Below are 109138 nucleotides of genomic sequence, written 5' to 3' on the forward strand. Positions count from 1 at the left end.
TGAGCAGGGTGTGGACCATGCTGTAGCCGGCCCCGTAGAGCACGGCGGAGGCCACATGGCGGGCCATGGCTCCGGGCAGGGCGGCCAGCAGGATCATGCCCGCCAGAGCGCCCACCAGCATGGCCGGGAGCAGGCGGATGGGGCGCCTGCCGAAGCCCGTCCGCAGCATGGCGATGCGCATGAGCACCATGCCCAGGGCCATGCAGGAGAGGAAGGCGGAGGGCAGGGGCATGCCGAGGGCCAGGGCCTCCTGGGCCGTGTAGCTCCCCAGCGCCCCGTAGCCCAGGGCCACGCAGAAGAGCACGAGGCTGGGGCCCAGGGCCGACGCATCCGGCCACTGGAAACCCTCGGCCCGGCCGTGGGGCTGGTCCTTGGGCAGGGTGGTGCCCAAGGCGGCAAGGGCCAGGAACAGGGCGGCCAGGTACCACCCGATGGGGGCGAATCCCCAATGCTGTTGGATCCACAGGCCCAGCAAGGGGCCCACGATGACGCCGCCGGGGCTGGCCAGGCCATAGAGGCTGAGCCCGTCGGCGCGGCGATCTTCCGGCAACACATGGGAGAGGGAAGCCATGGTGGCCGTCAGCAGGCCGGACCAGACGATGCCGTGCGGGAAGGCGAGGGCGTAGAAACCCCAACGCATCGGCATCAGCGCATAGGCGCCCAGGAAGAGCGCGTAGAGCGAGGCGGAAGTGACCACCAGGCGGCGGTGGCCCACGCGGTCGCCCAGCGGACCCGTGAAAAGCGCGCCCAGGGCGCTGCCGGCGGTGAAGAGGCTCATGAACCGGCCGCTTTCCGCCAGGCTGGCCCCCAGGGCGCGCAGGCGCAGCGGCACCGTGGGGAAGAGCTGGAAGGCCGCGAAGAAGGTCACGAACGTGATGGCCCAGACGAGGGCGAACTGCCGCGTCATCAGGCGCGGCCGCGGGCTCGAAAGATCCGTCATCCCTCTACGATGACAGAGGCCCCCGGCACGGATGTCACGGCCGGTCTGCGGACCACGCGCTGCGCCACGGGAATGCACAGGGTCATCAGGCCAGCCCCGACGGCCCAGCCCCAGCGGAAGCTGGCGTGCTGCATGACCCAGCCCAGGCCCAGGGACCCTATGGCGGTGGCCGCGTCGAAGGCGAAGAAGAAGGCGCCGGTGGCCGCGCCCCGGTGGTGGGGCGGCGTGGTCTCCATGACATGGGTGAGCATGAGCGTGTGCACCATGCCGTAGCCCGCGCCGTAGACGAGGCCTGAGGACAGGTGCCGGACCAGGCCCCCCGGCAGGAAGGCCAGCAGCCCGTAGCCCAGGGCGGTGAGCGCGGCCATCCACGGCAGCAGGGCCACGGGCCGCCGGCCCATGCCGGTGAGGGCGAGCAGGCCGCGCATGCCCATCATGCCCAGGGCGAAGCAGGTCAGGAATGCGGACGGCCAGGGCAGGCCCAGGGCCTTCGCCTCCTGGGCGCTGTAGGGCGGCATGGGGCCGAAGCTGAGGCCCACCAGCCCCATGACCGCCACCGCCCCCCACACGCTGCGGTCCGGCCATTGGAAGAGGCCCGCGGCCTCGATCTCGCGGGGCTCCTCGCGGGGCAGGAAGCCGATCAGCAGGTGCAGCGCCACGAAGACGCCCGCCAGCAGGGCCAGCATCCATGAGAAGCCCAGGTGGGGCATCAGCCAGAGCCCCACCAGGGGGCCCACTGCCACGCCGCCGGGGCCCGTCAGGCCGAAGATCGAGAGCCCCTGGGCCCGGTGGGCCAGGGGCAGGATGCCGCCCACCTTGGCCACGGAGGCCGTGCGCAAGGCCGACCAGAGCAGGCCGTGCAGGGGCGCCAGCAGGTAGAACACCCAGCGGACTCGCAGCAGAGCGTAGACGAGGAGGATGCCCACCACCGCGAGCGTGGCCACCCGCAGCACGCGGCGCGGGCCCAGCCGGTCGCCCAGGGGACCCGTGACCAGCGCCCCGAAGCCCGAGCCCAGCATGAAGGCGGTCTGGAAGCGCCCGCTCTCCGCCAGGCTGGCGCCGAACTCCCGGAGCCGCAGGGGCACCACGGGGAAGAGCTGGTAGCCCGCGGCGAAGACCAGGAAATAAAAAACGCAGACGACGAGAAAAGGCACCGTCAGGAACCCGGTCCGCCGCGACCCGTCTGCGTCTTGCATCCCTCCAGGATCGCACGCCGGGCCGCTATGCTGAAGGATCCATCCCGAGGCACCCATGCAGCTGGACCAGTTCCATTCGGAAGTTGAGCGCATCAAGAAAGGCGGCGCGGCCAAGGCCCACGAGAAGAACACGGAGGCCGGCAAGCTCTTCGCCCGGGAGCGCATCCGCCTGCTGGTGGACGAAGGCAGCTTCACCGAGGACGGCCTCTTCGCCAACGCGCTGCATAAGGACCTGCCTGCCGATGGCGTCATCACGGGCACGGCCACGGTGGATGGGCGCCCAGTGGCGCTCATGGCCAACGACAGCACCATCAAGGCCGGCAGCTGGGGCGCGCGGACGGTGGAGAAGATCATCCGCATCCAGGAAGTGGCGATGCGCATGAAGGTCCCCATGCTCTACCTGGTGGACAGCGCCGGGGCCCGCATCACGGACCAGCTCGACATGTTCCCCGGCCGCCGGCACGCCGGCACCATCTTCCACATGGAGGTGGCGCTCTCGGGCCTGGTGCCCCAGGTCTGCCTGCTCTTCGGCCCCTCGGCCGCGGGCGGCGCCTACATCCCCGCATTCTGTGACGTGGTGATGATGGTGGAGGGCAACGCCAGCATGTACCTGGGCTCGCCGCGCATGGCGGAGATGGTCATCGGCGAGAAGATCAGCCTGGAGGACCTGGGCGGCGCCCGCATGCACTGCTCCGTGAGCGGCTGCGGCGACTTCCTCTGCAAGACCGAGCAGGAGGCCATCGCCCTCTGCCGCCAGTATCTCTCCTACTTCCCCCGGCACTGCGAAGACGCCTTGCCCGCCGCTCCGCCGAAGGCGGTATCGCCCAAAGCGAAAGCCCTGGGCGGACTGGTTCCCAAGGACATCAACTCCCCCTTCCAGATGAAGGATTTCATCGAGGGCCTGGTGGACGAGGGGAGCTTCCTGGAAGTGAAGAAGCTCTATGCCGGCGAGATCATCACGGGCCTCGCCCGCCTCGAGGGCAAGCCCGTGGGCATCCTGGCCAACCAGCCCCGCGTGAAGGGCGGCGTGCTCTTCGTGGACAGCGCCGACAAGGCCACGCGGTTCATGACGCTCTGCGACGCCTTCGGCATTCCCCTGTTGTTTCTCAGCGACGTGCCGGGCTTCATGATCGGCAGCGCCGTGGAGAAGCAGGGCATCATCCGCCACGGCGCCAAGATGATCAGCGCCATGGCCTCCTGCAGCACGCCGCGCATCTGCGTGGTGGTGCGCAAAGCTTACGGCGCGGGCCTCTACGCCATGAGCGGCCCGGGCTTCGACCCCGACGCCACCCTGGCCCTGCCCACAGCCAGCATCGCCGTCATGGGCGCCGAAGCCGCGGTGAACGCCGTCTTCGCCAACAAGATCGCCGAGAAGCCCGAAGAAGAGCGGGCCGCCTACGTTCAGCAGCTCCGCGACGAGTACAACGAGGACATCGACCTGAAGAAGCTGGGCGCCGACCTGCACGTTGACGCCATCGTGGATCCCGCCGACCTCCGCCACGAACTCATCACGCGCCTGGCCCGCGCCCGCCGACGCGAGTCCTGGCTCGCCAAGCGCCGGAGCGTCACGCCGGTCTGACCTCCTCCGCGCGGGTTTGCGCTATGCTTCCGGGGATCTTTCCGGAGGCCGCATGTTCCGTCGCGTGGAGGACTTCAAGACCATCTGGCAGCAGGAGGCGGAGAAGACCCTGGCCGTCTTCGAGGCCATTCCGGACGCCGCGGCCCACCAGGCTGTGGATGAGCAGCACCGGGATTTGCGGCGCATGGCCTGGCATCTGGTGGAGACCATCCTGGAGCTGCCCCAGAACCTCGGGCTGAAGGTGAAGGGTCCCGTGGGGCTGGGGCCCGACGGTTTCATCGCCACGCCGCCGCCGCCCACCATGGCCGAGATCATCGCCGCCTACCGCGCCGTGAGCGACTCCCTGCTGGACCACATGGGCAGCTGGAGCAACACGGAGCTGGGGCGGAACTTCACGCTCTACGGCGAGACCTGGACGGGCGCCTTCGCACTCTACGTGCTCGTGAGCCACCAGGCGCACCACCGGGGCCAGATGACAGTCCTCATGCGCCAGGCCGGCCTCCATGTGCCCAGCATCTATGGGCCGACGAAGGAGGGCTGGGCCCAGTTCGGGATGGCGGCGCCGAAGGTGTAGCCTGTTCGGCTCACTTCAGGGGGAACTCCTTCCAGACGAAGAGGACCACCTCGACCAGGATGAGCACGATGATGATCCACTCCAGGCGTTGGTCCTTGCGGTGGGCCAGCACGTCGAGCACGGTGGCGCCGGCGTCCTGGAGATAGGCCACCTTCTGGTTCACGGCGGACAGGCGCTCCTCCAGGTCGAACTGATCGAAGAGGGCCCCATCCAGGTGGGCCAGCGCCTCGCTCTCCCAGGTCTCCGGCGGATCGTCGAAGAGGGTGAGGGTGTCCAGCACCGCCGCGCGCACTGCCATGGCGAAGCCCACGGTACGCAGCAGATCCTTCTGGCCGGGCACCAGGCGTCCCTCCTCGCGGAGGGCGGTCACCACCGGTCCGAAGCGGGCCAGGGCCTGGCTCACCTCCGCCTCCACCGCGTCCAGGGCCACGCTCTGGGCGAGGGCGAGCGAGACGATCTTCAGCTTGTCCAGGGTGAGCTCCCGCAGCCAGACCTCCGAGAAGCCCACCCGGTCCGCCTCGGCGCCGAGGTGGACCCGCAGCTCGTCCCGGGCGGCCTCGGCCCGCGCGCCCGTTCCCGGCAGGCGCGCCAGGTCCTGGAGGACCGAGGCCGTGACCTCGGGGGAGGCGCCCCAGAACACCGCCGCTCCGAACCGGGCGAGGTACACCCAGGTTCCGGCCTCGGGTTCCAGCACCAGGGGGTTGGTGGACAGCACCCGGTGGTGGGGGTAGGCCGCGCAGAAAGCCCGGAAGTCGATCTGGCCCTGGAAGTATTCCGCCCGGAGCAGCACCCCGTCGGCGGGCCTCTCGGAGAGCAGGGGGGCGCGCTGGAGCGCCTGGGATCCCGGGTCCATGGCTCCAATGTAGGCCCGGTGGCGGCTGGGGGTGAACCGGTTCGGGGCCTTCTGGTCAGGTGTTGACCGGGTGGACAGGATTTGATCGACCTGATGTTCCTGCCTCTGGGCGATTTAAGGCGTCAACTGCATGCGGTCCATGAAATGGGTCGAGACGAGGTCGCTGGCCCCTGTATTGCTTGTTACTTATTGAGCATTGCCCTTTATTGTTCCGTCACCTTTCCCGGAGGGGCCCCTGGTGTTCAAGAACATGACGATCAGATGGAAGCTGAACCTGCTCCTCGGGTTCACCGTCCTGAGCCTCGGCACGATCGGGGTGCTGTCGCATGTCCAACGGCGCCAGATGGAGGCCTCGATCACGGCGATGGTCGATCGGGACCTCCAGCTGCTCGTGGACCTCAACCGGGCCCAGGCCGAAGGCCTGCAGATGGGCCAAGCCACCCGGAATCTCCTGATCGATCCAGCCGACGCCCAGGCCAGGCAGAATTTCGAAGAAGCCTACCGGCAGTCGGCCGAGGCCCTGGCGCACGCGGAGCGCCTGGCCCCCGAAGGCATGCGGGTGCGCCTGCCGACCCTGCTCGCCCTCTGGGCCGAGGACCATGCCCTTCAGGTCGAGGTCCAGCGCCAGGCTTCCCTGGGGCACCAGGATGCCGCCACGGCACTGCTGGTGCAGAAGGAGAAGCCCGCCTGGCGCGAGGCCAAGGGTCTCCTGATCAGGCTCATTGGAGAGCAGCAGAAGGCCTTCACCGCCAAGAAGGACGCGGAAGTCGCCAGCATGGCGAGGACCCGGAACCTCCTCGCCATCGGCCTGGGCCTCGCCGGGTTCCTCTTCATCCTGTTCACCCTGGCGATCGCCCGCAGCGTCGCCAAGCCGCTCCGCTTGAGCGTGGAGGCCGTCAAGCAGCTCGCCAAGGGCGACCTGGCGGTCAAGATCCAGGTGCCCGGGAGGGACGAAGCCAGCTGGGTGCTCTACGCCATGAAGAAGATGATGGAGAGCATGAACCAGGTGGTGACGGAGATCCGGGGCGCCGCGGCCGAGGTGGCCCGGGGCAGCCAGCAGATCGCGATCGGCGCCGAGCAGCTCTCCAGCGGCACCTCCCGGCAGGCGGCGTCGGCCGAGGAGGCCGCCGCCTCCATCGAGGAGATGAACGCCACCATCCGGCAGAACGCGGACAACGCCAGCCAGACGGAACGGATGGCCATGCAGGCCGCCGGCGACGCGGGGAAGACCGGAGCCGCGGTGGCGGAGGCCATGGCGGCCATGAAGGACATCGCCGCCCGGATCGAGATCATCGACGACATCGCCTGGCAGACCAACCTCCTCGCCCTCAATGCGTCCATCGAGGCGGCGCGGGCCGGCGAGCATGGGAAGGGCTTCGCGGTCGTGGCTTCCGAAGTCCGCAAGTTGGCCGAGCGCAGCCAGGTGGCGGCCGGCGAAATCAGCCAGCTGTCTTCGGCCAGTGTCGACGTGGCCGAGCGGGCGGGCAAGATGCTCGCGAAGCTGGTGCCCGACATCCGGAAGACCGCCGAGCTGGTCCAGGAGATCAGCGCCGCCTCGCGGGAGCAGGCCACGGGAGCGGGACAGATCAACGCGGCCATCCAGCAGCTCAGCCGCGTGATCCAGGAGAATGCTGGAGCCGCGGAGGAGATGGCCTCGACGGCGGAGGAACTCTCCGCCCAGGCTGCGCACCTCCAGGCCACCCTCGGGTTCTTCCGGACCGGAGGCGAGCGGCCGGGAGCCACTCCCGGCGCGAAGGCCGGTTCGAAGCCCGATCCGTCAGGCGTCCGGCGCCACCTGGCGGACCTGAACCCGGCCACTTGACCCAGGCGGAGACGCCGGGTTCCCCAGCAGCGCCCCTCGCGAAACGGGGCGTACAGGGGTCGGGGCGGCGATTTTCAAAAAAAGGTGTTGCAACTTCGGTTGAAGCGCCTAGACTGAATTGCATGGTGAAACACCTAATTTCTGGAGGCTCCATGCGACACCCCTTCCGCACCCTGCTCGCCACCCTCGCCCTGGCGGCCGTGCCCGCCCTGGCCGGCCAGGACACCTACAAGATCGACTCCGTCCACAGCGAGGTCAGCTTCAAGGTCAGCCACCTGCTCGCCAAGGTCAGCGGCCGCTTCACGAAGTTCGAAGGCACCATCCAGGTCGACACCGCCGACATCAGCAAGTCCAGCGTGGCCGTCACCATCGACACCGCCAGCCTGACCACGGACAACGAGGCCCGCGACAAGCACCTGAAGTCCCCCGACTTCTTCGACGTGGCGAAGTACCCCACCATCACCTTCAAGAGCACCTCCGTGAAGGAAGTGGCCAAGGGCAAGCTGGAGATCACTGGCGACTTCACCCTGCACGGCGTGACCCGGCGCATCACCTTCCCCATCACCAACGCCGGCACCCAGCCCGGCATGGCGCCCGGCAGCGTGGTGGCAGGCTTCATCGACGGCGCCCTCAGCCTCAACCGCAATGAGTACGGCATCAAGACCTTCCCCGGCGTCATCGGCGAGACCGTCGCCGTCAGTCTGAACGCCGAGGCTGGCAAGGTCGCTCCGGCCGCCCAGAAGTAAGCCGCTTCCGATCGCGCTGTCCCCATCCGCCTCCGGCCGTTCCCCTGGAGCGGCCGGAGGTGGGCCGTTCTGCCCTTCTCTTCCGGAGGTTCCGCCATGACTCCATCCCTCCCTTCCCCGGGTCCCCTGCAGCAGGACGCCGCTTCAGGCCTGACCTACCGCGTGATGCAGCCCCAACCCGACCAGCCCCGGGGCCTCGTCGTGCTCCTGCACGGAGTCGGAGGCCGGGAGACGGACCTGGCCGACCTCGCGGCCGGCCTGGCTCCGGACACCCTGGTGGTGCTGGTCCGCAGCCGCCTCCCGCTCGGGCCTGACCAGTTCGGCTGGTTCCGCGTGGCGTTCACCACGGAGGGCCCGAAGATCGCCGCAGGCGAAGCCGAGGACAGCCGCCACGCGCTCATCCGGCTCGTCGACCACCTGCAGGCCGACCACGGGGTGGAGGCGCGCCGGACCGTCCTCGCCGGGTTCAGCCAGGGCGGCATCATGAGCGCCAGCGTGGCCCTCAGCGCCCCTGAGCGCGTGGGCGGGTTCGCCATCCTCTCGGGCCGCATCCTGCCAGAGCTCGAGCCCCGGATCGCCAGGCGGGAATGGCTGGCGCACCTGCGCGCCTTCATCGGCCACGGCGAGCGAGACCACACCCTGCCCCTGACCTGGGCCCGGCGGGCCGATCAGTGGCTGGAGGACCTGGGCGTACCCCACGTCACGCGCCTCTACCCGGTCGGACACACCATCAACCCCGAGATGCGGGCCGATGTCCTCGCCTGGATCGGCGGGCTGGCCGGGGCCGCTTGACCTCGGTGCGTGCCGCTTCGAAGCGGCCTAGAAACGGGCCCCGAGCTGAATCTGGATGTCGAAGGCGCCGCTGTCGTCCTCAGAACTGACGCTGGTTTTGGTGGATATGTTGGCGCCGGGGCTGAGGTAGATGCCGAGGTTGAAGTAGGCGTGCCGGCCCAGAGTCCGGGTGTAGCCGCCGCCGATGAAAGGGGCCGTGGTGGCGTCCCGGCTCACCTCGCCGGTCACCAGGGATTCCTCCCGCTTGGACCAGCGGAACACCGCGCCGCCGAGGTACCAGCTGCCCGGCGACTGGGGGCTGAAGAGGTAGGCCAGGAGGGGTCCGCTTCGGGTCTCCGTCGTTTCCGTCAGCCTGCGGCCGGTGAAGGGATCATTGAAGCGGTCCCGCCACTGGACGTGCCGGAAGCCGACCTGCCAGGGGCTCGCGGCCGGCCGGAAGCTGATCTGAAAGTCCTGGCCCCGTTCGGCCAGCAGGAATACGCCCGCTCCTACCCTGAACTCCTGCGCCCGGAGGAAGGGCGGTCCCAGGAGCAGGATCACCAGCCATAGGAGGGCGCGCCGGGACATCGGCCCACCTGCTCAGAAGCGCCGCCCGACGCCCAGCCACACGTTGGGACCGGTGGAGTCGGTGTCGGCGGTGACCGTGGGCGGGGCCAGGGAGCCGCTGGCGGCGACGTCGTGCTTGAGGCGGGCCCAGGTGTAGCTCACACCGGCCTCGGCGTACCAGGTGCGCTTCTCGGAGAAGTAGACGTCCACGCCGACTCCGAAGGTGTACATGGGGAACCAGCCGTCGTTGTTCACGTGGAGCAGGGTCTCGTCCAGGTAGGGGTTGCGCAGCGTCAGGCTGGTGCGGTCCTTCTCGTAGGCCACGCCCAGGCCGCCCTGGAGGAAGGGGATCCAGCGGCGCTCAGTGCCCAGGGGACGGAACTGGGCGAGGACGAGGAGGTCCGCGTAGACCGTGTATTTCTGCTCGAAGGCGAGGGTGGCGGGGCCGGCGGGTGAGTCCACGGTGGCGGCGCCATCGATCTTGCCCCGGGAATAGTCCAGCTCGAGGCCCACCTTCCAGCGGGGGTCCAGGTCCCGGAAGGCCTGCAGGCCCAGGTTGAGGTTGGCCACGTCGTCCCAGGTCTTGAACGACTGGCCCGTGGCCGCGTTGATGTCCTTGATCTGACGGTTGGTCTCTGTCTGCTTGGGCCAGCTCTGCTGGAGGTAGACGGTCATGGTCCAGGGCGTCGCCTCCTGGGCGGCGGCTGGCGCTCCGGTCAGGAGGAGGGCCGCGCCAAGCAGGGTGGAGATGGGCAGGCCGGAAGCGGGCAGGCGGAGGCGTGCGAAGGGCGTCGTCATGGGCTCACCGGAAAAGGTGCCCCATGGATAATCCCGGCTCGGACACGTGTCAATGTGAAAAGAGGATTCATGGGTCGTCTTGACAGGGCTGGCCCGGATGACAACCCTGGTCCATGCCCCTCTTCTCCCGTCCCGATGGCGATCTGATCCGCGGCGAGGCTCCGGTGCGGCGCATCATGCCCTACCTCATGCGGGGCCGCAACGAGAGCTGCGTCTACCAGGAATCCGTGTACCGCATCGCGGCCGCGCGCGTCTGGCTCAAGGCCTACAACCGCACCCACCATCCCCGCGCCACGCTCTTCCACCTGGTGGCCTACGCCACTGCGGTGGCGCTCGAGGCCCGCCCGCGCCTGAACCGGTTCGTCTCGGGCGGGCGGATCTACCAGCGCCGCGGCGTGTCCATCTCCTTCGTGGCCAAGCGCGAGTTCACGGATGACGGAGCCGATGTCACGGTGAAGCTGGCGTGCCCCAAGGGCGAGAGCTTCCTGGACTTCTCCCGGCGCATCTCGACGCGGGTGGACGAGGCGCGGGAGAAGGACTGCGCCGTGGACAAGGAAGTGGCGCTGATCTTGCGGCTTCCCGGCCCGCTGGTGCGCGGGCTGGTGGCCCTAGCGCGATGGCTGGACCGCTGGAACCTCTTTCCGGGGTTCATGATCCGGGACGACCCCATGTACGCGACGATCTTCCTCGCCAACCTGGGCTCCGTGGGCGTCTCCGACGTGTTCCACCATCTGTACGAGTACGGCACCGTCTCCATCTTCGGGGCCGTGTCGGCCCCCCGCCGCGCGGTCTTCGCCGGCCGGGACGGCGCGACCTCCGAGGAGGCCCTGTCCGTGCGCTGGACCTTCGACGAGCGCATCGACGACGCCTTCTCCTGCGCCCGCTCCCTGGCCCTGGTGCAGAAGATCCTCGAGGATCCGGCCCGCTGGCTGGGTCCGCCGGAGGGAACACCCGTCTGGTCGGGCGTGGATCCGGGGGCGCCGATATCATGATCGCCGCCCTGCGGCCCTCCGAGCGGCTGACGGCCCTGGTCCTGGCGGGCCTGCTGCTGCTCATCGTGTTGGCGCGGCCCGAAGGGGGCATCCCCCGGGGGGCCACGTTCGCGGGGCTGCTCGTGGCCCTCCTGCTGACAGGCCGGGTGAAAGGGAAGGGGGGCGCACTGTTGCGTGACTTCCTGCCGATCCTGGTGGTGCTCCTCGTGTTCCTGCTCCTCCAGCCGCTGGTGGTGGCGGTCAACGTCCACCGCTGGGACGTGGCGCTCGCCGCCGCCGACGCCCGCTGGTTCGGCCGTCTCGCCGCGGCCTGGCACGGCGCCTTCGGCCGGCCCGCGGCCTTCACGGACCTGGTCTACCTCGCCTACGCCAGCTTCTACTTCCTGCCCATCACGGTGGCGGTCCTGGCCTGGCGGCGGCTGGGCCCGGAGGGCTTCGAGCGGGTGGCCTTCCGGATCTTGCTGGGCTTCTACCTGTCCTTCCTGGGCTACTTCCTCTGGCCCGCGGAAGGCCCGAGGGTGCCAGAGGCGCTCGCGGCCGCGAAGCTGGGCGGTGGCGCCGTCTCCCAGGCCGTCCGCGCCTTCCTTCACGGAGCCGAATCCACCACGCTGGACGCCTTCCCTAGTGGCCATACGGCCCTCTCAGCGCTGCCGGCCCTGCTGGCCACGCGGCCCTTCCCGCGCTGGGCGCCGCTGCTCTGGGTCTGGGCCCTGGCCGTGGTCTTCGCCACGGTCTACATCGGTGTGCACTACGTGGTGGATGTGGCGGCGGGCCTCCTGCTCGCAGGCCTGACATGGACGCTCGCCGGACCACTTTCGGGGTGGCTGGCGAGGCCCTTCACCGCTCGAGGATGAAGGTCACGGGCCCATCGTTCACCAACTCCACGTCCATGTGCTCCTGGAAGAAGCCGGACTTCACGCGGGGGTGCTGGGCCTTGAGCCGGTCGAGGAACTTCCGGAAGAGCACCCGGGCGGTATCCGGGGCCATGGCCTGATCGAAGGAGGGCCGCCGGCCTCTGGCGATGCTGCCCGCCAGCGTGAACTGGCTGATGGCGAGGATCTCGCCGCCCACGTCGGCAAGGCCGAGGTTCATCTTCCCGGCATCATCCTCGAAGACGCGCAGGGAGGCGATCTTGGCAGCCGCCCAGGCGCAGGTCTCCTCCGTGTCCCCGGTCTCGAGGCCCGCGAGCACCAGCAGGCCGGGCCCGATGGCGGCCTCCAGCTCTCCGCATCGGACCGAGGCCCGCTTCACGCGCTGGATGACGGCTTTCATGGCATGCCCCCCTCCGAACTGTGCCATGGCGGAGGGGCCGGGTCATCGGGTGGATCCGCAGCCGGCCGCATTCATGCTCAACCCTCAGGTCGGCTTCGGCGTAACCTGGGTTTCTCACCCATTCTTTCCAAGGAGCTCGAGCCCATGAACCGTCATGTGTCCTTGTCCAGCCTCCTGTGGTCTGGCCTTGTCCTGGCTCTGGCGCTGCCCCTGGCCGCCCAGGGGGCCAAGGCCCCGGTCGCCGCGGCCAAAAAGAGCCAGTTACCGCCCCTCATCGACCGGGACAAGTTCTTCGGCAATCCCGAGATTGCCGCGGCCCAGATCTCCCCCGACGGGAAGTGGATCGCCTTCCTCAAGCCGTACAAGGAGACCCGCAACATCTGGGTCAAGAAGGTGGGGGAGCCCTACGCAAAGGGACACCTGATCACCGCGGATCCCAAGCGCCCCATTCCGGCCTTCTTCTGGAGCCGGGACGGCAAGCAGATCCTCTTTGTTCAGGACAAGGACGGCGACGAGAACTACAACGTCTATGCCGTGGACCCGGGGGCACCCGCTGCGGCCGGCAAGGAGGTCCCCGAGGCCCGCAACCTGACGGCGGCCAAGGGCGCCCGCGCCATGATCTACGCGGTGCCCAAAGCCGATCCCGACACGATCTACGTGGGCCTCAACGACCGCGACGCCGCCTGGCACGATGTCTACAAGGTGAAGATCTCCACGGGTGAGCGGACGCTGGTGCGAAAGAACACCGAGCGCATCGCCGGCTGGGTCTTCGACAAGCAGGCGAACCTGCGCCTGGCCCTGCGCACCACCGACAAGGGCGACACCGAGATCCTCCGCGTGGATCCCGAGGGCTTCAAGAAGGTCTACGAGTGCTCGGTCTTCGAGTCCGCGGCGCCGGTGAACTTCCACAAGGACGGCAAGCGGGTCTACCTGGAGACGAACAAGGGCGCCCGGAACCTCTCGGAGCTGGTGCTCTTCGATCCCGCCACCGGCAAGGAGGAGAAGCTCGAATCCGACCCCAAGGGCCGCGTGGACTTCGGGTCAGCCGTGTTCTCCGACCTGACGGACGAGCTGATCGCCACGACCTACGACGATGACCGCACCCGGATCTACTGGAAGGACAAGGCCTGGGAAGCGGACTACAAGCTGCTGCAGAAGAAGCTGCCCGGGCGGGAGATCAGCCTGGGCTCCATGACCACCGATGAGCAGCTGGTGATGGTGACGAGCACCAGCGACCGGGATCCCGGCACGCGCTACCTCTTCGACCGCCGCACCAAGAAGCTGAGCCTCGAATATGTCTCCCGCAAGGATCTGCCCCGGCAGGACCTGGTCGCCATGAGGCCCATCCGCTACACGTCCAGCGACGGCCTCGAGATCCCCGCCTACCTGAGCCTGCCCAAGGGCGTGCCTGCCAAGGGGCTGCCCCTGGTGGTGGTGCCCCACGGCGGCCCCTGGGCCCGGGACAGCTGGGGCTACAACAGCCTGGCGCAGTTCCTGGCCAACCGCGGCTACGCCGTGCTGCAGCCCAACTTCCGGGGCTCCACGGGGTACGGCAAGGCGTTCCTCAACGCCGGCAACAAGCAGTGGGGCGACCTCATGCAGGACGACCTCACCTGGGGCGTGAAGCACCTGGTGGCCCAGGGCATCGCCGATCCCAAGCGGGTGGGCATCCTGGGTGGATCGTATGGCGGCTACGCCACCCTGGCCGGCGTGGCCTTCACGCCGGACCTCTACGCCGCCGCCGTGTCCATCGTGGGCCCCTCCAACCTGCTGACCCTGCTGGAGACCATCCCGCCCTACTGGGAGGCCGGCCGCATCGTCTTCCACGAGCGCATGGGCAACCCCAACACGCCCGAGGGCAAGAAGCAGCTGGAGCGCCAGTCACCCCTGAACTCCGCGGCGAAGATCCACACCCCGCTCATGGTCATCCAGGGCGCCAATGATCCCCGCGTGAAGAAGGCCGAGAGCGACCAGATCGTCATCGCCCTGCGGGATCGCGGTTTCCCCGTGGAGTACCTGTGCGCGCCGGACGAAGGCCACGGCTTCGCCAGGCCCGTCAACAACCAGGCCATGTTCGCCGCTGCAGAGACCTTCCTGGCCAAGTACCTCAAGGGCCGCCATCAGGAAGGTGGCAAGCCCGATGTCATGAAGCGCCTGCCGGAGATCACCGTCGATCCCAAGACCGTGGTGCTGGCGAAGAAGGCCGACGCGGCGTCCGTGACCATTCCCAAGCCCGTCGCCAAGCCCACGGCCGGCACCTTCACCTATGCCGGCACCTTCGCCATGGGACCGCGTTCCATGGCCATCACCATGGTCCGCACGGTGAAAGAGGAGGGTGGCTCCTGGGTGGTGACCGATGCCACCAAGCTGCCAGGCGGGGAGGCGGTGGACACCACCACCATGGCCAAGGACAGCCTGGTGCCCCTGAAGCGCCAGGTGAAGCAGGGCCCCGTGGCCATCGAGGTGTCCTATGAGGGCGCCAAGGCCACGGGCTCCATGGCCATGGGCGGCGCCGCCAAGCCCTTCAGCATCGAGCTGGGCGGCGGGGCCTACGCCGAAGGCTCTGGCGCTGAAGACGCCCTGGCCTGCCTGCCCCTGGCGGAGGGCTACACCGTCACCTTCCGCAATGTGGACCTCCAGCGCCAGAAGGTCCAGCTCAAGCAGGCCAAGGTGCTGGGCCAGGAGGACCTGAAGGTGCCCGCGGGCAGCTTCAAGGCCTGGAAGGTGGAGCTCACCTCCGCCGAAGGCGAGCCTGGCAACACCACCTTGTGGGTGGACACCGCCAGCCGGAAAGTCATCAAGACCACGGCCACGGGCCCCAGATGGGCGGCGCCGTGATCACGGTGGAACTGCAGAACTGAAGGCCGGCAGGCGATGGAAAGGGCCGGGCCGCTGCCCGGCCCTTTCTATCTCCGCACCTTCCGCAGGATTTTGCCGGACAGGTCGCGGGCCTCGGGGTGGCCGAGGGCCACGGCGGCCAGGCCGTAGGCGGCGGCACAGGCGCCGATGAGAGGCAGCAGGCGGAGGGCCAGGCCCGCCCGGCGGAACGCATGAGGGGTGTCCATTCCCAGAAGGCCCGCACCCGCCCAGGCCAGCATGCCCATGAGGATCGAGGCGGCCAGGGCGCGGAAGGTGGCCTTCAGGAGGGGGCGCAGGTCCAGGCCCGGCAGGCGCGGGCGCAAGCGCAGCAGGACGCCCAGCAGGCCCGCGAGGCTCGCCAGCCCGTTGGCCAGGGCCAGGCCGCCGGTGCCCAGGGGTCGCAGCAGGGCGAGGCTCAAGGCCACGTTCAGCAGCAGGGTGCCGCCCGCCAGGACAGCGGGGCCCCGGTAGTCCTTGAGGGCGTAGAGGGCCTGGTTGCCCAGCCGCTGGGCCGCCACGAAGACCAGCCCCACGGATTGGAACACCAGCGTCAGGGCCGTCCAGTCAGAAGCCGCCGGTGTGTAGGCGCCGGTGCGGAAGAGCAGGGCGCAGATGGGTCGCGACAGCACCGCCAGGCCCACGGAAGCCGGCAGCACCAGCAGGGCCGAGGCGGAGATGGACTGGGTGAGGCTCTGATTCATGCCCGCCCAGTCCCGGGCCTCGGCCTGGCGGGAGAGGGTGGGCAGGCCCGCGGTGGCGAGGCTCATGGCGAAGAGGCCCAGCACCATCTCGCCCATCATGCCGCTGTTGTAGAGCACCATCTGGGCGCCGTTGGGCAGCAAGGAGGCCAGCATGGCGCTGATGAGGGCGTTGATGGGATAGATCCCGGCTGCCAGGAGGCCCGGTCCCATGCGGCGCAGGGTCTTGAGCACCCAGGGGTCCCGCAGGTGAAGGCCGAAGGAGAGGCCGAAGCTCTCCTTCCGGATGGCCGGCAGCAGCACCAGGAGCTGGAGCACGCCGCCCGCCAGCACGGCCAAGGCGCACACGACGGCGACGGTCTCCAGGGGCACCCGCCCGGACCGCTGCAGCACGCGGAGGGCCGTCCAGCCGAAGCCGATGAAGGCCACGTTCCAGAAGATCGAGACGGCGGCCGCCAGGGCGAAGCGGTGCCGCAGGTTCAGCAGGCCCGCGAAGCCCGCCGTGAGGCTCACCAGGGCCAGGTAGGGGAACATGATGCGGCCCAGTTTCGTGGTGAGCTCGCCCTGCGCTTCGGGGCGCCCCATCATGAGCAGGCCTGCCAGGGGCCCCATGAGCAGCAGTACCAGGACCACGCCCAGCAGCAGGATGGCCAGCAGCGTGCCCAGGAAGCGCGCCGCCACGGCCCGCATGGCTGCCTCGCCCTCGGCGGTCTCCGCTTCCGCCAGGGTGGGCAGGAAGGCAGCGGTCATGGTGCCCTCGGCCGTGAAGCGGCGCAGGAGGTTGGGCAGGCGGAAGGCCACCGCATAGGCATCCGCTGCGGCGCCCGCCCCCAGCACGTGGCTGAGGAAGAAGGTCTGGAGCAGCCCTGTGAGGCGGCTCAGCAGCGTCATGAAGCCCACGACCCCCGCAGAGCGGAGCAGGCTGGGGCGGGTGGGGGTGGGATCGCTCACGGTCGGCGCAGGGCGTGGTGGTCCATGAGGCTCCCAGGAGACTGGAGCCGCCAGTCGGAATTGAACCGCGAATCCAATGCGGGTCGCGGTTCAGGCCTGCCAGGCAGGCCTGAGAGCGGGGCCCCGCACGGATGAGCATAGCGTAGAAGCGGGTCCCGAGGCCTTGCCAGCGGGTCGAAGCGGATGCGGGTCACTCGGGACAGCGCATCGGCGCTGTCCCGAGTGGGGTCCCGCACCGCTGAGAATAATGTTCAGACCGCCAGGCCCCTCCTGGTGACCTGGGGGAAAGACTGGAGCCGCTAGTCGGAATTGAACCAACGACCATCCGCTTACAAGGCGGGCGCTCTACCAACTGAGCTATAGCGGCACGATCACCAGTCTAGCGTGATCCTGGGCGTTCAGTGAGGCCGCCGCGGTGGGTGGAGGCCAACCCGGGTGTGACTCTCAGCGGTGCGGGGCCCCGCTCGTCAGGCGACATCAAGTCGCCTGCCTCGCGACCCGCATCCGCTTCGACCAACTGAGCTATAGCGGCACGATTACCAGTCAAGCGTGATCCTGGAGGTTCAGGCAGGCCACCGCGGGGCGTCAGTACTTCCAACTCCTCACGTCCGCCCCCGCGGGAGCTGTGTCCTCGAGGTGCTTCACGATCGTCCAGATCAGGTTCGAGAAGTGGTTGAGCCGCTCGTGCAGGGGGGCATCGAGCCGGGTCCCCATGTAGCAGTGGGGCTGGAGGGGGCCGTAGGTGAAGGTGGCCGCCGCCGCGGGGGAGCGCCGGGGGTCGCCCAGGCGGGCCTCCGTGAGGTGCACGGCGTTATTGAGATACCAGGTGTCCATGTCGCCCACCGTGACATGGATCTTCCCCGCGAGCTTGGGGCCGAGAGTCGCCCAGTCCCGGTGCATGATGTGGCTGATGTCGTAGTGCGCGCGCCAGTACTCGGCCACGGACCGGTCGATGACCCCGGTGCGCTTGTCCCAGATGGGCTTGGGGTAGCCATCCTCGCCGTTCGGGCTGAACACGGCCTGCCAGGCGTCCCACTGCTCGCCAGAGCGTCCGCGGGTGCCCAGCACCAGCTCGTAACGCGCGCACTGCTCCATGGTGCAATCCAGGATCCCGTTGGCCTTCCGCTTCTCGGGGAGGGGCACCTTCATGAAGGGGCCCTCCCGGAAGTAGGCGTTTCGGTCCTCGTAGAGGTTCACGGTGCCGTAGGCCCGGAAGTCGATGGGGTCGGGACACCCCACCCAGGCGCCGTTGAAGTCGTCGGGATAGAAGACCTGGGTGGCCAGGGCCTCCCAGCCGCCGGTGGAGCCGCCGAAGGTGGCCCGGGCCCAGCCCTGCGCGATCCCCCGGAACTGAGCCTCGATGGCCGGCAGCAGCTCCCGCATGATGGCGTCGCCCGTGGGCCCGAGGTTGGCCGAGTTCACGGCGTAGGCGTCGTCAAAGTAGGGGTTGGGGTGCTGAGGCATCACCAGGATCACCCGGGGGAAGCGCCCGCTGGTCCAGTCCTGGAAGAACCTCCAGGCCCCCTCCTGCTTTTCCCTCTCCGCACCCTGGGCTTTCGGGTCCGGCGGCGCGGTCCGGAAGGCCGGGGAGAAGTGGCGGTGATAGTGGTCCTGGGCCAGGAGCACCGGGTAGCGGGCCTGGGGATGCTCCTCCCACCCATCCGGCAGGAGTACCACGGCGCCGATGTCCGTGGGGCGTCCCCAGAAGGTCGAGAGCCGCTCGCTCTTCAGGCGGATGTGCCGCTCCCACTTGTTCGGAGTACCCGGGTTCGGCTGGGTGACCTTGTGCCACTCCAGGAGGCTGTCCACCTCGGCCAGCTGCTCCTCCAGCGGGGGAACGCGCCGGTCGAAGGCGAGGCTGATCACGCCGGAATTCGCGGGGTCGAGCCGCAGCTTCGCCACACGGGTCAGGAGGTTGCCCGGCTTGGTCTGCCAGTGCTGGCCCTCCCCGCGGTCCGGCGGAAGCTTCACCGTCTTCCCGTTGCCAAGGTGGAAGGTTTCGTAGAGGTTCAGGACCGCCTGCACCCGGTACTCGCCCGGGGCCAGCCCCCGCAGGCTCTCCAGGGGATAGCCAAGGGTCTGCCCGTCGATCCGGACCCGCCGCCCCGGGGGCAGGGCCTCCACGTCCAAGCCGAAGGCCTGCTGGGACTCGATGCCCTCCACCACCGTGAACCGCGGCTCACGCTCCGCGTCCTTCGAGAGGATGAGGATGATGTGGCCGTCCAAGGCGGCCCTGGACAGCGCCGCGGGAAAGGACAGCTCAAAGGCCAGCGGGCCGCCGGCCCGGGCGAAGCTGGCCAGGCTGGCCAGGAGCAGTCCCAGCGCCCAGCGGCGCAGCGGTGAACAGGGTGGCACCTTCCAGCCTCGACCCATGTCCTGCCTCCCTCGGGTGGGGGTTTTGTTCGGCGCCCTTACCGCGGATCCCCCGCTGGATCCCGCTTCAGGTCTTCCATGAACGTCTCCATCCACTTGGTGGAGAAGGCGCCGGAGATGAAGTCGGGGTGGTCCATGATGCGGCGGTGCAGGGGGGCGGTGGTCTTGATGCCCTCGATGACCAGGGTGTCCAGGGCGCGGCGCATGCGGGCGATGGCCTCGGTGCGGTCGGCACCGTAGGCGATGAGCTTGGCCACCATGGAGTCGTAGTGGGGCGGAATGACCGCGTCCTGGTGCATGGCGGTGTCCACGCGGATGCCGGGGCCGCCGGGGAAGTGCAGGGCGCTGATGCGGCCGGGGCAGGGCGTGAACTTGAAGGGGTCTTCCGCGTTGATGCGGCACTCGATGGCGTGGCCCTTCTGGATCACGTCCTCCTGGCGGAAGCTGAGCTTCTGGCCGGCGGCGACGCGGAGCTGTTCCTTCACGATGTCGATGCTTGTCACCAGCTCGGTGACGGGATGCTCCACCTGCACGCGGGTGTTCATCTCCATGAAGAAGAAGTCGCCGCGCTTGTCGAGGAGGAACTCGATGGTGCCGGCATTGTAGTAGCCCACGGCCCGGGCAGCCTTCACGGCGGTGTCGCAGATGCGCTGGCGCAGTTCCGGCGTCAGCGCCGCGCTGGGGCTCTCCTCGATGAGCTTCTGGTGGCGGCGCTGGATGGAGCACTCGCGCTCGCCCAGGTGCACCACGTTGCCGAAGAGGTCGCCCATGATCTGGACTTCGATGTGGCGCGGCTCCAGGAGGTATTTCTCCATGTAGACGGCATCGTCGCCGAAGGCGCTCTTGGCCTCGCTGCGGGCGGTGTTGTAGAGGTCCGGGAGCTCTTCGGGGGAGTTGACGATGCGCATGCCGCGCCCGCCGCCGCCGGCGCTGGCCTTCACGATGACGGGATAGCCGATCTGCTCGGCCACCACCAGGGCCTCTTCCACCGTCTCGATGATGCCGTCGCTGCCGGGCATGAGGGGAACCCCCGCCGCCAGCATGGTGGCCTTGGCCTGGGCCTTGTTGCCCATCTTCCGGATGATCTCGGCGTTGGGTCCGATGAACGTGATCCCGCAGGCCTGGCAGACTTCCACAAAGTGGGCGTTCTCGCTGAGGAACCCGTAGCCGGGGTGGATGGCCTCGGCGCCGGTGACCTCTGCGGCGGCGATGACCTGGGGGATGTTCAGGTAGGACTTGGAGGAGGGCGGGGGCCCGATGCACACCTCCTCGTCGGCGAACCGCACGTGGAGCGCGTTGCGATCGGCCTCGGAGTAGACGGCCACGGTCTGGATGCCCATCTCCTTGCAGGCCAGGATCACGCGGAGCGCGATCTCGCCGCGGTTGGCGATGAGGATCTTCCTGAACGGCGGTTCGTCCGGCGCGGTGGGTGCGGGCTGCGAGCCCTTGCGCTTGATGGCGGAGGCCATGGCTAACCGATCCGGACCGCGAAGAGGCGCTCGCCGTATTCGACGGGGGTGCCGTTCTCCACCAGCACCTTCACGACCTCGCCGGAGACGTCGCACTCGATCTCGTTCATGAGCTTCATGGCTTCGACGATGCAGAGTGTCTGGCCGGGCTTCACGAAATCGCCGGGGGAGACGTAGGGCGCCGCGGTGGGGTTCGAGGCGCGATAGAAGGTGCCGACGATGGGGCTGGTGACGTAGTGGATGCCGGGCTCATCCGCGGGGACGGCCGGCTGGGCCGCGGGGACCGCCGCGGCGGGGGAGGGCTGGGCCGCGGGGACGGCGACCACCATCTGAGGGGCGGCCATGGGGGTGGCCTGGACCACAGGAGCCGGGCCGTCCTTCCGGATGCGGAAGCGCATGTCGCCGGCTTCGAACTCGAATTCCTGGAAGGGCTCGCGACCCACCAGGGCGATGAGCGCCTTGATCTCCTCCAGGCCCAGGGAGGCGCCGGGGGCGGTCCGGGGGGCCGCTGCCTTGGGCGTGGCCTTGGAAGGGGCGGCCTTGGAGGCCAGGGCGGGCTTCTTGGCTACAGGGGATTTCTTGCGTGAGGTGCTCATCAATGCTCCAACGGTCGGATCAGGCTGGGGAAGGGAACGAGCATAGCAAACCAGCCGGACAGGGTCAGGTCACGATTCTTCCGGCGGATCGGCGGCCACGGCTTTCTTGCGCAGCCGGGGGCCGGTTTCTTCGGGGCGGAACTCTTTGCGCGCGGCATCCAGGATGCCGTTGAGGAATTGCGTGCCTTCCTGGTCGCTGAATTCCTTCACGATCTCCAGTGCCTCGTTGATGACGATGGGGAAGGGCACTTCCTTGACGTACATCAGCTCGAAGAGCCCCAGGCGCAACAGGTTGCGGTCCACGGCCGCCATGCGGTGGATCTTCCAGTGCTCGGCGTATTTGGCCAGCACGTCATCGATCTCCTCCAGGTGGCCGTACACGCCGTCCACCAGGCGCCGGGCGTAGTAGAAGGCATCCCGGTTCAGGTCCTGGATGGCGTAGAACCCGGCGAACACCTGGTCCGGCTGGTAGCCGGTGAGGTCCATGGCGTACAGCATCTGAAGGGCGTACTCGCGCCCCCGGCGACGAACTCCCATCTACTTGCGTCCCTTCGTTCCGGCCTTGAGGGCGTGCGCGAGGTCGGCCATCTCGAGGACGCTCTGGGCGGCCTCCCAGCCCTTGTTGCCCATCTTGGCGCCGGCCCGGTCGATGGCCTGCTCCACGCTGTCGGTGGTCAGCACGCCGAAGGACAGCGGCAGGCCGGTGTCCAGGGCCACCTGGGCCGCGCCCTTGGTGACCTCGGCGGCGATCATGTCGAAATGGGGCGTGCCTCCGCGGATCACAGAGCCCAGGACGATGACGCCGGCGTAGCGGCCGCTCTGGGCCGCCAGCTTGGCCGCCTGGGGCAGCTCGAAGCTCCCGGGGACGCGGATGAGGTCCATCTGGTCTTCATGGCCACCGTGGCGGAGGATGCAGTCCTTCGCGCCCTCGATGAGGCGGTCGACGATGAAGTCGTTCCAGCGCGAGGCCACCAGGGCGAAGCGGTCGCCGTCGTGGACGCGGATGTGGCCCTCAAAGATCCCCATGGGAACCCCCCGAAAGGTGGTTGAGCTATCAAGGCTAACACAGCCGTGACAATCCCAAAGGGAAGGTTTTGCCCTCCTGGCCTCAGGAAGGCGGGGGAGTCAGGACCCACTGGTCCACGTGGAAGTGGAGGAAGCGCCCCGTGCCGCCGCTGAGCCCCGATGGGTCCGCCTCGTCGAAGATGACCTCGGCTCCCCCCGTGAGGTGGAGCAGGTCCCCGCGCTCGAAGTCCGCCACCAGCAGGGCGGCGCGGGGATCCACCGCCAGGTTGCCGAAGGACTGGAAGAGGCCGTTACCCGCGTAGTCCGGGAAGCGGAGTGTGCGCTCGTCGAGCACCTCCACGAATCCCAGCGGCCCGCCTCGGTGGGAGGCGTCCACGCCGCGCCCGGGGTGCAGCGTCGCGAGGAAGACCGTGTCGGCCGCCGCGAGCCGCGTTGCGATGTCGGCATCCAGCCGGCCGCCCCACCGCGCTTCGATGGGCCGGGGCGAGCGTTGGCGCAGGCCGTCCAGGTCCCGGGGGCGGATGAACTTCGGGCAGTTGGGGAAGGCCTCCGCCACCTCGAGGCGCAGCTCCGACGCGGTCGACTCCGAGATGCGGCCGTTCACACGCAGGCGGCGCCTCGTGGCGGGTTCCAGGAAGAGCGCGCCCGCGGGGCGGCCCACAAGGTGGCTGGTGAACAGGTGATTGTCCGAATGGACCGGGGCCCGGCGGAGATCGAAGTTCAGGGAGCTTCCGTCCGCCGTCGCTTGGGCGAAGCCCGGCTCGCCCACCATGGCCGAGCACCAGAGCCGGCCGGCGGCGTCGAGCGAGGCCAGCACCGCCCAGGGCTGGCGGGCGATGAAGGGGTGGGCGCCGGGCATGATCGACGGCTCGATTAGGCGGCTGTTCAGCAGGGCGGTGCCCGTCTCGCCAGTCCGGGCCTGTACGGCGCGCTCACCGTCGTGGAAGGGGTCCATGTCTCCTCCTGGAGCGAGGCCCGGCGTCTCGCGAGAGGCGCCGGGCCAGGGAATCGTGGGTCCTACTGGGCCAGTAGGGCCGCGTAGTTGGCGTCGGCCTTCTCGATGAGGGCTGCCGCGTCCTTCTTCCAGATATCGCGGGTGACGACGTTGGCGTCGGAAAAGAAGAGGTACAGCTTCCCATCGCGGATGACGTAATGCTTGGGGTTCACATCCACGCGCTGGTTGATGGCGCCCATGGCCCAGGCGCAGTAGCCGCCGTACTGGGGCAGGAAACGGTCGGGCTCGTTCTTGAACGCGGCGAGGTTCCGCTCGTTGGCGAAGCGGTAGGTCACGCCGGCGTGGTCGAAGGAGAGTTTGATGGTCCCCTGGACCGGCTTGTTGCCGCCCTCGGGCCAGTAGGAGACGGGATCGAAGCCTTCCAGGCCGACGTTGGCGCCGAGCAGGTTCAGGGTGGCGGAGCTGGGAACCTTCGGGGCCTGGGCGCGGGCGGCGCCGGGGGCCAGGCAAAGGGCGAGGACGATGGGAATGAGTTTGAGATGCATGGGGATCCTTTCGGGAGGTGAGGATTAGAAGAGGACGATCTGGTAGCCCTTGGTGATGTATTCACCGAGGGAGATGAGGCGGCCGATGCCTGGGACCATGAAGTCTCCGGTGACGGGGAGGCCGGAGGCCTCGGCCTCGTTGAGGGTGTCGTACGCGGCGGCGCAGGCGTTGCAGACGCCCGCGAACTTGTCCTCCACCGAGCGGAAGAGGCCGTGCATGGGGTGGTCGGCCTTGGTGACCTCGGCGGCCCAGCGGGTGCCGGCGCCCTGGAAGACCAGAGCCACCTCCTCGCCCCGCTGCTTCAAGTCCGAGGTGAGGATGAGGGCGTTGGAGAGGCGGCCGAAGGCCTCGTCGGTTCCCGGCTTGGGATCGGCGAAGACGACGATGGCGGTTTTGCTCATGGGAGCTCCTTAAGAAATGGACCGAACGTTCGGTACAATTTCAATCTAATCGTCCAGATTCCTGTGTCAAGGGTTTTTTGTACCGATCGTTCGGTATATCCTTGGGGCATGACCGGAGAACGCTCCACCCGAGAAGGAATCCTCCTGAGCCTCATGGAGGAATTCCGCTGCGCGGGCTTCGAGGGCGTCTCCCTCAGCCGCATCTCTGAGGTGACGGGCCTGGGGAAGGCGAGCCTCTACCACCACTTCCCCGGCGGGAAGGGCGAGATGGCCGAGGCGGTGATGGAGCTCGCGGCGAACTGGCTCGAGACGAACGTCTTCACGCACCTGGAGGCGGAGGGCGATCCCGTGGCCCGGCTCCAGGCCGTGCTGGCCTCGCTGGACAGCTTCTACGCCGGGGGCTCGAAGTCCTGCCTCCTGGACGTCATGCCGCTGGGCGGCAGCGAGTCCGTCCGGTCCGCCGTGAAGGCGGTCTTCCTCCGCCTCCGCTCGGGCCTCGAGCGGGTGGCCCTGGATGCCGGCCTCTCCGAAGCGCTCGCCGCCTCACGGGCCGAGGAGGCACTCGTCTCCCTGCAGGGGAGCCTCGTGCTCGCCCGGGGTCTTGGCGACACCGGGCCCTTCCTCCGCGCGGTGGACGCCCTGCGCAGAGAGTTCCTGCAGCGCCTCTGAGAGAACCCAAGGACCACGGCTACGCCTTCCTCGTCGAGAGCAAGGGGAGCGAGCTCCTCAAGACCCTCTCCATGTGGCGGACGTTCACGGACGCCGACCTGGATCGGCGCGTGGAGCCCCGCACCCGGACCTTGCGCGAGCAGGTGGTGCACCAGTGCGTGGGCGAGGACAGCTGGATGCGCAGGATGCTCGGTATCGACACGGGCCTGCCCCCGCTGCCCGCCAAGGAGTGCAGCGAGCCCTTCATCCATCACTACGGCGCCGCGACCGCCGCGCGCCCAGGGCCACGAAGGGGATCGCGATGAGGGGTGCCGGCACCGCGCGCAGGGGCCTGGGCAGCACCTGGACCAGCACCCGCTTGGGCAACCGGGGGACCAGGAGGATGCCCAGCGTCGCCGCGCCCGACGTCCTTGCCAGCCACCCGCTCCATGGATTCCGGGATTGGCGGAACCTCTGGGGCTTCGGCCACTTCCCTGATTCCCTGGCCTTCGGCCACGGCCTCGCCCTCGTCTGCCTGATGCTCGCCACCCAGACCATGTGCTGCCTCGCCCTGCTCGCGTGGCGCTTCGTCGTGCCCGCCTGCGCGGGCCACCTCGTCATCCTCGGCGCGGGCATCGCGATCGCCCACTGGCCCGATTGGTTCGTCGTGGGCCCCGGCACCGACGGCATGGAGCAGAGCGTCCTGCTCATCTCATGCTTCACATCCCTGGCCCTCGCCCACTGGCCCGCCCGCGCCATCGCACCGGACTTCATCGAGGCGCCGGGGGCGGTCTGACCTACCTGGCGCAAGCGGATCCAGACGCTGGGACCCAGGGCCCAGGAGCAAGAACCTGGGGGCGGCGGGCCGCCTCCCCGAGGGGTCGGTTTCAGGTGAAGAGCGAGGCCACGGCGGAGAGATTCTGGTCCCCGAGGCCGGCCTCCTGGGCACGCGCGAGCGCGCCCGCGGCTGCCTCTGTGAGGGGCGCCTCCGCGCCCTGTTCCCTCGCCGCCGCCCGGGCATAGCCGAGGTCTTTGGCGGCCAGGTCCACCGGGAAGAGGGGCGCGTGCATCCCCTCCTTGATGAGCCTCAATTGGGCCTTGGCTGCCGGGCTCATCACGGGAAGCTCCATGAGGGCGTTCCAGGCTGCCTCCTCCAGGCCCGCTCGCCGCAGCCACCCCAGGCTTTCGCCGAGGGCCGCAGCCTGGATGGCGAGGAGCGCGTTCACCGCCAGCTTCAGACGGGCGGCGGACCCCACCGGGCCCACCCAGTGCACGGCCGGGCCCATGGCCTGAAGCCACGGCGTGGCCCGGGTCGCCGCCTCGACGGGGCCTCCCACCAGGAAGGTGAGGGCCCCCCGTTCCGCCTGGGGCCGGGAACCCACGACCGGGGCCTCGAGGAAGGCCGCCTCGCAGCGTTCGGCGAGGGTGGCGAGCCGAGCCACCCAGCCGGGGCTGAGGGTGCTGCACTCCACCAAAAGCTGGCCGGGCCGGGCCTGGGCCAAGATCCCCCGCACAGGATGGGTCCACACCTCCTCCGAGGCCGAATCGTCCCGGAGCATGGTGAACACCACCTCGGCGCCTTCCGCCGCGGCACGGGGCGTGGACGCGGCGGCGGTTCCCTGGGCGACCAGCAGCGCCTGGGCCTCGGGGTGGCGGTTGTGCACGGACAAGGAGTGCCCGGCACGCTGAAGGGCCTGGGCCATGCGCTGGCCCATGGCGCCCAGCCCGATGAAGGCGATGTGGGTCACGGGAATCTCCTTCAGGCGCCGGCTGCCATCAGGTTCTTCAGGGCGGCCTGGGCGGCCTGGGTGCTGCGGATCACCGCCTCGGGATCGAGGGTGGTGCCTTCCACGGCGAGGACGGTGAGATCGGCGATACCCAGGAAGCCCAGGAAGGTACGCAGGTGGCCCTGCACGAAGTCCGCGGGCGCAAAGGCCCCTCCCAGGTAGCCGCTGGCTCCGTACGCCAGGCACACGATGGCCCGCTTCCCCTGCAGCAGGCCGCGGAACTGGCCATCCTCACCCATGGTCCACGTGCGCCCGCTGCGGGCGATGTGGTCCAGGTAGGCCTTCAAGGCCGAGGGCAGGCCGAAGTTGTACATGGGCACCGACAGCACCAGCAGGTCGGCGTCGAGCAGTTCGTCCACCAGCAGGTCGGAGAGCGCGACGGCCTGCTGTTGGGCGAGGGTCCGCTGTTCGGGGGCCGTGAGGAAGGCCTCGATGGCCGGTTGGCTGAGATGGGGCGGCGGGTCCTGGACCAGGTCACGTACCACCACTTCATCGGTGGGGTTCTTGTCCAGCCAGGCGTGGACCACCTGGTCGGCGAGGTCCCGGCTGTGGGATCCCACCCGGCGGGCGCTGGCGTCGATGCGAAGGATGCGGGTCATGGGGGCTCCAACACTCCCGTGGGGGAGGGTTCCACCATCCGTCCAGGCGGTTCGGCGATAAACCGGCATTCAAACCATGGATTCGTGCGAATATTGCATGAATGGATCTGGAAGCCCTCGACTACTTCATCCAGGTGGTCCGCCGCGGCAGCTTCGCCGCGGTGGCGAGGGATGCGGACCTCGATCCCTCCGCCGTCTCCCGCAGCATCGCGGCCCTGGAAGCCTCCCTCGGCCACCGGCTCTTCCAGCGCACCACGCGCCGCCTGGCCCTCACGGAGGCGGGCGAGTTGCTCCTGAGGCGGGCCGAACCCCTGTTGGCGGAGGTGCAGCAGGTGAGTGCGGAACTGACCGACCTGAAGGAGCGCCCGGCAGGGCGACTCCGCCTCCAGGCGCCCGTGAGCTTTGCCCAGCTCAACGTGACGCCCTATCTGCCGGAGTTCCTGCGCCTCCATCCCGGACTCAGCCTGGAGCTGATCCTCAACGACGCGTCGCTGGACCTGGTGGCGGAACGCATCGACCTGGCCATCCGGCTTGGCCCCCTGGCGGATTCCGGCCTGGTGGCCCAGCCCCTCCTGCCCATGGTGCCCCGGGTCTGCGCCACCCCGAGCTACCTCGCGCGGCATGGCTGGCCCCGGACGCCTGAGGCCCTGGCCCACCACGCCTGCCTGAACCTCGTGCTGCCGGGCTTCGGCGACGTCTGGAAGTTCCGGGACGCCTCGGGGCGCGTGACCGAGGTGCCGGTCCAAGGGCCGCTCCGCACCTCCAATGCCATCGCCCTGAAGCAGGGGGCCATGGCGGATCTGGGCATCATCCTCCAGGCGGAATGGATCGTCGCGCCGGAGCTGATCTCCGGAGCTCTCGTGGATCTCTTTCCCCACCATGAGGTCACGGCCGCCCACTTCGGCAACGCCGCCTGGTTCCTCTACCCCTCGAGGGCCTTCCTCCCCCTCAAGGTCCGCCGCTTTATGGGATTCCTCCGGGAGCGCCTGCAGAGCGCCCTGCCCGAAGGCCGGCGCCCCGCGCCCAGCAAGCCCCCCAGGCGTGCGCCCGGAGGGGCGGGTCGCGGCGGGAAGTCTTAGACCGAAACCGTGTCGGCGATCTCCCGGAAGTCCGCGATCTGGTCGAAGTTCATGTAGCGGTAGATGTCCTTCGCCTTGGCGTCCACGACGCCGATCTGGGCCCTGTACTCCTCCACCGTGGGGATCTTCCCGAGGAGGGCGCAGATGGCGGCCAGCTCAGCGGATCCCAGGTAGACGCGGGTGTCGAGGCCCAGGCGGTTGGGGAAGTTGCGGGTGGAGGTGGACATGGCCGTGCTGCCCTTGCGGACCTGCGCCTGGTTGCCCATGCAGAGCGAGCAGCCGGGCATCTCCATGCGGGCGCCCGTGCGGCCGAGGATGCCGTAGTAGCCCTCCTGGGTGAGGATGTAGGCGTCCATCTTGGTGGGCGGGGCGATCCAGAGCCGGGTGGAGAGGTCGGTCTTGCCGTCGAGCAGCTTCCCGGCGGCGCGGAAGTGGCCGATGTTGGTCATGCAGGAGCCGATGAACACCTCGTCGATGGTGTCGCCGGCCACGGTGGACAGCAGCTTCACGTCGTCCGGATCGTTCGGGCAGGCCACGATGGGCTCCTTCACGTCCGCGAGGTCGATCTCGATGACGGCGGCGTACTCCGCGTCCGCATCGGGGGCCAGCAGCTCGGGCTTGGCGATCCAGGCCTGCATGGCCTTGATGCGGTTCTCCAGCGTCTCGCGGTGCTCGTAGCCGTTGGCGATCATCCACTTCATGAGCGTGATGTTCGAGGTCATGTACTCGATGATCGGTTCCTGGTCCAAGCGCACGGTGCAGCCCGCGGCGCTTCTCTCGGCGGAGGCGTCCGTCAGCTCGAAGGCCTGCTCCACCTTCAGCTTGGGCAGGCCCTCGATCTCGAGGATGCGGCCGCTGAAGATGTTCTTCTTGCCCTTCTTCTCCACCGTCAGGAGGCCCTGCTGGATGGCGTAGTAGGGGATGGCGTTCACCAGGTCGCGCAAGGTGACGCCGGGCTGCAGCTCACCCTTGAAGCGCACCAGCACGGATTCGGGCATGTCGAGCGGCATGACGCCCGTGGCGGCGGCGAAGGCCACCAGGCCCGAGCCCGCGGGGAAGGAGATGCCGATGGGGAAGCGGGTGTGGGAGTCGCCGCCGGTGCCCACGGTGTCGGGCAGGAGCAGGCGGTTCAGCCAGCTGTGGATGACGCCGTCGCCGGGCTTCAGGGAGACGCCGCCGCGGTTCGTGATGAAGGGCGGCAGCTCGCGGTGGGTCTTCACGTCCACGGGCTTGGGGTAGGGGGCGGTGTGGCAGAAGGACTGCATCACCATGTCGGCGGAGAACTGGAGGCAGGCCAGGTCCTTCAGCTCGTCGCGGGTCATGGGGCCCGTGGTGTCCTGGGAGCCCACGGTGGTCATCCGGGGCTCGCAGTAGGTGCCGGGGCGGATGCCGGCCACGCCGCAGGCCTTGCCGACCATCTTCTGGGCCAGGGAGAAGCCCTTGCCGGTGTCCTTGGGGATTGCGGGCAGGCGGAAGGCGGTGGAGGCGGGCAGGCCCAGGGCCGCACGGGCCTTGGCCGTGAGGCCCCGGCCCACGATGAGGGGGATGCGGCCGCCGGCGCGGACTTCGTCGAAGATCACGTCGGACTTCACCTTGAACTCGGCGATGACCTTCCCGTTCTTCAGGGCCTTGCCCTCGTAGGGGCGCAGCTCGATGAGGTCGCCCATGTCCATGCTGTTGACGTCGAGCTCGATGGGCAGGGCGCCGGCATCCTCCATGGTGTTGTAGAAGATGGGGGCGATCTTGGAGCCCAGGCAGACGCCGCCGAAGCGCTTGTTGGGCACGAAGGGGATGTCCTCGCCGGTGAACCACAGCACGGAGTTGGTGGCGGACTTGCGGGAGGAGCCCGTGCCCACCACGTCACCCACGTAGGCCACCAGGTTCCCCTTGGCCTTGAGGCCCTCCAACTGCTTGAGGGGACCGACCTTGCCAGGCTCGTCGGGATTGATGCCGGGGCGGGCGTTCTTCAGCATGGCCAGGGCGTGGAGCGGAATGTCGGGCCGACTCCACGCGTCGGGGGCCGGGGAGAGGTCGTCGGTGTTGGTCTCGCCGGTCACCTTGAACACGGTGAGCGTGAGGCTCTGGGGCACCTCCGGGCGGCTGGTGAACCACTCGGCCTCGGCCCAGCTCTTCAGCACGGCCTGGGCATTCTGGTTGCCCTTGTCGGCCTTGGCCCTCACGTCTTCGAAGGCGTCGAAGACCAGCAGGGTCTTCTTGAGGCCCTCGGCGGCAATCCCGCCCACGGTGGCGTCGTCCAGCAGATCGATGAGGGGCTTGACGTTGAAGCCGCCGAGCATGGTGCCCAGCAATTCCGTGGCCTTCTCGCGCGAGACCAGGGCCACCTTCTCCTTGCCGCTGGCCACGGCGGCCAGGAAGGCCGCCTTCACGCGGGCGGCGTCGTCAACGCCAGCGGGCACGCGGTGGGTCAGCAGGTCGAGGAGGAAGGCCTCTTCGCCCTTGGGGGGATTGGCCAGCAGGTGGGTGAGCTCGTCAGTCTGAGCCTCGGTGAGCGGCAGGGGCGGAATCCCGAGGGCGGCACGCTCGGCAACGTGTTGGCGATAGGCTTGCAGCACGGTCAACTCCCCCTGGAAACGCCGCTTGGCGCGAACGATATGGCTTTGGCGGGGCACCATCCCCCGCAGAGGGCAGGCATAAACTCCCGCCAGGTCCATTCTACATGGGCCGCTCTGGGGAGCCCCCACCGGCGCCGTTGTGGGAGCCAACTTCGAGGCTAATTCCTAGTAGCCGGCCGCCTGGCCGTCCTTCCGCGATTCACTGGCCCCGAAGTAGACCTTCTGCTGAGGGTCCCAGCGGATGGCCTGGTAGCCACCGTAGCCACCGAACATCCATCCCACGCCATGGCCGCGGTTCATCAGCTCGCGGACGGTTTCGTAGGGGAATCCACTTTCCAGCTGGATGGTACCTGGCAGCCTGCCCTTCTCGCCGGTGGGCTCCGGGGAGCCGTCGTGGCTCATGCGGGGGGCGTCGCCGGCCTCCTGGGCGTTCATGCCGAAGTCGATCAGATTCATCACGATCTGGACATGCCCCAACGGCTGGAACTCGCCGCCCATGACGCCGTAGCTGAGGAAGGGCACGCCATCCTTAGTGATGAAGCCCGGGATGATGGTGTGGAAGGGCCGCTTGCCGGGCGCGTAGGTGTTGGCGTTGCCCTCCTCCAGGTTGAACAGCTCGCCCCGGTCCTGGAGGCAGAAGCCCAGGTCGCCGGGCGTCATGCCGCTGCCCATGCCGCGGTAGTTGCTCTGGATGAGGCTCACCATGTTGCCCTCGCCGTCGGCGGTGGTGAGGTAGACCGTGTCGCCTTCCTTGAGGGGCGGGTGGCCCGCCTCCAGGCGGCGCGAGGCGCGGTCGCCGATGAGGGCGCGGCGCTGGGCCGCGTAGTCCTTCGACAGCAGCCAGGAGAGGGGCACCTTCATGAAGGCCGCATCGGCGTAGAACTTGGCCCGGTCCTCGAAGGCCAGTTTCTTGGCCTCGGTGAAGAGGTGAACATGCTGAGGGCTGCCGAAGGGGATCTTCGAGAAGTCGTAGCCCTCGAGGATGTTCAGCATCTGGAGGGCCGCGATGCCCTGGCCGTTGGGGGGCAGTTCCCAGACGTCGTAGCCGCGGTAGTTCACGCTGACGGGTTCCACCCAGTCCGAGTGGTGGGCGGCCAGGTCTTCAAAGCTGAGGAATCCTCCGTTGGCCTTCATGTAGGCGTCGATCTTCCGGGCGATCTCGCCCTTGTAGAAGGCGTCGCGGCCGTCCCTGGCGAGGATCTCCAGCGTCTTCGCCAGGCGCGGGTTGCGGAAGACCTCGCCGCTCACGGGGCCGCGCTTGCCGTCCACGGTGAAGGTCTCGAGAAAGCCCGGGAACTTGCCCAGCACGGGCACGCTGCGGCCCCAGTAGTAGGCGATGAGCTCGCTGACGGGGAAGCCTTCCCTGGCGTACCGGATGGCGGGCGCCAGCACCTGGGCCATGGGCAGCCTGCCGAACTTCTTGTGCAGCTCGAACCAGCCGTCCACGCAGCCCGGCACGCTTACCGGCAGCGGCCCCTGGGGCGGGATGTGCTTCAGGCCCAGCTTCTTGAAGTGATCGAGGGTGAGGGATTTCGGCGAACGGCCGCTGCCGTTGAGGCCATGCAGCTTTTTCGCCTTCGCGTCCCACACGATGGCGTAGAGGTCGCCGCCCATGCCGCTGCCCGTGGGCTCCATGAGACCCAGGGCGGCATCCGCTGCGATGGCCGCATCCACCGCAGAGCCGCCCTGCTTGAGGATATCGAGGGCGATCTGGGTCACCAGGGCCTGGCTGGTGCAGGCCATGCCGTGCTGGGCCGCCACCTCGGAGCGCGTGGCGAAGGCCCGGCCGGTGACGCGGTCGCCGGCCAGCAGGGAGAAGGCGGCCAGGGGAAGAGCGAGGCATGCCGCGGGGAGGCGCGTCGAGAGGCGCATGGGGAACTCCGGGAGAGGACCTCATTGAAGCCCTGGTTGCCTCGCAAGTCGAGGCTTCATTTCGAGGTCCGCTGCGCCATGCTGGTGTCGAGGTGTCCCATGACGTTCGATGCTGCCACCCGGGAAGCTCATCTTCTGCGTTACCGCACGGGCCCCGCCCTGCTCCGTCGGGCCTGGGAGGAGGTGCCCGTGGAGGCCCGCACCTGGCGACCCGCCGAGGGGAAGTGGAGCGCCCACGAGGTGGTGGTCCACTGCGCCGACTCCGAGACCTATGCCGCCATCCGGATCCGGCTCCTGCTGGCGGATCCGGAGCCCCTCATCGTGGGCTACGACGAGAACGCGTGGGCGCAGCGCTTCGACTACCATGCCTCGGACCCGGAGCTGGCGCTCCAGCTGATCGAGGCGGCGAGGGCGCACACCGTTTCCACGCTCGAGCGGCTGCCGGAATCGGCCTGGGGCCGCCTGGGTCGCCACACGCACAGCGGCCCTTACGGTACCGATGACTGGCTTCGGAACTACGCCGCCCACCTGGAGGTCCACGCCGCCCAGATCCGGCGGAATGCGGCAGCCTGGAAGACTCACTGAACCCCCGCCAGCGAATGTCGCAACACCCTCGTCGGCCATGGCTAGAATGAGCGACTCCCCGAAGGAGATCCCATGCCTCTCGTTCGCATATCTCATCGTTCCGGCGTGAGCGACGCCTATCGGCAGACCCTGTCGGACGGCGTCCAGGAAGCGCTCGCCGCGACAGTGAACGTCCCGGCGGACGATCGCTTCCACATCCTCACGGAGCACGTCTCGGGCCTGATCTTCGATCCCCATTACCTGGGCATCGAACGGTCGCCGGAATGGGTGGCCATCCAGATCACGCTCCGGAAGGGACGCACCGTGGAGATGAAGCAGGCGCTGTACCGCCGGATCGTGGACAACCTGGCGAAGGATCCCGGTCTCCGACCCGAGGACGTGATGATCTGCCTGGTGGAGAACGAGCTGGCCGACTGGTCCTTCGGGAAGGGTGAAGCCCAGTATGTCCGCTGACCTCGACCTGGACGCCTACCTGCGGCGCATCGGCTTCGCGGGCGAGCCGCGGCCCGACCTGGCCACACTGCGGGCTCTGCATCTGGCCCACGCCTCCACCATCCCCTTCGAGAACCTGGACATCCAGATGGGGCTGCCCATCCGACTGGACCTCGCCTCCCTCCAGGCCAAGCTGGTGCGCCGCCGCCGCGGCGGCTACTGCTTCGAGCAGAACGGCCTCTTCCTGGCGGTACTCCGTCGCGTGGGCTTCGAGGTCATCCCCTGCGAGGCGAGGGTGCGTCGCGGCGCGACCGCGCTGCTCCCCCGCACCCACATGCTGCTGCTGGTGCTGCTGGAGGGCGGACGCTGGCTCTGTGACGTGGGCTTCGGCGGGGAGGGGCTGTTGCAACCCCTGCCATTGGACGGCCAGCCCCATGTCCAGTTCCTGCACCGCTACCGCGTGGTCGAGGAGACGGATGGGGAGCCGCTGAACGTGCTCCAGTGCCTTCAGGACGGCACCTGGGTGGACTTCTACGCGTTCCGGGCCGAGGAGCGGTTCCCGGTGGACTACGAGATGGCCAACCATTACACGAGTACCCATCCCGAGTCCCGCTTCGTGGCCACCCTCACGGCCCAGCTTCCGGGCCCCGAGGTGCGCCGCATCCTCCGCAACCGCGCCTATGCCGAGATCCGCGGCGACGCCATCGAGGGTCGCGAGCTGGCGCCGGAAGAGGTCATCCCCGTCCTGAGGGAGGTCTTCGGACTGGACGTTCCCGAAGGGGCGGGCTTCCGGGCCTTCGGAGGCTAGTCTCCGTAGCGCGTGGGAAGGGCCGCCAGTTCCCGGGACACCTCGCCGGCCAGGTGCCTCCTCTGGGCCTCGGGGAGCTGGTCGGCCACCGGGTAGATCCGCTCCTCCTCCAGGTTGTTGTGCGCTGCCAGGCGACGTTGGACGGCCTCGACACCGGACCGGATCGCGGCCCAGTCCAGCTCGGCCCCCTTCAGGGCCTTCACGGCCGCCGCCAGGCTGGCCATGAAGAAGTCGTGGTCCTCGCGCAGGGTCTGGAGGGCCTCCGCCAGGTCCGGGCGGGCCTCGGCCACGGCGGGGAAGAGGGCTCTGTGCTCCGCGTGGATGTGCACGGCCAGGCGCATCCAGACCCGGTCCAGGGCGCGGTGCGCCTCCGGCTGGAGACCGCGATCCATGGCCATCCTGGCTTCTCCGAAGAGCGCATCGATCTCGGCATGGTCCGCCGCCAGGTGGCCGGCGATGGGGTCCGGGCTCTCCCTCCCGGCGCTCTCCCGGGCGGCGATGACATGCTCGGCCTTCCCAGATTCGAAGATCTTCTGCAGCTCGAGAAAGGTGGCGCCCAGGGCAGAGCCCTGCGCCCGCCGCCGTCGCCAGTAGATCCAGCCGCGGGCCTCCATCCAGAGCCCCAGCCGGTCCAGCAGGCCCAAGGCCACCACGACGAGGGCGAGGGCCAGGAGGGGGTCGGGCGGCGAGATGGACACGGAGTCTCCTGCCGGAGCGTGGGATCATGGTGCCATGACCAAGGTTGCGCCATGAGCGCCAAGGCGCCATCCACCAACGCCACGCGGCTGCTCCGGCAGGCGGGCGTGGCCTACACCGAGCACCTCTACCGCTACGAGGACCACGGCGGCACGGCCGTGAGCGCCCGGGAGCTGGGCGCGGACGAGCACGCGGTCATCAAGACGCTGGTGATGGAGGACGAGAAGGGCGCGCCGCTCATCATCCTCATGCACGGGGACCGCGAGGTGAGTACCAAGGAACTGGCCCGCCAGATCGGCGCGAAGTCCGTGCAGCCCTGCAAGCCCGAGGTGGCCAACCGCCACAGCGGCTACCTGGTGGGTGGCACCAGCCCCCTCGGCACCAGGAAGGCCATGCCCGTCCACGCCGAGGCCAGTATCTTCGAGCTGCCGAAGATCTACCTCAACGGCGGCAGCCGCGGCTTCCTCGTGGGGCTGGATCCGAAGGATCTGGAGCGGGTGCTGAAGATTGTCCGGGTGAGTGTGGCGATTCCGTAGGCGCCGACACGCCCCTGCAGACTGTTCAACCGCAGAGAACGCGGAGAGCGCAGAGGGAAAGACGAATCATCTAGGTCAGAGGGGTCCAGACCCATTCATTCTCTGCGTTCTCTGTGCCCACTGGGGTTGACAATGCAGTTCGTCCAAGCGGACCTTCGGAGGTTTCGATGACGCACACCAGGCGCCCCCTCGGCCGGACTGGCCTCTCGATCTCCCCGCTGGTCTTTGGCGGCAATGTGTTCGGCTGGACCATCGACAAGAAAACCTCCTTCGAGATCCTGGACCGCTTCGTGGAGGCGGGCTTCGAGACCGTGGACACCGCGGACGTGTACTCCATCTGGAAGCCCGGGAACCAGGGCGGCGAGTCGGAAACCATCCTGGGCGAGTGGATGAAGGCGCGCCGCTGCCGCGACCGGATCGTCCTCATCACCAAGGTGGGGATGGAGATGGGGCCGGACCGGAAGGGCCTGTCCGAGGCCTGGATCGAGCGCGCCGTGGAGGACTCCCTGCGCCGCCTCCAGACCGACCACATCGACGTTTACCTGTCCCACAAGTTCGATCCGGGCACGCCCCATGATGAGACCCTTGCCGCCTACCAGAAGCTGATCGCCGCCGGGAAGGTGCGGGCCATCGGGGCCTCCAACTACGACGCCGGGCAGCTGGGCGCCGCCCTCAGCGCGTCCGCCAAGGGGCTTCCCCGCTACGAGGTGCTGCAGCCCGAATACAACCTGTACGACCGCCAGGGCTATGACGGCGCTCTCCGGGACCTCGCCATGGCCGAGGGGCTGGGCGTCATTACCTACTTCAGCCTGGCCAAGGGCTTCCTCAGCGGGAAGTACCGCAGCGAAGCGGATCTCGGGAAGAGCCCGCGGGGAAAGGGGATCAAGGCCTACCTGAACGAGCGGGGCTTCCGCATCCTGGGGGTGCTGGACACCGTGGCCGCGCGGCACGGGGCCAAGCCTGCGGAGGTGGCCCTGGCCTGGCTCATGGCGCGCCCTGGCGTCACGGCCCCCATCGCCAGCGCCACCAGCCTGGACCAGCTGGACAGCCTGATCCGCGCGGCATCGCTGACGCTGACCGCCGAGGACATGGCCGCCCTGGAGGTGGCGAGTCGGATCTGAGTCCCGGTTCCTTCGGGCAGCCGATCCAACTGCCAGGAAAGCAGGTTACAAAGGGCACCAAGAAGATCGCGAATACGCCCTTCGCTTCTTTCTTCGCGGTCTTCGCGTTCGTCCTTTCAGGCCGGAAGTCAGGCTTTGGCATCCCGCTCATAGGCATGCCGGAGCCAGGGCAGGACCCCATCGAGATCCGCCTCGGTGGTGATCTCCAGCTTGTGCGTGATCCGGTCCTTCCTCCGGAACCCGCCAGTGTCCTTGAGCCGCCCGGAGGGGTCCCCGACGGTGGCGGGATCGCCCAGCGCCAGGCCCAGATCCAGGCGCGAGGCGAAGGGCTTCACTTCGGCGAAGACGTGATGGCGGTAGAAGGGGACGATGGTCTGGCAGGGGCAGACCTTCACGTCGGAGCCGAGGCCCCGGGCCCGGAGGACGATGGCCTCGAAGAGCGGGCGCAGGGCGGCCTTCTTCCCCGCGTATTGGGCCTCCACGTAGCGGGGCGCCGCGGCCAGATAGCCCTCCGGTGTGTCGTCGAAGGCGTGGCTGGTGGCTTGGCCGGGCGCAGCGCAGGCCCTCTGGGCCACCAGGCCGGCCTGCGTGCCACCGAGGCCCCGGGCCCTCAGCCAGGCTGAGCAGCCCTTGAGGTCGGATGGGGCCTCTTCCCGGGCCAGGGCCACCCAGGCTGCCAGGTCGCGGCCCGAGTTCCGCTCGAGGTTGGCGAGGATGGCCTGGATGTAGGCCACGCTGGGGTGTAGGTCATAGGGGCAGGGGACTTGGAATTGAACGGCCATGGAGGCTCCCGCGCAGAAGTCTAGCTGTGATCCCTGTCATGGGTTCCAGGTTCCACGACCGTGCTACCTTCCCTCCCAACCTTCCAACCCAATCCACCTCACCCCGTTCTCGGAGCCTTCCATGAGCGACGTGGAAATCAGCATCACCCAGCAGAAGACCATCCAGGCGCTGCAGAAGGGGGAGGCCCCCATCCCGATGCGGGGCTGGCTGGCCAAGCAGGCAGCCATCAACTACGAGGTGGAGCGGGCCCTGGCGGAGGCCGATCCCGGCGCCTTCTGGGCGGACAAGGCCCGGGGTCTGGACTGGGCCGAGCCCTGGAGCAAGGTCTTCGAGTTCAACGCGCCCAACCACGCCTGGTTCCTGGGCGGGAAGCTCAACGCCACCGTCAACTGCATCGACCGCCACGTGCACAGCGACCGGCGCAACAAGGCCGCCCTGCTGTGGGTGGGCGAGGACGGCGACGAGCGCTCCTACACCTACAACCGCCTCTACCGCGAGATGAACCGCTTCGCCAACACGCTCAAGCGCCTGGGTGTTCGAGCGGGTGACCGGGTCATCCTCTACATGCCGCTCACGCCCGAGGGCATCATCTCCATGTTGGCCTGCGCCCGCATCGGCGCCATCCACAGCGTGGTCTACGCGGGCATGGGCGCCTTGGCCTTGCGCACCCGCATCGAGGATGCCGGAGCCAAGGTCGTCGTGTGCTCCGACTTCACCTACCGCCGGGGCAAGGCCATCGCCCTCAAGCCCATCGTGGACGAGGCGGTGCGTGACCTGAGTTCCGTGGATCACGTCATCGTCCATCGCCGTGGCTCGCGGCCGGGCGACGCGCCGGTCACCTTCGCCAGCGAGCGCGAGAAGGATTTCTACGACATCCAGCAGGGCCGAGACATCCACTGCGAGCCAGAGATGGTGGACGCCGAGCATCCGCTGTTCATCCTCTACACCAGCGGAACAACGGGAAAGCCCAAGGGTGTGGTGCATGCGACCGGTGGCTACCTGGTGGGGGTGAACTACCTGAGCAAGGCCTTCTACCAGATCCAGGAGCGGGACATCTACTGGAGCACCTCCGACATTGGCTGGATCGTGGGCCACAGCTTCATCGTCTACGGACCCCTCAGCATCGGCGCGACCGTGCTGTGCCGCGAGGGCGCGCCGGACTACCCCAGCCCGGAAGTCACCTGGGAGCTCTGCGAGCGCTTCGGGGTGAACGTCATGTTCACGGCCCCCACCGCCGTGCGCATGTGGATGAGCCACGGAGCCGAGGCCCCCGGGAAGTTCGATCTGAGCAAGCTGCGCCTCCTGGCCTGCGCCGGAGAGCCCCTGAACCCCGAGGCCCACCGCTGGGCCCAGCAGCACCTGGTGGGCCAGGGCAACGGCATGGTGGTGGACAACTGGTGGCAGACCGAAATCGCCGGCCCCGTCATCGGCACCCTGCCCACCTTCGAGGCCCGGCCCGGCAAGGCGGGCAAGCCCATGCCCGGGGCCCAGCTGGCCGTGGTGAACCGTGATGGCAGCGCGGTGCCGGACGGCCAGGGCGGGCTGCTGGTCATCAAGTTCCCGCTGCCCTACATGCTGCGCACGGTCTGGAACGATCCCAATCGCTACGAGGACTACTGGCGGGACATCCCGGGCTGCTACAGCGCCGGGGACGTGGCCGTTCGGGATGCCGACGGCTACATCGCCGTGCTGGGCCGCTCCGACGACGTGCTCAACGTGGCGGGCCACCGCATCGGCACCGCCGACGTGGAGGGCTCGCTCATCCGCCATCCGGCCGTGGCGGAAAGCGCCGTGGTGGGAATTCCCGACCCCATCAAGGGGGAGAGCATCAAGGCCTACGTGGTGGTCAAGGCTGGTATCGAGGCTGGCCCCGGGCTCATCGCCAGTCTCAAGGACCATGTCCGCGAGGACCTGGGCGGCATCGCCACCCCTTCGGACATCGAGATCCGCGCCAGCCTGCCCAAGACGCGCTCGGGCAAGATCGTCCGCCGCGCCCTCAAGGCCTGGGCCCTGGGGCAGGATCCGGGGGATCTGAGCACCTTGGCGGATTGATATCCTCCGGGGGTTCCCCGCTCCGCTGCGCTGCGCGGACACCCCCGGACCCCCGCGCTCGGCACGGCGGAGCCGTGCCGAGCTTATGCTCCCCGGGGTCCCCCCCGCAGCGCGTGCGCCGCGAGGATCTAAGGTCTCGCTCCGCTTCGCTGCGCGGACACCCCCGGACCCCCGCGCTCGGCCCGGCGGAGCCGTGCCTCGCTTCTACTTTCTCCAGTCTTCAAAAGATCCGCACGAGGTTGAAGCCCAGGGCCCAGCGGCCGGGGGGCCTGGGGCCGCCGGCGTAGTCGCCGCTCAGCACCTGGTGGGCGGTGGTGCCCTGGACGTTGGTGGCCAGGAGGGTGAACCGGTGGCCCTTGGTCTGGAAGCGGTAGCCCAAGGCGAAGCCCTGCTCGTAGGCGGCACGGTCCAGGCGGGAGGGGCGGGGGTAGTACTCGGCAAGGAGCGACTGGCGTTCAAGGAAGCGCCAGCGGAGGCCGGCCCCGGCCGTGAAGAGGGCCTGCTCCCGGGTGGTGGTGCGGGACAGCCACGTGGGCACTAGGCTGACCGTGAAGGAGCCCGCCGTGAATTCCGCGGGAAGCTGCACGACCGCGCCGGTGAGCCCCACGGTCCCGAAGGCGTAGGTGGTACGCTGGATGGTCTCGTCGAAGCGCTCCACCCGCACCGCCAGGCGGACATGAGGGTGATTGAGGATCCGCTCCTGGAGGGCCAGGGTGACGGTCTTGCCATCCGCCGTACGGTAGATCTGGGCGTTGAGTCCGGGCACCGCGGCAATGCCGAGATCGAAGCCCAGGCCCGGGAAGTTGCCACCATCCAGGCCATAGAAATCTTTCGAGTTCCCTCGGGCGGATTCAGTGAAGCGGTGCGTGAAGCGGATGGCGGGCTGCCAGCCCTCCAGGTGGTCCGCCGTGGGTAGGTTGAGGCCCAGGGGCAGGTCCGGATCCTGGGCCGACAGCCCGTTGGGAAGGAGCAGGGAAAAGCAGAGGAACAGGAGGATTGGCCGAAGCGTCATGAGCGGCACCGTCCGAGTCAGGTCAGCCGCGTGGCGGCGGAGACGGGCTTGGAGGGATCGATCACCAGGGCCCCGCCCGGCGTGGCTTCGCTGACCTCGTAGTGCTGGAGGGTGGACCCGACCGGGGCCGGACCCTGGGTCACGGTGCCGTTGAGGTCGTACTGGCTGCCGTGGCAGGGGCAGTTGAAGCCGGTCTGCGTGGGGCTGAGACGCCCGCCCTGATGCAGGCAGCTCGCGTTGAAGGCGTAGATGCCGGTGGTGTCCCTGGCGAGGTAGTAGCCCTGGGCGGCCCCGAGGACCAGCGGGCAGCTGCCGGAAGCGGTGGTGGTGTAGTCCTTCACCGTTCCGGATGGCTGCGCGAGCATGCTGGCCTTGGTCTCCGAGGTGGTGACCGGGCTGGGCGGGGGCGGCGGAGGCGGCGGCGGTGGCGCCGAGGCGGATCCCCCACCGCCCCCGCAGGAGACGACTGCGGCCGCGGCGGCCACGGCCAGGGCGCAGGCGCAGAATTCCCGGCGGTCGAGGCCACTGGACGGGGCGGAGGCCGGGGCGGCAGCGGGGATGGATGGTTCGGGGCGGGGCATGGGGCCTCCTCAGGAAGGGCCACGATCGTGGCCACGGGACCTGGGGGTGAGGATGCGGCGAGGCCCGGCTTGGTCCCAGATCCGGATGGCAGAAACCGGCCCCTCCGGTCTGGCGCCCGCCCCGGCCGTGGGCGCATCCTGATCGGGACATCCCGCCGATCCCATCCGGAGCTCCCGTGCCGCCCTTCAACCACCTCCATCCCGCCATCGTCCACTTCCCCATCGCGCTGCTGATGACGGCGCCGCTCCTCTTTCTCATTGGCGCACTCTGGCCCGCCCAGCGCCGGGGCATCCACGCCATGGCGCTGCTCCTGCTGCTGCTCGGGCTCGCGGGAGCGCTGCTGGCCCTGGCCACGGGGGACGTCGCCGAGAACCTCGCCCACCGGACGCCCGCGCTGCGCGCCGCGCTGGACCAGCATGAGGAGGCGGCCGAGTGGACCGTCGCCATCTTCAGCATCCTGGCGGGAACCTGGGTCCTCCACCTGGGAGCCTCCCGGTTCCTCCATCGCGACCTGTCGCCGCGCCTGGCCCGGCTCCTGTTCATCCTCTGGCTGCTGGTCAGCGCCATGGGCGTGGGGGCAGTGCTCCGCACGGGCCACCTGGGCGGCCACATGGTCCATGATCTGCACACCCACGGGGGCGAGCCCTGAGCAGCGGGTGACTCCGGTTAGGCTGGTGGGATGAAGCCCCGCCAGTATGCCGTCCTCCTGCTCCTCGGCTTCGCGTCGGGACTGCCCCTGTTCCTCACGGGCTCGACGCTGAAGGCCTGGATGACGGACGAGAAGCTGAGCCTGGCCACCATCGGCCTCTTCAGCTTCGTGACGCTGCCCTACAGCCTGAAGGTGTTCTGGGCGCCCTTCCTGGACCGCTTCTCCCTGCCGGGCCTGGGTCGGCGGCGCGGCTGGATGCTGGTCATGCAGGCGGGCATGGCCCTCGCGCTCGCCCGGCTGGCCCTCACCCAGCCGCACCTGGACCTGCTCCGCGTGGTGGTCCTGGCCCTGGCCGTGGCCGTCACCAGCGCCACCTTCGACATCGCCGTGGATGCCTGGCGCGCCGAGGCCCTGGATCAGAAGCACCTGGGCCTGGGCAACAGCATCCACATCGCCGCCTACCGCGTGGCCATGCTGGTGAGCGGCGGCCTGGCGCTCATCCTGGCGGACAAGCTGGGCTGGCGGGCCACCTACCTGGCCATGGCAGCCCTCACGGTCCTGGGCATGATCGGCACCTGGATGGCGGAGAACACCGACGCCGTGGCCCGGGCCCCGCGCACGCTGCGGGAGGCCATCTCCGGGCCCCTCAAGGACCTGCTCCAGCGCCGGGGCATCGCCTACCTGCTGGCCTTCGCCGTGTTCTACAAGCTGGGCGACTGGCTGGCGGAGTCCATGACCATCCCCTTCCTGCTGCGGGGCATGGGCTTCACGAAGACCGAGATCGGCTTCGTGCAGAAGACCACGGCCATGGTGGCCATCATCCTCGGCGGCCTGCTGGGCGGCTGGATGCTCACGCGCATGAGCCTTCGGAAGGCGCTCTGGATCTGCGGCTTCGTGCAGGCCGGCAGCATCCTGGGCTTCTGGACCATCTCCCTGCTGGGCCGCCACCTGCCCCTGCTGGTGGCGGCGAACACCCTGGAGAACCTGGCCTACGGCATGGGCGGCAGCGCCTTCGCCGCCCTGCTCATGGGTGCCTGCAACCGCAGCTACACCGGCACCCAGTACGCGCTGTTCAGCGCCCTCATGGCCCTGCCTCGCACCCTCTTCGCCGGCCTGACGGGCTTCATGGCCGACTGGTACGGCTGGAAGCTCTACTTCCCCGTCTGTGCCGCGGCGGCCATCCCCGGCCTGCTGCTACTGCTGCTCTGGGACCGCTGGGGGCTGCCGGAGAACGATCAGGGCTGAACATGCTTCGGCCTTCTGATCCGAGCAACGCAGGACCGGGGATCGGCGAATGGCTTGGCTCCCATCACATCGTCATTCCGCCGGCAGCATAGATGGTTTGGCCGTTCACCCAGTAGGACTCATCGGATGCGAGGAAGACGGCGACGGGGCCGATGTCGTCCGGCTGCCCGACGCGGCCCAGGGGCGTGTGCTTGACGGCATTGTCGAAGAAATCGCCTTCGAGCGCTCCCGACGCTTGGGCTCCCTCGGTCGCGATCAGGCCCGGATTCACGCTGTTGACTCGGATCTTGCGCGATCCGAATTCCTTGGACAGGGAGATTGTGAGATTGTCGACCGCGCCCTTGGTGGCTGAGTAGATTGAGCTGTAGGCCGGCGGTTGCGAGCTCACCACGGAACTGATGTTGATCACCGAACCGCCGTCCGAGCCCATGAGCCGGGCGGCCTCCTTGGTGGCGAGCAGCAGGCCGAGGACGTTGAGATTGAACTGGCGATGGAACTCTTCGGGCGTGACCTGCTCGATGGGGCTAAAAGCATAGACACCAGCATTGTTGACGAGGATGTCGAGCCTGCCATGGACCCGCTCGACCTCCGCAAAGGTCCGGGCGATGTCCTCGGATTTGGAGAAATCGCCCTGGAGCGCGGTGGCTTTGCCCCCGGCGGCGGTGATGTCGGCCACCGTCTTGTCTGCGCCGGACTTGCTGGTGGCATAGTTGACGATGACCGTGGCACCGGCTGCGCCGAGATGCCGGGCGATGGAAGCTCCAATGCCTTTGGAGGCTCCCGTGACGAGGGCGACCTTGTTTGCGAGTCTGTTCATGAGGAAACTCCTTATGTGGAACAATCGTTCCGTAATTGTCCAAAAAAAATCAACCGAGGACGGACAGGTTCACTCGGACGATGGTCTCGAGTTCCGCCCGGCTGGCGCCGGACCGTGCGGTGATCTGGAGGCCGTGCATGGCGTTCTGGAAGTAGTGGGCCAGAGCGGCCGGATCGTGGTGGGATCCCAGTTCTCCATCGGCCTGGGCGCGGCGTAACCGGGCCTCAAGCCGCTTGATGTTCTGCCCGAAGGCGACCTGGACACATTGGGCCGATGCGGGGTCGCCGGCCGCGTGTCCCAGGGCGGCCTGGGCCAGCAAGCAAGGCTGCCCGCCCGGGCTGAGCAGGTGGTTGACGACCAGATCGAATTGCGCCGCCAGGGCCCGCCGAAGCGGGAGGGGCCCCTCCAGGAAAGAGGCCAATGTGGCTCGATTCTGGGTGCGGTACCGTTCCAAAGCGGCGTGGTAGAGGGCCTCTTTGGGACCAAAGGTGTCGTAAAGGCTCTGACGGTTGATCCCCATCCCCGTCACGAGGTCCTGGATGGATGTGGATTCAAAGCTCCCCTTGGCCCAGAACGTCTGCAAGGCCCGCTGGAGGGCCTGCTCCCGGTCAAAAGCCTTGGGTCGCGCCATGGGTCCAGTCTATCTTTTTGGAATGACCAGTCAATATCTTATTTTCGAAGAAATCTTTCGCCATCCAAGACCCACCGCTCCGGCGAACCACGATTTCAAGGGCCGGCCTATTTCGATATGGGCCGGTTCGCGTCGCGCCAGGCCCTCATGCCACCCTTGAGGACGTAGACCCACTCGAAGCCCCGGGCGGTGAGGCGCTTGAGGGCGCGATGGGACAGCGCGTCCGTCTCGTCCACAAGGACGAGGGCCCGCTTGGCCTGAGGGTCCGGGGACCCGAAGCGACGGGTGAGCTCCGCGAAAGGCACATGCAGGCAGCCCCGGATGTGGCCCTGCCGGAAGGCCGCCTCGTCCCGCAGGTCCACCAGCAGGACGCCGGGGCCCTGGAGCAGCTCCTCGACCTGGAGGGGGTCGAGCACGGGCCGTCCGCGGCCCCGGCGCCAGGAGCGGAGGCGCGGCAAGGCCACCCCGAAGAGCAGGAGGAGGCAGAGGGCCGCGAAGACCAGGCCTGGCAGGAAGGGGTACGTCTCCATCCAGCCTCTCAGCGTCGTCAGGGCCTGGGCGAGCGGGGACATGGCACCTCCCGGTACGGGGATGATGCCCCGGCCTCAGACCTCCGGCAAGCCCAGAGCGGCCGCGAGCGCGCGGAAGGCCTCGGGGATCGGCGCCACGGCATCGATGCGGGCCCCGGTCAGGGGGTGGTCCACGGACAGCTTCCAGGCGTGGAGGGCCGGATGGGGCAGCAGCAGGGCCCCGCCGTCCACATCCTTCCAGCGACCCGGCCCGCCGTAGAGCGGATCGCCCATGAGGGGGGCCCGCAGGTGGGCGAGGTGGACCCGGATCTGGTGCGTCCGGCCCGTGAGCAGTTCGCACTCCACCAAGGCCACGCTGGTGGTGCGGGCCAGCACGCGGATGCGGGTCTGCGCGGGGCGCCCGCCCTCGGCCACCACCATGCGCAGGCGGTCTTGCTTGTGGCGGGCGATGGGCTCGTCGATGAGGAGGCTGCCCAGCTGGGGCAGGCGGGGCGAGTGGCGGACCAGGGCCAGGTAGCGCTTCTCCACGGTCCGGGCCTTGAACTGGGCCTGGATGGCCCTTTGGGCCTCGGCGGTCTTGGCCAGGCAGAGGCAGCCCGTGGTGTAGCGGTCGAGGCGGTGCACGAGGCCCGGCCAGCCGGAGGCCAGTTCTTCGGCGTCTTCTGATTCTTCGTCGCCGGGTTCGAGGACCACCGGGGCCTTGAGGCGGTGCAGCAGGGCGTTTACGATGGTGCCGCCCGCATGGCCCGGCCCGGGATGCACCACCATGCCCGCGGGCTTGTCGACGATCCAAAGCTGGCCGTCTTCGAACAGCGTGGGCAGGTCGATGGCCTCGGCCTCCAGGTGCGCGGCCGGGGCGGCGATGATGGGCAGCTCTGTCTCCACCAGGTCTCCCGGGCGCAGCTTCACGCCGCCCTTGGACACCGGCTGTCCGTTCACCTTCACCTCGCCCGTGCGCACGTGGGCGTCCCAGCGCGCCCGGGGGACCTCGGGGAAGCGGTCCGCCAGGAAGCGGTCCAGGCGGGGGGCGCCATCTTCGGCGCGGAGGCTGATCATCGGGTCGCTTCCTTCCGGCGGCTCCAGAAGAGCCAGAGGCCCGCGCCCAGCATCATGAAGGCCACGCCCGTGAGGCGGCCGGTGCTGAGCCAGGCCCAGCCCAGCCAACCCGTGCCGCGGTCCCCGTCGCCGCGCCAGGTCTCGGTGACGATGCGGCCCAGGCCCTCCACCAGGAAGTAGAGGGCGAAGATCTGGCCCTGGAACTGGCGCTTCCCGCGGGCCAGCAGGAGGACGGCCATCACCGTGAGGTTGGCGAAGCTGTTGTAGAGCTGCACGGGGTGCAGGGGGATGTCGAGCGGGGTGCCGCTGAAGGCGTGGGCGATGGGGTCGGTGAAGGTGGCGGCCCAGGGCACGTGGGTTTCCGTGCCATAGCAGCACCCGGCGGAGAAGCAGCCCAGCCGGCCGATGGCCTGGCCCAGGGCCACGCCGGGCACGAGGGCGTCGCCGGTGAGGCGCAGGGGCAGGCCCTGGCCCTTGCGGAGCTTCCAGAAGAAGGTGGCCGTGGCGGCGATGATGCCGCCGTGGATGGCCCCGCCGGCCCGCAGCGTGGACATCGTGAAGATCTCGCGGAAGGTCATGGCGCCTTCCTGGCCGGCGGGCGTGAAGAGGCCCACGATGATCATCAGCAGCTTGGAGCCCAGGATGGCGGCGATGAGGACGGCGATGGCCATATCCGTGATGGCGGCGGGGTTTAGACCATCCAGCTTCGCCTGCCGCTTGGCCAGGGCTGCGCCCGCGAAGAAGGCGATGGCCAGCAGCAGCCCGTAGGTGCCCAGGGGGAAGGAACCGATCTCGAAAAGAACTGGATGCATGCGGGATCCCGACGGGAGACTGGAAACTGAAGGCTGAAGGCTGAAGACTGAAGACTGAAGACTGACGAGGAGGGTGCCATGCCGATCATCACAGCCCGCGAGCTGGCGGAACGTCTGGGCGGCCACCTCGAGCATTGTCCCCCGGATCGGCCCATTTCCGAAGTGAAGCCCCTGGAAGAGGCGGGAGCGGGTTCGGTATCCTTCCTGGCCAATCCCAAATATGCCGCCAAGGCCAGGGAAAGTGCCGCGGGCCTGATTTTCGTGGACGCGGCGGCGGACATGGGCGAGCACCCCGTGCTGCGGGTGAAGCATCCCTACTGGGCCTTCGCCCAGGCCATCGGCTGGCTGCACCCGGAGCCGGCTCCCGAGTGGAGCGACCGCCCCGTCCACCCCACGGCGGTGATCGGGGAGGGCTGCCGCATCGCCCCCGGCGCCACCGTCGGGGCCCGCGCCGTGCTGGGGAAGGGCTGCGTGTTGCACCCCGGCGTCCATGTGGGCGACGACTGCGCGCTGGGCGAGGGCTGCGAGCTGTTCTCCGGGGCCGTGCTCTACCGCCGCACGCGGCTGGGCAACCGCGTGGCCATCCACGCCAACTCCGTGGTGGGCAGCGACGGCTACGGCTACGTGCTGGTGGAGGGCCGCCACGCCAAGATCCCCCAGGTGGGCTGGGTGGAGGTGGGCGACGATGTGGAGATCGGCGCCTGCGTCTGCATCGACCGCGGCGTGCTGGGCCCCACGCGCATCGGCCAGGGCACCAAGATCGACAACCAGGTGCAGGTGGGCCACAACGTGCAAGTGGGGAACCACTGCCTGCTGGTGAGCCAGACGGGCATCAGCGGCTCCACGAAGCTGGGCGACTACGTGACCCTGGCGGGCAAGGTGGGCGTGGTGGGCCACATCGAGATCGGCAGCCGCAGCGTGGTGGGGGGCAACAGCGTGGTGGCCAAGAGCCTGCCCGAGGGCAGCTTCGTCACGGGATTTCCCGCCCGGCCCCACAAGGAGTGGACCGAGGCCCAGGCCGCCCTGAACCGCCTGCCGCGGCTCATGAAGCAGCTGCGGAAGGGCTGATCAACACAACGCCTGTTCATCGGCGAACCTCGGCCCGACAAGCAGGGACACGGAAGGCGCGGAAACGCCCGGTGCATGTTCTCTGCCTCCGCTTATGGACGCTTTTCCAGTCGAGTGCGGGCGTAGCGAGGGATCAGTCCTCGAGGATGACCACGGCCACGGCCAGGTCCCCGTCGTGGCTCACGCTGCCGTGGAGCTTGCGGATGCCGCGGGCGGCCAGCAGGTCGGCCAGGGCCCCCACGGCCCACATCCGCCCGTTCACGTAGCGCAGCTCCTTCCAGGACCAGCCGTCCAGGCCCGTGCCCAGGGCCTTGCCGAAGGCCTCCCGCAGGGCCCAGCGTCCCGCCAGCCGCTCGGGCAGCCGCTCCCGGTTGCCCCCCAGCAGGTAGTCTGCCTCCTCCGGGTGGAGGATCCGCCGCGCGCCCTTCTCGGCCCCGAAGCGCACGATGAGGTGCCGCCAGCGGCTGGGCGGGCAGAGGTCGGTTCCGAGGCCGAGGATCATGCGAGCTCCTGGCTGTCAGCGGTCAGCTGTCGGCAGTCAGTCAAGAAGGGCCAGCCATGGCGCGCGAGCTGACTGAGGCCTGAAGACTGAGGACTGAGGACTGTCACGCCAGCTCCCGCGCGTACCAGCGGTCGCAGCCGCCGTGGCCGGTGCGGCCCAGGGGCGCGCAGAGGGGCTGGAAGCCCACCTTCCCGTAGAGCTTCATGGCCTGGTCCATGCCCGTGAGGGTCTCCAGGTAGCAGGTGCGGTAGCCCAGGTCCTTCGCCACCTGGAGGCAGTGCCGCAGCAGCGCCTCGCCCATGCCCTTTCCCCGGGCTTCGGGCAGGAAGTACATCTTGCGCAGCTCACACACGCCGGACTCGCCGCCCTCCAGGGCCGCCACGCCCGCGCCGCCCACCACCTTCCCGGCCTTGTCCACCACCACGAAGTAGGCGGCGCCCGGACCGCCGTAGGCCCGGCTCATGAAGTCCACCTCGGGGTCATGGAGGGCGAAGCCCGGCCCGTCGGCGCCGAACTCGGGCATCACCGCGCGGATGAGGGCCGCCATGGCGGCGTCGTCCCGGGGCTCGATGGGTCGGAAGGTCAGCATGGGTCCAAGGTTACCAAACCGGTCCCGTACCGATCGGATCCAGTCCACCCTGGAGGGTGGAGGTGCGCATGTCCCTGACTTCCTTCCGCGACCGGCTCCGCGCCGGCGAGCGCCTGCTGGGCACCCTGGTGCAGATTCCGAGGCCGGAGGTGGCCACGGCCCTGGCGCGCCAGGGTTTCGACTGGCTCTTCCTGGACGGGGAGCACGGCGGCTTCGGCCTGCCGGAAGCCTCCCGCACCCTGGCGGCCCTGAAGGGCGCGGTGCCCTGCCTCTTGCGGGTGCCGCGCCTGGATCCGGATCTCCTGGCCGAAGCCGCAGGCTGCGGCGTGGCGGGCCTCATCGTGCCTCACGTGGATGCCGCGGCCCAGGCTGAGGCCGTGGTGCAGGCCGTGAAGGGCCGGTGCCTGGTGGTGGTGCAGGCCGAATCCAAGGAGGCCCTGACCGACATCGCGGCCATCGCCCGCGTGGCCGGCGTGGACGCGGTCTTCGTGGGCCCCTACGACCTGAGCGCCAGCCTGGGGCTGTCCGAGCAGTTTGACCATCCCGAGATCCGCTCGGCCATCGCGACCATCGCCCGGACCTGCCGCGAGGCCCACATGCCCCTGGGCATCTTCCGCATGACCGCCGCCGAGATCCGCCCCCACGAAGCCGACGGCTTCACCCTCCTGGCCACCGGCACCGACGGCGCCCTGCTGGAGGCCGGGGCCCGGGCGATGTTGGAGGGGCTGGACCGCTGAAGGAAGTCTGGACTCCGGACTCCAGACTCCAGACTGAATCCCTCACTCCGGCCAGTGGTGCTTGGGGTAGCGCCGCGAGAGGGCGGGGCGCAGCTCCTGGTAGGCGCGCTGCCAGAAGCCGGCGAGGTCCGTGGTGACCTGCACGGCCCGCATGTTGGGGGCCAGCAGGTGCAGCACCAGGGGCACGGCGCCGCCGGCCACGGCGGGCGTCTTCTTGAGGCCCCAGAAGTCCTGGAGGCGCGAGGCGATCCAGGGCGGGTCGTCCTCGTAGTGGACCTTGGTGGGCCGCCCCTTGGGCAGCTGAATGGCGTCCGGGGCCCAAGTGTCCAGCAGGCGCAGGGTTTCCGGAGGGAAGGCCTGGCGCAGGGCCGCGGGCCAGTCCACGTCCTGCACCTCGCGCAGCGTCGTCCGCCCGACGCAGGCTCCCGCCAGCAGCGGGCCCAGCAGATCCTCGGGCAGATCCAGGTCCGGCCGGTGCTTCCGCAGGAAGGCCAGCCGCGCCAGGAACCTCGCCGGCACCTCGTCCAGGGGACGGCCGCGCAGCGCTTCCCCGAGCAGTTCCCCGGCCCGCGGGTCCGAAGGATCCGCGGGACCTCGGCTGCTGTCGACCACCAGCCCGTCGAAGCGGATCTCGGAGCGGCGCTCTACCCGACCCGCGGAGGCGTTGAACTGCAGCTCGTCCACGGCCTCCAGGCGCTCGGGGAAGGCGTCCAGCAGCCAGTCGGCCTCGCAGCGGGAGGCCAGGCGGATGAGGGTCTGGGTGCCCGTGCCCTGCTTCGCGGCCTCCGCCTCCAGCGCCAGGACGAGGCCGGGCCGGCGCACGCGGCTGGCGGGGTCGAGCTTCGCACCGCCGCCGCCCGCGAAGGCGCAGGTGCCGTTGGCTGAGAGCTGCCCCACGCGGTCGGGGTACGCGGCGAGGAGGGCCCGGAGCAGGCGCGCCTCGGCATCCGCAGGTTCCGGCACGGCCGGCAGCAGGCGCGAGAGGGACTGCACGGCCCGCTTGGCGCGGTGCACGGCGGAGGCGTCCAGCCCCGCGGCCCGGCAGGCGCCCGCGCCGAAGCCCGCGGCCTCGGCCTCCTCGAAGTGGTCCAGCCGCAGCAGCAGGTCCGAGTCGGCGCCGTGGCCCGTCTTCACGGGGGCGCGATCCAAGCCCTGGCGGGCCGACAGGCTGCCGGTCTCCAGGAGGGCCGCGGCCCGCAGGGCCAGCCGGGGGATGCTCAGGTCCTCCCCGGCGATGGCCAGCCTCGCCAGGCGCGGGTGCAGGGGCAGGTCCGCCATGCGCCGGCCCACGGGCGTGAGGGCGCCGTCCGCCAGGGCGCCCAGGCGCGCGAGCAGGCCCTCGGCGGCGGCCACGGCGGCCTCGGGAGGCGCCTCGAACCAGTGGAGATCAGAAAGCCGTGTGATGCCCATGCCATGCAGGGCCAGCAGCGGCTCCGCCAAGTCCGCCCGCTGGAGTTCCGGCGTGTCGAAGGCGGGCCGGGCGTTGAAGTCGGCTTCCGTGAAGAGGCGCAGGCAGCGGCCCGGACCCGTGCGGCCCGCGCGGCCCGTGCGCTGGGTGCAGCGCGCCTGGCTGATGCGCACGGTGCGCAGGCCCGAGAGGCCCGACCAGGGCGAGTGGGACGCTTCCCGGCCCAGGCCCGTGTCTACCACGGCGCCGATGCCGTCCAGGGTGACGGAGCTCTCCGCCACGTTGGTGCTGAGGATGACCTTGGGCGTCTCCGTGGCCTCCAGCGCGAAGGCCTGGGCCTCGGGCGACAGCTCGCCATGCAGGGGCCGCAGGCTCAGGCCCCGCCGCGCGGCCAGGGCCTCGCAACCCTTCAGGCAGGCGCGGATCTCCGCGGCGCCGGGCAGGAAGACCAGGGTGTGCCCCTTCAGCCCTTCGCCGTAGAGGCGCTCCAGGGCGTCGGCCACCTGCAGCTCCACGGGCCGGTCGTCGGGGCGGGTCAGGAAGGCCGTGTCCACGGGGAAGGCCCGACCCGTGCTCTGCAGCACGGGGGCATCCAGGTAGGCGGCCACGGGGCCCGGGTCCAGGGTGGCGGACATGACCAGGAGCTTCAGGTCCGGCCGCGCCATGCGCTGGAGCCGCCGCAGGAGCGTGAGGCCCAGGTCCGTGTGCAGGTGGCGCTCGTGGAACTCGTCCAGCACCACCGCCGCGATGCCCTTCAGCGCCGGATCGCCGTGGAGGCGGCGCAGCAGCAGGCCTTCCGTCACGAAGCGCAGGCGCGTGGCCTTCGAGATCTTCTGCTCGAAGCGCACGGCGTATCCCGCCCGCTCGCCCAGAGCCTCGCCCAGCTCGTCGGCCACACGGGTGGCAGCCAGGCGGGCGGCCAGGCGCCGGGGCTCCAGGATCCAGCACTCGCCGCCCCCGAGGAGCCCCGCCTCCAGCAGGGCCGGAGGAACCCGTGTGGTTTTCCCCGCGCCCGGATCGGCCTGGAGCACCAGGTTCGGGGCGTCCCGCAGGCTGGCCACGATCCGGGGCAGCAGGGGGTCGATGGGAAGGGGCGTCCGCATCAGCACCCCAGCGCCGCGCGGAAGGCGGCCGGGTCGTCCACGGAGACCAGCAGCCGCTGGGTGGGCCGGCCGGCGCCCAGCATCCCGTCCACCCGGACGGGGGCCGCCAGGGCCAGCTCCAGCAGGGGCGCCCCCTTGGCGACGAGCCTCGACACGCCCTTGAGGTGGGCGTGGCGGGCCCAGTCGTCGTCGAAGTCCGGCAGGGGCGCGGCGGACCGCACCGAGGCCGCCGGGAAGGCCACGGACTTCACCAGGCCCTGGTGGAGGCGCACCTCACCGTCCTGGACCTGGTGGGGGCGGGCCTTGATCGAGGCGTAGAGGCCCACCAGCCAGAGCACGGCGTAGACCGTGGAGCCGTGCAGCGTCCAGCGGGCCCAGGCCGGCAGTCCCGAGAAGAGGGCCTTCATCAGCAGGACGTCACCGGGGATGAGGAGGGGCAGGGCCGGGAGGAAGCTGCGGAGGGCGGATTCCCGATGGTGGCTGAACCCTTCTGGGGCAGGATCGCGGAAGCCGCCGAGGAGGAAGCGCAGGGCGCCGCCCAGCATCACCAGCTCCAGGGCCATGAGCCGGGCGGCACGGGTCGGCACGAAGGCCTCGAAGGCGGCGGCGATCCGGTCCTCCGGCCAGGCGCCAGGCGTGGACCGGGCCGTGCGCCAGGCCCGGAGGGCCAGGACCAGCAGCAGGGCCTCCAGCACCAGGGCGATGCCCAGGCGGACCTTCGCGGCCGGGGCCGTAAGGCCGGGCAGGGCGAGTCCGAGGCCCTCGGCCAGCAGCAGGCCCGGCAGCAGGAGGCGCGTGCCCAGGAGGCGTCCCCGGCGCCAGTCCAGGGCCATCGCCGAGAGGCGGAACGCCAGCAGTACGAGCAGGGCACCCCCGATCCAGGGCAGGGCCGGGGTATGGGGGGCGCGGAGGCGCAGGGCGGCCCCGGCGAGGCTCAAGCCGGCAAAGAGGCCCCACAGGAGGGCGGCGGGTCGGGGACGTCGCATCTTTCCAGCCTACCAACCTGCGGGACCGCCTCTGGCGATCCCGATGCGGCGACGCGCGGCGGCGCCGGCCTCCCTCGCGTAGAATGGAGCCTCAAGGAGACCTCATGGCGGGCATGGAGACGGCGGGCGTGGGCGGCAAGGCGGGCGTGGCGATGGACAGCCTGCGGGACGCCTACGGGGACACCCTGGTGGAGCTGGGCAACGAAGGCGCCAACATCGTCGTCTTCGACGCGGACCTGGCCGGGTCCACCCGCACCAGCAAGTTCGCCAAGGCCTTCCCGGAGCGCTTCTTCAACATGGGCGCCGCCGAGCAGGGCATGGTGGCCGCCGCCGCCGGGGCCAGCACCACGGGCGTGGTGCCCTTCGTGAGCACCTTCGCCATGTTCGCCACAGGCCGCGCCTACGAATTCGTGCGCCAGGCCTGCGGTGTGGGCCACCAGAACGTGAAGATCGTGGCCACCCATGCGGGCCTCACCGTGGGCGAGGACGGCGGCACCCACCAGTGCCTGGAGGATCTGGCCCTCATGCGCATGATCCCCGGCATGACGGTGATCTCGCCCGCGGACGCTCTCGAGACGAAGCAGGCCATCCGCGCCGCCTATGCCCACCAGGGCCCCGTCTACGTCCGCCTCACCCGCGACAAGTTCCCCCGTATCCATGCCGAGGACTACCGCTTCCAGATCGGCAAGGCTGTGATGATGCGGCCAAGCGCGGAAGCGCCCAGCGCTGGTACGGACGTGTTGCTGGTGGGCTGCGGCCTGGGGACGTCCATCTGTCTCGAGGCTGCGGAGCGGCTGGCTTCCGAAGGCATCGAGGCCACGGTGCTGCACTGCCCCACCATCAAGCCCTTCGACCGGGAGACCCTGCTGAAGCTGGCCAAGGCCCACCGGGCCGTCGTCACCTGCGAGGAGCACCAGGCCCACGGCGGCCTGGGCGGTGTGGTGGCGGAGATCCTCTCCGAGGCCCACCCCATGCCCCTGCGCCGCGTGGGCGTGCAGGACCAGTTCGGCCAGAGCGGTAAGCCCGAGAAACTGCTGGAGGCCTACGGCGTCACGCCCGCGGCCGTGGTGGCCGCCGCCAAGGCCGCCCTCTGATGGCCACCGAGACCTTCCAGGCCAGCCGCTGGACCAAGGGAAACCATCTGTTCGTCACCGTGATCGAGGTGACGGACAGCGCCGTGATCCGTCGCAAGCGGTCCTGGTTCACGGTGAACGAGATCAGCATCCACCTCTCCAAGGTGGCCAGCGTCCGCATCGAGACGGGCCTGCTCTGGTCTGACCTCACCGTCGAGAGCACCGGCGGCAGCGACCCCCTTACCAGCCACGGCCACACCAAGGCCGACGCCCGCCGCATCAAGGAGCTCATCGAGGCCGCGCAGAGCCGGGGCATGCGCTAAGAGGGGAGGCCATGCCGCCAGCGACGCCAGCGCCTCCCGATCCGGAGTCCCGGCGCCCTTCCGGGGCCGGCGTCCTGCCCGCGGGGTCCAGGATCGGCCGCTTCCAAGTGCAGGCTCTCCTGGGGCGGGGAGGCATGGGGGCCGTGTATCTGGCCTGGGACCCCGTGCTGGAGCGGAGGGTCGCCCTCAAGGCGATCCACCTGGGCGAGGACGGGAAGGCCATGGCCAAGGCCAGGTTCCGCCGGGAGGCCAAGGCGCTGGCCCAGCTAAATCACCGGAACGTGTGCCAGGTGCACGACTGGGTGGAGGCGGACGGGAGCGCCTACATCGCCATGGAGTTCATCGAGGGGAAGACCCTGGCCGAGCTGGCGAAGGGGCTGGACTTCCGGCGCAAGCTCCAGGTCCTGCGCGCCATTGCCTACGCCCTGGAGGCGGCCCACGCCAAGGGGATCATCCACCGGGACCTGAAACCCAGCAACGTGATGGTGGATGCCGATGGCCAGGTCAAGGTCCTGGATTTTGGCCTGGCCAGGCTCGTGGATGCAACCTCGGCCGAGGGGGAGGATCCGACTGGGAACATCCTCAATCTCGCGGGCCTGTCTCACCCGCAGGAGAGCGGACCGACGCTGGCGGCTGTCCCGGCCCCGGACCGGGAGGAACGGACGAGCGTGGGCTCCGCGCCTCCCTCTCCGTCTCCTTCGGACTGGGGCGAGATGACGGAAGCTGGCGTGTTCATGGGCAGCCCCACCTACGCGTCTCCGGAGCAGATGCGGGGGAAGCGCGTCGGTCCGGCGAGCGACGTGTTCTCCCTGGGTGTGGTCGCCTGGGAGCTTCTGCTGGGGGACCACCCGTTTCCCGGCGAGGGCCGGGAGAGGATGATGGCCACCATCCAGGGCGACCTCCGGCCGCTGCGGGGTCGGGGGCTGCCCCGATGGCTCGGGGCCCTGCTGCGGACCATGCTCCTGCGGGAAGCGGCCAAGCGGCCGACGAGCCGCCAGGTGGCCGATGCCATCAGCCGCCACCTGGCGGGGAACCCGGCCGTCCGGTGGGCCGCCGGTCTCGCCATCGGCCTCGCCGCGGTGGCGGGGGGCGGCTACTACCTGTTCGGACGCAGCATCATCGGGGACCTCGGCAGGGGACGTCCGCCGCGGATGGCGGTCATGCCGATCCGCAACGCCACGGGGGATCCGGCCTTCGAGGCCCAGGTGGGCGTGGGCATGACCGAGCTCCTGTCGACGGCCCTGCGGGGCTCGCCTCACCTGGACGTGGTGGAACCCGAATCGGTGGCCCGGGTGCTGTCGACCCTCCGGATCTCCGCCGCAGAAGCCCTGGATCCGGCCAGCCAGCCTCGGATCGCCAACGCCCTGGGCGCCCAGCTGTTCCTCCGGGGAACCCTGGGCCGGGACCCCGCCGGGCAGGTGAATGTGCTGACCTACGAGCTGGTGGACGGATCGGGACGCGTCCGCTTCTCGGGGGCGGCTCGGGCCCCCAGCCAGGATTCGTTCGCGCCTTATGAACTGGTGGATCCCGCCGCCAGTGACCTGCTTCGGAAGGTGGACCCGCTTCGGGCAGGCACGATCCAGAACACGCCGGTGCCGCCGCAAGCCTTTGCGGCCTATGCCCAGGGGAAGGCTTTGTTCCTGAAGGGGGACTTCAAGGGCAGCGAACCCTATCTCCAGGACGCTGCCATGAAGGCCCCGGCCTTCTCCAGCGCCGTGTCGGCCTATGCCGCCTGCCTCCGCCGCCTCGGCCGGGACCAGGCGCCCGCGGTCGCCAACTGGGCGCTCATGTCCGCGAAGGCCACCGGGGACCGGTGGGCCGAGGGGCGGACCCTGGCCCTGAAGGCGTACCTGGCCAAGGACCTCGGGCAGCTCGATGAATCCGAGAAGCTCCGGGAAGCCACCCTGGCTCTGGCCCAGGCCATCGGGGACCGGGATGGGGAGATCATCGCCTACAACCACCTGGGGCTCATCGCGGCCGAGCGGGGGAAGTCCAAGGCGGCCCGGGAATTCTACGAGCGTTCCCTCCAGCTCAGCCAGCAGACCGGGGACAAGGTGTACCAGTCCCTGGCCCAGAACAACCTGGCCAATCTGGCGCTGAAGCGGGGCGATCTCGCGACCGCCGAAGCCCTCTACCAGAGCAACCTGAACCTCCAGCAGGGGCTGAGGAACCGGTGGGGCGAGGCCCTGGCCCAGAACAACCTGGGGGTGGTCGCGCTCATGGCCCGGGACCTGCCGGCGGCCGAGGCGCGGCTGACCGCCGCCCTGGCGACCCGCGAATCCGTGGGCGATCGGGTGGGCCGCATCACCTGCCTGCGGAACCTCGGCATCCTGGCCCAGATGAAGGGGGACCTGCCTGGTTCCGCGGTCTTCCACCGCCGCGCGCTCGACCTTGCGGAGACGTCGGGGCTGCGGACCATCGAGGCTGAGTGCCGGTTCTACGTGGCCGAGCTGGATCGCCTCCAGCAGCGCTTCGGCCCCGCCCTGGCGGGCTACCGGCAGGTCCTCGAGCTCCTGCCGGAAGGGGTGACTCCGGAGGTCCGGGCGAACGCCCAGGCTGCCGCCTCGGAATGTCTGGTCCGCAGGCCCCGGCCCGATCTGAAGGAAGCCGGGAAGTGGCTCCTCGCCATCCCGGCCAAGTCCGCTGACTCGCCCTACGTCCACCGGGCCAAGGCCTGGCTGGCGGCCCGGTCTGGCCAGCGCGACGCCGCCCTGGCCGAGCTGGTGCGGGCGATCGAGGATCCCAACCGTCAGGCTCCGGAGATCCGGGCCGAACTCGAAGCCGCACGGACCGCCTTTCTGGTGGAGTCCCGCTAGCGTGAGTCAAGTCCGGGCGGTGCCTGCGAGCTTTGCCGCCACGGCCTTGAGGTCCTCCTCCGGCGAGAGGTGATGCCGTACTTCCTGTTCGCCCTGGCTGAGGGCGACGCAGATCCGCCCGAAGGGGCAGTTCCGCAGGCAGGAATCCCGGACGATCTGAAGCCCCTGAAGCCGCTTGCGGCTGAGGAGCAGCTGGGTGAGGCAGGCCAGGGCTTCGGTCATGGCCTTGCCGCGCCGGGGACTGCGGAGGGCCTGGCGTTCGCAATCGGCACAGATGGTGAGGACGGGTGGCATAGACATAAAAATCTATCACAATGCCGGTTTGCACCACCTCGGATGGGGGATCAGGCGAATCGGGGCGCCCGCTTCTCGAAGAAGGCGGCCAGGCCCTCCTTGGCGTCGGGGTGCCGCATGGCGGCCTTCATCTGGGCGCCTTCCGCCTGGAGGCGGGCCCGCAGGGTCTCGGCATCCAGGCCCTGGTTGCGGAGCAGGGTGGCCTTGATGCGGGCGAAGGTCTCAGCGGGCCCCGCCGCCAGGCGCTGGGCGAGGGCTTCCACGGCGGCCTCCAGCTGGTCCGCGGGGACGATCCGGTTCACGAGGCCCAGGGCCTGGGCTCGGGCGGCGTCCAGGGTGTCGCCGGTCATCATCAGCTCTGCGGCCACGGCAGGGTTCACAAGACGCGACAGCATGACGCTGCCGCCCCAGTCCGGGTGGAGGCCGATCTTCACGAAGGCCATGCCGAAGGCGGCCTCGGGCGTGGCGAGGCGCAGGTCCGCGCAGAGGGCCAGGCTCATGCCCGCGCCCGCCGCCGGGCCCTGGACCACGGCCACCACGGGCTTCGGCAGGGTGGCCAGGCTGTGGGCCACAGCAGCGCCCAGGTCCAGCAGGGACTCCAGCTCCGCCCAGCGTCCCTCGGCTAGAGCCTTTGTGATCCACCCGAGGTCGCCGCCGGCGCAGAAGGCCCGCCCCGCGCCCCGCAGGAAGAGCGCCTTCACGCCCGGCTCCGCAGCCTTCGCCAGCGCCTCCTCGAAGCCCTCCTTCATCTCCGGTACCAGCGCGTTCAGCTTGTCCGGCCTATCCAGCGTCAGCGTGGCGACGCGGTCGCGGATCTCGAAGCGGATGGGAGAGGGCATGGAAACTCCAGGGGGTTAGCCACGGATGAACACAGATGAACGCGGATAGAGAAAACTACCATCTGTGTTTATCTGTGGCCGATCGCTTTGACGAACGCCGCGAAGAGGTCACGGGCGGCGTCGCCGGCAGGGCCCTTCAGGCCGACGAGGTTCTCGGGGTGCCACTGGACGCCGAAGACCCAGCGGGTGGGATCGGTGGTCTCCACGGCTTCCACCAGCGGGCCGGTGGCCGCATGGACCGTGTCCAGGTGCCAGCCCACGGCCGCCAGGAGGGGCGCCACGCGCTTCACGGCCTGATGGTGGCGGCTGTTGACGAGGAAGACGTCCTCGCCCAGCAGGGCCCGCAGGCGGGAGCCCGGGGCGAGCTGCACGCGGTGGCGCATGTCCGGCTGGTCCGGCGTGCCGTGCTGGTGGCGGGAGGGCTCGCAGCCGTAGTGGTCCGGGATGTCCTGGACCAGGCTGCCGCCCAGGGCCACGTTGAGGACCTGCTCGCCGCGGCAGATGCCGAGGATGGGCAGGCGACGCTCCCAGGCGGCGCGCACCAGAGGGATCTCGAAGCCGTCGCGGCCCGCGTCCACGTCGGCCTTGAGATGGACGGCCTCGGCCTCGTCCCAGTGCCGGGGGTGGATGTCGTCGCCGCCCGTCAGCAGGAGGCCGGCGATCCCGGCCAGATCCGGCAGGGGATCGCCCGGGGTCACCAGCAGGACGGTCCCCGCCCAGCCCGCGGCCTTCAGGGCCGGAAGGTAATGCTTCTCGGCGCCGGACTTGTTTTTACAGCTCACCAGAAGATTTGAGTTGCCGCTTGACATGCCTGGGCCCCGGGGGAATCGTGATTACCCTACCACCCCCTCAGATGGTCTGAGTCGACGGTGAGGCGGAGAGCTCCGCCGATACAAAGGAGGACATCATGTCCGGTTCATTGAACAAGGTTCTGCTCATCGGCAACCTCGGGCGCGACCCCGAGCTGAAGTCCACGCCCTCGGGCCAGTCTGTCGCGCGGTTCTCCGTGGCCACCACCGAGACCTGGAAGAACCAGGCCGGCGAGAAGCAGAGCAAGACCGAGTGGCACAACATCGTGGTGTGGGGCAAGCAGGCCGAGATCGCTGAGAAGTACCTGCGCAAGGGCAAGCAGGTCATGATCGAGGGCCGCATCCAGTACCGCGAGTACACCGACCAGGCCGGCGTGAAGAAGACCGCCTGCGACATCCGCTGCGACAACTTCGTCATGCTGGGCCGCATGGAGGACGGCGGCGGCAGCCGGGAAGGCGGCTACGGCCGCGGCGGCAGCCAGGACTTTGAAGAGCACGGCGCGCCCAGCCCGGCCGCCGGCGGCAGCTTCCCGGATGACGATATCCCGTTCTAAGGGGTGATGTCCCGCCGAAGGTTTCGGCAGGCTGCAATACGGCGCCCATGAGGGCGCCGTATTGCAGCTAGGAAATGAATTCGTCCGGCGGCGAAGCCGCCTAGCTCCAAACGAGGCCCGCAGGGCCTCGTTTGGAGCTGGGTTCTCGGAGAATCGAGGATCCTCCCGTACAATGGTCGGTTCGGGAGTCCGCATGCTCGCAGTCCAGAACGTCACCATGCGCTACGGCGCGAAGATCCTCTTCGAGGACGTCACCACCACCTTCAACCCGGGCCGGCGCTACGGCCTGACGGGGCCGAACGGGGCGGGGAAGTCCACGTTCATGAAGATCCTGGCCGGCGAGCTGGAGCAGCAGACGGGCACCGTGCAGCGGCCCCGCAAGATGGGCATCCTCCGCCAGGACCAGTTCGCCTTCGACGCGTTCCGCGTCATCGACACGGTGATCATGGGCAACGCGGGGCTCTGGAAGGCGCTGCAGGAGCGGGACGCCATCTACGAGAAGGCCGAGATGACGGACGAGGACGGCATGCGTGTGGCCGAGCTCGAGGGCATCGTGGCCGACGAGGACGGCTACACCGCCGAAGCCGATGCCGCGGTGCTGCTGGATGGCCTTGGCATCCCCGAGGCGCTCCACGAGCGGAAGATGGGCGAGCTGCAGGGTGGCCAGAAGGTGCGCGTGCTGCTGTCCCAGGCCCTGTTCGGCAACCCCGAGGCCCTGCTCCTGGACGAGCCCACCAACCACCTGGACCTGGACTCCATCCACTGGCTGGAGGAGTTCCTGGACCGCTACAAGGGCACGGTGGTGGTGATCTCCCACGACCGGCACTTCCTCAACAACGTCTGCACCCACATCGCCGATATCGACTACCAGACGATCATCCAGTACACCGGCGGCTACGACGACATGGTCATGGCCAAGATGCAGATCCGGTCGCGCATCGAATCCGAGAACGCCCAGCGCGAGAAGAAGATCGCCCAGCTCAACGAGTTCATCCAGCGCTTCGCGGCGGGCACCCGCAGCAGCCAGGTGAACAGCCGCCGCAAGGAGGTGGAGCGCCTCCAGCCCAGCGACCTGGCGCGCAGCAACATCCAGCGGCCCTTCATCAAGTTCAACCTCGGCAAGCCTGGCGGCCGCTACGCGCTGGAGTTCGAGGGTGTGAAGAAGGGCTACGACACAGCCAAGGACGGGACGGGCGGGCGCCACGAGGTCATCAAGGGCTTCACCGCCATGGTCCAGCGCGGCGAGAAGGTCGCCATCATGGGCCGCAACGGCATCGGCAAGACCACCCTGCTGAACGCCCTGCTGGCCAACGCGCCCCAGGTGACCGAAGGCGGCCTGAAGCTGGACGCGGGCGAGGTGAAGTGGGGCCACGAGGCCAACGTGGGCTACTTCTCGCAGGACTTCGCCGAGAGCATCCCCAAGGGCTACGACCTGGTGACTTGGCTGCACCAGTTCGACCCGGACGCCACCAAGGAGCAGATCCGCGGCGTCATGGGCCAGATGCTCTTCCGCGGAGAAGAAGGCAACAAGATGACGGACGTGCTGAGCGGCGGCGAGTCCTGCCGCCTGCTGTTCTGCAAGCTCATGCTGCAGAAGCCCAACATCCTGGTGCTGGACGAGCCCACCAACCACCTGGACCTGGAGGCGGTCATCGCGCTGAACGACGCGCTCCAGCGTTACGAGGGCACCATCCTCTTCGTGACCCACGACGAGGACATCATCGACGAAGTGGCCACCCGTATCTGGCACCTCACTGACGAAGGCATCGAGGACTTCCAGGGGACCTACGCCGAGTACCTGGCGCCCACCGGGCGGTAGCCCGCTCCCCGGGGCCTTTCGAGCTCACTCGGGCACGTGGATCCGTTCCTTGATGTGCTTGAGGTTCGCCACGATGGTGAAGGTCATGATGATGAGGAGCGACCAGGAGCTCCACTTGCCGACATGCACCCGGGACCAGGCGCCGAGTTGGTTGGGGTATCTCCAGATGCCCAGGAAGGTGCTGACGTTCTCGGCCAGCCAGATGAAGAAGCCGATCAGCACGAAGGCCAGCAGCAGGGGCATCCTCCGCTCCCGGTCCAGGGGGCGGAAGATCACGGTGGCCCGCGCATAGAGGCCCAGCGCGCAGGCGGCCAGGTACCAGCGGACATCACCGATGAAGTGGTGGGTGAAGAAGTTGGCGTAGACCAGCGTGGCCAGGACCCACGCCATCCAGTACGGCGGGTGGTGGACCACCCGCACGTGGAGGAGGCGCCAGGCCTGGATGAGGTAGCTGCCGATGGCCGCGTACATGAAGCCTGAGAAGAGGGGCACGCCAAGGACCTTGGTGTAGGCGGCGTCCGGATAGGACCAGGACCGGATGCCCTGGGAGGTCTTGAAGGCCTCCAGCGCGAATCCGATCGCGTGGAACAGGGTGATGGCCTTCAGTTCGTCCAGGGTCTCGAGCCGGGACCAGACCATCCATCCCTGGATGCCGAGGGCCACGAGGAGCAGCAGGTCGTAGCGGGGCAAGCCCATCACCCCGCCTCGAGGCATGGAGAACACGGCGCCGAAGAAGAGCCCTGCGAAGAGGCAGGCCCGGGCCTCCTTGAGGCCGAAGGCCCAGAATTCCGCCAGGAATCGTCTCGGACCCTCCAGGTCAGGCCGATCGGCGGGATGGATCAGGCGCTCATCCAGCTCTTTCAGATCGGGGAATCGCAGGCGGGGCAGGTAGGAGGAGGGCATGAGGACCTGGTCGGGCTGATGGATCCTGAACCATATCAGTTTCCCTGTCGGTCCCAGGAGGCCGGGAGGGGGAACGCATGAGGCGATCCCCCTTCTGGGATGGCTTGGCCTCGTGCTTTAGGTCTATCTTGCCTAGTAGCTGTAGAAGCCTATATTGAGACCCATTCTATTCAGTGCTTCTGGCATAGGGGCGTCCAGTGACACTCAAGCAAGGCACGAACGGACCGGCGGCAGGGGGAGGCGATGAGCCGCATCAAGAGGGCCATCCCAGCCCGAGGATGGCGCGCCTGCTGCGGGAGCTGGAGCATTTTAAGCAGGCCCTGGACGAGCATGCCATCGTGGCGGTCACGGACTCGCGAGGCCGGATCACCTACGTGAACGACAAGTTCTGCGCCATCTCCAAGTACGATCGCGAGGAGCTGCTGGGCCAGGACCACCGGATCATCAATTCCGGCCACCACCCCAGGATCTTCATGGCCCGGCTGTGGAAGACGATCCTGGCGGGCAAGGTCTGGAAGGGCGAGATCAAGAACCGCGCGAAGGACGGATCCTTCTACTGGGTGGATACCACCATCGTCCCCTTCCTGGATGAGCACGGCCGACCCGAACGGTTCGTGGCCATCCGAGCGGACATCACCCAGCGGAAGGAGGCCGAGGAGGCCCTGCGGCAGTCCCAGAAGCTGGAGAGCCTGGGGGTCCTGTCCGGCGGCATCGCCCACGACTTCAACAATCTGCTCACCACCATCCTGGGCAACGCCAACCTCGGCGCCATGCACCTGCCGCCGGAGAGCCCCGCGCTGCCCTACCTCCACCAGATCGAGCAGGCCACCCTGAAGGCCGCGGACCTCACCCGCCAGCTGCTGGCCTATGCGGGCAAGGGCCGTCTGCAGGTGATCGATGTCGACCTGAACCGCCTGGTGACCGAGATGACCCAGCTGCTTGCGGTTTCCATCTCCAAGAAGGCCGTGGTGCGCTACGACCTGGCGCCGGACCTGCCCCGCATCTCCGGGGACCCCTCCCAGATGCAGCAGCTCGTCATGAACCTGGTCACCAACGCCTCGGAGGCCATCGGCGAGGAGGTCAGTGGCCTCATCACGCTGCGGACGGGCCTGCAGGCGGTGGACGAGGCCACCAATGTGGGCCTGCTGCCGGCCCTGCCGCTCTCCCCGGGCCACTACGTGACCCTGGAGGTGAGCGACACCGGCTGCGGCATGTCCGCCGAGGTGCGGGAGCGCATCTTCGACCCCTTCTTCACCACCAAGTTCACGGGCCGGGGGCTGGGGCTCTCCGCCATGCTGGGCATCCTCCGCAGCCACCACGGCAGCCTCAAGGTCTACAGCGAGGTGGGGCGGGGCTCGGTCTTCAAGCTCTTCTTCCCGGCCCATGTCCAGGGTGAGGAGCACCGGCCGCCCCGGCTCATCGGTCCGGGATGGCGGGGTCGTGGCCTGCTGTTGGTGGTGGATGACGAGCCGGCGGCCCGGGCGGTGGCGCGGGAGCTGGCGGAGGCCTACGGGTTCCAGGCGCTGGAGGCGGCGGATGGCCAGGAGGCCCTGGGGCTCTTCGAGCTCCGGCACCAGGAACTGGCCGGGGTGTTGATGGATCTGACCATGCCCCACCTGGACGGGCGCCGGGCCTTTCTCCGCATGCATGAGATCGATCCCCGGGTGCCTGTGGTGCTCACCAGTGGCTACAGCGAGGAAGACGTGGTGGCCGACTTCCTGGGCCGCGGGTTGGCGGGCTTCCTCGCCAAGCCCTACCAGAGTGGGCAGTTCCAGGCAGTGATCCGGCGCGCGGTGGAGGGCCGTCAGTCCTGAGCCCCGTCCTGGGCCAGGAGGAGCCGCAGCGCCTCCTCGGCGACCTTCATCCCCACGATGGCGGGCATGTACGAGATGGTGCCCACGGGCCGGCGCTGGCGACCGGGGCCGCGATGGGGCTCGAGGTCGACGGGGTTGGCGGGGCGCTTGTTGTCGGCGGGTTCCAGCGAGTAGACGCAGCGGATGCCCTGGGTGATGCCCACCTTGCGGAGTTCCTTGCGCACCCGCGCCGCCAGCGGGCAGAGGCGCGTGTGGCTGAGGTCGCCCACGCGGAGCTGGCTGCTGTCCGTGCGCCCGCCGGCGCCCATGGCCGAGATGATGGGCAGGCCCTGTTCGTGCGCGGTGCGCATGAGGGCCACCTTGCAGGACATGGAATCGATGGCGTCGATCATCACGTCGGGCCTTGGCGTGAGCAGTTCCGGCAGCGTGTCCGTGTGGATGAAGGTGATGCGAGGCTCCACGTCGCAGTCGGGGTTGATGTCCCGCACCCGGGCGGCGGCCACCTCGGCCTTGGGCTGGCCGATCGTGGAGCGCAGGGCGAAGAGCTGGCGGTTGAGGTTGCTGGGGCCGACCACGTCGTGGTCCACCAGGCGCAGGTGCCCCACGCCCGCGCGGGCCAGGGCCTCCACGGCGAAGGAGCCCACGCCACCGAGGCCGAAGACCGTCACGCGCGCCGCGCGCAGCCGCTCCAGGGCCGCTTCTCCGAGCAGCAGTTCACTCCGGGAATACCACCTCATGCCATGAGCTCCTTGAAACATTGGCCCCCATTCTCCCAGGCCAGGAGCTCGAGATCCGTCACGCTGATCCCGCGGATCGCCGCGGCGGCCTCCATCACCCGCTCCAGCTCCACGCTGCCGTCTGTCTCCAGGAGCAGGCGGGAGGGTGAAGCAGACCGCAGAGCCTCCCGCACGCCTGCCTGTTCGGGCTTCAGGAGGGCGCCGGAAAACGACAGGAAGACGCCCATGGCCTGGAGCGCCCGGGCGGTCTCCGGGCTTCCGGAGAAGGCATGGACCAGGGCGCCGGCCGGTGGCACCCCCTCCTCCCGGAGCACCTCCAGCAGCGTCCCCCAGGCCTTGACCACGTGGATCGCCACAGGCCGGCGCAGGGCACGGGCCAGCCGCAACTGGAGGCGCAGGGCCGATTCCTGTCCGGTCCGGTCGGCTTCCTTGCGCGCGAAGTCGAGCCCGCACTCTCCCACGCCGGCGGGATGGGACCGGAGCAGGGACTCCAGCCGCGCCTCCCAGCCTTGACCCGCTTCCCTCACGAACCAGGGATGCAGGCCCAGCATCGGGAGAACCTCCACGTGAGAAGCCGCGTGGGCCAGCACCGCGGGCCAATCCGCCTCGCAGGTCCCGCAGACCACGCGCAGGTGTTCCCGGCCGTTTACCACAGGCTCCGGCGCGCCGACCTTCGGCAGGTGGCTGTGGGCATCGAAGAGAGGGGGCATGACGTTCGCTCGGCGGATGGATCGGACGATCCGGGTTCCTTTCCCCATGATAAGCCGGATCGAGGGTCGTGGATGGAATGATGTCGCTGCATCGGTGCAGCCGGATTGAAGGTCGATTGTCAAAAACATGGCATAAATTGCTCTGCCCCGGGGCGGCTTCGGTCCGGGCACCTGTGCCGGGGGAGCTCCCGCCGCGTCCAGGTCTCTGGAACCCGCGGAGGCTACTTGGGCTTGAACGCCTCATTGGTGATCAGCGTCCCCAGCTCCTCTTTGATGACGGCAGGTGTCTTCGGATCCCGCTTCCAGGCCTCCACGAAGTCCGCCACGAGCCCATGGTTCCGCACGAAGGAGCCGAGAGACCAGCCGCCCGCCCCATAGGCCAGCCCATGAAGGAGACCCGGTGTGATGCCCTCGATCTTCTTTCCGGATCTGCGCAGGTCCAGGACCGCCTTGCCTTCCTCTCGCCAGGCCAGGGTGTCCGCGATGGCGCGGACGGGCTTCTGGTCCCCCGTGGCGAGGAAGATGCTCCACAGCATGTCCATGCGGGTGGTGATCTGGTACGGGTCGTCCAGGTTGACGCTGAAATCGTACGGGTCCGGGAGGCTCACCGCCTGGGTCCGCACATGCTGGAAGGCCTGGTGGTCCTCCACGGGGAGGGTCGTGAGGCAGGAAGACAAGTCGTAGCCGGCCTCACTCAGCAGGAGAAGGCCATAGATGCGCGTGACGCGGTCCTCGCGGGAGAGCCGCCGCATCAGGTCCTGCGCGGCCAGCGGGGAGGACTTCAGGACCTGGACGTAGAACGTGATCACGTTGGGCCGCGGGCCGGATTTGTCATCCTTGGACAGCCTCAACGCGTGCAGGAGGCGGAAGGGTTCTGGAGCCTGGTAGTACGTCATCGTCCACGCGCCGGCCTCCTCCTGGTCCCGGAAGGCCCCCTCCTTGACCGCCCGGTCGGAGGACCAGATCTCCAGATGGGCGGCTTTGAGCTGCGTGACCTTCCCCCCCGGGGTGGTCACGGTGCCTTGGATGATCGCGTCGCCGTCCCTGGCCTCGGCGGGAACCGGCCAGTCCAGGTCGAAGAGCGCGAGGCTCACCATGGACAAGGCATCTTCCAGGCCCTTCGTTTCGACGTTGGCCTGCTCCATCACGTACTTCGCGAAGTCGGCCCCTTCGGCTTTGATGCCCCGGATCTGCGACGGATGGAGGCCGTTGAAGGTCGTCGCGGAACCCCCGAACGTCACGGTGAAGGCATAGGCCCCCTCCTTCAGCAGCACGTCGCGGTCCGAACCCCGCGCCCCGATGGCGAGGGTCAGGTGCTGCCCCGGGTAGGCCCGGGCGCGCGGTTTCGGCGCGTTCACCGTGGGCAGCAGTCCCGTCCAGTGATCGGCAGTCTCCGCCCCAAGGATCCAGGGTGTCGTGATGAGCTCCGTCGGAACCGGCTTGTTCTGGGCCGGCTTGCCGGGGATTGCCCGGGTCGCCTGCGCGGCGAGCCCTACCGGGTATCCGAACAGCAGGATCAAGGCGAGGAATGGGATCTTGGCGCACGGCACGGGAGGTCCTGTGAGTCGGGGGTAGGGGATGAGCCTACCCCGAATCCCTCCCTGCCTTCGTCTACCTCGGGAGACCCGGATGCCGCCATGGCGTCAGCCCGGGGAGTGGGGCGCCACAACATGGGCACAACTGCTAGACTGGGAGCCCCGCAAACCCGCGTGGGTCCCGTAGCTCAGCTGGATAGAGCAGCTCCCTCCTAAGGAGCAGGTCGTGCGTTCGAATCGCATCGGGGCCACCATTCTTGCCAGGGCCCCCCGGGGCATTCCGAAAGCGAGCAGAAGCCCCTGTGGAGCTTCTGCTCGAATGTCAGGACGGCGGCGGGAGCCCTGCCCGATCACCGGATGGGGGCGTAGGCCAGCCCTCCGCCGGGGGCCAGGAAGACGGCCTCGTGATCGAGGAGGCCCACCAGCCGGTGTCCCTCGGGCAGCTCGGTCGGGATCCACTCCAGGGCGCCGTTGAGCAGGTCGAAGCGGGCGAGCACGAGGCCCTTGGATTCGGGGGCGCCGCAGGACTTGATCTGGCTGGGCGTGAAGACGCTGAAGATCACGTCCTTGCCCGCCCAGGACAGCATGGGGCCGCGGCCCACGGAGCCCAGCAGGGCGCGACCGGGCAGGGCCTCGTGGCAGGTGAAGAAGGTCTGGCCGGGCTCCTTGGGGCCCCGGGCGGGATCGAGGACCGTGAAGGCCAGGCTGGCGCCCTCCGCGAGGTACACCGTCCCGTCCGTTCCCAAAGCCATGCGGTTGAGCGGGACCAGCAGCGGCTGGGCCGCGGCATCCCTCACCTGGGATCGGTCGCCGTAGGACCAGAGCACCGCGCCGGTCCTCAGGTCGCGCTTCTCGAGGTAGGGCTTCAGGGTCCGGTAGAGGACGAGGATGCCCTCGCGGCCCACGGCCATGTCCTCGATGGCGGCGGGAACCGCCAAGGCGTTCTCGATCTGGCCGTCCTTGTTGAGGATGACCAGGCGGCCGTCGCAGGCCATCCAGGTCCGGCTGTAGGAGTCGATGACCCAACGCTCGGGCACGGCCTCGCAGGCGGTCTCCGGGGCCGGTTGCGGGGCCGGCTTCGTGGACGCGGCGTGGGGCCGCTGGCGCTGCGGAATCCCGTAGAGGAGGGCGCCGGCCGCGTCATAGTCGGTGGCGGCGCGGCTGCTCTCGGCCGGCGCCGGTTTCGGCGCCGCGGCGGCCTTCCGGACTTCGGGAAGGGTGACCTGGAGCGTGGACAGGAGGCCGTTCCCCTTCATCCAGGAACGCAGGGAGCGGGTGGGCGGGTCGAAGAAGACCAGCGAGCCGTCGACTTCCTGGAAGGCCCATCCTCCCGTCGCGCGGGCGGGATCCCAGCTCTGGGCTGAAGCCCGGGCCTGGGCGTCCAGGGGAAGGGGGCCGCAGAGGGCCAGCGTGGCAAAGAGTGTCAGAAGGCGGAGTCTCATAAATTACCTGCCTATATTTTATTATGCCCATCCGCGACTTCAGTCAAACCCATCTCCCTGTGACGGAGCGCACGATTTATTCCAAAGACCTTCAGATCTGTTGAGAGACCCGGGCAGGCCCCGGTATCCCGCACTTCTTGCGATGATGGAGGTTTCCCGAGGGGCTGACGTGACGCGATCCCGGCTGAAGGACGAAGTCTTCATGAACATGGCACTGGAACTGAGCCGCCTGGGAACCTGCTGCCGCCTGCAGGTGGGCGCGGTCCTGCTGCGGGGCGATGGCGGCATCGCGGCGGCGGGCTTCAACGGGGCGCTGCCCGGCATGCCGCATTGCACGCCGGACACCTGCAAGCCGGGCCAGCGATGCCTGCACACCAGCCACGCGGAGGAGAACGCACTGGGATTCTGCGACGGCCCCGTGGCCACGGCCTACGTCACCCACGAGCCCTGTCTCACCTGCTGCCGCGCCCTGGTGCGTCGCGGCGTGCGCCGGGTGGTGTTCCGCCATCCCTACGCGAGCATCGCCGAGCAGGAACGCGTCGAGCGCCAGCACATCCTCGAGCACTTCGGCGTGAAGTGGGAACAGCACGGCCAGCCTTGAACTCCAGGGCAGGCGGCGCATACTGCTGAGCGCCCCTTCCTTCAGGAGACAAGCTGGTGACCGGAACCCCCATCCGCCTGCGGGTGAATGGCCGCGACGTCGCGACGCAGCCGGGGACCACGCTGCTGGAGGCCTGCCGGCAACACGGCATTGAGATCCCCACCCTCTGTTCGGACCCGCGGCTGAAGCCAGCCTCCAGCTGCCGGCTGTGCGAGGTCGAGGTGGAAGGCCGCGACCGCCCGCCCTGCGCCTGCGCCACCCTGGCCGAGGAAGGCATGGTGGTGGAGACCCACACGCCCGCCCTGGAGGATTTCCGCCGGGCCATGCTGGCGCGCCTGGCCGAGCGCATCCCCGTGGAGGACCCGGCGCGCCTGGCGGGGAAGCCCTTCCGGGAGCTGCTGGACACCTATGGCGTGGCGCCATCGGGCGCGCGCAGGCCCGGGGCGAGGCATCCGGAGCATCCCTACCTGGATGTGGACCTGTCCTGGTGTGTGGCCTGCGGCCGCTGCGTGCGAATCTGCGACGAGGTGCAGGGGCAGAACATCTGGACGTTCACGGGGCGCGGCGGGGACCTGGCCTTGGCGCCGGAACTGTCGCCCGGCCTGCGGGAGAGCGCCTGCGTGAGCTGCGGCGCCTGCGCCGACACCTGCCCCACGGGGGCCATCGAGGATGTCTCCCGCCTGGCCGCGGGGCTTCCGGACCACTGGGTGCGCACCACCTGCCCCTACTGCGGCACCGGCTGCGAGCTGGACGTGGGCGTGGCGGAGGGACGCATCACCGAGGTCCGCCCGGTGATCGCCTCGCCAGTGAGCCGGGGGCACCTCTGCGTGAAGGGGCGCTACGGCTGGGGCTTCAACGAGGCGCCGGACCGGATCACCGAGCCCATGCTCCGACGCCACGGCGTCTGGGAGCCCGTGAGCTGGGAGGAGGCGCTGGATGCCGCCGCCTCCGCGCTCCGGGCCGCGCAGGCCTCGGGCGGGCCGGAAGCCGTGGGCGTGCTGGCCTCCAGCCGCGCCACCAACGAGGAGAACTATCTGGCGCAGAAGTTCGCGCGCGTGGCGCTGGGCACCCACAACGTGGACTGCTGCGCCCGCGTCTGCCACGCCCCCAGCGCCGCGGGCCTGGGCCAGGCCTTCGGCACGGGGGCGGCCACCAACAGCTATGCGGACATCGAGCGGGCCGGCCTGCTGATGGTGGTGGGCGCCAATCCCACGGAGAACCACCCCATCGTCGGCGCCCGCCTCCGCCAGCGCGCGCGGTCGGGCGTGCCGCTCATCGTGATCGATCCCCGCCGCACAGAGCTGGCCGCGATGGCCACGCACCATCTGGCCCCGCGGCCCGGTACGAACCTGCCCCTCCTGCAGGCCATGGCGAACGTGATCTTTCTCGAGGGCCTCGCGGACATGGCCTTCCTGGGGGCCCGCACCCGCAACCAGGAGACCTACGCCGATTCGCTGCGGGCGTGGACTCCGGAGCGGGCGGGCGCCCTGTGCGGGATCGATCCGGAGGCCATCCGGCGCGCGGCGAGGCTGTACGCCACTGCCAAGCCGGCCATGATCTTCCACGGCCTGGGCGTCACCGAGCACCGGCAGGGCACGGATGGTGTGGCGGCTCTGGCCCACCTCGCGCTGCTCACGGGGAACGTGGGCATTCCAGGTGGCGGGGTCAATCCCCTGCGGGGCCAGAACAACGTCCAGGGCAGCGCCCAGATGGGCTGCGAGCCCTCCCGCCTGACGGGCTACCAGAAGCTGGAGCAGGCGAAGGAAGTCCACGCGCAGGTCTGGGGCGCCGACCTGCCGCAGGCGCCGGGCCTCAACGCCCTGCAGATGATCGACGCCGCGGGGGAGGGTCGCCTGAAGGCCCTGCTGGTGATCGGCTATGACCCGCTGCTGAGCCATCCCGGGGCGCGGGAAACCGCCGAGAACCTGAATGGGCTGGAGGCCCTCGTCGTGGTGGACCTATTCCTGACGGAGACGGCCAAGGCCTTCGGCACGGTCTTCCTGCCCGCCGCCAGCCCCTTCGAGAAGGAGGGCACCTTCATGAACGGGGAAAGGCGCGTCCAGCGGGTCCGTCGGGTGCTGCCGCCGAAGGGGAACAGCCGCACGGACCAGGCGATCCTGGCCGCCCTGGCGGAACGCCTGGGCGCCGCTCTGCGGTTCGCCCATCCAGATGCGGCCGCCGTGTGGGAGGAGGCGCGCCAGGTTTGGCCGGCCATCGCGGGGATCAGCCACGCGCGGCTGGATCGTGAAGGGGGTCTCCAGTGGCCCTGCCCGGCCGAGGACCACCCCGGCACGCCGGTGCTTCACGCGGGGTCCTTCCCCGAAGGCCGCGCCTCCTTCCGCCCCCTGGACTGGACCCCTTCGCCGGAGGCTCCGGACCGCGAGTTCCCCTTCCTGCTGAACACGGGCCGCAGCCTGTTCCACTTCAATGCCGCCACCATGACGGGGCGGACCCGGAACCACGAGCTGCGGGCGGACGATGAGCTGGAACTCCACCCCGACGACGCCGCGGAGCTGGGGCTTTCGGCGGGCGATCCGGTGCAGGTGCGGAGCCGCCATGGGGCCTTCACCCTTCGTGTCCGCCCCACGGACCGGGTCCGGCGGGGCGAACCCTTCGCCACCTTCCACGCAGTGGCCGCCTACGTGAACCTGGCCACGGGCCCGGGCCGGGACGCGGTCACGGGGACGCCGGAATACAAGGTTACGGCGGTGAGTCTGCACCCTACCGCCGACTCGAAGGTCCGGTAACCTGGGGCATGCTCAGCCATGCCGCCCAGCCGAACCCGCGACCCTTCCGCGAGAACCGGTTCCTCCAGGTCCTCTGCCTGCTCTACGCCCTCGTCTGGATCGTGACGGCCATCCGGCCCCTCTATCCCAGCGACTGGCGGATGGAGAACCTGCTGGTGGTCATCGCGGTGATCGGGCTGGCTGGCACCTACCGTCGTTTCCCACTGTCGGACCTCAGCTACCTGCTGATCACCGTGTTCCTGGCCCTGCATGCGGTCGGGGCGCACTACACCTACGCCAACGTGCCCCTCGGCTTCTGGATGAAGGCCCACTGGGGCCTGGCGCGGAATCCCTTCGACCGCATCGTCCACTTCAGCTTCGGCCTGCTGATGGCCTACCCCGCCCGCGAGGTGTTCATGCGGGTGGCCCGTACCCGGGGCTTCTGGAACTACTACCTGCCGCTGGATGTGGTGCTGGCGGCTTCCGCCGTCTACGAGATCATCGAGAGCCTCACGGCCCGGCTCGCCGCCCCGGAGCTGGGGGACGCCTTCCTCGGCACCCAGGGGGACATCTGGGACGCTCAGAAGGACATGTCGGCCGCCGCCCTCGGGGCCATCCTCACCATGCTGGTGGTGGCGCTGGTGCGGTGGATGCGCCGGATGCCGGAACCCTCACCCGAACCCGGCGCCTGAGCTGGGGTTCCCGGCGCCCTCCGCGGAGCTCAGATTCCGCCGTGCTCCCAGGAGGGCAGGGGCTTGTTCTCCAGGGCCACTTCGGTGCCGTCGTCCAGGATGAGCACAGGGGGATCCCCCAGCCGGAGGTCGACGATGGTGCGGCCGAGGAGGCGCTCGTGGTGGTCCCGCTGCCAGGGGATGCCCACGGGATAGGTGCGGCGGTAGGCATCCAGGGGGCCTTCGAGCTGGTGGCAGAGGCGGTGGAGGGCGGCGTCGAAGGCGGCCTCGAAGCCCTTGGGCGGTTCGGGGTCCAGGCCGGCGGCCCGGAGGAAGGCCTCCATGGGCGGGATGTCTCCGGAACCTCCGGCCACCCAGCGCCGGAGGCCGCGGCCATAGGGAGCGGGTCCATCCAGCGCCACGGCCCGGTCCCGGTGGATCCCCAGCCAGAGGGAGACCCGCCCGCAGGCGCCGGCGCCCTCGAAGTCCAGGGGAAGCTGGGCATCGTCATGGAAGACGACAGCACGGAGGGGCAGCCATTCGAAGGTCTCGGCCACCTTGGCGCCCACGGGACCAAGGCTGTCCCGGCGGAGGTCGGCGACGGCTTCCGCGAAGGTCTGGCGCAGGCTGGCCAGGCTGAGGACGCCCTCCGGAAGGCCCTGGGCGTCCAGGGCCAGGGGCGATTCGTGCCAATCCGCGGCGAGGGCCGGCAGCACCTGCTGGAAGAGGATCAGGGCCGGATCCCAGTCCCAATGGCGGGCGGGCTCGTAGCCCAGCTCGCGGCAGAGGTCGAACCAGGCGCGGTCCGGCGCCGCGGCCCCGGGCAGATAGATGGACCGGCCGTCCAGGAAGATCTCGCAGGCCGGGAGGCCGAGGGCGGACCGTCGGCGGCTCAGGCCCAGCTCATGACGCCCCAGGGTGGCCAGGGTGGTCTCCCGGTACGGATGGTCCTCCTGCCGCAGCACTTTCAGCGGCGCGCCGAGGATCCAGGCGTCCATGGACATCACCACCTCCCGGGGAGGCTAACCTGGGGTCACCATGGCATTCCGTCAATCCCAGAATGGGATTTCATGGTCGAAAATCAATCGACCTTCCGGAGTTCGGTCCCGGGGTAGTAGTGCTGGAGGATCTGCTGGAAGGTGGCGCCCTCCAGGGCCATGCCGTAGGCCCCGGTCTGGCACAGGCCCACGCCGTGGCCCCAGCCGCGCCCGTAGAACACCCAGCGGCGCTGGGCGCCCTGGCCGAGCGTGAGGAACCGGAAGACGTTGTCCTTGAGGCCCAGCAGGCCGCGGATGTGCATGCCCCGCACGCGATGGACCGCACCCTGGGTGTCCACCAGGGCCAGGTCCAGCACCCGGCCCTCCTGGTTGTGCTGGGCCCGGAGCTCGCGGATGCCGGGCACCTTCATGCGCTTGCGCACCAGGGCCAGCAGATCCGCCTCGGTGTACTCCACCCGCCAGTGGGCCGTGGGGCTATAGCGATCCCAGGCGGCGCCGTCGGGATCGAGGCGGCGCACCAGCACGGCGGCCGGTCCGCCGTCGGGGATCCACTTCAGGCGGTCTCCCACCTGGATGTCGGCCTTCGGGACCAGGCGCAGGCTCCCGTCCGGCGCCTCCTCCGCGAGGAGCAGCCGGGGCGAGAGGGCCAGGGGCTCGGGGCCGCCCCGCTTCCGCCGGACCTGGCGGTCCATCAGCAGGCTGCCCTCGCCCAGCGCCAGGGGCTCCAGGTCCTGCCACATCCGGCCCAGGGCGGAGAGGGCCTGCCGCAGGGTGGGCGGCTCCGGGGCGGCCCAGGCGGCCGCGGGCACCAGGCCGCGCCGGGTGAGGAAGGTGGCCAGGAGGCGATCCGCGGCGGGGAGCTCGGAAGGCAGGAAGTAGGCCGCGTCCTGGGGGCGCTCCTGCCCCGCCACCACCTGCTCCAGGCCCAGGGCGCGCGCCAGGGCGAGCATGAGGGGGCCCTGACGGGACAGGGGCGCGGGCTTGAGGCCCAGGCGTTGCTGGAGGGCCAGGACGGGAGCCGCCAGATCGTCCGCGGTGGCGGGGCGGGCCAGGCGCTCGCCGCTCAGCCAGTCCACCGGCACGATGTCCGCGGCCAGCCTCAGCAGGTCCCAGGTGAGCCAGGGCTGCTGGGCCTCCGTCGTCACGGACACGCCGGAGGCGAAGGGCAAGGTGAGGGGCTTGGCGGGATAGCAGGTGGCGGCCTTGAGGTAGGGGGCGTCGCCGCCGAAGACCTCGGACACGTCCACGGTGTGGCCGCCGCAGTTGGCCATGAAGAGGGCCAGGATGGGCTTGCCGGCATAGGTGGCGAAGAGGCCTTCGGTCTCCTGGATGGCCCGGTCCGTGAGGGCCTGCTCGCCGTCGCGGCCACCGTACACCTGGTCGGCCACGGTGTCGCCCATGTCGAAGCCGTCCGCCGCGCGCTTGCCGCGGTTGGCCACGGCATAGGTGCGGGCGGCCACGGCCTGGGCCTTCAGTGCTTCCAGGCTGGGGAATTCCCAGGCGCCCATCTCCTTGGGCACCACGCCGCGCAGGTAGGTCTCCAGGTCCAGCGTGTTCACGACCGTCAGGCGGCCCTGCGCGTTGGGGAAGATCTCCACCTTGCCGCGGTAGCGGCCCTTGCCGTTGAGGCTGGTGAGCTCACCCGCGGGCTTCAGCCACACGCCGCCGAGGGGCAGGGCTCGCCGCTCGTAGCGCTCGGTGACGGCGTAGAGGGCGCGACCCTTGCGCGGCTGGGCGCTCCGGGATTCCGTGGCCACCCACAGCTCCTCGAAGCCCAGGTCCTGGAGCTTCTGGAGCAGGGGCTCGGCCTTGACGGCCTCGGGGAAGTGCCCCACCAGCACGCGCCAAGTGTCGGCGTCCGGCACCTTCACGCGATCCGACGGCTCCCCCAGCTTCCGGAGGCGGGCCATCAGGGCCGCGGCGTCGTCGGTTCCGAGAGGTCGGCCCACCTGGATGCGGTACTCGCTGGTGGGGTCCGAGACTCCCCGGCTGTCCCACCAGATGCGGACCTTCTCGTCCGGCGCCAGCCGCAGGATCGGCTTCCCCGCGCGGTCGCAGATCTGGCCGCCGCCCTCCAGGGACACGATCCATTCCGTGGCCTGGGTGTCGAGCCCGATCTTCAGCGGAGGCTGGGCGGCGGGGGCGGAGACGAGCGGCAGGACCAGGGCGGGAACGAGGAAGGGCTTCATCCGCCGCATTGTCCCACGAAACGGGAGAGGGCCTGCCAGCGCCGGGCCCGCAGCGCCTCCATGTCGAGCATCGTTCCGGCCGACCCGCCGCGGTGGAGCAGGAGGGCGAGGCAGGTCCGGTCCGTGGGCCGGTAGAAGAGGGCGGGGCCCGTGTAGCCCAGGTGGAACCACCAGCCTGAGGGAGGGCCCGGCTCGGGATCGAGGGGCGGCGCCGGAGGCGGCATGTCCGGCGCCGGGTCCTCGATCACGCAGACGCCCAGGCCAGCGGGAATTCTGGACAACAACTGTCCGAACCGGCCTCCGCCAGAGGAGAGCGCCTGGAGGCCCAGGCCCCAGCGGGATCCGTTCTCTCCGGCGGTGGTCCCGGCCGCCATGCGTTCGGGCCAGCCCGCGGCCACCCAGCGCGCCAGGGCCGCGGCCAACTGCGGCGCGGTGGCGCCGAACCCCGCGTGGCCGGGCATGCCCGCCCGGGCGTTGGCGTCCTGGGGCAGCCGCGGGTCCCGCGGGGGCAGGGGGTGATCCGTGGCCAGCCGCCAAGCCTCGGCGTCGGGGGCGTCCGGCAGCTCGACGGGCGCGTCAAGCCAGGGGGTGGGTGACAGGCCCGATGTCGCGCCGAGCCTCCGGAAGGAAACGCGAGTCTCGGCCTCCACCAGCTCCGCCAGCAGGCGGTAGTTCAGGTCCGAGTAGGTGGCCAGTCCCGGCGTGGCGGGTCGGAGCAGGGGATGGTCCGGCACGGGGCGCCGCAGCTGGGCGGCCAGGGTCTCGCCCGTGAAGGGCCGCCAGGGCGGCAGGCCGGAGCTGTGTGACAGCAGCTGCCGCGCCGTGAGCGGCGTGTCGCGGTCATGGAAGCCCAGGGCCCAGCGCCGGTCCGCGTCCAGATCCAGGAAGGCCAGCGCCAGCGGCGCCGTCACCAGGGGCTTGGCGAGGGAGGCGAGGTCGTAGAACCCGCTCACGCCTGCCGGATCTCCGCCAGGCTCTTGGCCACGGCCTTCTGCACCTGGTCGGCCACGCGCATGGCCTCCTGGCCTTCCTCCCAGGTGACGCCCTCCTGGCCCCGGCCCAGGCAGGCGGCGTGGAAGGCTTCGATCTCCAGGCGGAGGGGCTCGCCCTCCTCGATGCTGGCGGTCTCCGGCCGCACCTCGGGGCCGTCCGGGCCCATGACCAGGCGCAGCAGCTCCAGCTTCTGGGCGGCGAAGTCGAGGCTGGCGTACTCCTTGTCGCCGAAGGCGCGGAGGGTGCGCTCCTTCTTGCGGGCCACGCGGCTGGCAGTGACGGTGGCGAAGGCGCCGCCCTCGAACTTCAGGCGGGCGTTCACCAGGTCGGCGTAGGGCGTCAGCACCGGCACGCCCACGGCCACCACATCCACCACGGGACGCCCCACCAGGGCGCGCAGCAGGTCGAGGTCATGGATCATTACGTCCATGATCACGTCCACCTCCAGGCTGCGGGCCGGGAAGGGCGAGACGCGCACGGCCTCCAGGAAGCGGGGCTTGAAGCCTCGGTCGCGCAGGGCCGCCACGGCGGGATTGAAGCGCTCCAGGTGTCCCACCTGGGCCACGAGGCCGGGCCGGGCGGTCCGGGCCTCGGCCAAGGTCGTCAGCAGGGCCGCGCCCTCCTCCAGAGAGGCGGCCAGGGGCTTCTCCATCAGGACGTGCTTGCCGGCCTTGAGGGCCTGGGCGCCGAGGGCATGGTGGAAGCCCGTGGGCGCGGCGATCTGGACGGCGTCCACCTCCGCGAGCACCTGGTCCAGGGAGGCAGCCCAGGGCGCGCCGAATTTTCCCGCAATCTCCGGGCCCCGGACCGGATCAGGATCCACCACGGCGGTCAGCACGGCGTCCGGCGCGGCCGCGGCGATCCTCGCATGGTGCTGGCCCAGGTGTCCCACACCGACGACGGCGACGCGCAGCTTGGACATGACAGCCTCCTGACCAATCGAGCCTAGCAGGGCTGCTACCCTGGGGGTCTTCTTCGCGAGGGTGACCATGAACCTGAAGCTCGAGGCCGTGAATCTTGTCCGCTGGCTGCACTTCGTGACCCTGGCCGTGGGTGGCGGAGCGGCCGTGGTGGCGCTGCTCCTCTCCGGTTTCGAGGAGGGCCGCGAGGAGATTCGGGGCCTGGCCGCGACGATCTGGGCGAAGGTGGTGGCCTGGTCCTTCCGGCTGGCGCTGGTCGCCGGCATCGGGCTCCTGGTCCTGATGATCCAGGGCGGCCAGAATCCCCTGAAGCACGGCCACTACTTCCACATCAAGCTCCTGCTGGTGCTCGTCCTGGTGGGCCTGTCCGAGATGACGCCCAAGGCCCTGGCGGCGGGCAAGCGGGGGTCCGCCTTGCTGGTCTTGATGTTCTTCCTAGCCTCGAGCTTCATCGTCTACAACAAGGGCCTCTTCGGGGGTTCCCCGGCCCCGGCCACGGTGATTCCCGCCACGGCGGACACCACCTTCACGGCCCGCTGATCCATGCGGCGCCTGGTCTGGATCCTGGCGGGGACGAGCCTCCTCGCCGGGTGGCCGGAGACTGTCCCTGAACGCACGCAGCTCCGGCGAACCTCCACGGTGGCGGAGGTCCGGGCCTTCATGGAGGCGTTGCGGAAGCAGGCCCCGGCCCTGGAGCCCTATCTGCTCAAGGGCGCGCCGCGGGCCACCGAGACCGGCCAGCCCCTGCTGGCCTGGCGCCTGAGGGGCACGGGAAAGGATCCGCTCCGCGTCTACGTGAACGCCAACATCCACGCCGGCGAGGTGGAGGGCAAGGAGGCCATCCAGCAAATCGTCCGCGAGTTGCTCCAAGGCAAGCATCCAGTGCTGCGGCACGACCTCGATCTGGTGGTCATGCCCGCCTACAATGCCGATGGCACGGACGCGCTGGATCCCGCCATCCGGCCCTGGCAGCCCAACCCCACGGAGAGCGGCGTGGGCCGGCGCGAGAACGCCCAGGGACTGGACCTGAACCGCGACCTCATGAAGGCGGCCGCGCCGAACACCCGCTGGCTCCTGGCCATGCTCCGCGACTTCGACCCGGCGGCGGTGCTGGATCTCCACACCACCAACGGCAGCACCCACGGCTTCCACCTCACGCACGGCCCCGCCTGCACCCTGGGCGCGGACGAGGGCCTGCTGGCCTTCAACCGGAAGATGCTGGTGGAAGTGCGTGAGCGCCTGAAGGCCGAGGGCATGCCCACCTACGACTACGGCAACTTCGTGCCCTACAAGCCCACGCCGGAGAAGCCCCCCACGGCCTGGGAGACCTACGATGCCCACCCCCGGCTGCTGACCAACTACCCGGCCCTGCGCAATCGCCTGGCGGTGCTCTCGGAGAGCTACGTCTACCGGGACTGGCCGGACCGCATCTCCGACACGCGACGCTTCGTGCTGGCCTGCCTGGCCTGGATGGCGGAGCATCGCGGCGAGGTCCGGAGCGAGATCCGGATGGCCCAGGCCCGCTGGACCGAGGCCTGGACGAAGGAACCCGTGTCCCTCCCGCTTTCCGCGAAGCTGAAAGAGGTCGAGCGCGCGCCGTTCGACTGGGTGGATCCCACCCGGGACGCGAAGGGCCGCCTGGTGGGCGAAAAGTCGCGCACCCACCTGGTGCTGCCCAGCTTCGTGGGCTTCGAGGGGCGGGACTTCGTGCCGGTGCCGGCCGGCTACCTGGTGGACCCGGCCTTCGCCGCCGCGATCCGTCCCCTTCTCGAGGCCCACGGCCTGAGGGTGCTGGAAGGCCGCGCCCGGCCGCGGACCCTGCCCCTCCTCAGATTCGAGGAGACAGGTCGCAAGCTCTCCCCGTCGGCCTACCAAGGCGTCTTCACGCTGGAACTCCAGGGCGCCTGGAAGGCGGGGACGGTACCCAAGCCCATGGAGCTGCCCTGGACGCCCACGGACCTGGACCGGGCGCTCTACGTGCCCCTGGACCAGCCCCTCGGCCGCCTGGCCTTCTACCTGCTGGACCCCCGCAGCACCGACAGCCTGGTGTTCTGGGGCCTCTTCCACACGGTCCTGCTCCGGGGCAACGGCATGTGGGGCGAGCCGCCCAGGTTCCCGATCCTGGCGGTGGGACGTGGAGATGCCGGCCTCGTGACAGCCCAGCATTCTCCTGCGCCACAAGCGCAGGAATGACCCGGGGCGCCGAAAAGCGCCCCGAGCCTGCACGCAGCCTCGGTTGGGACCTCAGTCCTCCGGTTCCCCATGGTCGCCGTTGTGCCGGGGCCCCCGCTCCGCGAGCCTGCAAATCGGGGGAGTAGGAACAGGCGGCGGTGCAGCCTGTCATCGCGGGCAGCCAGAAACGCGTGCGGCCGGGAGACCCGGCCGCTCAGCGTCCGCCCGGAGGGCGTGGGGCACGGGACCTCAGTCCTCGGGTTCCTCGTAGTCGCCGTTGTGCCGGGGGCCCCGCTCCGCGAGCCCGCGAAGCGGGGGAGTGGGAGCACGGCGCGGGGCGCCGTGCGATCGCGGGCAGCCAGAAACGCGTGCGGCCGGGAGACCCGGCCGCTCAGCGTCCGCCCGGAGGGCGTGGGGCACGGAACCTCAGTCCTCGGGTTCCTCGTAGTCGCCGTTGTGCCACACGTTCTGCACGTCGTCGTTGTCCTCGAGCAGGTCCACGAGCTTGAGGAAGCTGGTGAGCTTGGAGCCTTCGAGGGCGGTGCTGGTGCTGGGGGCCATGATGATCTTGGCCTCGATGACGGGGAGCTTGGCGGCGTCCACGGCATCCTTCACGGCCTGGTAGGACTCGGGGCTGGTCTTGATGACCCAGGCGTCGCCCTCGTTGGCCACGTCGTCGGCGCCGGCTTCCAGGGCCACTTCCATGACCTTGTCCTCGGAGACTTCCGGCTCCACGACGATCTGGCCTTCTTTGGTGAACAGGTAGGCCACGGAGCCCTGCGCGCCCAGCTCTCCCCCGAACTTGGTGAAGTAGCTGCGGACCTCCGGGGTCGTGCGGTTCTTGTTGTCGGTCATCGCCTCCACGAGTATCGCCACGCCACCGGGACCGTAGGCCTCGTAGACCACTTCCTCGTAGGTCACACCCTCCAACTCGCCGGTGCCCTTCTTGATGGCGCGCTCCCAGTTGTCCTTGGGCATGTTGCTGCCCTTGGCCTGGTCCACCGCCAGGCGAAGGCGGGGGTTGCTGTTCACGTCACCGCCACCGAGGCGGGCCGCCACGGTGATTTCCTTGAGGATCTTCGTGAAGAGCTTGCCGCGCTTGGCGTCCGCGGCGCCCTTCTTGTGCTTGATGGTGGACCATTTGTTGTGGCCGGACATGGGGGTGGCTCCTTCAGTCGTTCGTTCCGTGCAGCAACCGCTTCGCGTTTGCTGAAGAGTGAAAAGATTCATTTCAATACGTTGAAATCGACGCGCAGCGGCGGTTCCAACGTCAGGCTTCAGCCCCGCAGCGCCCGGCGCGAGACACGGGCAAAGGCCGGTGCCTCCTGGCGGATCATGGGGCGCTCGAGCATGAACTGGTACCACTGCTCGCCGTAGACCTTCATCTTGAGGGCCTTGCCGTTCTGCAGCAGGTTCCGGTTGGTGATGAGGCGCTCGTCGCCTTTGCAGACGCCGAGGCCCTGGTTGAGGATCTCGATGGCCTTGTCGCGCTCGCCCATCTCCACCAGCACGTACGCGTAGACGGCGTAGAGCAGGCTCTCCTTCTTGCCGGTCTTGAGGGCCAGGGCGAAGGTCTCCTTGGCCTTCTTCTTTTCGCCGCGCTTCCACTGGAGGATGCCCAGCATGGCCTTGGCGATGTAGTGCTGCATGGAGGCCGACGCCAGCAGGGGTTCGGCCTCCTCGTTCTTCTTGCGGAGGTACTGCACCACGCCGATCTGGCCGTCGATGCTGCCCTTCACGAGGAACTGCTTGGAGGAGAACCGGTAGCCCTCCTTCATGATCTCGATGGCCTTCTCGAACTGCTGCTTCTTCAGCTGATCGCCGGCCCGGGTGAAGATCTTTTCGAGCTCCTGCTGGACCTTGCGGCCCTGCCAGATGAAGAGGCCGGCACCCGCGAGGATGCCGATGGGCACGCTGATCCACAGCTTGATGCTGAGCAAGGTGGACAGCAGGATCACGGCGAGGGCGGCGCCCAGGCCGAGCAGGAGGTTGATCACAGGGGCTCCGATGGGGGCCCGGAACCGGGCCAAAGGGCCATTTTATCGGCCCTGAAGCCCATTTTCCATGCAGAGGTTTGGGACTCTACGCGATGACGCCGCTCCGGGAAGGGCTTGGCCGGCGACGGCGGAGCACGCGCTTCGCGGGAGCCGCGGGGGCCTCCTTGCGGGGCCGGCCGGGGCCGCGCTTTGCGATGGCCTCCTTCGGCTTGGCCACCTTGCGCACCTTGACCTTCTTTTCCTTCTTCACCCGCTCGCGGCGAACGAGGGCCGCGGCAGCCCGGCCCGTCACCACCACCCGAGTGCCGTCCTTGAGCTTCTTGACCTTGCTGCCCGGCTTGCGGCCGCGCTTGAGGCTCATGGACAGGGGCTCGGTTTCGAGCAGGTCGCGCTCAAGCTGGGCCTGGAGCGCCATCATCTCGCCCTGGTCTTTTTCGTGGTCGTGGCCGCAGAGATGAAGGAAGCCATGGATCACCAGCGTCTCGACTTCACGGCGCCGGCTGACACCGAACTTCTTGGCCATTTTCTCGGCAGTGGGAAGGCTGATCACGATGTCGCCAAGGTGCGGGAACGCCCCCTTTTCAGCGCTTGAGGGGAAACTCAGCACATCCGTCGTCATGTTTTTCCCGCGATGTTCGCGGTTGAGTTTTCTCATGCCGCGATCATCGACATAAGTCAGCGATACGCCCTGAGCATTTGGGGCAAGCCGATCCCGAAGGCTATGAAGCAGCTTCCCGAGGGACTGCTCGCCAGGTCCACGCATTTTGCTCCGGCTCGACCAATCGATCTGGAAGGGCAGCTTGGTATCAGTCATGGCCGGCTCCTGTGGAAGATCAGTCAAAGGGAATACATCATGGGGGCTATTGAGCCATTCGTCAATGTTTTCATTCTAGAGGCATGAAATGCATCAATGTTCCCCATTCAGATGATAGACCGGGGTGTTGGCGAAGCTGAACCAAAATGTCTTAAAAATATTGAATATAAAAGAGAAGTCATCGGCACAGCAAGGATTCAATCCCCTGGGCCGATCCCTGGCATCCTGGAGGCATGGAGCCCCACCTGCCCGCCTCCCTGTCCGCGCCCCTGGGCCGCTACCTGGAACTGCTCGAGCGATGGAACCGCACCCACGCCCTGACCTCCCTCGCCCCATCCGAGCGGCGGGAAGAGCTGCTGCTGGATGCGTCGGCGCTCCTCCCCTTCCTTGAAGCCCTCCCCTCGGGAGCCCGGGTGGCGGATCTGGGAACCGGCATGGGCTGCCCTGCGGTGGTGCTGGCCCTGGCCCGCCCCGACCTGGAGGTGCTCGCGGTGGATGCCTCCGCCAAGAAGCTGGCTTTCGTCCGCCAGGTGGTCCTGGAGCTGCCGTTGCCCAACCTCCGGCCTGTGCATGGCCGCCTGGAGGACCTGTCCCCCCTCGAGGCGGACCTCGGGACCGCCAAGGCCCTCGGATCCCTGGGGCAGCTGACGGCCTGGTGGGACCGGCACGGAAAACCAGGCGCTCCGTTTCTGGCGCTCAAGGGGTCGGACTGGTCCGGGGAGGTCCTCCCCCCCGGTTGGGAGGCCACCCCCCATCCCTATGCCTTGCCCACCCGGGGGCGGCGTGTGGTGGTGGAACTGAAGCGCCGGAACGACTGAGGCCCCCGAAGGGGCCCCGGTCTTCGCCAGTCTGTTCAGGAGTTCAACGGGTGAGGGTGTCGCCGAGGAGGATCTCCTCGGTGGTCCTGAGCAGCCGGCAGGTGGCCGTCTGGGCGTCCGTGCGGACCACGAGGGCCTGGCCGATGTAGTGGGTGGTGGTCTCCGTGGCCTTCTTCCGGTCGTCGTCCGGGCCCACGGGGAAGGTCTTGGTGCGGACGGCCAGCAGCACGTCGCCCACCTTCAGGCCGTCGTTGGTGCCCTTGTCCACGATCACCATGTCGCCGATGGCCGTGTGCTGGTGGGCATCGCGGGCGAAGACGACCACGGCCGAGTTCGGGGCCATCTTCACGGGATCGGTGATGTCCGTCCGGAGCTGGAGGGGCAGGTTCGCCGGCTCGGTGAAGCGCACCAGATGATCGCCCACCTCCACGCCGTCGAGGCAGCGCTCGATGATGGCGACGGATCCCTTGGGCTGGGGCGTCACCACCCGGAGCACGCCCACCTGCTGCACCACGTCGCCCATCTTGTGCTTGGTGGTGGGGTGCTTGACCTTGCGGGCCACGGTCTTGAGGATGAGGAAGCGGTCGCCGACCTTCACGCCCTGCTCGCTGCCGCCGTTCATGTAGACGGTCTCGCCCTCGGCGAGGTGCTGGCGGTCATCCCGGCGGTTCCCGGTCAGGGTGAAGGCGCCCTGGTTCTTGTAGTGCGCCTCGGCGCCGTCGGGGGCGAAGAAGGGCAGCTGGATGAAGTCCTGGAAGGCGAAGCCCAGCTCAGGCCGCCTGGCGGCCGTGTAGGCGCCCCGCCGGTCGGGCTGGAGGCCGGAGACGGATTCGGGGACGGAGGCGGCGGTCGCCACGGCGCGGGTCAGGTCGATGATCAGGGGATCCCCAGGGTAGATCCAGTGCGGATCCTTGATCCACTGGTTCAGCTCCCAGATCTGGGGCCATGCGTAAGGATTGCCCAGGTACTTCCCGGACAGATCCCAGAGGGTGTCCCCCTTCTCCACGGTGTGGGTGCGGGAGCCTTCTGGCACCTGGATTTCCTTGGGATAATCCCATTTCGAGCTGTGGGTCTCGACCTTGATCGTGCCAGCGGGCTCCTGGGCCACAAGCGCGGGAACAGCGAAGGTCAGGGCCATGAAGAGACCGGGTGCCAGCGCGAGGGCGCGCCGCCGACCGACAGGCAGACGATTGGGCTGGTGCATCAGGGACCCCCAGGGGATTAGGTGGTGCTGATTATAGGTCTTCGACGCGGATCATATCTGAAAATAATGCCAAGCGGTTGCGAACTTCATCCTGGGATATCTGCTCGAGGCGTTCCGTGGAGAACTGTTCCACGGTGAAACTGGCCATGACCGAGCCCACCAGGGTGGCGTGCTTGAGGGCGGTCACATCTGCCCGTTCGATCCAGGCCAGGTAGCCCAGGAAGCCGCCGGCGAAGGTGTCCCCGGCCCCGGTGGGGTCGAACACGTTCTCGAGGGGGTAGGCCGGAGCGGCGAAGATCCCCTCGGGCGTGAAGAGGGCCACACCGTATTCCCCGCGCTTGACCACCAGGGTGCTGGGGCCGAGGGCCCGGACCTTCTTGTAGGCCTTGATGAGGCTGTATTCCTGGGTGAGTTCCCGCACCTCGGCGTCGTTCACCAGGAGGATGTCCACTTCCTTCAGGACCGCGTCCAGGGCCGGACGGGCGCCCCGGATCCAGTAGTTCATGGTATCCAGCGCGATCCACTTGGGCCGCTTCGCCATCTGGCGCACCACATCCAGCTGCAGGACGGGATCGATGTTCCCGAGGAACAGGTACTCGCACTCCCGGTAGCTCCCGGGCAGGACTGGCTTGAAGTCGGCGAAGACATTGAGATCCGTGGCCAGGGTCTGGGCCTCGTTCAGGTCATAGCCGTAGGCCCCCTTCCAGCGGAAGCTCAGGCCCTTGACCTTCGACAGGCCCGCCAGGTCGATGGGGCGTCCCTCGAAGACGCGCATCTGGTCCGGGCCGAAGTCCTCCCCCACCACGGCGACGATGCGGACGGGATGGAAGCGGCTGGCGCTCAGGGAGAAGTAGGTCGCGGAGCCGCCCAGGGCGTGCTCGCGGCTGCCGAAGGGTGTTTCCAGGTCATCAAAGGCCACACTGCCAACCACCAACAGACTCATCGGGGGAACTCCATGTGATTCGAACCAGGCAACCGGATCAGGACTGGGGTTGGGATGGGGTGAAATAGAGCAGCCAGGCCTGGCTGCCGCCCATGGGCACCGGTGCCTGGGCGAATCGCGCCACCATGGGCGCCTTGCCGGAGGCCAACAGGGCCAGCAGGCCCTCATGGAGCGCCGGCTCCGGACCCAGGATGACCTGGAGGCTGCGCCAGCCCAGCACGAGGCCGTCCTCCAGGCGGTCCTTCAGTCGGTCCATGGCGTCCTGGAGCGTGTGGCCGCGGAGGTCCAGCACGCCGTCCACATCGATGGCCATCCCCGCCGCCAGCTGGAACCGCATCGGAGAGGGCGGGGGCACCTCCGGCGTGCCGGCGGGGGCGGCCGCTTCGACGGCTGTGGGGGGCTCCGGGGGAAGAACCGGGGGCGCCTTCTCCGCTGGGGGAGGCGGCGGAACCTGAGCTGGCCTGATCGCCGGGACCGGGGCTGGGGAAGCCTGGGCCATGGGCCCGCGCGGAATCGGCTTCAGGCCTTTCAGGTCCTTGAGGGCTTCTTCAAAGGTCTCGGGCGGAGGCGGAGGCGGTGCGACGGGGGCCTCGGAGGGCGCGGTCGGGGGTTCGGGGGAGGCCTTGGCCGGGCGGGGGGTCTTGGCTTTCAGGCCCATGGCCGACAGGAAGACCTCGTCTTCGTCATCCAGGCTGGTGGGGGCCGATGGCTTCGGGGCGGGTTTGGGAGCGGGTTTCGGCGCAGGGGCAGGGACCCCTTCCGCTCCCAGCTGCTGCTTCAACTTCGCCAGATCCTGCTTCCACGCCATGAACCATCCTCGTCCTGTCCAGAGTAGGCCATCGCGGTCCCGGCCCAAAGCCTGCTGTTGCAATCCGGCACGCGACCGAGGCAAAACGCCGCGATCGCGCCAGAGCCTCAACCGGAGTATTCTGCGCTGGATCCAAGGATTGACGGGGCTTGCCCTAAGCTGGCATGCCGTTCGCTCCGTAGTTTTCCAGCACCATCCATGGGAGGCCCTATGCGCCGAATCTCGATGCTCCTGCTGCCCACGCTCCTCGCTTCGGGCGCAGCGCTACACGCCCAGTCCCCGCACATGGGCTTCAGCCTGAACCTCACCATCCCCACCGGGGAGTTCTCCAGCAAGACCTACCCGGCCTACTACAGTCCTTCCGCGGGCTACGTGATCCCCCCCCAGAAGGAGACCTACGACGTGGGCCTCGGCGGCAGCTTCACGGTCAGCTTCCCCGTCGACCGCAGCCTGGCGATCCGCCTGAACTTCAGCGGATCCGCCGAGAACGGGACCAATCGCGCCCCGGGCGAGACCACCATCAACCTTCGCCATTCCATGTTCAACCTGGGTGGGGACCTGCAGATCTTCCCCGAGGGGACCGCCTACCGGCACCGCGGCTTCTATTTCGTGGCGGGGCTCTCGGCGGACTTCGAGCAGTTCGATCGCAGTTTCGGCGATCCGCTCTACGACTACACGGACACCACCCGCAAGAGCCGCATGGGCGGATCCCTCGGCTTCGGCCACAGCTTCGGCTATGACGCGGGGTTGCGGTTCACGCTGGAGGCCACCTACCACAAGACCCTCACTTCCCACGACGTGGATGCCGGCGATCCCCCCGCCACCGACTTCGTGAAGGTCGGGTTCGGGTTCGTGTTCTAGGGTTTCTTCCACCGACGAAGAAGCGGCCCTCGCGGGCCGCTTCTTCATTCAGGGAAGGGCTCATTTCTTGGGAGCGGCCTTCTTCTTCCGGGCCTTGGGCCTGGCCGGCTCGGCCGGCTCGTCCTTGCCCAGGAGGGTGTTCACGAGGCGGGTGGCATCCTTGTTGGCGGGATCGAGCTTCTGGAGGCGGCGGGCGTAGGCCAGGCGCTCCTGCTGGGGCCGGGAATCGTCGGCCTTCACTTGCTCCACCTTCCCGGCCACGAAACGGGCGGTGCCGCCGGCCTCGGCGATCTCAGCCTTCTCGCGATCCAGGAACGCCTTCCAGTCCTCGGCAGCCTTGGTGGTGTTCACCTTGGTCTGGCGCAGCCGCTCGAGAATGCCGTCGATGTCTTTCAGGGCGCGCTCGCTGTGGGCGATGGCGGCCTTCTGCTCGTCCATGAAGATCCGGAGCTGCTGGCGGAGCTTCATCTGCTCCTGGGTCAGGCCGGGGGCCTCGTCCAGCTCCTTCAGCCGCGGGGCCTGCTTGTCCATGGCATTCCGGAATTCCTGGAGTTTGGCCTCGTGCTCGGCGCGAGTCTTGGCCAGCAGGGGCTCGGCCGTAGCCAGGTTCTCTTCGGCGGCGGCCTGCGCCTTCTGCAGATGGAGGACCGCCTCCTCCCAGCTGCCTTCGGCCACGCAGGCCCGGGCGGCCAGGCTGCGGAGGGCCGCGAGGGCGTGCATGTCGTTGTAGTCGGAGGGATTGACCGTGAGGCCCTCCCGGCCGAGAAGGGCCTCCACCCCGCGGCGGACGGTCGAGGCGTCACCCCGCTCCAGCTGGAGCTCCCAGGGACCCCGGACCTCCTTGAACCGATCCGTGAGGCTCTGGGCGCCCAGGCTGGCGGCCAGGGCGCAGGCAAACAGGATTCCGAGGCGGCTCATGGTCGCTCCCTCCAGGTCGTACGCGGCGTGCTCACTTCTTCTTGCCGGCCTTCTTGGTGGGCCTGGCTTCCTTGGCGAAGGGTTCCTTGCCCTGCTTCAGGTTGTCCAGGGCCTTCGTGGCCGTGGCGTTGCCGGGATCCAGCACCAGCAGGCGGTTGAGGAACGCGGCCTGGGTCTGCGTGCCGTTCAGCTTGGTGACGTTCTCGTGGTTGCGGAGCACCGCGTCCACCCAGTTCTTCTTGCCGACGATCTTGATCTTCTTCATCGCCTGCTCGGTGTTGAACTTGGTGATCTCGTCGTTCTGGCTGGCCAGAACCTCCTTGGCCTTGGCGAGGGAGGTCTCCGCGGCCTTCACCATGCCCTCGGCTTCCTTGCGGTTGTCGGCGAGCACCTTGATCACCTTGGGTGCGTTGGCGATGTTCTGCTTGTGGACCGGGAGGGCCGCGTTGATCTGGTCGAGCTCCTGCTGCTGTTCGGGGGCCTTCGCGGCCCGCGCCTTGAGGTCTTCCAGGCCCTTGGCATCCAGCTTCGTCTGCTTGGAGTTCACGGCCGCGATCTCGTCCTGCAGGGCCTTCAGGCCGGTCTGCAGCTCCTGCTGGCGGCTCGCGTGCTTGGCGATGTAGTCCTGGGAATCCTTGGCGGCCTTGTCCCACTGGGCGGCGATGGGGGACTGGGCCTTCTCCAGGTCCGCCTTGATCGCCTGGGCGGTCCTGAGCCGCTTGTCCTGGATCTCGAGGGCCTTCTCCCACTGGCCGGCCTCGGAGGCGGCGTTCGCCCAGAGGCGATAGAAGGAGAGGAGGCCCTGGGCATTGTCCATGCTCTGGCCGATGGTCTGGAGGTTGGCGCCGTTGAACGCGGGGCGCTCGGCGGGGATCAGGCTCTCCACCTTCTTCATGGCTTCCTGGGCCTGGAAGGTCTTGAGCATCTGATTGACCCCGGGCAGTTCCGCATTGAACCGCTGGGTCAGGTCGATGGGGGCGGGGGCCTGGGCCACCAGCGCCACGGCGGGGAAGAGGATGAGAGGCATCGGGCGCATGGGCACTCCGTAAAAGTCCAGGCTCCAGGGTAGCGAAAAGGCCCAAGGCCTGCCCGCCCCAAGGACAACTTGTGATGGGATCAGCCTTCCTGCCGCTTTTCCTCCAGCTCCAGCCAGGCGATCTCGAGATCCTCCAATTCCGCGCGGGCCGCGTCCTGGTCCTTCAGGGCCTGATGGCCCGGGCTGTCGGCCCGCAGGAAGGCCGATGGGTCGGCCAGGGCCCCATCCAGCTCGGACAGGCGGGCATGGAGGGTGTCCATCGCCTGCTCCACCTCGGCGAGACGCCGCAGCTCCTTCTGGGAGAGCCCCGGCTTGCGGGCCCGCGGCACCGCGGCTTTCACCGCGGCGCGGGCCGCCTCGGGCCGGGCCGCCTCCAGGGAGGCCGCCCGGGCCTCCCGCAGGCTGCGCACGGTGGAAGGCGCGCCTTCATAGAGTTCCCAGCGGGGTGAACCCTCGCCGTTCCAGGCCAGCGTGTGGGTCGCCACCTGATCCAGGAAGAAGCGGTCGTGGCTCACCAGGAGCAGCGTGCCCTGGAAGCCCAGCAGGGCCTCCTCCAAGTTCTGGAGGGTGGGGATGTCCAGGTCGTTGGTGGGCTCGTCCAGCACCAGCAGGTCGGCCGGACTGAGCATGGCCTTGGCGAGCAGGAGGCGGTTGCGCTCGCCGCCGCTGAGGGTGGCCGCGCTCCGGTTCTGCTGGTCCACCGGGAAGCCGAAGCGGGTGAGGTAGACGTGGGCCAGCAGGGTGCCGCTGCCGGTGTCCACCACCGCGGCGCGGTCCGCCAGGTTGTCCAGGATGCTGCGGGCGCCGTCGAGCTCACCCCGCCCTTGGGAGATGGTGGTGGTGGCGAGCTTCGGATGGCGGTACACCTCGCCCTCGAGGGGCTCCAGGTCTCCCAGCAGCACCTTCAGCAGGGTGGACTTCCCGCAGCCGTTGGGGCCCAGCAGGGCCACCCGCATCCCGCGCTGGAGGCTCAGGTCGAGGCTATCCAGCAGCTCGGGTCCGCCGGGGTAGGCGAAGTGCAGGCCCTCGGCGCGGATCAGGGCGTCGCTGCGGTTGCCGCCGGCGGCGAAGGCGAGCCCCTGGCGCGCCTCCAGGCGGGTGCGGTCCTCCACCGTGTCCTTGAGGTCGAGCACTTCCTGGATGCGCAGCTTGGACTTGCGGGTGCGGGCCTTCGCGCCGCGCCTCAGCCAGGCCATCTCGCGCCGCAGGCGGTTCTGCATGTGCTCCGTGAGGCGGGCCTCGCGGAACTCCCGGTCCGATTTCTCCAGCAGGTAGTCGCTGTAGCCGCCCTCGTAGCTGCGGAGCCCGCCGTCCTCCAGCTCCAGCATCCGGGATACCACGGCGTCCAGCAGGTGGCGGTCGTGGGTGATGAGGAGAAGGGCGCCCCCGAAGGCCTGGAGCCAGGCTTCCAGCTTCTCCACCTGGTCAGGGTCCAGGTGGTTGGTGGGCTCATCCAGCACCAGCACGTCCGGCTCCTTGAGCCAGGCCTGGGCCAGGGCCACGCGCTTGCGCCAGCCTCCGGAAAGCGATTCCACCTCGGCGTCCAGGTCCTCCAGGCCCCAGGTGGTGGCCGCCGCCTTGAGGCGCGGCTCGAGATCCCAGCCCCAGTGCTCGATCTGATGTTCCACGCTTTGCAGTTCGTCAAGCAGCCTTGCTTCCTCGGGGCCGGTTGCGCCATGGAGCGTCTCGTGGATCCGTTGGTGGCGGGCCAGCAGGGCCGCATGGTCCGCCAGGGCGGCTTCCAGGGCCTGCCGGATGCTGGCGCCCGGGGCGAAATGAGGCTCCTGGCTCAAGCGCGCAACGCGGAGTCCCTGGGTGATCACCACCTCGCCGGAATCGGGTGTCTCGTCCCCGGTCAGCAGCCGGAACAACGTGCTCTTCCCCGCGCCGTTGCGCCCGATGAGACCGACCTTCTCCCCCTGGAAGAGACCGAGGCTCAGTCCGTCCAGAATGGCTGTCGCGCCATAGCGTTTCGTGACATTGATCAAACTCAGGGCGATAGAAGGCAAGAAGGGCTCCTAAGACCTTCCAGAATCCCATGGATGGGGAGATCCTTGCCCGCAAAGAATTCCGTGAGGTCGCCATGTCCCTTCAGGAAGAACTCCAGATGTCGAAGCTCCCGTCCCCGGGGGTCCAGCTCGTGCTGCAGCTGATGCTGACGCGGGAGGCCGTCGTCCGGGTCCAGGAACGCCTCTTCGAGGCCCATGGCCTCACCATTCAGCAGTACAACGTCCTGCGCATCGCCCGGGGCGGCCCGGCCAAGGGGCACCCCATCTACGAGATCGAGCGGCGCATGATCTACCGCTTCGCGAACGTGACGCGCCTGGTGGACCGCCTGGAGGCGCAGGGGCTGCTCAAGCGGGTGGCGGACCCCAAGGACCGGCGCGTCAGCCGCGTCGTCATCACGCCCAAGGGACGGCGGCTCATGGAGCGCCTCGACGAGCCCGTGCGCAGCATGGCCGCCCAGATGACCAGCTGCTGCGACGAGCAGGAGTGCCTGAACATGTCGGTCTGGCTGGAGCGCCTGCGGGAGCACTGCCTCCACCAGGAGGAGACGGTTCAGGAAGACCTGGTGGGCGCCATCAACTGATCCAGCAGCTGGTAGGCGGCCGGTTCGGTCACGCCGTCCAGGCGCAGCCAGCGGCCCTGTCCGAGGTCCATCCACAGGAGGCGCGAGGCGGGATCCCACCAGCCCTGGCGGAAGGTGCGGGCGCCCGCCAGCCGCCGGTTCCCCTTGAGTTGGGCCTGCCCGGGGCGGGGGACGGCCTCCACCTTCCAGGTTCCGTTCAAGGTGAGGGTGCCCTGCCGCAGGTTCCACCGCCCGCCTGGCAGGCGGAGGACACTCCCGTCGGAGGTCGCCACCCGATCGCCTTCGATGCGGATGCCCTTGCCCCAGGGGGCAGAGCCTTCACGCTCCGGAATCCAGCGGACGCCTGAGAAGGCCTGGGCCGCGCCCTCCCAGCCCACGCTGCCGAGGTCGGAGAGATCCGTGTCCCCGAGCTTGATGCGGAGGGCCGAGGCCGGGGCCTGGTCGAAGGTGGGGTCCACGGGCACCCAGCGGTCCTTCAGCTTCACCTCGACCCAGAAGTGCAGGCCAAGGGTCTCGCCCAGGCCCACCCAGCCGGTGACGCCGCGGGCGGGGACGCCCAGGCGGCGCAGCAGGGCCACAGCCAGCACCCCATGCTCGGTGCAGTCGCCCCGCGGATTGCGGCAGACCTCCAGGGCCGAGGCGAAGCCCACGGTGAAGTCCTTGTCGGAGATCCAGTCGAAGACGAAGGCGGTCACACGCTTCGCCACCTCCCAGCGCGGCAGGCCTGGAGGCAGGGCCATGCGCCGGAGGAGGCCGTCGAAGGCGGGATCACGGAAGGGCACCAGGGGGCTGGGGGCCAGGTAGCGGGCCTCTTCCGGCGCCGGAGTGCCCGTCACGGGGGACTGGGCCGCTTCCGCGGCGCTGGGCGGCGCCGCCTGGGAGAGGCGCCACCGGCCATCCGGGAGCCGCGTCTGCTGGGCGTCCTCGGGCAGGGACGGCGGGGATCCCTCGGCCCGCAGCGTCAGGCTCTGCAGCCAGGGCTGGAAGGGGTGGGGCGGCAGGGTCTGGAGGGTGCGCTCGAAGAATCCCGTGGCATCGCCGGCGCGGGCCTCGGGCGGGGGAAGCTCCGCACGCTGCATCAGGATGGCGAGGCCGCCCAGGTCGGTCTTCTGGCGCAGCTCGCCCGCCGTGGGCGAAATCCAGACTTCAACCGGCGCCGACGACGCGCCCTGGGTCTCCTGGCCGGTGAAGCGCACGGCGTCCGGAAAGCCGGGAAGCGGCACCGCCCCTGCCGGTTCGAGGCTGAGGGTGCTCCACTGCTGGACCGGGAAGGAGTAGGTGATCACCTTCACGGGACGGCGCAGCCGCGCGGCCTCCATGAGGCGGGCGTCGAGATCCTCGGGCCAGAGCAGCGCGCCGTCGGGCACCTGGGTGCGCAGGGCCGCCCCGTTCAGGGGATGCAGGTTCAAGGCACGTGGATCCGACGGCGACCACTCCGCCCGGCCCTCGAAGGGCTCCTTGGAGAGCTGGAGCCGCCAGGTGAAGGTCATGGCGCCGTCCGTGCCGCGGCGGGCGGTCTGGTCCACTTCCTGCCGGATCTCCTGGCCGAGGCGCGTGATGGACAGCCACTCGCGGTTCCGCACTTCGCGGACGCCGCCTCGGGTCTTCGTCTCCTGGGATGCTCCGCCCACTTCCTGTCCGCCCACCCATTGGCGGTAGGTCCGGACCGGGGCGTCCTGGGCGAGGAGGATCCCGCCGAGGGCGGCTGCGGAAAGGAGGGATGCGCGCATCCCTCCAGTCTATCGGTTGAATCCGGGCAGACTGGAAGGGTGATCCGGACCTATGCCGCCATCGTGCTCAAGGCCGTGCCCTTCGCCGAGGGCGGGGCCGTCGTCTCTTTCCTGTCCGAGCACGGGGAGCGGCTGTCGGGCCTGGCCAAGGGGGTGAAGAAGCCCACGGCCAAGTGGGTGGCGGCTTTCGAGCCGCTGGGCATGGTACGGGTGAGCTTCTTCGGCAAGGAGCAGACCGAGCTGAAGCGGGTCACCCGCTGCGAGCTGGCCTTCAGCCCGCTGACCCTCGGCCACCTGGAGTGCAGCCTCGTCATGGCCTGCTTGGCGGACCTCTTCGACCGGGTGGCCAAGGAGGGCGTGGAGGACGACCGCCTCTACCGGCTGCTGAGCGCCTGCGGGCGGGCCCTCAAGGCCGACCCGGACAATGCCCTGGGCATCCTGGCCTACGCCGAGCACTGGCTGTTGCACTGCCTGGGCCTGCTGCCCCACCCGCGGGTCTGCGGGCGCTGCGGGAAGGAGGTGGCGCCGCTGGTCCTCCTGAGCCCCGAACACGGCTGGTGCTGCGCGGAGTGCACGCCGGTGGATCCCGCCGAGGCCCTGCCTCCCGGGACGCGCGAATACCTGCGGCGCCTCCGCACCGGCAGCGCCGACGCGGCCCCGCGGCTGGATCCCGCGAACGAGGCCCAGGTGGCGGTCACGGCCCTGCTGCGCTCCCGCCTGATCCAGGAGCTGGGGGGCGGCCTCCGGAGCTATGAGGTGCTCTGGCGGACGATTTGAGGCCGCGGTTCCTGTTGGCCCAAATTTGCCTTGGCGGGGCCGCCGGCCGATGGGAACTCATGGCTTGAGGATGGGCATGAGGTTGGGGAGCGTCTTCGTGGGATTGGGCGGCATCCGCTCCTGGCTGGCGGACCTCGCGGTGTTGCCCCTCCTGGGCGCCGCGGCCTACCTCCTCTTCACGGCCTCGGCGTCGCTGCGGCCGGCGGAGGCCGCAGTTCTGATGATGGCGGCCGCGGGGCTGGTGCTGCTGGGACGCCGGTGGCTGGCCTGGCAGCGGAGCCTGGCGCCGGAGAGTCTGCTGGCGGACTGGGCCGGCCGCATCCTCCGGGGCGATCGCGCGCCGCTCGCGCCTCCCGCGGGCATGGCGCCGGGGGACCTTGAGGTGACGAAGGCGCTCAACCTCCTCCTGGAGGAAGGCCGCCTGATGGACGGGCGCCTGGAGTCCCTCCACCGGGCCGTCCTCCGTGAGTGGGCAGACCTGGATGGGTTGATGGGGCAGGTCCAGCAGCGGTCTGGCGAGGATCGGGCAGCGCAGGTCGCGGTCCGGAAACGGCTGGTGACCTTCGGCCGCGACCTCCGGGACGTGGTGGAGCGCTCCGTGAAGGTCGACCGGATCGAACTGGAGCTGCGGCTCAGGGCGGACCAGCACCGCATCCAGGGACAGGCTTTCAGGGCCGCCATGGAACAGGCCCAGGGGAGGCTCGAAAAGGTCGAAGGGCTGATGGACGACCTGAAGGAGACCTTCCCCCGCCTGCGGGAAGGCGAGGAATCCCTGGGGCGGCTGGCGGACGCCGGGGTGCGTCAGGGCGCGCGTCTCGACTTGGCGGTCAAGGGCCTGGCGACCCACACGCCGAGGCTCGTGGAGGAGACCCGGATCCGGGCGGAGCAGCTCCGGCGCTTCCGGACCTCGGCGGATGACCTGCGGGACCAGGCGGAGGCCCTGGCCCGCCGCATCGAAGGCTTCAGAGTCGAATCGCAGCGGCGGATCGACTCCTTCGGCGGCGCGCAGGGAGCCATCCACGTCATCGATCAGGCGGCCCAGCAGGCCGGCCTGCTGGCGGTGAACACTGCGATCCTCGCCCAGCAGGGCGGTGGCGGGCCCCGCCTGCAGACCATCGGCGGGCGCCTCCGCGGCCTGGCCGACCAGACTTCGCAGGGGGCGGCGGACCTGGGGCGGGTCCTCGATGAGCACCAGCAGGGCATGGAGCGGGAGAGCGCGGGACTGTGGGACCTCCAGGAGGTGACGCAGCGTCTCGGTTCGGGCATTCAGGAGCTCCTCCATGTGGCAAGCCATCTGGATCAGCAGGGACAGGACCTGGAGCGGACCTTGGAGGCCCAGGTGGCCCTGGTGGGGCAGGTGCAGGAGGCCTCGGATCGCGCGGAACAGTCCCTTCTCCAAATCGGCGAGTGTTCGGCGACCCTCCAATCGGCCCTGAGCCGCCAGTGGGGCGTGGAGGCCAAGGCGGCGGCCGAGATGGATCAGCTGGTCAGGACCGGCAGGCACATGGCCGAAGCGGGACGCGACCTCTCCCGGATCGCCCAGAAGAACATGGAGGAGATCCGGGGGATCCTCGAAGGCCACCAGGCCCTCCGCCAGAGCGAAGCCTACCGCCAGATTGCCCACGGCGACCTGGCCAGCCTCCTGGGACCCGAGGACCGGACGGATCCCGCGTGGAACCGGGTCGCCTGGGCCAGGGCCCAGCGCCGCCCGCGCCTGCTGGAATGCATGGGGCGCGCACGCCCCTTCGGCCGTCCGGACCCGACCGGGGGGATCCGGATGCTTGTCCTGGGGCTGGATGCCCTCGGACGTCCCGAACCCTCCGCCGTGGCGGATTGGTCCTGCGACGACGATGGCCAGGCCTGGCGGCTCGTCCTCGCCGAAGGCCTCGGCGCCGAGGACCATCGACATGCCTTGCAGGAGACGCTCAGGGAGAGCCCCCTGCGAGCCTGCCTTCCGGGCACGGAAGTCCATGTCTCCGCAGAGGGGGTCGATGTCCGACTGCCCTTCCCCTACCCGGGATTTCCCCGCTTCCTGGCGGGCCTCGGGCTCGACATGACCGTGGACCCCGCGGCCTGGCGAGCCCCGCTCCGCGAGATGGGCCCGCGGATGGCCCCCGTGCAGCGGTTCTTCTGGTGCGGGCCGGGCATGGAGCCCGTCCGGCGGAGCAGCCTCATGCGCCTGGTCCATGCCTGGGTCCGGGATGATCCGCAACATGAGACCTTCCTGCTGGGGTTGCCCTATGAAGGGCACCGGCCACCCTGTCCCTGGCTCGCGGGAAGCGACCCGGGCGAGCGCCTCGAGGCCCAGCCGAAGGTTCGATGCCTGGGCCTGGGGGCTGACGCCACAAGCCTCCGCCCGTTCCTGAACCGCCTGCTTCAGGCCGGGGCGCAGGAAGGAGAGGGGGAAGCGGTCCTCTGCGCGGCGGCCCTGGGCCACGACCATCCGGAGGCTCTGCTCCTGCGGCTCTTCCAGGCTGGCGCGGGCATGGCCGGCGCGCCCCATCCGGATCTGGCCCCGCTCCGCGCCCGCCTTCAATCGGAGGTGCTTGGCGGGCAGAGCTCCGATCCGTACCGCGCGGCCTGGCAGCTGTTGGAAGATCTCCAGCGCAAGGGGTGGGTGCTGCCACTGCCTTCCGCGGAGTGATCTGGAAGATCCCCGACCCTAATCCAGGTAGGTGCCTTGACAGCGGTGCTTCGCCGCCGATACCTGATGCAAGCGATCTTTGGACCTCCTCCAGACGGTGTGTGATCCAGGGCCCGGGATTGCCACCAACCTGATGTCCGCCGCCTTCGGTGGGCGTGGGTTCTGTGGAAGGCCACAGTCGCCACCCACAGGAGATCCCATGTCCATCCTCGCGCTCCGGCGCGGCCGGGGGCCTGCCTTCCCGGACCTTCCGCCCACCCTGCAGCCCCACGCCATCCTCGCTTCGGCGCCGCCTTCGGACACCTTCCGCGCGGCCTCGCTGTCCGCCTTGACCTACCTCCTGCTCGCCGGCGGGGCCGTGGCCATCGCGTCCTTCGGGCCGAAGGTCGTCCTGGCGCCGGCGCTTCCGCCCGCCCCTCCCTGGAGACCGATAGAGCTCGACGGGCCTCCGCGCCCGCGTCCCGTCGAACGTCAGGCGCCCACAGCCACCGGGAGCGTGGGAGGCGGCAGCGCCGCCGTCACCACCGGGGCGCCCACGCGGGCGGATCCGGTGGAGCCCGCCGCGGGCCTTCCCACCTTGGATCGCCACCTGGAGGTCCCCGGGGCAGGGCTCGCGCTTCCGGGCCCCGCCATCCCGGCCACCGGCCCCGCAGGTCCCGCGGCGGGCCCGGCGATCCACGACTTCACCACCACCGCTCCGGCGATCCTCCATCGCGTGGATCCCATCTACCCGGACCTGGCTCGCCGGGCCCATGTCCAGGGCACGGTGGTTCTGATGATGGTGGTGGATGAACGTGGCGTGCCCATGCAGGTGCGGGTCCTGGACGGCCACCCGGCCTTGCAGGATGCCGCGCTGCAGGCCGCCCGCCAGTGGCGCTTCGAACCCGCCCTGATGGATGGCCACCCGGCGGCGGCGAGCTTCCGGCTCACCCTGAACTTCCGGTTGAGGTGAGGGTGCCATGGTCACGAAGATCCGCAGCGACATCAACATCACGCCCCTGGTGGACATCGTCCTGGTGCTCCTAATCGTCTTCATCACCCTCGTTCCGGTCCTGCCCCGGGCCCTCGACGCCTCCCTCCCCGGGGGCGCCGGGGCCGGGGTCCCGGGACCGATCCTCCGCCTCACCCTCGGGGCGGACGGTTCGCTCGACCTGGATGGCGTGAAGGTCACGCTGGCTGAGCTGCCCGCGCGGATCCACGCGACGACCGGGAAGGTGGTGCTCCGGGTCCACCCTTCGCTGCCCCTCCACCGGGCCACGGGCGTCCTCGACGCCGTCAAGGCGGGCCGGCCGGAAGCCTTGCCGGCCCTGATCGCCACGCCGGAGGGCAGCTAACCGCGGGACTTTGGTACGACCTCCTGGATCGTGCTAGCCTCGACCCTTGTGGATCAGGGCGTCGCTGCTCGCAAGGGCAGAGGAAAGTCCGGGCTCCACAGGGTGCTGGGCCTGGTAACACCAGGGCGGGGCGACCCGACGGAAAGTGCAACAGAGAGCAGACCGCCGATGGATCTTCGGATCACAGGCAAGGGTGAAACGGTGGGGTAAGAGCCCACCGCCGGACTGGCAACAGGACGGGCACGGTAAACCCCCCAGGGAGCAAGACCAAATAGGCCGGCGCACCGCGCAAGCGGCGAGGGTTGACCCGACCGAGCCGGCGGGTAGGTCGCTTGAGTTGGATGGCGACATCCATCCCAGAGGAATGACGTCCCACGACAGAACCCGGCTTACCGATCCACCGGAGCCCCCGCAAGGGGGCTTCGCCGGTTCAAACCGGGGGTCCCGTGCTCGCGCGCACACCCCCGGACCCCCGAGCAGAGGCTCGGCGGAGCCGTGCCCCTGCTTGACGATTTCCTCGAAGGTTCGGCTACCCTGGTGACTTCTCTGGATAGGCCTCTGACCCGCTGCCGACATCGCTCCTGTTCCGCGCCTGGACTTGGCGCCGGGAGCCCGCGCCTGGGCTGACGCAAGGGCGCGACCCTGTGTCTTCCGCCGCGCCTCCGGGCGGGCGGACCCCTTATCCGGAGATTCCCATGTTCCACGACTTGACCTGCCTGGCGCGCCGTCTCGAGCGCGCCCAGGCCCTCCAGAACGAACGATTCAACCAGGCGGCCGGAGGCCGAAGCCTGCCGGTGGGCGGCGGCTTCGCGCACCTTCGCGGCGAGGCCCACCCCCTCAATCAGGCGCTGGGGCTGATCGAGCCGATCACCGAACCAGAGCTGGAGGCCCTCGAAGCCTTCCTCGGCATACCCACCGTGCTGGAACTCAGTCCCGGCGCCGATCCATCGCTCTGGCCACTGCTGGCGCGCCGGGGGTACCGCCTCCACGCGTTCCAGCAGCTGTGGGCGCGATCCCTGGAGGGCCCACCTGCGGCAGGATCGGAAGGCCTGGTCCGGCAAGCCCGGCTCGACGAGGCCGGGATCTTCAACCGCGTGGTCGCGGCAGGGTTTCTCGAGCGCGATGACTGGCGGGACCCGACGCCGCCTTTCGAGGTGTCCCTGGAGGTGCCGGATGCTTGGGGCTTCCTGGCCTTCGTGGACGGAGAGCTGGCCGGAGGCGGCCTGCTGGGCGTCGTGGAGGGCGTGGCCCTGCTCTCGGGCGATGCGGTGCTGCCGCGCTTCCGGGCCCGCGGCTTGCAGAAGGCCCTCATCGCCGCGCGGCTGGCCTTCGCGCGGGACCGCGCCTGTGACCTTGCCTGCGCTTCCACGGCCCCGGGCACCGCCAGCCAGCGGTCCTACGAGGCCTGCGGCTTCCGGGCCGCCTACCCCAAGGTGGAGATGGCGCGGGGCTGAGAGCCCGATGCGATAGTGGGGGGATGCGCCGTCCCGCTCCCCCCACCGCCGCGCTCCTCGTGACGGCCCTGGCCTTCCACGTGGACATGCTCCTCTACTACCTGCTGGTGCCCCTGCTACCCCGGTATGCGCGGGACCTCCATCTGAACCAGATGGAGGTGGGGATCCTCTTCGGCAGCTACGCCGTGGCCCTGCTGGCGGCCACCTTCCCCGTGGCCCGCCTCACGGACCGCTTCGGCCGCCGTGCGCCCATGCTCTGGGGCCTGGCGGGGCTGGGGATCACCACGCTGGTCTTCGCCGTGTCGAAGCAGTACTGGCTGCTGGTGCTGGCCCGCTTCCTCCAGGGCGTGGCGGGGGCGGCCACCTGGCTTCCGGGCATGGCGTTGCTGGCGGACATCTTTCCGAGCGAATCCCGGGGCAAGGCCATGGGCACGGCGTTCGCCGCCGCGAACCTCGGTGTGCTGATCGGGCCCCCGCTCTCAGGGTTCCTCGATCAGCACGCGGGCCCCACCGCACCCTTCGTCCTGGGGGCGGTCCTGGTGGCCCTGGATGCGGCGGGTCGCGCCTTCCTTCTGCCGGAGACCGAATCCGGCCAGGGGCTGCAGCTGCCTTTCCGCCAGCTGCTGTCCAATCCGACCATCCGGGTCTTCGCTGGCGCCATGGCCCTGGGTTCCTGCCTGTGGGCCCTGCTGGAATCCACCCTGCCGCTGCACCTGGACCGGCGCCTGGGCCAGTCGCCGACCCAGATCGGTCTCTGTTTCGCGGCGGCGGCCCTGGCCCACACCTTCACCTCGCCATTGATGGGTGCCCTCTCGGACCGCATCGGGCGGGTGCGGGTGCTCCGCATGGGGCTGGTGCTGGCGGTGGTCTTCATCCCCTTGCCGGTGCTGCTGCCCCGGTCCTGGATGGTGGTACTGGCGATGATGGGGCTGGGCAGCACGGCCAGCTTCATCATGAGCCCCTGCAGTCCCGCGGTGGCCGACCAGGTGGAGCGGCAGGGCAGCCAGAGTTTCGCCTCCGCCTTCTCCATCCTGAACCTGGCGTACTCCGTGGGCCTGATGGTGGGCCCTCTCGTGGGCGGCGCCCTGGTGCAGGGACTGGGCCTGCCTCTGGCCATGGGGCTCTCGGGGCTCGGCTTCGGCGCCTACCTGCTGGCCACGCGGAGGCTCAGCGCCTGACCCCACGGTAGATCCAGCGTTCCGCATCTTCCGACCAGGACCGACCGTCCAGGCCGCCATAGGCTGCCACGACTTCGAAGCCCGCCGCCGCGAGGCTGGTCCGGACCTCGGTGTCCGTGGGAATCCAGATGTCGTGGCGGAAGGCCTCACCCTGGCAGCGGCGCTCCGTGCGGATGCGGCGACCGTCGGGACTCCAGGTGGCGCGTTCCTCGTAGCCTTCATCGGGAAATTCCAGCCACTGCCCCTCGACTTCCGCGATGGTGCGCCGCAGGGAGGATCGGCCGGCCAGGTCCAGGAGCAGGGCGCCGCCAGGTCGGAGCACGCGGGCGAACTCGGCCAGCTGGCGGAGGTTCTCCGCGTCCGTGGCGAAATAGCCCCAGCTGGTGTAGGCGCAGAAGACGCCATCCGCGCAGCCCGCCCGGAAGGGGAGGGCGCGGAGGTCGAGGCGGGCCAGGGTCGCGGGGTGGTCCTTCCGGTGGCGATCCAGGTTCATCCGGCTGAGATCGCCCCCCAGGGTTTCCCAGCCCCGGGCCACCAGGTGGGGCTGGAGGCGGCCCCAGCCGCAAGGCAGGTCCAGGACTCGGCTGCCCGGAGGCAGGTCCAGCAAGGCCGCGAGCGCCGGCCCTTCGGCGGCGGCTTCCGCGTCCTTGTCCGCGTAGATCTGGAAATAGGCGGGGTGGTCGAAGTCCCAGGCGAACCAGTCCATGCCCGAGTGTGGCAGGGCTCGGGGGCAAAAGCAGAGGCCCGGGGGTGTGCGCGCAGCGGGCCCATAGATCCGTGCAACGCATGCGTTGCGCGGAGACCCCACGGAGAACATCACGCTTCGTCGGTGTCCGCCTTCACGAGCTTCACGATGGGCGTGGACTGGGGCGTGTTGACGATGCCCTTCCAGACATAGCGGGTCCCGCGCTTCTGGCCGCTCTTGGTGATCAGCTTGGCCTCCTCCAGCTCGGTGAAGAGGCGGCGGAGCGTGGCCGGGGCCCAGTCGCAATCCTTGAGGTCCAGGGCCACCTGGGCCTCGAAGCTGCTGAGGGACCCCCTGTCCTGGAGGGCGCGCATCAGGTCCCCCTTCAGGTCTTCCAGTTCAGGCTTGGATCGGCGGGCCTTGGTCTTGAAGGCCGGCGGAGCGGCCACGGACGCAGGGGCGGCGGGCTTGGGCGCCGGCGGGGCCGCGGCCTGGACGGGCGCGGACGCCTGGGCCTGCACCAGCAGGCCATCGAGGTAGATGTCGCCGCGCTCGGGGCGGAAGAGCACCACCACGGAGCCCGGCGGCAGGCCTTCCTGCTGGAGCGCCGTGATGACCCGCTCCCCGATGCGAGATTTCTGGTCCGACGACAGATTGGGCGATTGGATAATAACGATGGCCATGGGGGCTCCAGTATGCATACGGTTGATACATAATACGCTTTGGGTTTTCATCTGTAAAATACGATCTGTCGACTGGACCGGTTAGACTTGCCACCGAGGATTCCATGCGCAAACCCAAGATCGAACGCCCCGAGGAACAGCAGCGCTTCGAAACCTTCCTGCGATCGCGGCAGCTCAAGCTGACCGGTGAGCGCCTCGAGTTGGTGGAGGAGGTCTTCGGCCAGGTCCACCACTTCGACGCAGACCAGCTGCACATGGCGCTCAAGCAGAAGGGCAAGGCCATCAGCCGGGCCACGGTGTACCGCACCCTGGATCTGCTGGTGCAGTGCGGTCTGGTGCGGAAGAGCAGCTTCGGCGACCAGCACGCGCACTACGAAGCCGTGCGCAGCAACGAGCACCACGACCACCTGATCTGCCTGAACTGCGACGCCATCATCGAATTCTTCCGCCCTGACCTGGAAGCCCTCCAGGAGGCCATCTGCCACGAGTACGGCTTCCGGCCCATGCACCACAGCCACCAGATCTTCGGCCTGTGCAAGGAGTGCCAGAGCCGCGAGACGGACGCGCCGACGCTGGCGCATCGGATGAGTCAGCTCAACGTCTAGCTGTCAGCCATCAGCTATCAGCTATCGGCTCAAGATGGTCGAGGCCTGCTTTGGCTGAGAGCCGACAGCTGATGGCTGACAGCCGCGCGAAGCGCTAGGCTAGGCCATGCCGAAACTCACGATCCAGGATCTCCAGCGCCTCCCGAAGACGGATCTGCATGTCCATCTGGATGGCAGCCTCCGGACCACCACCATCCTCGAGTTGGCGGAGCAGCAGAAGGTGAAGCTGCCCGCGGACACGCCTGAAGGCCTCCGGCCTTTCGTCCAGGTGGGCGAGGAGTGCAAGTCCCTCGTCGAGTATCTCAAGGCCTTCGACGTCACCCTCTCGGTGATGCAAACCTACGAGAGCCTCGTGCGCACGGCCTTCGAGCTGGCGGAGGACGCGGCCAAGGAGAACGTCCGCTACATGGAGGTGCGCTACAGCCCCATCCTCCACCAGCAGAAGGGGCTCACGCTCCACGCCATCGTGCAGGCCGTGCTGGAGGGCCTGGCCCAGGCCGAACGGCAGTACAACATCAAGACTGGCGTCATCCTCTGCGGCATGCGCCACATCTCGCCCGACATCTCACTGCGCCTGGCGGACCTCACCGTGGCCTTCAAGAACAAGGGCGTGGTGGGCTTCGACCTGGCGGGCGCCGAGGAGAACTTCCCCGCCAAGCGCCACAAGGACGCTTTCGGCCGCGTGCTCCAGAACAACATCAACTGCACCCTGCACGCGGGCGAGGCCTACGGCCCGGAGAGCATCCACCAGGCCATCCACCTCTGCGGCGCTCACCGCATCGGCCACGGCGTGCGGCTCATCGAGGACGGGGACCTGCTGAACTACGTGAACGACCACCGCATCCCGCTGGAGTGCTGCCCGTCGAGCAACGTACAGACCAAGGCCGTGAAGAAGATGGCCGACCACCCCATCCGCCTGTTCTACGACTTGGGCCTGCGCGTCACCGTGAACACGGACAACCGCATGGTCACCAACACCAACGTGAGCCGCGAGTTCCAGGTCATCCACGAGGACCTGGGCTTCAGCCTCGAGGAGATCAAGGACCTGATCATCATGGGCTTCAAGAGCGCCTTCCTGCCCTATGCCCTCAAGCGGGCCCTGCTGGCGGAGGTGGTCCACGAGCTGAAGGCCTTCAAGCCGGGCAGCCTGGAGAGCAAAAAGGAGCACCTCTGATATCCTGACTATCGAGGTCAGGATTCATGCTCGATCGCTTTGCCGACTTTCTCGATGGCCACGCCAAGGTCCTCCTCACCACCCACGAGAACCCGGACGGGGATGGCGTGGGGGCCGCGGTGGCCCTGGCGGCTCACCTGAAAGGGCAGGGCAAGGAGGCGCGCATTGTCGTGGCGCCCGTCCTGCCGGAGAACCTGCGGTTCCTGGATCCCGAGGGCTGGATCGAGGCCTACAACCCGGCGGGGGCCCACGCGGACCTGGCCGCCTGGCCAGATGCCTGGCTCCTCATCGACGCGTCGGAACCCCACCGCATGGGGGCGCTCTACACCGCCTTCGAGGGCACGAAGGCCGAACGGGCCTGCCTGGACCATCACCTGAAGGACGCCCCCCACGGCTTCGACGATGAGTTCACGGATCCCACCGCCAGCGCCAGCACCGAGCTGGTCTACGACCTGGTGCGGCCCCGCATCGGCGGGGACCTGCCGCCGGTGATGGCCCAGGCCCTCTACGCAGGCATGGTGAGCGACACGGGCAATTTCCGCCACTCCAACACCACCCCCAAGATCCACCAGGCGGCGGCCGACCTCATCGCCCAGGGCGTCCACCCGGCGCGCACCTACAACGCCCTCTACCAGACCGCCACGCCCGCCAAGCTCAAGCTCTTCGGCCGGGCCATGGGCGGGCTCCAGATGAGGGATGGCGGTCGTTTCGCCTACGTGGCCGTGACCAGGGCCGACCTGGCCGCCTGCGGCGCCACCCACGAGGACCTGGACGAGCTGGTGGAGGAACCGCGGAAGCTGAAGGGTGTCGAGGTGGCCGCCCTGTTCTCGGAGGCGGCGGACGGCCGGGCCAAGGTCAGCCTCCGCTCCCGCGAGAAGGTGGACGTAAACGCCGTCTGCCGCCTGTTCGGGGGCGGGGGCCACCGTCTGGCGTCCGGCGCCAAGGCATCCTTGCCGCTGGAGGCTTTCATCACCCAGGTGGAGACGGCGGTGCTGGCCCAGATGGAACGCGATATGGTCTAGTGCAGGACGGGCCGGGAACCGGTTGCCCCGAAAAGATCCAGGTCCCAGACTTCATTTTCCTCCCGGGCGGCATCCAATGGATCAGCCGCACTTTCTCCCGGAACCCCATGTCTCCCAAAGAACCCAGCAGCGCCCCGAAACTCGAACTGTTCTGCAAGCTCCAGGCGGAGAAGGTGCCCTTCATCGCCAAGGCCAACGTGCCGTCGATCTTCGGCAAGTTCACGGTCTACGGCTTCCTGGAGCACGCCACGGGCAAGGAGCATCTGGCCATCGTGGCCGGCGAGATCGATGCCCGCCGCCGCATTCCGGTGCGCATCCACTCCGAGTGCTGGACGGGCGACGTGCTGGGGAGCCTCCGGTGCGACTGCCGCCAGCAGCTGGAGGAGGGTCTCCGCCACGTGGCCGAGCACGGCGGCATCGTCCTCTACCTCCGCCAGGAGGGCCGCGGCATCGGCCTCCTGAACAAGCTCAAGGCCTACGCCCTCCAGGAGCAGGGGCTCGATACCGTGGAGGCCAACCACTCCCTGGGCTTCCCGGACGATCTGCGCACCTACGACTGTGCCGTGGAGATGCTCAACTTCTTCGGCATCACCAAGGTCAAGCTGCTGACCAACAATCCCCGCAAGATCGGGGCCCTGGAGTCCGCCGGCATCGAGGTGGAGCGGGAGCGCCACCAGCTGGCCTCCAACCCCCACAACCTGCGCTACCTCAAGACCAAAGCCCGCAAGAGCGGGCACATGCTGGATTTCGAGGAAGAGGCGCTGTAGGAGCTGTCAGCTTCCAGCTAAAGAGGGGCCCGGCGGCATTTTTCGCTGACAGCTGACAGCTGAGAGCTGATAGCTATAAAGCCATGCCCGCCCCCGCGCCCCCCGTTTCCGCCCAGACCATCACCGACATCTCCCACGTCATCCAGCTGTCGGTGGCGCCGGTCTTCCTGCTCACATCCATCGGGACGATCCTGGGCGTGCTGTCCACGCGGCTGGCGCGCATCGTCGACCGGGCCCGGGCGCTGAAAGATCTCCTGGAGGAGGTGCCGGAACGCCGGCACTCCGCCATCCACGACGAGATGCAGACGTTGGCCCGGCGGCGGCGCTTCATCAACTTCGCCATCACCTCCGGCACCACCGCGGCGCTGCTGGTCTGCGTTAGCATCGCCACCGTGTTCCTGGGGGCCGTGCTGAAGGCCAGCGTGGCCGTTCCCGTGGCCCTACTCTTCATCCTGGCCATGGCCGCCTTCGTGGCGGCCCTGGTGTTCTTCCTTCGGGAGATCCTGCTGGCTGTGAGGAGCCTGCACCTGGCCTGATTCGCGGACCTTTCCCCGGCTCCCGGATGCCACAATGCCCCGCAGGAGGGCACCCATGGGGCAGGAACTGGAAGGCAAGGTGGCGCTCGTGACGGCGGCCAGCAGGGGCCTGGGCCGGGCCTCGGCCGAGGCCCTGGCGCGGGCCGGCTGCGACCTGGCCATCTGCGGCCGGGATCAGGCAGCCGTGGAGAAGGCGGCGGAGGAGATCCGTCGCGCCACCGGGCGCGCGGTGCTGCCGGTGGTGGCGGACCTGGGTCGCGCCGACGACATCCAGCGGCTGGTGGAGGCCACCCTGGCCGCTTACGCCCACGTGGACGTGCTGGTCTCCAACACAGGTGGACCGCAGCCGGGGTCCTTCATGGCCTTCGACGACGCCGCCTGGCAGGGGGCCTTCGACAGCCTGCTCATGCCCGCCGTGCGCCTGGCGCGGGCGGTCGTGCCTGGCATGAAGGAACGGAGCTGGGGCCGCATCCTCTTCGTCACCTCCAGCGCGGTCAAGCAGCCCATTCCGGCGCTGGTGCTCTCCAACTCGCTGCGGGCCGCGGTGACGGCCATGGCCAAGACCCTCGCCGGGCAGGTGGCGAAGGATGGCATCACCGTGAACTGCGTGGCTCCAGGGCGCATCTTCACGGACCGCGTCCGTTTCCTCGACGGCGAAGCCGCGAAGGCCAGCGGGCGGACCATGGAGGACATCCGGGCGGAGCAGGGCGCCCGCATCCCCGTCGGGCGCTACGGCGAGCCGAGGGAATTCGGCGAGGCCGTGGCCTTCCTGGCGGGACCCGGGGCCTCCTACATCACCGGCAGCACCCTGGCCGTGGATGGCGGGGCGATCTCCTCGCTGCTGTAGAGCGGGCCTACAGGCTCTTGATCGCCGCGATCTCCTGCGGGTTCAGGAAGCGCCAGGCGCCGGGCTTCAGCAGCGGGTCCGCCAGGGGACCGAACTGCACCCGGCGCAGCTTGCTCACGGGATGGCCCACGGCGGCGAACATGCGGCGGATCTGCTGGTTCTTGCCCTCGGTGAGGGTCACCTTCAGCCAGGGGTTGTCCCCCTTCTCGGCGATCTCGATGTGGCAGGGCTTCAGGCGGCGTCCGCTGAGCAGGAAGCCGGCCTCGAATTCTTTCAGCAGCTCGGGCTTCGGCGTGCGGTGGATCTTGACCAGGTAGACCTTGGGGATCTCGTGCTCGGGGCCCATGAGCACCTGGGCCAGGGCGCCGTCGTTGGTCATGAGCAGCAGGCCCTCGGAGTTGAAGTCGAGGCGGCCCACCGGGTAGAGGCGGCCCGGCACGCCCTTGAGCAGGGCCATCACCGTGGGCCGGCCCTGGTCGTCCTTCACGGTGGTGACGTAGCCCTTGGGCTTGTTCATGAGGATGTAGACCGGGGCCTCCTTGTGGATGGGGATGAGGTCCACGGTGATCTCGTCCCGGCGCGGATCGGCGCGGGCGCCCAGCTCAGCGACGGTTTTCCCGTTCACCTGCACGCGGCCGTCGAGGATGATCTGCTCGCAGGCCCGGCGGCTGTCGATGCCGGCGGCGGCGAGGATCTTCTGGAGCCGCTCCTGGCCGGCCTGCGGAGGGCGGGATGAAGCGCTGCCGGCGCGAGGCGCCACGGCCTTGCGTGGAGCCTGCTTGGCCGCGGGCCGGGATTTGTCGTTGGCCGGCCGCCGCGTGGGAGCGCCGGAAGCAGAGCGGCCGGCAGGGCCCGAGGCGGACCGGGCGGTCGACGAAGACCGGCTGGGGCCTGCGCCCGGCCGGGCTGGCGCTGAGGGCCGGGCTGGCCGGCCAGCGGCGGGCTTGCGGGTGGCGGGCGCGGTGCGGGGCCCCTTCGGGGCGGGCTTTCTCATGGCGGCTCCTTCGGCGTCTCCCGACGCGGAAGGCCCAGTCTATCAGGCTTCCTCGCCGAACCAGGGATGGGCCCGGTAGTCCGCCAGCAGCTCCTCGGCCGCCACCTTCAGCACCACGGCCAAGGGCACCGCGAAGATGAGCCCCAGCACGCCGAACCAGAAGCCGAAGGCCGTGAGGGCCAGCAGCACCTCCAGGGGATGCAGGCGGCTGGCGCGCCCCACCCAGACGGGCGTGAAGTAGAAGGCCTCGGCCTTCTGCACGGCGATGAACACGAGGGCCAGGGTCACGAGATGTCCCGTGCGCCCTCCGTCCAGGTAGGCCAGTACCAGGGTCGGCGGCAGGGCGGTCAGGTAGGGGGAGTAGGGCACGACGTTGGACACGCCGGCCACCAGGCCCAGCAGCCAGGCGTAGGGCACGCCGAGCAGGGCGAGGGCAGTTCCCTGGAGGAGAGCCATGGCCGCGGCCACGGCGGCCTGGCCGCGGATGTAGCCGCCCAGG

The 109138-nt window shown here is 69.2% G+C and carries 106 protein-coding genes, 2 tRNA genes and 1 other RNA gene (1 of these 109 cut by a window edge); 50 read left to right on the forward strand and 59 right to left on the reverse strand.

From position 1 onward, the window contains the following. Together MLJ35_RS11875 and MLJ35_RS11880 are read right to left on the reverse strand one after the other, a co-directional pair. On the reverse strand, nt 1-940 hold a 940-nt coding region (locus MLJ35_RS11875), incomplete at its 3' end, for an MFS transporter (protein WP_243384527.1). Beyond that, on the reverse strand, nt 937-2136 hold the full coding sequence (locus MLJ35_RS11880; protein WP_243384315.1) for an MFS transporter: 1200 nt from the start codon (nt 2134-2136) through the stop codon (nt 937-939). The genes MLJ35_RS11880 and MLJ35_RS11875, both read right to left, overlap by 4 nt. A gap of 55 nt (nt 2137-2191) precedes the next feature. Between MLJ35_RS11880 and MLJ35_RS11885 the strand changes: the two genes are divergently transcribed. Together MLJ35_RS11885 and MLJ35_RS11890 are read left to right on the forward strand one after the other, a co-directional pair. Further along, on the forward strand, nt 2192-3715 hold the full coding sequence (locus tag MLJ35_RS11885; protein ID WP_243384316.1) for an acyl-CoA carboxylase subunit beta: 1524 nt from the start codon (nt 2192-2194) through the stop codon (nt 3713-3715). A gap of 52 nt (nt 3716-3767) precedes the next feature. Then, nucleotides 3768-4289 (forward strand): DinB family protein, encoded by a 522-nt coding sequence (locus tag MLJ35_RS11890; protein WP_243295020.1) that lies wholly within the window; start codon nt 3768-3770, stop codon nt 4287-4289. Between the two features lie 10 nt (nt 4290-4299). Here the strand turns inward: MLJ35_RS11890 and MLJ35_RS11895 are convergent, their stop codons facing one another. Continuing rightward, a complete protein-coding gene (locus tag MLJ35_RS11895; RefSeq protein ID WP_243384317.1) occupies nt 4300-5142 on the reverse strand; it encodes an RMD1 family protein in 843 nt (280 codons plus the stop codon). Between the two features lie 250 nt (nt 5143-5392). Here MLJ35_RS11895 and MLJ35_RS11900 point away from each other — a divergent pair, with 250 nt between their 5' ends. The 3 genes from MLJ35_RS11900 to MLJ35_RS11910 all read left to right on the forward strand — a co-directional run bounded on the left by MLJ35_RS11900 (nt 5393) and on the right by MLJ35_RS11910 (nt 8502). Beyond that, nucleotides 5393-6964 carry a methyl-accepting chemotaxis protein gene (locus tag MLJ35_RS11900; RefSeq protein ID WP_243384318.1) on the forward strand — a complete coding sequence of 524 codons (1572 nt, stop codon included), beginning with the start codon at nt 5393-5395 and terminating at the stop codon, nt 6962-6964. 152 nt (nt 6965-7116) lie between these two features. Continuing rightward, on the forward strand, nt 7117-7710 hold the full coding sequence (locus MLJ35_RS11905) for a YceI family protein (RefSeq protein ID WP_243384528.1): 594 nt from the start codon (nt 7117-7119) through the stop codon (nt 7708-7710). A gap of 96 nt (nt 7711-7806) precedes the next feature. Further along, nucleotides 7807-8502 (forward strand): alpha/beta hydrolase, encoded by a 696-nt coding sequence (locus MLJ35_RS11910; RefSeq protein WP_243384529.1) that lies wholly within the window; start codon nt 7807-7809, stop codon nt 8500-8502. 27 nt (nt 8503-8529) lie between these two features. Here the strand turns inward: MLJ35_RS11910 and MLJ35_RS11915 are convergent, their stop codons facing one another. Together MLJ35_RS11915 and MLJ35_RS11920 are read right to left on the reverse strand one after the other, a co-directional pair. Beyond that, nucleotides 8530-9069, reverse strand: a complete 540-nt coding sequence (locus tag MLJ35_RS11915) for a hypothetical protein (RefSeq protein WP_243384530.1) — start codon at nt 9067-9069, stop codon at nt 8530-8532. A gap of 12 nt (nt 9070-9081) precedes the next feature. After that, complete coding sequence (locus tag MLJ35_RS11920; protein ID WP_243384531.1) at nt 9082-9846, reverse strand: outer membrane protein; 765 nt, start codon at nt 9844-9846, stop codon at nt 9082-9084. A gap of 113 nt (nt 9847-9959) precedes the next feature. Between MLJ35_RS11920 and MLJ35_RS11925 the strand changes: the two genes are divergently transcribed. Continuing rightward, nucleotides 9960-10838 carry a 2-oxo acid dehydrogenase subunit E2 gene (locus MLJ35_RS11925; protein WP_243384532.1) on the forward strand — a complete coding sequence of 293 codons (879 nt, stop codon included), beginning with the start codon at nt 9960-9962 and terminating at the stop codon, nt 10836-10838. Continuing rightward, nucleotides 10835-11692 carry a phosphatase PAP2 family protein gene (locus MLJ35_RS11930; RefSeq protein WP_243384533.1) on the forward strand — a complete coding sequence of 286 codons (858 nt, stop codon included), beginning with the start codon at nt 10835-10837 and terminating at the stop codon, nt 11690-11692. The genes MLJ35_RS11925 and MLJ35_RS11930 overlap by 4 nt, the downstream gene beginning before the upstream one ends. On the opposite strand, the gene dtd is transcribed toward MLJ35_RS11930, so the two are convergent. Next, the gene (gene dtd, locus MLJ35_RS11935) at nt 11676-12110 is read right to left on the reverse strand and encodes a D-aminoacyl-tRNA deacylase (RefSeq protein ID WP_243384534.1); all 435 of its coding nucleotides are present in this window, start codon (nt 12108-12110) and stop codon (nt 11676-11678) included. The two genes, MLJ35_RS11930 and dtd, sit on opposite strands and share 17 nt — an antisense overlap. A 144-nt stretch (nt 12111-12254) precedes the next feature. Here dtd and MLJ35_RS11940 point away from each other — a divergent pair, with 144 nt between their 5' ends. Continuing rightward, nucleotides 12255-14948, forward strand: coding sequence for a S9 family peptidase (locus MLJ35_RS11940; RefSeq protein WP_243384535.1), 2694 nt, complete (start codon nt 12255-12257; stop codon nt 14946-14948). Between the two features lie 68 nt (nt 14949-15016). On the opposite strand, the gene murJ is transcribed toward MLJ35_RS11940, so the two are convergent. The 10 genes from murJ to MLJ35_RS11990 all read right to left on the reverse strand — a co-directional run bounded on the left by murJ (nt 15017) and on the right by MLJ35_RS11990 (nt 23984). Then, nucleotides 15017-16618: a murein biosynthesis integral membrane protein MurJ gene (murJ, locus tag MLJ35_RS11945; RefSeq protein WP_243384536.1), complete on the reverse strand. Its 1602-nt coding sequence runs from the start codon at nt 16616-16618 to the stop codon at nt 15017-15019. Nucleotides 16619-16909: 291 nt separating this feature from the next. Continuing rightward, a tRNA-Thr gene (locus MLJ35_RS11950) sits at nt 16910-16985 on the reverse strand. A 218-nt stretch (nt 16986-17203) separates the two neighbouring features. Then, nucleotides 17204-18991: an alpha/beta hydrolase-fold protein gene (locus tag MLJ35_RS11955; RefSeq protein WP_243384537.1), complete on the reverse strand. Its 1788-nt coding sequence runs from the start codon at nt 18989-18991 to the stop codon at nt 17204-17206. Between the two features lie 38 nt (nt 18992-19029). Then, nucleotides 19030-20460 carry an acetyl-CoA carboxylase biotin carboxylase subunit gene (gene accC / locus MLJ35_RS11960; RefSeq protein WP_243384538.1) on the reverse strand — a complete coding sequence of 477 codons (1431 nt, stop codon included), beginning with the start codon at nt 20458-20460 and terminating at the stop codon, nt 19030-19032. 2 nt (nt 20461-20462) lie between these two features. Continuing rightward, on the reverse strand, nt 20463-21056 hold the full coding sequence (gene accB / locus MLJ35_RS11965) for an acetyl-CoA carboxylase biotin carboxyl carrier protein (protein WP_243384539.1): 594 nt from the start codon (nt 21054-21056) through the stop codon (nt 20463-20465). Nucleotides 21057-21125: 69 nt separating this feature from the next. After that, the gene (gene nusB, locus MLJ35_RS11970) at nt 21126-21593 is read right to left on the reverse strand and encodes a transcription antitermination factor NusB (RefSeq protein ID WP_243384540.1); all 468 of its coding nucleotides are present in this window, start codon (nt 21591-21593) and stop codon (nt 21126-21128) included. Beyond that, a complete protein-coding gene (gene ribH, locus MLJ35_RS11975; protein ID WP_243316997.1) occupies nt 21594-22082 on the reverse strand; it encodes a 6,7-dimethyl-8-ribityllumazine synthase in 489 nt (162 codons plus the stop codon). It abuts the gene before it with no gap. Between the two features lie 82 nt (nt 22083-22164). Beyond that, nucleotides 22165-23037, reverse strand: coding sequence for a pyridoxamine 5'-phosphate oxidase family protein (locus tag MLJ35_RS11980; RefSeq protein WP_243384541.1), 873 nt, complete (start codon nt 23035-23037; stop codon nt 22165-22167). 62 nt (nt 23038-23099) lie between these two features. Continuing rightward, a complete protein-coding gene (locus MLJ35_RS11985; RefSeq protein WP_243384542.1) occupies nt 23100-23582 on the reverse strand; it encodes a YHS domain-containing (seleno)protein in 483 nt (160 codons plus the stop codon). A 24-nt stretch (nt 23583-23606) separates the two neighbouring features. Beyond that, the gene (locus tag MLJ35_RS11990; protein ID WP_243384543.1) at nt 23607-23984 is read right to left on the reverse strand and encodes a DsrE family protein; all 378 of its coding nucleotides are present in this window, start codon (nt 23982-23984) and stop codon (nt 23607-23609) included. Between the two features lie 108 nt (nt 23985-24092). Here MLJ35_RS11990 and MLJ35_RS11995 point away from each other — a divergent pair, with 108 nt between their 5' ends. The 3 genes from MLJ35_RS11995 (at nt 24093) to MLJ35_RS12005 (ending at nt 25428) form a co-directional block, all read left to right on the forward strand. Then, complete coding sequence (locus MLJ35_RS11995; protein ID WP_243384544.1) at nt 24093-24653, forward strand: TetR/AcrR family transcriptional regulator; 561 nt, start codon at nt 24093-24095, stop codon at nt 24651-24653. Between the two features lie 71 nt (nt 24654-24724). Continuing rightward, a complete protein-coding gene (locus MLJ35_RS12000) occupies nt 24725-24958 on the forward strand; it encodes a hypothetical protein (protein ID WP_243384545.1) in 234 nt (77 codons plus the stop codon). Between the two features lie 77 nt (nt 24959-25035). After that, nucleotides 25036-25428, forward strand: coding sequence for a hypothetical protein (locus MLJ35_RS12005; RefSeq protein WP_243384546.1), 393 nt, complete (start codon nt 25036-25038; stop codon nt 25426-25428). 91 nt (nt 25429-25519) lie between these two features. On the opposite strand, the gene MLJ35_RS12010 is transcribed toward MLJ35_RS12005, so the two are convergent. Next, the gene (locus tag MLJ35_RS12010; protein WP_243384547.1) at nt 25520-26380 is read right to left on the reverse strand and encodes an NAD(P)-dependent oxidoreductase; all 861 of its coding nucleotides are present in this window, start codon (nt 26378-26380) and stop codon (nt 25520-25522) included. An 11-nt stretch (nt 26381-26391) separates the two neighbouring features. After that, nucleotides 26392-27018 (reverse strand): FMN-dependent NADH-azoreductase, encoded by a 627-nt coding sequence (locus MLJ35_RS12015; protein WP_243384548.1) that lies wholly within the window; start codon nt 27016-27018, stop codon nt 26392-26394. Between the two features lie 101 nt (nt 27019-27119). On the opposite strand from MLJ35_RS12015, the gene MLJ35_RS12020 reads away from it, so the two are divergent. Beyond that, entirely contained in the window at nt 27120-28097 is a 978-nt protein-coding gene (locus tag MLJ35_RS12020; RefSeq protein WP_243384549.1) for a LysR family transcriptional regulator, read from the forward strand. Here the strand turns inward: MLJ35_RS12020 and acnB are convergent. Next, nucleotides 28094-30670: a bifunctional aconitate hydratase 2/2-methylisocitrate dehydratase gene (acnB, locus tag MLJ35_RS12025; protein WP_243384550.1), complete on the reverse strand. Its 2577-nt coding sequence runs from the start codon at nt 30668-30670 to the stop codon at nt 28094-28096. The genes MLJ35_RS12020 and acnB overlap by 4 nt on opposite strands. A 165-nt stretch (nt 30671-30835) precedes the next feature. Further along, nucleotides 30836-32542 (reverse strand): gamma-glutamyltransferase, encoded by a 1707-nt coding sequence (gene ggt / locus MLJ35_RS12030; RefSeq protein WP_243384551.1) that lies wholly within the window; start codon nt 32540-32542, stop codon nt 30836-30838. A 99-nt stretch (nt 32543-32641) separates the two neighbouring features. On the opposite strand from ggt, the gene MLJ35_RS12035 reads away from it, so the two are divergent. The 3 genes from MLJ35_RS12035 (at nt 32642) to MLJ35_RS12045 (ending at nt 34367) form a co-directional block, all read left to right on the forward strand. Beyond that, entirely contained in the window at nt 32642-33127 is a 486-nt protein-coding gene (locus tag MLJ35_RS12035) for a DinB family protein (RefSeq protein ID WP_243384552.1), read from the forward strand. A gap of 72 nt (nt 33128-33199) precedes the next feature. After that, a complete protein-coding gene (locus MLJ35_RS12040; protein WP_243384553.1) occupies nt 33200-33580 on the forward strand; it encodes a tautomerase family protein in 381 nt (126 codons plus the stop codon). After that, nucleotides 33570-34367 (forward strand): arylamine N-acetyltransferase family protein, encoded by a 798-nt coding sequence (locus tag MLJ35_RS12045; protein WP_243384554.1) that lies wholly within the window; start codon nt 33570-33572, stop codon nt 34365-34367. The genes MLJ35_RS12040 and MLJ35_RS12045 overlap by 11 nt, the downstream gene beginning before the upstream one ends. Here MLJ35_RS12045 and MLJ35_RS12050 read toward each other — a convergent pair. Beyond that, nucleotides 34364-35065, reverse strand: a complete 702-nt coding sequence (locus MLJ35_RS12050) for a hemerythrin domain-containing protein (RefSeq protein WP_243384555.1) — start codon at nt 35063-35065, stop codon at nt 34364-34366. The genes MLJ35_RS12045 and MLJ35_RS12050 overlap by 4 nt on opposite strands. 51 nt (nt 35066-35116) lie before the next feature. On the opposite strand from MLJ35_RS12050, the gene ybaK reads away from it, so the two are divergent. Further along, on the forward strand, nt 35117-35599 hold the full coding sequence (gene ybaK, locus MLJ35_RS12055) for a Cys-tRNA(Pro) deacylase (RefSeq protein ID WP_243384556.1): 483 nt from the start codon (nt 35117-35119) through the stop codon (nt 35597-35599). A gap of 167 nt (nt 35600-35766) precedes the next feature. Continuing rightward, nucleotides 35767-36720, forward strand: coding sequence for an aldo/keto reductase (locus MLJ35_RS12060; protein ID WP_243384557.1), 954 nt, complete (start codon nt 35767-35769; stop codon nt 36718-36720). 128 nt (nt 36721-36848) lie between these two features. Here the strand turns inward: MLJ35_RS12060 and MLJ35_RS12065 are convergent, their stop codons facing one another. Then, nucleotides 36849-37502, reverse strand: coding sequence for a DUF5655 domain-containing protein (locus tag MLJ35_RS12065; RefSeq protein ID WP_243384558.1), 654 nt, complete (start codon nt 37500-37502; stop codon nt 36849-36851). 121 nt (nt 37503-37623) lie between these two features. Between MLJ35_RS12065 and acs the strand changes: the two genes are divergently transcribed. After that, on the forward strand, nt 37624-39555 hold the full coding sequence (gene acs / locus MLJ35_RS12070; RefSeq protein WP_243384559.1) for an acetate--CoA ligase: 1932 nt from the start codon (nt 37624-37626) through the stop codon (nt 39553-39555). A 220-nt stretch (nt 39556-39775) separates the two neighbouring features. On the opposite strand, the gene MLJ35_RS12075 is transcribed toward acs, so the two are convergent. Both MLJ35_RS12075 and MLJ35_RS16010 read right to left on the reverse strand, forming a co-directional pair. After that, complete coding sequence (locus MLJ35_RS12075) at nt 39776-40567, reverse strand: DUF5777 family beta-barrel protein (RefSeq protein ID WP_243384560.1); 792 nt, start codon at nt 40565-40567, stop codon at nt 39776-39778. Nucleotides 40568-40584: 17 nt separating this feature from the next. Continuing rightward, complete coding sequence (locus MLJ35_RS16010) at nt 40585-41148, reverse strand: QcrA and Rieske domain-containing protein (protein ID WP_275976530.1); 564 nt, start codon at nt 41146-41148, stop codon at nt 40585-40587. Nucleotides 41149-41324: 176 nt separating this feature from the next. On the opposite strand from MLJ35_RS16010, the gene MLJ35_RS12085 reads away from it, so the two are divergent. Together MLJ35_RS12085 and MLJ35_RS12090 are read left to right on the forward strand one after the other, a co-directional pair. Continuing rightward, the gene (locus MLJ35_RS12085; RefSeq protein WP_243384561.1) at nt 41325-41798 is read left to right on the forward strand and encodes a DUF2231 domain-containing protein; all 474 of its coding nucleotides are present in this window, start codon (nt 41325-41327) and stop codon (nt 41796-41798) included. Nucleotides 41799-41828: 30 nt separating this feature from the next. Then, on the forward strand, nt 41829-43043 hold the full coding sequence (locus tag MLJ35_RS12090) for an AmpG family muropeptide MFS transporter (RefSeq protein ID WP_243384562.1): 1215 nt from the start codon (nt 41829-41831) through the stop codon (nt 43041-43043). 64 nt (nt 43044-43107) lie between these two features. Here the strand turns inward: MLJ35_RS12090 and MLJ35_RS12095 are convergent, their stop codons facing one another. The 5 genes from MLJ35_RS12095 to MLJ35_RS12115 all read right to left on the reverse strand — a co-directional run bounded on the left by MLJ35_RS12095 (nt 43108) and on the right by MLJ35_RS12115 (nt 46889). Then, nucleotides 43108-43860 (reverse strand): SDR family NAD(P)-dependent oxidoreductase, encoded by a 753-nt coding sequence (locus MLJ35_RS12095; protein ID WP_243384563.1) that lies wholly within the window; start codon nt 43858-43860, stop codon nt 43108-43110. Nucleotides 43861-43909: 49 nt separating this feature from the next. Continuing rightward, nucleotides 43910-44491, reverse strand: a complete 582-nt coding sequence (locus MLJ35_RS12100; protein WP_243384564.1) for a TetR/AcrR family transcriptional regulator — start codon at nt 44489-44491, stop codon at nt 43910-43912. A gap of 107 nt (nt 44492-44598) precedes the next feature. Next, the gene (locus MLJ35_RS16015) at nt 44599-45063 is read right to left on the reverse strand and encodes a rhodanese-like domain-containing protein (RefSeq protein WP_275976531.1); all 465 of its coding nucleotides are present in this window, start codon (nt 45061-45063) and stop codon (nt 44599-44601) included. A 33-nt stretch (nt 45064-45096) separates the two neighbouring features. Next, on the reverse strand, nt 45097-46077 hold the full coding sequence (locus MLJ35_RS12110; RefSeq protein WP_243324195.1) for an RluA family pseudouridine synthase: 981 nt from the start codon (nt 46075-46077) through the stop codon (nt 45097-45099). Further along, on the reverse strand, nt 46074-46889 hold the full coding sequence (locus tag MLJ35_RS12115; protein WP_243384565.1) for a prolipoprotein diacylglyceryl transferase: 816 nt from the start codon (nt 46887-46889) through the stop codon (nt 46074-46076). Before MLJ35_RS12115 ends, MLJ35_RS12110 begins: the two co-directional genes overlap by 4 nt. A 78-nt stretch (nt 46890-46967) precedes the next feature. Here MLJ35_RS12115 and lpxD point away from each other — a divergent pair, with 78 nt between their 5' ends. Continuing rightward, nucleotides 46968-47957: a UDP-3-O-(3-hydroxymyristoyl)glucosamine N-acyltransferase gene (lpxD, locus tag MLJ35_RS12120; protein WP_243384566.1), complete on the forward strand. Its 990-nt coding sequence runs from the start codon at nt 46968-46970 to the stop codon at nt 47955-47957. Between the two features lie 133 nt (nt 47958-48090). Here lpxD and MLJ35_RS12125 read toward each other — a convergent pair whose 3' ends face one another. Both MLJ35_RS12125 and MLJ35_RS12130 read right to left on the reverse strand, forming a co-directional pair. Continuing rightward, entirely contained in the window at nt 48091-48459 is a 369-nt protein-coding gene (locus tag MLJ35_RS12125; protein WP_243324201.1) for a holo-ACP synthase, read from the reverse strand. 103 nt (nt 48460-48562) lie between these two features. Beyond that, nucleotides 48563-49048, reverse strand: a complete 486-nt coding sequence (locus MLJ35_RS12130; protein ID WP_243384567.1) for a GNAT family N-acetyltransferase — start codon at nt 49046-49048, stop codon at nt 48563-48565. A gap of 68 nt (nt 49049-49116) precedes the next feature. On the opposite strand from MLJ35_RS12130, the gene MLJ35_RS12135 reads away from it, so the two are divergent. Next, nucleotides 49117-49785 (forward strand): HpcH/HpaI aldolase family protein, encoded by a 669-nt coding sequence (locus MLJ35_RS12135; RefSeq protein ID WP_243384568.1) that lies wholly within the window; start codon nt 49117-49119, stop codon nt 49783-49785. Nucleotides 49786-49827: 42 nt separating this feature from the next. Here the strand turns inward: MLJ35_RS12135 and hrpB are convergent, their stop codons facing one another. Both hrpB and MLJ35_RS12145 read right to left on the reverse strand, forming a co-directional pair. Continuing rightward, a complete protein-coding gene (hrpB, locus tag MLJ35_RS12140) occupies nt 49828-52296 on the reverse strand; it encodes an ATP-dependent helicase HrpB (protein WP_243384569.1) in 2469 nt (822 codons plus the stop codon). Further along, nucleotides 52296-53282 carry a hypothetical protein gene (locus tag MLJ35_RS12145; protein ID WP_243384570.1) on the reverse strand — a complete coding sequence of 329 codons (987 nt, stop codon included), beginning with the start codon at nt 53280-53282 and terminating at the stop codon, nt 52296-52298. Before MLJ35_RS12145 ends, hrpB begins: the two co-directional genes overlap by 1 nt. 104 nt (nt 53283-53386) lie before the next feature. Between MLJ35_RS12145 and MLJ35_RS12150 the strand changes: the two genes are divergently transcribed. Genes MLJ35_RS12150 through MLJ35_RS12160 form a run of 3 tightly spaced genes read left to right on the forward strand, consistent with a single transcriptional unit; the run spans nt 53387 to nt 57494 of the window. Further along, complete coding sequence (locus MLJ35_RS12150; RefSeq protein WP_243384571.1) at nt 53387-54376, forward strand: transketolase family protein; 990 nt, start codon at nt 53387-53389, stop codon at nt 54374-54376. Further along, nucleotides 54376-54678, forward strand: coding sequence for a PH domain-containing protein (locus tag MLJ35_RS12155; RefSeq protein WP_243384572.1), 303 nt, complete (start codon nt 54376-54378; stop codon nt 54676-54678). The genes MLJ35_RS12150 and MLJ35_RS12155 overlap by 1 nt, the downstream gene beginning before the upstream one ends. A gap of 11 nt (nt 54679-54689) precedes the next feature. Further along, nucleotides 54690-57494, forward strand: a complete 2805-nt coding sequence (locus MLJ35_RS12160) for a serine/threonine-protein kinase (RefSeq protein WP_275976532.1) — start codon at nt 54690-54692, stop codon at nt 57492-57494. A 6-nt stretch (nt 57495-57500) separates the two neighbouring features. Here MLJ35_RS12160 and MLJ35_RS12165 read toward each other — a convergent pair whose 3' ends face one another. The 3 genes from MLJ35_RS12165 to MLJ35_RS12175 form a co-directional block, all read right to left on the reverse strand. Further along, nucleotides 57501-57788, reverse strand: a complete 288-nt coding sequence (locus MLJ35_RS12165; RefSeq protein WP_243384574.1) for a hypothetical protein — start codon at nt 57786-57788, stop codon at nt 57501-57503. 50 nt (nt 57789-57838) lie between these two features. Next, entirely contained in the window at nt 57839-58627 is a 789-nt protein-coding gene (locus MLJ35_RS12170) for an enoyl-CoA hydratase/isomerase family protein (RefSeq protein ID WP_243384575.1), read from the reverse strand. Nucleotides 58628-58695: 68 nt separating this feature from the next. Then, nucleotides 58696-59436: a gamma-glutamyl-gamma-aminobutyrate hydrolase family protein gene (locus MLJ35_RS12175; RefSeq protein WP_243384576.1), complete on the reverse strand. Its 741-nt coding sequence runs from the start codon at nt 59434-59436 to the stop codon at nt 58696-58698. Between the two features lie 98 nt (nt 59437-59534). Between MLJ35_RS12175 and MLJ35_RS12180 the strand changes: the two genes are divergently transcribed. Both MLJ35_RS12180 and MLJ35_RS12185 read left to right on the forward strand, forming a co-directional pair. Continuing rightward, complete coding sequence (locus MLJ35_RS12180) at nt 59535-59990, forward strand: single-stranded DNA-binding protein (protein ID WP_243324224.1); 456 nt, start codon at nt 59535-59537, stop codon at nt 59988-59990. Between the two features lie 193 nt (nt 59991-60183). Further along, nucleotides 60184-61809 (forward strand): ATP-binding cassette domain-containing protein, encoded by a 1626-nt coding sequence (locus MLJ35_RS12185; protein ID WP_243384577.1) that lies wholly within the window; start codon nt 60184-60186, stop codon nt 61807-61809. Between the two features lie 24 nt (nt 61810-61833). Here MLJ35_RS12185 and MLJ35_RS12190 read toward each other — a convergent pair whose 3' ends face one another. Next, a complete protein-coding gene (locus MLJ35_RS12190) occupies nt 61834-62712 on the reverse strand; it encodes a DUF817 domain-containing protein (RefSeq protein WP_243384578.1) in 879 nt (292 codons plus the stop codon). A gap of 278 nt (nt 62713-62990) precedes the next feature. On the opposite strand from MLJ35_RS12190, the gene MLJ35_RS12195 reads away from it, so the two are divergent. Further along, nucleotides 62991-64526, forward strand: a complete 1536-nt coding sequence (locus tag MLJ35_RS12195) for a hybrid sensor histidine kinase/response regulator (protein ID WP_243384579.1) — start codon at nt 62991-62993, stop codon at nt 64524-64526. Here MLJ35_RS12195 and MLJ35_RS12200 read toward each other — a convergent pair. From MLJ35_RS12200 to MLJ35_RS12210, 3 genes are all read right to left on the reverse strand, one after another. Beyond that, the gene (locus tag MLJ35_RS12200; protein WP_243384580.1) at nt 64517-65263 is read right to left on the reverse strand and encodes a tRNA threonylcarbamoyladenosine dehydratase; all 747 of its coding nucleotides are present in this window, start codon (nt 65261-65263) and stop codon (nt 64517-64519) included. The two genes, MLJ35_RS12195 and MLJ35_RS12200, sit on opposite strands and share 10 nt — an antisense overlap. Then, nucleotides 65260-65973: a TatD family hydrolase gene (locus tag MLJ35_RS12205; RefSeq protein ID WP_243384581.1), complete on the reverse strand. Its 714-nt coding sequence runs from the start codon at nt 65971-65973 to the stop codon at nt 65260-65262. Before MLJ35_RS12205 ends, MLJ35_RS12200 begins: the two co-directional genes overlap by 4 nt. 221 nt (nt 65974-66194) lie before the next feature. Continuing rightward, on the reverse strand, nt 66195-67523 hold the full coding sequence (locus MLJ35_RS12210) for a hypothetical protein (RefSeq protein ID WP_243384582.1): 1329 nt from the start codon (nt 67521-67523) through the stop codon (nt 66195-66197). A gap of 162 nt (nt 67524-67685) precedes the next feature. On the opposite strand from MLJ35_RS12210, the gene MLJ35_RS12215 reads away from it, so the two are divergent. Continuing rightward, nucleotides 67686-67762 (forward strand) — tRNA-Arg (locus tag MLJ35_RS12215). Nucleotides 67763-67858: 96 nt separating this feature from the next. On the opposite strand, the gene MLJ35_RS12220 is transcribed toward MLJ35_RS12215, so the two are convergent. Next, nucleotides 67859-68950 (reverse strand): hypothetical protein, encoded by a 1092-nt coding sequence (locus tag MLJ35_RS12220; RefSeq protein WP_243384583.1) that lies wholly within the window; start codon nt 68948-68950, stop codon nt 67859-67861. A 169-nt stretch (nt 68951-69119) separates the two neighbouring features. Here MLJ35_RS12220 and MLJ35_RS12225 point away from each other — a divergent pair, with 169 nt between their 5' ends. The 3 genes from MLJ35_RS12225 to MLJ35_RS12235 are packed head-to-tail and all read left to right on the forward strand — an operon-like array spanning nt 69120 to nt 72969. Then, nucleotides 69120-69551 (forward strand): deoxycytidylate deaminase, encoded by a 432-nt coding sequence (locus tag MLJ35_RS12225; protein WP_243324249.1) that lies wholly within the window; start codon nt 69120-69122, stop codon nt 69549-69551. Between the two features lie 56 nt (nt 69552-69607). Beyond that, a complete protein-coding gene (gene fdhF / locus MLJ35_RS12230) occupies nt 69608-72298 on the forward strand; it encodes a formate dehydrogenase subunit alpha (protein ID WP_243384584.1) in 2691 nt (896 codons plus the stop codon). A gap of 8 nt (nt 72299-72306) precedes the next feature. Continuing rightward, nucleotides 72307-72969 (forward strand): DUF2238 domain-containing protein, encoded by a 663-nt coding sequence (locus MLJ35_RS12235; RefSeq protein WP_243384585.1) that lies wholly within the window; start codon nt 72307-72309, stop codon nt 72967-72969. 29 nt (nt 72970-72998) lie between these two features. Here the strand turns inward: MLJ35_RS12235 and MLJ35_RS12240 are convergent, their stop codons facing one another. The 4 genes from MLJ35_RS12240 to MLJ35_RS12255 form a co-directional block, all read right to left on the reverse strand. Then, on the reverse strand, nt 72999-73952 hold the full coding sequence (locus MLJ35_RS12240) for a hypothetical protein (protein WP_243324255.1): 954 nt from the start codon (nt 73950-73952) through the stop codon (nt 72999-73001). A 77-nt stretch (nt 73953-74029) separates the two neighbouring features. Then, nucleotides 74030-76135: a SpoIID/LytB domain-containing protein gene (locus MLJ35_RS12245; protein WP_243384586.1), complete on the reverse strand. Its 2106-nt coding sequence runs from the start codon at nt 76133-76135 to the stop codon at nt 74030-74032. Beyond that, nucleotides 76132-77088: a serine hydrolase domain-containing protein gene (locus tag MLJ35_RS12250; RefSeq protein ID WP_243384587.1), complete on the reverse strand. Its 957-nt coding sequence runs from the start codon at nt 77086-77088 to the stop codon at nt 76132-76134. Before MLJ35_RS12250 ends, MLJ35_RS12245 begins: the two co-directional genes overlap by 4 nt. Next, nucleotides 77085-78050, reverse strand: coding sequence for a Gfo/Idh/MocA family protein (locus MLJ35_RS12255; RefSeq protein ID WP_243324260.1), 966 nt, complete (start codon nt 78048-78050; stop codon nt 77085-77087). The genes MLJ35_RS12250 and MLJ35_RS12255 overlap by 4 nt, the downstream gene beginning before the upstream one ends. A 67-nt stretch (nt 78051-78117) precedes the next feature. Here MLJ35_RS12255 and MLJ35_RS12260 point away from each other — a divergent pair, with 67 nt between their 5' ends. Beyond that, nucleotides 78118-78588: a hypothetical protein gene (locus MLJ35_RS12260; protein ID WP_243324261.1), complete on the forward strand. Its 471-nt coding sequence runs from the start codon at nt 78118-78120 to the stop codon at nt 78586-78588. 3 nt (nt 78589-78591) lie between these two features. Further along, nucleotides 78592-80241, forward strand: coding sequence for a M14 family zinc carboxypeptidase (locus tag MLJ35_RS12265; protein WP_243384588.1), 1650 nt, complete (start codon nt 78592-78594; stop codon nt 80239-80241). A 405-nt stretch (nt 80242-80646) separates the two neighbouring features. Here MLJ35_RS12265 and MLJ35_RS12270 read toward each other — a convergent pair whose 3' ends face one another. The 3 genes from MLJ35_RS12270 to ybeY all read right to left on the reverse strand — a co-directional run bounded on the left by MLJ35_RS12270 (nt 80647) and on the right by ybeY (nt 83031). Next, nucleotides 80647-81378, reverse strand: a complete 732-nt coding sequence (locus MLJ35_RS12270) for a YebC/PmpR family DNA-binding transcriptional regulator (RefSeq protein WP_243287541.1) — start codon at nt 81376-81378, stop codon at nt 80647-80649. 119 nt (nt 81379-81497) lie between these two features. Beyond that, nucleotides 81498-82217: a tetratricopeptide repeat protein gene (locus MLJ35_RS12275; protein ID WP_243384589.1), complete on the reverse strand. Its 720-nt coding sequence runs from the start codon at nt 82215-82217 to the stop codon at nt 81498-81500. 85 nt (nt 82218-82302) lie between these two features. Then, nucleotides 82303-83031 (reverse strand): rRNA maturation RNase YbeY, encoded by a 729-nt coding sequence (ybeY, locus tag MLJ35_RS12280; protein WP_243384590.1) that lies wholly within the window; start codon nt 83029-83031, stop codon nt 82303-82305. A 233-nt stretch (nt 83032-83264) separates the two neighbouring features. Between ybeY and rsmG the strand changes: the two genes are divergently transcribed. Next, on the forward strand, nt 83265-83849 hold the full coding sequence (gene rsmG, locus MLJ35_RS12285; RefSeq protein WP_243384591.1) for a 16S rRNA (guanine(527)-N(7))-methyltransferase RsmG: 585 nt from the start codon (nt 83265-83267) through the stop codon (nt 83847-83849). A gap of 43 nt (nt 83850-83892) precedes the next feature. Here rsmG and MLJ35_RS12290 read toward each other — a convergent pair whose 3' ends face one another. From MLJ35_RS12290 to MLJ35_RS12300, 3 genes are read right to left on the reverse strand one after another with little or no spacing between them, the layout of a single operon-like run. Beyond that, entirely contained in the window at nt 83893-85053 is a 1161-nt protein-coding gene (locus MLJ35_RS12290; RefSeq protein WP_243384592.1) for a LysM peptidoglycan-binding domain-containing protein, read from the reverse strand. 31 nt (nt 85054-85084) lie between these two features. Then, complete coding sequence (locus tag MLJ35_RS12295; RefSeq protein WP_243384593.1) at nt 85085-85996, reverse strand: PfkB family carbohydrate kinase; 912 nt, start codon at nt 85994-85996, stop codon at nt 85085-85087. Nucleotides 85997-86033: 37 nt separating this feature from the next. Continuing rightward, a complete protein-coding gene (locus MLJ35_RS12300; RefSeq protein WP_243384594.1) occupies nt 86034-86804 on the reverse strand; it encodes a Smr/MutS family protein in 771 nt (256 codons plus the stop codon). Nucleotides 86805-87014: 210 nt separating this feature from the next. On the opposite strand from MLJ35_RS12300, the gene MLJ35_RS12305 reads away from it, so the two are divergent. After that, nucleotides 87015-87665, forward strand: a complete 651-nt coding sequence (locus MLJ35_RS12305; protein WP_243384595.1) for an outer membrane beta-barrel protein — start codon at nt 87015-87017, stop codon at nt 87663-87665. 60 nt (nt 87666-87725) lie between these two features. Here MLJ35_RS12305 and MLJ35_RS12310 read toward each other — a convergent pair whose 3' ends face one another. The 3 genes from MLJ35_RS12310 to MLJ35_RS12320 form a co-directional block, all read right to left on the reverse strand. Then, nucleotides 87726-88583 carry a hypothetical protein gene (locus MLJ35_RS12310; RefSeq protein WP_243384596.1) on the reverse strand — a complete coding sequence of 286 codons (858 nt, stop codon included), beginning with the start codon at nt 88581-88583 and terminating at the stop codon, nt 87726-87728. Nucleotides 88584-88614: 31 nt separating this feature from the next. Next, on the reverse strand, nt 88615-89619 hold the full coding sequence (locus MLJ35_RS12315) for a DUF3450 domain-containing protein (RefSeq protein WP_243384597.1): 1005 nt from the start codon (nt 89617-89619) through the stop codon (nt 88615-88617). A gap of 80 nt (nt 89620-89699) precedes the next feature. Then, a complete protein-coding gene (locus tag MLJ35_RS12320) occupies nt 89700-91628 on the reverse strand; it encodes an ABC-F family ATP-binding cassette domain-containing protein (RefSeq protein ID WP_243384598.1) in 1929 nt (642 codons plus the stop codon). 74 nt (nt 91629-91702) lie between these two features. Between MLJ35_RS12320 and MLJ35_RS12325 the strand changes: the two genes are divergently transcribed. Next, complete coding sequence (locus MLJ35_RS12325; RefSeq protein WP_243316939.1) at nt 91703-92209, forward strand: MarR family winged helix-turn-helix transcriptional regulator; 507 nt, start codon at nt 91703-91705, stop codon at nt 92207-92209. Here the strand turns inward: MLJ35_RS12325 and MLJ35_RS12330 are convergent. Continuing rightward, nucleotides 92179-93939 carry a transglutaminase-like domain-containing protein gene (locus MLJ35_RS12330; protein ID WP_243384599.1) on the reverse strand — a complete coding sequence of 587 codons (1761 nt, stop codon included), beginning with the start codon at nt 93937-93939 and terminating at the stop codon, nt 92179-92181. The genes MLJ35_RS12325 and MLJ35_RS12330 overlap by 31 nt on opposite strands. A gap of 39 nt (nt 93940-93978) precedes the next feature. On the opposite strand from MLJ35_RS12330, the gene recO reads away from it, so the two are divergent. From recO to MLJ35_RS12365, 7 genes are all read left to right on the forward strand, one after another. Further along, nucleotides 93979-94716, forward strand: coding sequence for a DNA repair protein RecO (recO, locus tag MLJ35_RS12335; RefSeq protein WP_243384600.1), 738 nt, complete (start codon nt 93979-93981; stop codon nt 94714-94716). Between the two features lie 76 nt (nt 94717-94792). Then, on the forward strand, nt 94793-97360 hold the full coding sequence (locus tag MLJ35_RS12340; RefSeq protein ID WP_243384601.1) for a coiled-coil domain-containing protein: 2568 nt from the start codon (nt 94793-94795) through the stop codon (nt 97358-97360). Nucleotides 97361-97559: 199 nt separating this feature from the next. Continuing rightward, nucleotides 97560-98312, forward strand: coding sequence for an energy transducer TonB (locus tag MLJ35_RS12345; RefSeq protein WP_243384602.1), 753 nt, complete (start codon nt 97560-97562; stop codon nt 98310-98312). Between the two features lie 7 nt (nt 98313-98319). Continuing rightward, entirely contained in the window at nt 98320-98694 is a 375-nt protein-coding gene (locus MLJ35_RS12350; RefSeq protein WP_243324294.1) for an ExbD/TolR family protein, read from the forward strand. A 45-nt stretch (nt 98695-98739) separates the two neighbouring features. Further along, an RNA gene (gene rnpB, locus MLJ35_RS12355) (RNase P RNA component class A) lies at nt 98740-99102 on the forward strand. A gap of 287 nt (nt 99103-99389) precedes the next feature. Next, a complete protein-coding gene (locus tag MLJ35_RS12360) occupies nt 99390-100148 on the forward strand; it encodes a GNAT family N-acetyltransferase (protein ID WP_243384603.1) in 759 nt (252 codons plus the stop codon). Between the two features lie 23 nt (nt 100149-100171). Then, nucleotides 100172-101326, forward strand: a complete 1155-nt coding sequence (locus MLJ35_RS12365) for an MFS transporter (RefSeq protein WP_243384604.1) — start codon at nt 100172-100174, stop codon at nt 101324-101326. On the opposite strand, the gene MLJ35_RS12370 is transcribed toward MLJ35_RS12365, so the two are convergent. Then, nucleotides 101316-102032 carry a class I SAM-dependent methyltransferase gene (locus MLJ35_RS12370; RefSeq protein ID WP_243384605.1) on the reverse strand — a complete coding sequence of 239 codons (717 nt, stop codon included), beginning with the start codon at nt 102030-102032 and terminating at the stop codon, nt 101316-101318. The genes MLJ35_RS12365 and MLJ35_RS12370 overlap by 11 nt on opposite strands. 110 nt (nt 102033-102142) lie before the next feature. Further along, nucleotides 102143-102694 carry a hypothetical protein gene (locus MLJ35_RS12375; RefSeq protein ID WP_243324298.1) on the reverse strand — a complete coding sequence of 184 codons (552 nt, stop codon included), beginning with the start codon at nt 102692-102694 and terminating at the stop codon, nt 102143-102145. Between the two features lie 104 nt (nt 102695-102798). Between MLJ35_RS12375 and MLJ35_RS12380 the strand changes: the two genes are divergently transcribed. The 6 genes from MLJ35_RS12380 to MLJ35_RS12405 all read left to right on the forward strand — a co-directional run bounded on the left by MLJ35_RS12380 (nt 102799) and on the right by MLJ35_RS12405 (nt 107645). Beyond that, nucleotides 102799-103299: a Fur family transcriptional regulator gene (locus MLJ35_RS12380; protein WP_243295872.1), complete on the forward strand. Its 501-nt coding sequence runs from the start codon at nt 102799-102801 to the stop codon at nt 103297-103299. Nucleotides 103300-103405: 106 nt separating this feature from the next. Continuing rightward, nucleotides 103406-104473 (forward strand): adenosine deaminase, encoded by a 1068-nt coding sequence (add, locus tag MLJ35_RS12385; protein ID WP_243384606.1) that lies wholly within the window; start codon nt 103406-103408, stop codon nt 104471-104473. A 26-nt stretch (nt 104474-104499) separates the two neighbouring features. Then, nucleotides 104500-105495: a DHH family phosphoesterase gene (locus MLJ35_RS12390; RefSeq protein ID WP_243384607.1), complete on the forward strand. Its 996-nt coding sequence runs from the start codon at nt 104500-104502 to the stop codon at nt 105493-105495. 107 nt (nt 105496-105602) lie between these two features. Next, entirely contained in the window at nt 105603-106262 is a 660-nt protein-coding gene (ribA, locus tag MLJ35_RS12395) for a GTP cyclohydrolase II (RefSeq protein ID WP_243324303.1), read from the forward strand. A gap of 83 nt (nt 106263-106345) precedes the next feature. After that, on the forward strand, nt 106346-106798 hold the full coding sequence (locus MLJ35_RS12400; RefSeq protein WP_243324304.1) for a DUF2721 domain-containing protein: 453 nt from the start codon (nt 106346-106348) through the stop codon (nt 106796-106798). 55 nt (nt 106799-106853) lie between these two features. Beyond that, nucleotides 106854-107645 carry an SDR family oxidoreductase gene (locus MLJ35_RS12405; RefSeq protein ID WP_243384608.1) on the forward strand — a complete coding sequence of 264 codons (792 nt, stop codon included), beginning with the start codon at nt 106854-106856 and terminating at the stop codon, nt 107643-107645. Between the two features lie 7 nt (nt 107646-107652). Here MLJ35_RS12405 and MLJ35_RS12410 read toward each other — a convergent pair whose 3' ends face one another. Both MLJ35_RS12410 and MLJ35_RS12415 read right to left on the reverse strand, forming a co-directional pair. After that, complete coding sequence (locus MLJ35_RS12410; RefSeq protein ID WP_243384609.1) at nt 107653-108639, reverse strand: pseudouridine synthase; 987 nt, start codon at nt 108637-108639, stop codon at nt 107653-107655. A 42-nt stretch (nt 108640-108681) separates the two neighbouring features. Beyond that, nucleotides 108682-109138, reverse strand: the 3' portion of a protein-coding gene (locus MLJ35_RS12415; protein WP_243384610.1) for an AI-2E family transporter. 578 nt of this gene lie beyond the right edge of the window; the window shows 457 of its 1035 coding nt (coding positions 579-1035); the start codon falls outside the window, past its right edge; it ends in the stop codon at nt 108682-108684.

The sequence above is a fragment of the Geothrix alkalitolerans genome, assembly GCF_022808885.1.
In the GTDB taxonomy this organism is placed as follows: Bacteria; Acidobacteriota; Holophagae; order Holophagales; family Holophagaceae; genus Geothrix; species Geothrix alkalitolerans.

Coding starts and splice junctions, on each gene's coding strand:
- MLJ35_RS11880 (WP_243384315.1), bottom strand. CDS start 2,136: ATGCAAGACGCAGACGGGTCGCGGCGGACCGGGTTCCTGACGGTGCCT.
- MLJ35_RS11885 (WP_243384316.1), top strand. CDS start 2,192: ATGCAGCTGGACCAGTTCCATTCGGAAGTTGAGCGCATCAAGAAAGGC.
- MLJ35_RS11890 (WP_243295020.1), top strand. CDS start 3,768: ATGTTCCGTCGCGTGGAGGACTTCAAGACCATCTGGCAGCAGGAGGCG.
- MLJ35_RS11895 (WP_243384317.1), bottom strand. CDS start 5,142: ATGGACCCGGGATCCCAGGCGCTCCAGCGCGCCCCCCTGCTCTCCGAG.
- MLJ35_RS11900 (WP_243384318.1), top strand. CDS start 5,393: ATGACGATCAGATGGAAGCTGAACCTGCTCCTCGGGTTCACCGTCCTG.
- MLJ35_RS11905 (WP_243384528.1), top strand. CDS start 7,117: ATGCGACACCCCTTCCGCACCCTGCTCGCCACCCTCGCCCTGGCGGCC.
- MLJ35_RS11910 (WP_243384529.1), top strand. CDS start 7,807: ATGACTCCATCCCTCCCTTCCCCGGGTCCCCTGCAGCAGGACGCCGCT.
- MLJ35_RS11915 (WP_243384530.1), bottom strand. CDS start 9,069: ATGTCCCGGCGCGCCCTCCTATGGCTGGTGATCCTGCTCCTGGGACCG.
- MLJ35_RS11920 (WP_243384531.1), bottom strand. CDS start 9,846: ATGACGACGCCCTTCGCACGCCTCCGCCTGCCCGCTTCCGGCCTGCCC.
- MLJ35_RS11925 (WP_243384532.1), top strand. CDS start 9,960: ATGCCCCTCTTCTCCCGTCCCGATGGCGATCTGATCCGCGGCGAGGCT.
- MLJ35_RS11930 (WP_243384533.1), top strand. CDS start 10,835: ATGATCGCCGCCCTGCGGCCCTCCGAGCGGCTGACGGCCCTGGTCCTG.
- dtd (WP_243384534.1), bottom strand. CDS start 12,110: ATGAAAGCCGTCATCCAGCGCGTGAAGCGGGCCTCGGTCCGATGCGGA.
- MLJ35_RS11940 (WP_243384535.1), top strand. CDS start 12,255: ATGAACCGTCATGTGTCCTTGTCCAGCCTCCTGTGGTCTGGCCTTGTC.
- MLJ35_RS11955 (WP_243384537.1), bottom strand. CDS start 18,991: ATGGGTCGAGGCTGGAAGGTGCCACCCTGTTCACCGCTGCGCCGCTGG.
- accC (WP_243384538.1), bottom strand. CDS start 20,460: ATGGCCTCCGCCATCAAGCGCAAGGGCTCGCAGCCCGCACCCACCGCG.
- accB (WP_243384539.1), bottom strand. CDS start 21,056: ATGAGCACCTCACGCAAGAAATCCCCTGTAGCCAAGAAGCCCGCCCTG.
- nusB (WP_243384540.1), bottom strand. CDS start 21,593: ATGGGAGTTCGTCGCCGGGGGCGCGAGTACGCCCTTCAGATGCTGTAC.
- ribH (WP_243316997.1), bottom strand. CDS start 22,082: ATGGGGATCTTTGAGGGCCACATCCGCGTCCACGACGGCGACCGCTTC.
- MLJ35_RS11980 (WP_243384541.1), bottom strand. CDS start 23,037: ATGGACCCCTTCCACGACGGTGAGCGCGCCGTACAGGCCCGGACTGGC.
- MLJ35_RS11985 (WP_243384542.1), bottom strand. CDS start 23,582: ATGCATCTCAAACTCATTCCCATCGTCCTCGCCCTTTGCCTGGCCCCC.
- MLJ35_RS11990 (WP_243384543.1), bottom strand. CDS start 23,984: ATGAGCAAAACCGCCATCGTCGTCTTCGCCGATCCCAAGCCGGGAACC.
- MLJ35_RS11995 (WP_243384544.1), top strand. CDS start 24,093: ATGACCGGAGAACGCTCCACCCGAGAAGGAATCCTCCTGAGCCTCATG.
- MLJ35_RS12000 (WP_243384545.1), top strand. CDS start 24,725: ATGTGGCGGACGTTCACGGACGCCGACCTGGATCGGCGCGTGGAGCCC.
- MLJ35_RS12005 (WP_243384546.1), top strand. CDS start 25,036: ATGCCCAGCGTCGCCGCGCCCGACGTCCTTGCCAGCCACCCGCTCCAT.
- MLJ35_RS12015 (WP_243384548.1), bottom strand. CDS start 27,018: ATGACCCGCATCCTTCGCATCGACGCCAGCGCCCGCCGGGTGGGATCC.
- MLJ35_RS12020 (WP_243384549.1), top strand. CDS start 27,120: ATGGATCTGGAAGCCCTCGACTACTTCATCCAGGTGGTCCGCCGCGGC.
- ggt (WP_243384551.1), bottom strand. CDS start 32,542: ATGCGCCTCTCGACGCGCCTCCCCGCGGCATGCCTCGCTCTTCCCCTG.
- MLJ35_RS12035 (WP_243384552.1), top strand. CDS start 32,642: ATGACGTTCGATGCTGCCACCCGGGAAGCTCATCTTCTGCGTTACCGC.
- MLJ35_RS12040 (WP_243384553.1), top strand. CDS start 33,200: ATGCCTCTCGTTCGCATATCTCATCGTTCCGGCGTGAGCGACGCCTAT.
- MLJ35_RS12045 (WP_243384554.1), top strand. CDS start 33,570: ATGTCCGCTGACCTCGACCTGGACGCCTACCTGCGGCGCATCGGCTTC.
- ybaK (WP_243384556.1), top strand. CDS start 35,117: ATGAGCGCCAAGGCGCCATCCACCAACGCCACGCGGCTGCTCCGGCAG.
- MLJ35_RS12060 (WP_243384557.1), top strand. CDS start 35,767: ATGACGCACACCAGGCGCCCCCTCGGCCGGACTGGCCTCTCGATCTCC.
- MLJ35_RS12065 (WP_243384558.1), bottom strand. CDS start 37,502: ATGGCCGTTCAATTCCAAGTCCCCTGCCCCTATGACCTACACCCCAGC.
- acs (WP_243384559.1), top strand. CDS start 37,624: ATGAGCGACGTGGAAATCAGCATCACCCAGCAGAAGACCATCCAGGCG.
- MLJ35_RS12075 (WP_243384560.1), bottom strand. CDS start 40,567: ATGACGCTTCGGCCAATCCTCCTGTTCCTCTGCTTTTCCCTGCTCCTT.
- MLJ35_RS16010 (WP_275976530.1), bottom strand. CDS start 41,148: ATGCCCCGCCCCGAACCATCCATCCCCGCTGCCGCCCCGGCCTCCGCC.
- MLJ35_RS12090 (WP_243384562.1), top strand. CDS start 41,829: ATGAAGCCCCGCCAGTATGCCGTCCTCCTGCTCCTCGGCTTCGCGTCG.
- MLJ35_RS12095 (WP_243384563.1), bottom strand. CDS start 43,860: ATGAACAGACTCGCAAACAAGGTCGCCCTCGTCACGGGAGCCTCCAAA.
- MLJ35_RS12100 (WP_243384564.1), bottom strand. CDS start 44,491: ATGGCGCGACCCAAGGCTTTTGACCGGGAGCAGGCCCTCCAGCGGGCC.
- MLJ35_RS16015 (WP_275976531.1), bottom strand. CDS start 45,063: ATGTCCCCGCTCGCCCAGGCCCTGACGACGCTGAGAGGCTGGATGGAG.
- MLJ35_RS12110 (WP_243324195.1), bottom strand. CDS start 46,077: ATGATCAGCCTCCGCGCCGAAGATGGCGCCCCCCGCCTGGACCGCTTC.
- MLJ35_RS12115 (WP_243384565.1), bottom strand. CDS start 46,889: ATGCATCCAGTTCTTTTCGAGATCGGTTCCTTCCCCCTGGGCACCTAC.
- lpxD (WP_243384566.1), top strand. CDS start 46,968: ATGCCGATCATCACAGCCCGCGAGCTGGCGGAACGTCTGGGCGGCCAC.
- MLJ35_RS12125 (WP_243324201.1), bottom strand. CDS start 48,459: ATGATCCTCGGCCTCGGAACCGACCTCTGCCCGCCCAGCCGCTGGCGG.
- MLJ35_RS12130 (WP_243384567.1), bottom strand. CDS start 49,048: ATGCTGACCTTCCGACCCATCGAGCCCCGGGACGACGCCGCCATGGCG.
- MLJ35_RS12135 (WP_243384568.1), top strand. CDS start 49,117: ATGTCCCTGACTTCCTTCCGCGACCGGCTCCGCGCCGGCGAGCGCCTG.
- hrpB (WP_243384569.1), bottom strand. CDS start 52,296: ATGCGGACGCCCCTTCCCATCGACCCCCTGCTGCCCCGGATCGTGGCC.
- MLJ35_RS12145 (WP_243384570.1), bottom strand. CDS start 53,282: ATGCGACGTCCCCGACCCGCCGCCCTCCTGTGGGGCCTCTTTGCCGGC.
- MLJ35_RS12150 (WP_243384571.1), top strand. CDS start 53,387: ATGGCGGGCATGGAGACGGCGGGCGTGGGCGGCAAGGCGGGCGTGGCG.
- MLJ35_RS12155 (WP_243384572.1), top strand. CDS start 54,376: ATGGCCACCGAGACCTTCCAGGCCAGCCGCTGGACCAAGGGAAACCAT.
- MLJ35_RS12160 (WP_275976532.1), top strand. CDS start 54,690: ATGCCGCCAGCGACGCCAGCGCCTCCCGATCCGGAGTCCCGGCGCCCT.
- MLJ35_RS12165 (WP_243384574.1), bottom strand. CDS start 57,788: ATGCCACCCGTCCTCACCATCTGTGCCGATTGCGAACGCCAGGCCCTC.
- MLJ35_RS12170 (WP_243384575.1), bottom strand. CDS start 58,627: ATGCCCTCTCCCATCCGCTTCGAGATCCGCGACCGCGTCGCCACGCTG.
- MLJ35_RS12175 (WP_243384576.1), bottom strand. CDS start 59,436: ATGTCAAGCGGCAACTCAAATCTTCTGGTGAGCTGTAAAAACAAGTCC.
- MLJ35_RS12180 (WP_243324224.1), top strand. CDS start 59,535: ATGTCCGGTTCATTGAACAAGGTTCTGCTCATCGGCAACCTCGGGCGC.
- MLJ35_RS12185 (WP_243384577.1), top strand. CDS start 60,184: ATGCTCGCAGTCCAGAACGTCACCATGCGCTACGGCGCGAAGATCCTC.
- MLJ35_RS12190 (WP_243384578.1), bottom strand. CDS start 62,712: ATGCCCTCCTCCTACCTGCCCCGCCTGCGATTCCCCGATCTGAAAGAG.
- MLJ35_RS12195 (WP_243384579.1), top strand. CDS start 62,991: ATGGCGCGCCTGCTGCGGGAGCTGGAGCATTTTAAGCAGGCCCTGGAC.
- MLJ35_RS12200 (WP_243384580.1), bottom strand. CDS start 65,263: ATGAGGTGGTATTCCCGGAGTGAACTGCTGCTCGGAGAAGCGGCCCTG.
- MLJ35_RS12205 (WP_243384581.1), bottom strand. CDS start 65,973: ATGCCCCCTCTCTTCGATGCCCACAGCCACCTGCCGAAGGTCGGCGCG.
- MLJ35_RS12220 (WP_243384583.1), bottom strand. CDS start 68,950: ATGAGACTCCGCCTTCTGACACTCTTTGCCACGCTGGCCCTCTGCGGC.
- MLJ35_RS12235 (WP_243384585.1), top strand. CDS start 72,307: ATGCTCAGCCATGCCGCCCAGCCGAACCCGCGACCCTTCCGCGAGAAC.
- MLJ35_RS12240 (WP_243324255.1), bottom strand. CDS start 73,952: ATGTCCATGGACGCCTGGATCCTCGGCGCGCCGCTGAAAGTGCTGCGG.
- MLJ35_RS12245 (WP_243384586.1), bottom strand. CDS start 76,135: ATGAAGCCCTTCCTCGTTCCCGCCCTGGTCCTGCCGCTCGTCTCCGCC.
- MLJ35_RS12255 (WP_243324260.1), bottom strand. CDS start 78,050: ATGTCCAAGCTGCGCGTCGCCGTCGTCGGTGTGGGACACCTGGGCCAG.
- MLJ35_RS12260 (WP_243324261.1), top strand. CDS start 78,118: ATGAACCTGAAGCTCGAGGCCGTGAATCTTGTCCGCTGGCTGCACTTC.
- MLJ35_RS12265 (WP_243384588.1), top strand. CDS start 78,592: ATGCGGCGCCTGGTCTGGATCCTGGCGGGGACGAGCCTCCTCGCCGGG.
- MLJ35_RS12270 (WP_243287541.1), bottom strand. CDS start 81,378: ATGTCCGGCCACAACAAATGGTCCACCATCAAGCACAAGAAGGGCGCC.
- ybeY (WP_243384590.1), bottom strand. CDS start 83,031: ATGACTGATACCAAGCTGCCCTTCCAGATCGATTGGTCGAGCCGGAGC.
- rsmG (WP_243384591.1), top strand. CDS start 83,265: ATGGAGCCCCACCTGCCCGCCTCCCTGTCCGCGCCCCTGGGCCGCTAC.
- MLJ35_RS12290 (WP_243384592.1), bottom strand. CDS start 85,053: ATGCACCAGCCCAATCGTCTGCCTGTCGGTCGGCGGCGCGCCCTCGCG.
- MLJ35_RS12295 (WP_243384593.1), bottom strand. CDS start 85,996: ATGAGTCTGTTGGTGGTTGGCAGTGTGGCCTTTGATGACCTGGAAACA.
- MLJ35_RS12300 (WP_243384594.1), bottom strand. CDS start 86,804: ATGGCGTGGAAGCAGGATCTGGCGAAGTTGAAGCAGCAGCTGGGAGCG.
- MLJ35_RS12305 (WP_243384595.1), top strand. CDS start 87,015: ATGCGCCGAATCTCGATGCTCCTGCTGCCCACGCTCCTCGCTTCGGGC.
- MLJ35_RS12310 (WP_243384596.1), bottom strand. CDS start 88,583: ATGAGCCGCCTCGGAATCCTGTTTGCCTGCGCCCTGGCCGCCAGCCTG.
- MLJ35_RS12315 (WP_243384597.1), bottom strand. CDS start 89,619: ATGCGCCCGATGCCTCTCATCCTCTTCCCCGCCGTGGCGCTGGTGGCC.
- MLJ35_RS12325 (WP_243316939.1), top strand. CDS start 91,703: ATGTCCCTTCAGGAAGAACTCCAGATGTCGAAGCTCCCGTCCCCGGGG.
- MLJ35_RS12330 (WP_243384599.1), bottom strand. CDS start 93,939: ATGCGCGCATCCCTCCTTTCCGCAGCCGCCCTCGGCGGGATCCTCCTC.
- MLJ35_RS12340 (WP_243384601.1), top strand. CDS start 94,793: ATGAGGTTGGGGAGCGTCTTCGTGGGATTGGGCGGCATCCGCTCCTGG.
- MLJ35_RS12345 (WP_243384602.1), top strand. CDS start 97,560: ATGTCCATCCTCGCGCTCCGGCGCGGCCGGGGGCCTGCCTTCCCGGAC.
- MLJ35_RS12350 (WP_243324294.1), top strand. CDS start 98,320: ATGGTCACGAAGATCCGCAGCGACATCAACATCACGCCCCTGGTGGAC.
- MLJ35_RS12360 (WP_243384603.1), top strand. CDS start 99,390: ATGTTCCACGACTTGACCTGCCTGGCGCGCCGTCTCGAGCGCGCCCAG.
- MLJ35_RS12365 (WP_243384604.1), top strand. CDS start 100,172: ATGCGCCGTCCCGCTCCCCCCACCGCCGCGCTCCTCGTGACGGCCCTG.
- MLJ35_RS12370 (WP_243384605.1), bottom strand. CDS start 102,032: ATGGACTGGTTCGCCTGGGACTTCGACCACCCCGCCTATTTCCAGATC.
- MLJ35_RS12375 (WP_243324298.1), bottom strand. CDS start 102,694: ATGGCCATCGTTATTATCCAATCGCCCAATCTGTCGTCGGACCAGAAA.
- MLJ35_RS12380 (WP_243295872.1), top strand. CDS start 102,799: ATGCGCAAACCCAAGATCGAACGCCCCGAGGAACAGCAGCGCTTCGAA.
- add (WP_243384606.1), top strand. CDS start 103,406: ATGCCGAAACTCACGATCCAGGATCTCCAGCGCCTCCCGAAGACGGAT.
- MLJ35_RS12390 (WP_243384607.1), top strand. CDS start 104,500: ATGCTCGATCGCTTTGCCGACTTTCTCGATGGCCACGCCAAGGTCCTC.
- ribA (WP_243324303.1), top strand. CDS start 105,603: ATGTCTCCCAAAGAACCCAGCAGCGCCCCGAAACTCGAACTGTTCTGC.
- MLJ35_RS12400 (WP_243324304.1), top strand. CDS start 106,346: ATGCCCGCCCCCGCGCCCCCCGTTTCCGCCCAGACCATCACCGACATC.
- MLJ35_RS12405 (WP_243384608.1), top strand. CDS start 106,854: ATGGGGCAGGAACTGGAAGGCAAGGTGGCGCTCGTGACGGCGGCCAGC.
- MLJ35_RS12410 (WP_243384609.1), bottom strand. CDS start 108,639: ATGAGAAAGCCCGCCCCGAAGGGGCCCCGCACCGCGCCCGCCACCCGC.